This window comes from Citrobacter sp. Cu233, from assembly GCF_030332225.1.
In the GTDB taxonomy this organism is placed as follows: Bacteria; Pseudomonadota; Gammaproteobacteria; order Enterobacterales; family Enterobacteriaceae; genus Citrobacter.
On record NZ_JAOWIF010000044.1, the window covers coordinates 28971 to 144313 of the forward strand.

The 115343-nt window shown below is 51.9% G+C and carries 102 protein-coding genes, 2 rRNA genes and 3 pseudogenes (1 of these 107 only partly in view); 59 read left to right on the plus strand and 48 right to left on the minus strand.

Annotation, left to right across the window (positions count from 1 at the left end):
* Window positions 1-30 precede the first annotated feature (30 nt).
* Both OGX95_RS22325 and rrf read left to right on the plus strand, forming a co-directional pair.
* Window positions 31-2938, plus strand: a 23S ribosomal RNA gene (locus OGX95_RS22325).
* 98 nt (window positions 2939-3036) lie between these two features.
* Window positions 3037-3152: ribosomal RNA gene (gene rrf / locus OGX95_RS22330) — 5S ribosomal RNA — on the plus strand.
* Window positions 3153-3259: 107 nt separating this feature from the next.
* Here rrf and mobB read toward each other — a convergent pair.
* Both mobB and mobA read right to left on the minus strand, forming a co-directional pair.
* Complete coding sequence (mobB, locus tag OGX95_RS22335; protein ID WP_286631015.1) at window positions 3260-3763, minus strand: molybdopterin-guanine dinucleotide biosynthesis protein MobB; 504 nt, start codon at window positions 3761-3763, stop codon at window positions 3260-3262.
* Complete coding sequence (gene mobA / locus OGX95_RS22340) at window positions 3760-4344, minus strand: molybdenum cofactor guanylyltransferase MobA (protein ID WP_286631016.1); 585 nt, start codon at window positions 4342-4344, stop codon at window positions 3760-3762. The genes mobB and mobA overlap by 4 nt, the downstream gene beginning before the upstream one ends.
* Before the next feature lie 69 nt (window positions 4345-4413).
* Between mobA and OGX95_RS22345 the strand changes: the two genes are divergently transcribed.
* From OGX95_RS22345 to dsbA, 3 genes are all read left to right on the plus strand, one after another.
* A complete protein-coding gene (locus OGX95_RS22345) occupies window positions 4414-4683 on the plus strand; it encodes a YihD family protein (protein ID WP_003028616.1) in 270 nt (89 codons plus the stop codon).
* Between the two features lie 76 nt (window positions 4684-4759).
* Window positions 4760-5746 (plus strand): serine/threonine protein kinase, encoded by a 987-nt coding sequence (locus OGX95_RS22350; protein WP_286631017.1) that lies wholly within the window; start codon window positions 4760-4762, stop codon window positions 5744-5746.
* A gap of 16 nt (window positions 5747-5762) precedes the next feature.
* Window positions 5763-6386, plus strand: coding sequence for a thiol:disulfide interchange protein DsbA (gene dsbA, locus OGX95_RS22355; RefSeq protein ID WP_137381405.1), 624 nt, complete (start codon window positions 5763-5765; stop codon window positions 6384-6386).
* Between the two features lie 13 nt (window positions 6387-6399).
* Here dsbA and yihG read toward each other — a convergent pair whose 3' ends face one another.
* Window positions 6400-7263 carry a 1-acylglycerol-3-phosphate O-acyltransferase, YihG family gene (gene yihG / locus OGX95_RS22360; protein WP_271442771.1) on the minus strand — a complete coding sequence of 288 codons (864 nt, stop codon included), beginning with the start codon at window positions 7261-7263 and terminating at the stop codon, window positions 6400-6402.
* Here yihG and OGX95_RS22365 point away from each other — a divergent pair.
* From OGX95_RS22365 to spfP, 3 genes are all read left to right on the plus strand, one after another.
* Window positions 7148-7393: a hypothetical protein gene (locus OGX95_RS22365; RefSeq protein WP_286631091.1), complete on the plus strand. Its 246-nt coding sequence runs from the start codon at window positions 7148-7150 to the stop codon at window positions 7391-7393. The two genes, yihG and OGX95_RS22365, sit on opposite strands and share 116 nt — an antisense overlap.
* Window positions 7394-7699: 306 nt before the next feature.
* Complete coding sequence (polA, locus tag OGX95_RS22370; RefSeq protein WP_286631018.1) at window positions 7700-10486, plus strand: DNA polymerase I; 2787 nt, start codon at window positions 7700-7702, stop codon at window positions 10484-10486.
* 166 nt (window positions 10487-10652) lie between these two features.
* The gene (spfP, locus tag OGX95_RS23080) at window positions 10653-10700 is read left to right on the plus strand and encodes a small protein SpfP (protein WP_071892919.1); all 48 of its coding nucleotides are present in this window, start codon (window positions 10653-10655) and stop codon (window positions 10698-10700) included.
* Between the two features lie 119 nt (window positions 10701-10819).
* On the opposite strand, the gene yihA is transcribed toward spfP, so the two are convergent.
* Entirely contained in the window at window positions 10820-11452 is a 633-nt protein-coding gene (gene yihA / locus OGX95_RS22375; RefSeq protein WP_103771976.1) for a ribosome biogenesis GTP-binding protein YihA/YsxC, read from the minus strand.
* A 227-nt stretch (window positions 11453-11679) separates the two neighbouring features.
* Between yihA and OGX95_RS22380 the strand changes: the two are divergent.
* The 3 genes and pseudogenes from OGX95_RS22380 (at window position 11680) to hemN (ending at window position 14088) form a co-directional block, all read left to right on the plus strand.
* Window positions 11680-11903: pseudogene (locus tag OGX95_RS22380) on the plus strand (hypothetical protein).
* Window positions 11904-12016: 113 nt separating this feature from the next.
* Entirely contained in the window at window positions 12017-12526 is a 510-nt protein-coding gene (yihI, locus tag OGX95_RS22385; protein ID WP_271441489.1) for a Der GTPase-activating protein YihI, read from the plus strand.
* A gap of 188 nt (window positions 12527-12714) precedes the next feature.
* A complete protein-coding gene (hemN, locus tag OGX95_RS22390) occupies window positions 12715-14088 on the plus strand; it encodes an oxygen-independent coproporphyrinogen III oxidase (protein WP_286631019.1) in 1374 nt (457 codons plus the stop codon).
* An 89-nt stretch (window positions 14089-14177) separates the two neighbouring features.
* Here the strand turns inward: hemN and OGX95_RS22395 are convergent, their stop codons facing one another.
* From OGX95_RS22395 to glnA, 4 genes are all read right to left on the minus strand, one after another.
* On the minus strand, window positions 14178-14288 hold the full coding sequence (locus tag OGX95_RS22395) for a YshB family small membrane protein (RefSeq protein ID WP_086523820.1): 111 nt from the start codon (window positions 14286-14288) through the stop codon (window positions 14178-14180).
* Between the two features lie 112 nt (window positions 14289-14400).
* Window positions 14401-15810: a nitrogen regulation protein NR(I) gene (gene glnG / locus OGX95_RS22400; RefSeq protein ID WP_271449545.1), complete on the minus strand. Its 1410-nt coding sequence runs from the start codon at window positions 15808-15810 to the stop codon at window positions 14401-14403.
* Between the two features lie 11 nt (window positions 15811-15821).
* On the minus strand, window positions 15822-16871 hold the full coding sequence (gene glnL, locus OGX95_RS22405; RefSeq protein ID WP_286631020.1) for a nitrogen regulation protein NR(II): 1050 nt from the start codon (window positions 16869-16871) through the stop codon (window positions 15822-15824).
* 282 nt (window positions 16872-17153) lie between these two features.
* The gene (glnA, locus tag OGX95_RS22410) at window positions 17154-18563 is read right to left on the minus strand and encodes a glutamate--ammonia ligase (RefSeq protein ID WP_137381412.1); all 1410 of its coding nucleotides are present in this window, start codon (window positions 18561-18563) and stop codon (window positions 17154-17156) included.
* Window positions 18564-18942: 379 nt separating this feature from the next.
* Here glnA and typA point away from each other — a divergent pair, with 379 nt between their 5' ends.
* The 4 genes from typA (at window position 18943) to OGX95_RS22430 (ending at window position 24063) form a co-directional block, all read left to right on the plus strand.
* Window positions 18943-20766 (plus strand): ribosome-dependent GTPase TypA, encoded by a 1824-nt coding sequence (gene typA / locus OGX95_RS22415; protein WP_003028641.1) that lies wholly within the window; start codon window positions 18943-18945, stop codon window positions 20764-20766.
* A gap of 228 nt (window positions 20767-20994) precedes the next feature.
* Entirely contained in the window at window positions 20995-21705 is a 711-nt protein-coding gene (locus OGX95_RS22420; protein ID WP_286631021.1) for a GntR family transcriptional regulator, read from the plus strand.
* Between the two features lie 8 nt (window positions 21706-21713).
* Complete coding sequence (locus tag OGX95_RS22425; protein ID WP_286631022.1) at window positions 21714-22694, plus strand: sugar phosphate isomerase/epimerase family protein; 981 nt, start codon at window positions 21714-21716, stop codon at window positions 22692-22694.
* Between the two features lie 103 nt (window positions 22695-22797).
* A complete protein-coding gene (locus OGX95_RS22430) occupies window positions 22798-24063 on the plus strand; it encodes an MFS transporter (protein ID WP_286631023.1) in 1266 nt (421 codons plus the stop codon).
* 64 nt (window positions 24064-24127) lie between these two features.
* Here OGX95_RS22430 and OGX95_RS22435 read toward each other — a convergent pair whose 3' ends face one another.
* The gene (locus tag OGX95_RS22435; RefSeq protein WP_286631024.1) at window positions 24128-24916 is read right to left on the minus strand and encodes a DeoR/GlpR family DNA-binding transcription regulator; all 789 of its coding nucleotides are present in this window, start codon (window positions 24914-24916) and stop codon (window positions 24128-24130) included.
* Between the two features lie 39 nt (window positions 24917-24955).
* The gene (locus tag OGX95_RS22440; RefSeq protein ID WP_286631025.1) at window positions 24956-25852 is read right to left on the minus strand and encodes a sugar kinase; all 897 of its coding nucleotides are present in this window, start codon (window positions 25850-25852) and stop codon (window positions 24956-24958) included.
* A 172-nt stretch (window positions 25853-26024) separates the two neighbouring features.
* On the opposite strand from OGX95_RS22440, the gene yihU reads away from it, so the two are divergent.
* From yihU to fabY, 10 genes and pseudogenes are all read left to right on the plus strand, one after another.
* On the plus strand, window positions 26025-26915 hold the full coding sequence (yihU, locus tag OGX95_RS22445) for a sulfolactaldehyde 3-reductase (protein WP_286631026.1): 891 nt from the start codon (window positions 26025-26027) through the stop codon (window positions 26913-26915).
* Between the two features lie 25 nt (window positions 26916-26940).
* A complete protein-coding gene (locus tag OGX95_RS22450) occupies window positions 26941-27828 on the plus strand; it encodes an aldolase (RefSeq protein WP_286631027.1) in 888 nt (295 codons plus the stop codon).
* A gap of 32 nt (window positions 27829-27860) precedes the next feature.
* Window positions 27861-28871 carry a zinc-dependent alcohol dehydrogenase gene (locus OGX95_RS22455; protein WP_286631028.1) on the plus strand — a complete coding sequence of 337 codons (1011 nt, stop codon included), beginning with the start codon at window positions 27861-27863 and terminating at the stop codon, window positions 28869-28871.
* A 69-nt stretch (window positions 28872-28940) separates the two neighbouring features.
* Window positions 28941-30374, plus strand: a complete 1434-nt coding sequence (locus OGX95_RS22460) for an MFS transporter (protein WP_286631029.1) — start codon at window positions 28941-28943, stop codon at window positions 30372-30374.
* Between the two features lie 103 nt (window positions 30375-30477).
* Window positions 30478-31844 (plus strand): annotated as a pseudogene (locus OGX95_RS22465) (MFS transporter).
* The gene (locus OGX95_RS22470; protein WP_286631031.1) at window positions 31834-32727 is read left to right on the plus strand and encodes an aldose epimerase family protein; all 894 of its coding nucleotides are present in this window, start codon (window positions 31834-31836) and stop codon (window positions 32725-32727) included. Before OGX95_RS22465 ends, OGX95_RS22470 begins: the two are co-directional and overlap by 11 nt.
* 75 nt (window positions 32728-32802) lie before the next feature.
* Window positions 32803-33402 (plus strand): glucose-1-phosphatase, encoded by a 600-nt coding sequence (gene yihX, locus OGX95_RS22475; RefSeq protein WP_137381426.1) that lies wholly within the window; start codon window positions 32803-32805, stop codon window positions 33400-33402.
* Complete coding sequence (locus tag OGX95_RS22480; RefSeq protein ID WP_286631032.1) at window positions 33396-34268, plus strand: virulence factor BrkB family protein; 873 nt, start codon at window positions 33396-33398, stop codon at window positions 34266-34268. The genes yihX and OGX95_RS22480 overlap by 7 nt, the downstream gene beginning before the upstream one ends.
* A complete protein-coding gene (gene dtd / locus OGX95_RS22485; protein ID WP_137381428.1) occupies window positions 34265-34702 on the plus strand; it encodes a D-aminoacyl-tRNA deacylase in 438 nt (145 codons plus the stop codon). The genes OGX95_RS22480 and dtd overlap by 4 nt, the downstream gene beginning before the upstream one ends.
* A gap of 44 nt (window positions 34703-34746) precedes the next feature.
* Window positions 34747-35688, plus strand: coding sequence for a fatty acid biosynthesis protein FabY (gene fabY / locus OGX95_RS22490; RefSeq protein WP_170974333.1), 942 nt, complete (start codon window positions 34747-34749; stop codon window positions 35686-35688).
* A 38-nt stretch (window positions 35689-35726) separates the two neighbouring features.
* On the opposite strand, the gene OGX95_RS22495 is transcribed toward fabY, so the two are convergent.
* Window positions 35727-36641 (minus strand): alpha/beta hydrolase, encoded by a 915-nt coding sequence (locus tag OGX95_RS22495; RefSeq protein WP_286631033.1) that lies wholly within the window; start codon window positions 36639-36641, stop codon window positions 35727-35729.
* 205 nt (window positions 36642-36846) lie between these two features.
* On the opposite strand from OGX95_RS22495, the gene OGX95_RS22500 reads away from it, so the two are divergent.
* Together OGX95_RS22500 and OGX95_RS22505 are read left to right on the plus strand one after the other, a co-directional pair.
* Window positions 36847-37089, plus strand: coding sequence for a ribbon-helix-helix domain-containing protein (locus tag OGX95_RS22500; RefSeq protein WP_286631089.1), 243 nt, complete (start codon window positions 36847-36849; stop codon window positions 37087-37089).
* The gene (locus OGX95_RS22505; protein WP_286631034.1) at window positions 37089-37463 is read left to right on the plus strand and encodes a type II toxin-antitoxin system VapC family toxin; all 375 of its coding nucleotides are present in this window, start codon (window positions 37089-37091) and stop codon (window positions 37461-37463) included. Before OGX95_RS22500 ends, OGX95_RS22505 begins: the two co-directional genes overlap by 1 nt.
* Window positions 37464-37499: 36 nt before the next feature.
* Here OGX95_RS22505 and fdhE read toward each other — a convergent pair whose 3' ends face one another.
* From fdhE to fdnG, 4 genes are read right to left on the minus strand one after another with little or no spacing between them, the layout of a single operon-like run.
* Window positions 37500-38429, minus strand: a complete 930-nt coding sequence (gene fdhE, locus OGX95_RS22510) for a formate dehydrogenase accessory protein FdhE (protein WP_003028685.1) — start codon at window positions 38427-38429, stop codon at window positions 37500-37502.
* Window positions 38426-39061 (minus strand): formate dehydrogenase cytochrome b556 subunit, encoded by a 636-nt coding sequence (gene fdoI, locus OGX95_RS22515; RefSeq protein WP_286631035.1) that lies wholly within the window; start codon window positions 39059-39061, stop codon window positions 38426-38428. Before fdoI ends, fdhE begins: the two co-directional genes overlap by 4 nt.
* The gene (gene fdoH, locus OGX95_RS22520; protein WP_202037268.1) at window positions 39058-39960 is read right to left on the minus strand and encodes a formate dehydrogenase O subunit beta; all 903 of its coding nucleotides are present in this window, start codon (window positions 39958-39960) and stop codon (window positions 39058-39060) included. The genes fdoI and fdoH overlap by 4 nt, the downstream gene beginning before the upstream one ends.
* Window positions 39961-39972: 12 nt before the next feature.
* Window positions 39973-43023, minus strand: coding sequence for a formate dehydrogenase-N subunit alpha (gene fdnG / locus OGX95_RS22525; protein ID WP_286631036.1), 3051 nt, complete (start codon window positions 43021-43023; stop codon window positions 39973-39975).
* 194 nt (window positions 43024-43217) lie between these two features.
* On the opposite strand from fdnG, the gene fdhD reads away from it, so the two are divergent.
* Together fdhD and OGX95_RS22535 are read left to right on the plus strand one after the other, a co-directional pair.
* Window positions 43218-44054 (plus strand): formate dehydrogenase accessory sulfurtransferase FdhD, encoded by an 837-nt coding sequence (fdhD, locus tag OGX95_RS22530; RefSeq protein ID WP_286631037.1) that lies wholly within the window; start codon window positions 43218-43220, stop codon window positions 44052-44054.
* Between the two features lie 128 nt (window positions 44055-44182).
* A complete protein-coding gene (locus OGX95_RS22535; protein ID WP_003825262.1) occupies window positions 44183-44395 on the plus strand; it encodes a YdgH/BhsA/McbA family protein in 213 nt (70 codons plus the stop codon).
* 42 nt (window positions 44396-44437) lie between these two features.
* Here OGX95_RS22535 and OGX95_RS22540 read toward each other — a convergent pair whose 3' ends face one another.
* Both OGX95_RS22540 and OGX95_RS22545 read right to left on the minus strand, forming a co-directional pair.
* A complete protein-coding gene (locus tag OGX95_RS22540; RefSeq protein WP_286631038.1) occupies window positions 44438-44761 on the minus strand; it encodes an AzlD domain-containing protein in 324 nt (107 codons plus the stop codon).
* The gene (locus OGX95_RS22545; protein ID WP_286631039.1) at window positions 44761-45420 is read right to left on the minus strand and encodes an AzlC family ABC transporter permease; all 660 of its coding nucleotides are present in this window, start codon (window positions 45418-45420) and stop codon (window positions 44761-44763) included. The genes OGX95_RS22540 and OGX95_RS22545 overlap by 1 nt, the downstream gene beginning before the upstream one ends.
* Before the next feature lie 101 nt (window positions 45421-45521).
* On the opposite strand from OGX95_RS22545, the gene OGX95_RS22550 reads away from it, so the two are divergent.
* Entirely contained in the window at window positions 45522-46070 is a 549-nt protein-coding gene (locus OGX95_RS22550; RefSeq protein WP_286631040.1) for a helix-turn-helix domain-containing protein, read from the plus strand.
* Between the two features lie 277 nt (window positions 46071-46347).
* Here the strand turns inward: OGX95_RS22550 and OGX95_RS22555 are convergent, their stop codons facing one another.
* From OGX95_RS22555 to cscK, 5 genes are all read right to left on the minus strand, one after another.
* The gene (locus OGX95_RS22555) at window positions 46348-47364 is read right to left on the minus strand and encodes a LacI family DNA-binding transcriptional regulator (RefSeq protein WP_286631041.1); all 1017 of its coding nucleotides are present in this window, start codon (window positions 47362-47364) and stop codon (window positions 46348-46350) included.
* 28 nt (window positions 47365-47392) lie between these two features.
* Window positions 47393-48802, minus strand: a complete 1410-nt coding sequence (locus OGX95_RS22560; protein WP_286631042.1) for a sucrose-6-phosphate hydrolase — start codon at window positions 48800-48802, stop codon at window positions 47393-47395.
* On the minus strand, window positions 48802-50172 hold the full coding sequence (locus tag OGX95_RS22565; protein ID WP_286615337.1) for a sucrose-specific PTS transporter subunit IIBC: 1371 nt from the start codon (window positions 50170-50172) through the stop codon (window positions 48802-48804). The genes OGX95_RS22560 and OGX95_RS22565 overlap by 1 nt, the downstream gene beginning before the upstream one ends.
* A 67-nt stretch (window positions 50173-50239) precedes the next feature.
* The gene (locus tag OGX95_RS22570) at window positions 50240-51757 is read right to left on the minus strand and encodes a carbohydrate porin (protein ID WP_286631043.1); all 1518 of its coding nucleotides are present in this window, start codon (window positions 51755-51757) and stop codon (window positions 50240-50242) included.
* 175 nt (window positions 51758-51932) lie between these two features.
* Window positions 51933-52838, minus strand: a complete 906-nt coding sequence (gene cscK, locus OGX95_RS22575; protein ID WP_286615342.1) for a fructokinase — start codon at window positions 52836-52838, stop codon at window positions 51933-51935.
* 439 nt (window positions 52839-53277) lie between these two features.
* On the opposite strand from cscK, the gene sodA reads away from it, so the two are divergent.
* Window positions 53278-53898: a superoxide dismutase [Mn] gene (gene sodA / locus OGX95_RS22580; protein ID WP_005121766.1), complete on the plus strand. Its 621-nt coding sequence runs from the start codon at window positions 53278-53280 to the stop codon at window positions 53896-53898.
* A 236-nt stretch (window positions 53899-54134) separates the two neighbouring features.
* A complete protein-coding gene (kdgT, locus tag OGX95_RS22585; RefSeq protein ID WP_003028743.1) occupies window positions 54135-55118 on the plus strand; it encodes a 2-keto-3-deoxygluconate transporter in 984 nt (327 codons plus the stop codon).
* 83 nt (window positions 55119-55201) lie between these two features.
* On the opposite strand, the gene OGX95_RS22590 is transcribed toward kdgT, so the two are convergent.
* Window positions 55202-56092 (minus strand): dihydrodipicolinate synthase family protein, encoded by an 891-nt coding sequence (locus tag OGX95_RS22590; protein ID WP_286631044.1) that lies wholly within the window; start codon window positions 56090-56092, stop codon window positions 55202-55204.
* A gap of 152 nt (window positions 56093-56244) precedes the next feature.
* On the opposite strand from OGX95_RS22590, the gene yiiM reads away from it, so the two are divergent.
* A complete protein-coding gene (yiiM, locus tag OGX95_RS22595; RefSeq protein ID WP_286631045.1) occupies window positions 56245-56919 on the plus strand; it encodes a 6-hydroxyaminopurine reductase in 675 nt (224 codons plus the stop codon).
* Window positions 56920-56977: 58 nt separating this feature from the next.
* On the opposite strand, the gene cpxA is transcribed toward yiiM, so the two are convergent.
* Together cpxA and cpxR are read right to left on the minus strand one after the other, a co-directional pair.
* Entirely contained in the window at window positions 56978-58351 is a 1374-nt protein-coding gene (gene cpxA / locus OGX95_RS22600; RefSeq protein ID WP_286631046.1) for an envelope stress sensor histidine kinase CpxA, read from the minus strand.
* Window positions 58348-59046 carry an envelope stress response regulator transcription factor CpxR gene (cpxR, locus tag OGX95_RS22605; protein WP_048214010.1) on the minus strand — a complete coding sequence of 233 codons (699 nt, stop codon included), beginning with the start codon at window positions 59044-59046 and terminating at the stop codon, window positions 58348-58350. The genes cpxA and cpxR overlap by 4 nt, the downstream gene beginning before the upstream one ends.
* Window positions 59047-59196: 150 nt before the next feature.
* Here cpxR and cpxP point away from each other — a divergent pair, with 150 nt between their 5' ends.
* From cpxP to OGX95_RS22640, 7 genes and pseudogenes are all read left to right on the plus strand, one after another.
* Window positions 59197-59697, plus strand: coding sequence for a cell-envelope stress modulator CpxP (cpxP, locus tag OGX95_RS22610; protein WP_137381452.1), 501 nt, complete (start codon window positions 59197-59199; stop codon window positions 59695-59697).
* 147 nt (window positions 59698-59844) lie between these two features.
* A complete protein-coding gene (gene fieF, locus OGX95_RS22615) occupies window positions 59845-60747 on the plus strand; it encodes a CDF family cation-efflux transporter FieF (RefSeq protein ID WP_286631047.1) in 903 nt (300 codons plus the stop codon).
* A 183-nt stretch (window positions 60748-60930) separates the two neighbouring features.
* Complete coding sequence (gene pfkA, locus OGX95_RS22620) at window positions 60931-61893, plus strand: 6-phosphofructokinase (protein ID WP_003028778.1); 963 nt, start codon at window positions 60931-60933, stop codon at window positions 61891-61893.
* A 205-nt stretch (window positions 61894-62098) separates the two neighbouring features.
* The gene (sbp, locus tag OGX95_RS22625; protein WP_286631048.1) at window positions 62099-63088 is read left to right on the plus strand and encodes a sulfate/thiosulfate ABC transporter substrate-binding protein Sbp; all 990 of its coding nucleotides are present in this window, start codon (window positions 62099-62101) and stop codon (window positions 63086-63088) included.
* A 104-nt stretch (window positions 63089-63192) separates the two neighbouring features.
* Window positions 63193-63942, plus strand: a complete 750-nt coding sequence (locus OGX95_RS22630; RefSeq protein ID WP_286631049.1) for a CDP-diacylglycerol diphosphatase — start codon at window positions 63193-63195, stop codon at window positions 63940-63942.
* A gap of 73 nt (window positions 63943-64015) precedes the next feature.
* Window positions 64016-65320: an SLC13 family permease gene (locus OGX95_RS22635; protein WP_286631050.1), complete on the plus strand. Its 1305-nt coding sequence runs from the start codon at window positions 64016-64018 to the stop codon at window positions 65318-65320.
* A gap of 113 nt (window positions 65321-65433) precedes the next feature.
* Window positions 65434-66905 (plus strand): annotated as a pseudogene (locus tag OGX95_RS22640) (DASS family sodium-coupled anion symporter).
* A gap of 41 nt (window positions 66906-66946) precedes the next feature.
* Here OGX95_RS22640 and tpiA read toward each other — a convergent pair.
* Together tpiA and OGX95_RS22650 are read right to left on the minus strand one after the other, a co-directional pair.
* On the minus strand, window positions 66947-67714 hold the full coding sequence (gene tpiA, locus OGX95_RS22645) for a triose-phosphate isomerase (protein WP_003028783.1): 768 nt from the start codon (window positions 67712-67714) through the stop codon (window positions 66947-66949).
* Between the two features lie 108 nt (window positions 67715-67822).
* Entirely contained in the window at window positions 67823-68422 is a 600-nt protein-coding gene (locus OGX95_RS22650; protein ID WP_286631051.1) for a YiiQ family protein, read from the minus strand.
* 100 nt (window positions 68423-68522) lie between these two features.
* Here OGX95_RS22650 and OGX95_RS22655 point away from each other — a divergent pair, with 100 nt between their 5' ends.
* Window positions 68523-68954 carry a DUF805 domain-containing protein gene (locus OGX95_RS22655; RefSeq protein ID WP_286631052.1) on the plus strand — a complete coding sequence of 144 codons (432 nt, stop codon included), beginning with the start codon at window positions 68523-68525 and terminating at the stop codon, window positions 68952-68954.
* 39 nt (window positions 68955-68993) lie between these two features.
* Here the strand turns inward: OGX95_RS22655 and fpr are convergent, their stop codons facing one another.
* The 4 genes from fpr to OGX95_RS22675 all read right to left on the minus strand — a co-directional run bounded on the left by fpr (window position 68994) and on the right by OGX95_RS22675 (window position 73358).
* Window positions 68994-69740, minus strand: coding sequence for a ferredoxin--NADP(+) reductase (fpr, locus tag OGX95_RS22660; RefSeq protein WP_286631053.1), 747 nt, complete (start codon window positions 69738-69740; stop codon window positions 68994-68996).
* Between the two features lie 95 nt (window positions 69741-69835).
* The gene (glpX, locus tag OGX95_RS22665) at window positions 69836-70846 is read right to left on the minus strand and encodes a class II fructose-bisphosphatase (protein WP_137381459.1); all 1011 of its coding nucleotides are present in this window, start codon (window positions 70844-70846) and stop codon (window positions 69836-69838) included.
* A 133-nt stretch (window positions 70847-70979) separates the two neighbouring features.
* Window positions 70980-72488: a glycerol kinase GlpK gene (glpK, locus tag OGX95_RS22670; RefSeq protein WP_271441490.1), complete on the minus strand. Its 1509-nt coding sequence runs from the start codon at window positions 72486-72488 to the stop codon at window positions 70980-70982.
* 24 nt (window positions 72489-72512) lie between these two features.
* Window positions 72513-73358 carry an MIP/aquaporin family protein gene (locus OGX95_RS22675; RefSeq protein WP_032490558.1) on the minus strand — a complete coding sequence of 282 codons (846 nt, stop codon included), beginning with the start codon at window positions 73356-73358 and terminating at the stop codon, window positions 72513-72515.
* Window positions 73359-73784: 426 nt separating this feature from the next.
* On the opposite strand from OGX95_RS22675, the gene zapB reads away from it, so the two are divergent.
* Window positions 73785-74030, plus strand: coding sequence for a septal ring assembly protein ZapB (zapB, locus tag OGX95_RS22680; RefSeq protein WP_115259761.1), 246 nt, complete (start codon window positions 73785-73787; stop codon window positions 74028-74030).
* 93 nt (window positions 74031-74123) lie between these two features.
* Here the strand turns inward: zapB and rraA are convergent, their stop codons facing one another.
* From rraA to priA, 7 genes are all read right to left on the minus strand, one after another.
* Window positions 74124-74609 carry a ribonuclease E activity regulator RraA gene (gene rraA, locus OGX95_RS22685; protein WP_003028798.1) on the minus strand — a complete coding sequence of 162 codons (486 nt, stop codon included), beginning with the start codon at window positions 74607-74609 and terminating at the stop codon, window positions 74124-74126.
* Between the two features lie 92 nt (window positions 74610-74701).
* On the minus strand, window positions 74702-75631 hold the full coding sequence (gene menA, locus OGX95_RS22690; protein ID WP_271442755.1) for a 1,4-dihydroxy-2-naphthoate polyprenyltransferase: 930 nt from the start codon (window positions 75629-75631) through the stop codon (window positions 74702-74704).
* A gap of 67 nt (window positions 75632-75698) precedes the next feature.
* The gene (hslU, locus tag OGX95_RS22695) at window positions 75699-77030 is read right to left on the minus strand and encodes an ATP-dependent protease ATPase subunit HslU (protein WP_003028803.1); all 1332 of its coding nucleotides are present in this window, start codon (window positions 77028-77030) and stop codon (window positions 75699-75701) included.
* 9 nt (window positions 77031-77039) lie between these two features.
* A complete protein-coding gene (gene hslV, locus OGX95_RS22700) occupies window positions 77040-77570 on the minus strand; it encodes an ATP-dependent protease subunit HslV (protein ID WP_003028805.1) in 531 nt (176 codons plus the stop codon).
* A 92-nt stretch (window positions 77571-77662) separates the two neighbouring features.
* Window positions 77663-78640, minus strand: coding sequence for a cell division protein FtsN (gene ftsN, locus OGX95_RS22705; protein ID WP_286631054.1), 978 nt, complete (start codon window positions 78638-78640; stop codon window positions 77663-77665).
* A 93-nt stretch (window positions 78641-78733) separates the two neighbouring features.
* Window positions 78734-79759 (minus strand): DNA-binding transcriptional regulator CytR, encoded by a 1026-nt coding sequence (cytR, locus tag OGX95_RS22710; RefSeq protein ID WP_286631055.1) that lies wholly within the window; start codon window positions 79757-79759, stop codon window positions 78734-78736.
* A gap of 156 nt (window positions 79760-79915) precedes the next feature.
* A complete protein-coding gene (priA, locus tag OGX95_RS22715; RefSeq protein WP_286631056.1) occupies window positions 79916-82114 on the minus strand; it encodes a primosomal protein N' in 2199 nt (732 codons plus the stop codon).
* Window positions 82115-82318: 204 nt separating this feature from the next.
* On the opposite strand from priA, the gene rpmE reads away from it, so the two are divergent.
* The gene (gene rpmE, locus OGX95_RS22720) at window positions 82319-82531 is read left to right on the plus strand and encodes a 50S ribosomal protein L31 (protein WP_094761941.1); all 213 of its coding nucleotides are present in this window, start codon (window positions 82319-82321) and stop codon (window positions 82529-82531) included.
* 52 nt (window positions 82532-82583) lie between these two features.
* Here the strand turns inward: rpmE and metJ are convergent, their stop codons facing one another.
* Window positions 82584-82901, minus strand: a complete 318-nt coding sequence (metJ, locus tag OGX95_RS22725) for a met regulon transcriptional regulator MetJ (RefSeq protein WP_048213988.1) — start codon at window positions 82899-82901, stop codon at window positions 82584-82586.
* A gap of 265 nt (window positions 82902-83166) precedes the next feature.
* On the opposite strand from metJ, the gene metB reads away from it, so the two are divergent.
* Window positions 83167-84327 carry a cystathionine gamma-synthase gene (metB, locus tag OGX95_RS22730; protein WP_286631057.1) on the plus strand — a complete coding sequence of 387 codons (1161 nt, stop codon included), beginning with the start codon at window positions 83167-83169 and terminating at the stop codon, window positions 84325-84327.
* A 2-nt stretch (window positions 84328-84329) separates the two neighbouring features.
* A complete protein-coding gene (gene metL, locus OGX95_RS22735) occupies window positions 84330-86762 on the plus strand; it encodes a bifunctional aspartate kinase/homoserine dehydrogenase II (RefSeq protein WP_286631058.1) in 2433 nt (810 codons plus the stop codon).
* A 38-nt stretch (window positions 86763-86800) separates the two neighbouring features.
* Here metL and OGX95_RS22740 read toward each other — a convergent pair whose 3' ends face one another.
* Window positions 86801-87172, minus strand: a complete 372-nt coding sequence (locus OGX95_RS22740; protein WP_286631059.1) for a carboxymuconolactone decarboxylase family protein — start codon at window positions 87170-87172, stop codon at window positions 86801-86803.
* Window positions 87173-87261: 89 nt separating this feature from the next.
* On the opposite strand from OGX95_RS22740, the gene OGX95_RS22745 reads away from it, so the two are divergent.
* From OGX95_RS22745 to katG, 3 genes are all read left to right on the plus strand, one after another.
* Window positions 87262-88170, plus strand: a complete 909-nt coding sequence (locus tag OGX95_RS22745; RefSeq protein WP_286631060.1) for a LysR family transcriptional regulator — start codon at window positions 87262-87264, stop codon at window positions 88168-88170.
* Between the two features lie 157 nt (window positions 88171-88327).
* Window positions 88328-89215, plus strand: coding sequence for a methylenetetrahydrofolate reductase (gene metF, locus OGX95_RS22750; RefSeq protein WP_286631061.1), 888 nt, complete (start codon window positions 88328-88330; stop codon window positions 89213-89215).
* 168 nt (window positions 89216-89383) lie between these two features.
* Window positions 89384-91564 (plus strand): catalase/peroxidase HPI, encoded by a 2181-nt coding sequence (gene katG, locus OGX95_RS22755; protein WP_286631062.1) that lies wholly within the window; start codon window positions 89384-89386, stop codon window positions 91562-91564.
* A gap of 85 nt (window positions 91565-91649) precedes the next feature.
* Here katG and gldA read toward each other — a convergent pair whose 3' ends face one another.
* The 3 genes from gldA to ptsP are packed head-to-tail and all read right to left on the minus strand — an operon-like array spanning window position 91650 to window position 95941.
* Window positions 91650-92753, minus strand: coding sequence for a bifunctional L-1,2-propanediol dehydrogenase/glycerol dehydrogenase (gene gldA / locus OGX95_RS22760; protein ID WP_286631063.1), 1104 nt, complete (start codon window positions 92751-92753; stop codon window positions 91650-91652).
* 11 nt (window positions 92754-92764) lie between these two features.
* Window positions 92765-93427, minus strand: coding sequence for a fructose-6-phosphate aldolase (gene fsa, locus OGX95_RS22765; protein WP_286631064.1), 663 nt, complete (start codon window positions 93425-93427; stop codon window positions 92765-92767).
* Window positions 93428-93439: 12 nt separating this feature from the next.
* Complete coding sequence (gene ptsP / locus OGX95_RS22770; protein ID WP_286631065.1) at window positions 93440-95941, minus strand: phosphoenolpyruvate--protein phosphotransferase; 2502 nt, start codon at window positions 95939-95941, stop codon at window positions 93440-93442.
* A 306-nt stretch (window positions 95942-96247) separates the two neighbouring features.
* Between ptsP and OGX95_RS22775 the strand changes: the two genes are divergently transcribed.
* The 5 genes from OGX95_RS22775 to OGX95_RS22795 are packed head-to-tail and all read left to right on the plus strand — an operon-like array spanning window position 96248 to window position 101187.
* Entirely contained in the window at window positions 96248-97327 is a 1080-nt protein-coding gene (locus OGX95_RS22775) for a PTS fructose transporter subunit EIIC (protein ID WP_286631066.1), read from the plus strand.
* A gap of 14 nt (window positions 97328-97341) precedes the next feature.
* Window positions 97342-97662, plus strand: coding sequence for a PTS fructose-like transporter subunit IIB (locus OGX95_RS22780; RefSeq protein WP_286631067.1), 321 nt, complete (start codon window positions 97342-97344; stop codon window positions 97660-97662).
* A 25-nt stretch (window positions 97663-97687) separates the two neighbouring features.
* The gene (locus tag OGX95_RS22785; RefSeq protein WP_286631068.1) at window positions 97688-99985 is read left to right on the plus strand and encodes a formate C-acetyltransferase; all 2298 of its coding nucleotides are present in this window, start codon (window positions 97688-97690) and stop codon (window positions 99983-99985) included.
* Window positions 99951-100829, plus strand: coding sequence for a [formate-C-acetyltransferase]-activating enzyme (locus OGX95_RS22790; RefSeq protein WP_286631069.1), 879 nt, complete (start codon window positions 99951-99953; stop codon window positions 100827-100829). Before OGX95_RS22785 ends, OGX95_RS22790 begins: the two co-directional genes overlap by 35 nt.
* A gap of 1 nt (window position 100830) precedes the next feature.
* Window positions 100831-101187: a PTS fructose-like transporter subunit IIB gene (locus tag OGX95_RS22795; RefSeq protein WP_286631070.1), complete on the plus strand. Its 357-nt coding sequence runs from the start codon at window positions 100831-100833 to the stop codon at window positions 101185-101187.
* Here OGX95_RS22795 and OGX95_RS22800 read toward each other — a convergent pair.
* From OGX95_RS22800 to argE, 4 genes are all read right to left on the minus strand, one after another.
* Window positions 101174-102034, minus strand: a complete 861-nt coding sequence (locus tag OGX95_RS22800) for a helix-turn-helix transcriptional regulator (protein ID WP_286631071.1) — start codon at window positions 102032-102034, stop codon at window positions 101174-101176. The two genes, OGX95_RS22795 and OGX95_RS22800, sit on opposite strands and share 14 nt — an antisense overlap.
* An 85-nt stretch (window positions 102035-102119) precedes the next feature.
* Window positions 102120-103853: a phosphoethanolamine transferase CptA gene (locus tag OGX95_RS22805; protein WP_286631072.1), complete on the minus strand. Its 1734-nt coding sequence runs from the start codon at window positions 103851-103853 to the stop codon at window positions 102120-102122.
* Window positions 103854-104062: 209 nt separating this feature from the next.
* Window positions 104063-106714 carry a phosphoenolpyruvate carboxylase gene (gene ppc, locus OGX95_RS22810; RefSeq protein ID WP_286631073.1) on the minus strand — a complete coding sequence of 884 codons (2652 nt, stop codon included), beginning with the start codon at window positions 106712-106714 and terminating at the stop codon, window positions 104063-104065.
* 244 nt (window positions 106715-106958) lie between these two features.
* Complete coding sequence (gene argE, locus OGX95_RS22815) at window positions 106959-108110, minus strand: acetylornithine deacetylase (protein WP_286631074.1); 1152 nt, start codon at window positions 108108-108110, stop codon at window positions 106959-106961.
* Between the two features lie 155 nt (window positions 108111-108265).
* On the opposite strand from argE, the gene argC reads away from it, so the two are divergent.
* The 3 genes from argC (at window position 108266) to argH (ending at window position 111544) form a co-directional block, all read left to right on the plus strand.
* On the plus strand, window positions 108266-109270 hold the full coding sequence (gene argC / locus OGX95_RS22820) for an N-acetyl-gamma-glutamyl-phosphate reductase (RefSeq protein ID WP_286631075.1): 1005 nt from the start codon (window positions 108266-108268) through the stop codon (window positions 109268-109270).
* A gap of 7 nt (window positions 109271-109277) precedes the next feature.
* Window positions 109278-110054: an acetylglutamate kinase gene (gene argB, locus OGX95_RS22825; RefSeq protein WP_286631076.1), complete on the plus strand. Its 777-nt coding sequence runs from the start codon at window positions 109278-109280 to the stop codon at window positions 110052-110054.
* 116 nt (window positions 110055-110170) lie between these two features.
* Window positions 110171-111544 (plus strand): argininosuccinate lyase, encoded by a 1374-nt coding sequence (gene argH, locus OGX95_RS22830; protein WP_286631077.1) that lies wholly within the window; start codon window positions 110171-110173, stop codon window positions 111542-111544.
* Window positions 111545-111603: 59 nt separating this feature from the next.
* On the opposite strand, the gene araD is transcribed toward argH, so the two are convergent.
* Entirely contained in the window at window positions 111604-112296 is a 693-nt protein-coding gene (gene araD / locus OGX95_RS22835) for an L-ribulose-5-phosphate 4-epimerase (RefSeq protein ID WP_286631078.1), read from the minus strand.
* 430 nt (window positions 112297-112726) lie between these two features.
* On the opposite strand from araD, the gene OGX95_RS22840 reads away from it, so the two are divergent.
* The 3 genes from OGX95_RS22840 to OGX95_RS22850 form a co-directional block, all read left to right on the plus strand.
* Window positions 112727-113539 (plus strand): DeoR/GlpR family DNA-binding transcription regulator, encoded by an 813-nt coding sequence (locus tag OGX95_RS22840; RefSeq protein WP_286631079.1) that lies wholly within the window; start codon window positions 112727-112729, stop codon window positions 113537-113539.
* 145 nt (window positions 113540-113684) lie between these two features.
* A complete protein-coding gene (locus OGX95_RS22845; RefSeq protein WP_286631080.1) occupies window positions 113685-114689 on the plus strand; it encodes a substrate-binding domain-containing protein in 1005 nt (334 codons plus the stop codon).
* Window positions 114690-114750: 61 nt separating this feature from the next.
* Window positions 114751-115343: the 5' portion of a sugar ABC transporter ATP-binding protein gene (locus OGX95_RS22850; protein ID WP_502872792.1), read on the plus strand. Its footprint extends 925 nt past the window's final position; the window shows 593 of its 1518 coding nt (coding positions 1-593); the start codon lies at window positions 114751-114753; its stop codon lies beyond the right edge, outside the window.

Genomic DNA, 115343 nt, shown 5'->3' on the forward strand with positions numbered 1-115343 from the left:
GGTGTTTTACGAAACATCTTCGGGTTGTGAGGTTAAGCGACTAAGCGTACACGGTGGATGCCCTGGCAGTCAGAGGCGATGAAGGACGTGCTAATCTGCGATAAGCGTCGGTAAGGTGATATGAACCGTTATAACCGGCGATTTCCGAATGGGGAAACCCAGTGTGTTTCGACACACTATCATTACGTGAATACATAGCGTAATGAAGCGAACCGGGGGAACTGAAACATCTAAGTACCCCGAGGAAAAGAAATCAACCGAGATTCCCCCAGTAGCGGCGAGCGAACGGGGAGCAGCCCAGAGTCTGAATCAGCATGTGTGTTAGTGGAAGCGTCTGGAAAGTCGCACGATACAGGGTGAAAGTCCCGTACACAAAAGTGCATGTGTTGTGAACTCGAAGAGTAGGGCGGGACACGTGGTATCCTGTCTGAATATGGGGGGACCATCCTCCAAGGCTAAATACTCCTGACTGACCGATAGTGAACCAGTACCGTGAGGGAAAGGCGAAAAGAACCCCGGCGAGGGGAGTGAAAAAGAACCTGAAACCGTGTACGTACAAGCAGTGGGAGCATCCTTCGGGGTGTGACTGCGTACCTTTTGTATAATGGGTCAGCGACTTATATTCTGTAGCAAGGTTAACCGAATAGGGGAGCCGAAGGGAAACCGAGTCTTAACTGGGCGTTAAGTTGCAGGGTATAGACCCGAAACCCGGTGATCTAGCCATGGGCAGGTTGAAGGTTGGGTAACACTAACTGGAGGACCGAACCGACTAATGTTGAAAAATTAGCGGATGACTTGTGGCTGGGGGTGAAAGGCCAATCAAACCGGGAGATAGCTGGTTCTCCCCGAAAGCTATTTAGGTAGCGCCTCGTGAATTCATCTTCGGGGGTAGAGCACTGTTTCGGCTAGGGGGTCATCCCGACTTACCAACCCGATGCAAACTGCGAATACCGAAGAATGTTATCACGGGAGACACACGGCGGGTGCTAACGTCCGTCGTGAAGAGGGAAACAACCCAGACCGCCAGCTAAGGTCCCAAAGTCACAGTTAAGTGGGAAACGATGTGGGAAGGCACAGACAGCCAGGATGTTGGCTTAGAAGCAGCCATCATTTAAAGAAAGCGTAATAGCTCACTGGTCGAGTCGGCCTGCGCGGAAGATGTAACGGGGCTAAACTGTGCACCGAAGCTGCGGCAGCGACACTATGTGTTGTTGGGTAGGGGAGCGTTCTGTAAGCCGTTGAAGGTGTCCTGTGAGGGATGCTGGAGGTATCAGAAGTGCGAATGCTGACATAAGTAACGATAATGCGGGTGAAAAACCCGCACGCCGGAAGACCAAGGGTTCCTGTCCAACGTTAATCGGGGCAGGGTGAGTCGACCCCTAAGGCGAGGCCGAAAGGCGTAGTCGATGGGAAACAGGTTAATATTCCTGTACTTGGTGTTACTGCGAAGGGGGGACGGAGAAGGCTATGTTAGCCGGGCGACGGTTGTCCCGGTTTAAGCATGTAGGCGGAGGTTCCAGGTAAATCCGGTACCTTATTAACGCTGAGGTGTGATGACGAGGCACTACGGTGCTGAAGTAACAAATGCCCTGCTTCCAGGAAAAGCCTCTAAGCATCAGGTAACACGAAATCGTACCCCAAACCGACACAGGTGGTCAGGTAGAGAATACCAAGGCGCTTGAGAGAACTCGGGTGAAGGAACTAGGCAAAATGGTGCCGTAACTTCGGGAGAAGGCACGCTGATATGTAGGTGAAGTGATTTACTCATGGAGCTGAAATCAGTCGAAGATACCAGCTGGCTGCAACTGTTTATTAAAAACACAGCACTGTGCAAACACGAAAGTGGACGTATACGGTGTGACGCCTGCCCGGTGCCGGAAGGTTAATTGATGGGGTTATCCGTAAGGAGAAGCTCTTGATCGAAGCCCCGGTAAACGGCGGCCGTAACTATAACGGTCCTAAGGTAGCGAAATTCCTTGTCGGGTAAGTTCCGACCTGCACGAATGGCGTAATGATGGCCAGGCTGTCTCCACCCGAGACTCAGTGAAATTGAACTCGCTGTGAAGATGCAGTGTACCCGCGGCAAGACGGAAAGACCCCGTGAACCTTTACTATAGCTTGACACTGAACACTGGTCCTTGATGTGTAGGATAGGTGGGAGGCTTTGAAGTGTGGACGCCAGTCTGCATGGAGCCGCCCTTGAAATACCACCCTTTAATGGCTGGTGTTCTAACGTAGACCCGTTACCCGGGTTGCGGACAGTGTCTGGTGGGTAGTTTGACTGGGGCGGTCTCCTCCTAAAGAGTAACGGAGGAGCACGAAGGTTAGCTAATCCTGGTCGGACATCAGGAGGTTAGTGCAAAGGCATAAGCTAGCTTGACTGCGAGAGTGACGGCTCGAGCAGGTGCGAAAGCAGGTCTTAGTGATCCGGTGGTTCTGAATGGAAGGGCCATCGCTCAACGGATAAAAGGTACTCCGGGGATAACAGGCTGATACCGCCCAAGAGTTCATATCGACGGCGGTGTTTGGCACCTCGATGTCGGCTCATCACATCCTGGGGCTGAAGTAGGTCCCAAGGGTATGGCTGTTCGCCATTTAAAGTGGTACGCGAGCTGGGTTTAGAACGTCGTGAGACAGTTCGGTCCCTATCTGCCGTGGGCGCTGGAGAATTGAGGGGGGCTGCTCCTAGTACGAGAGGACCGGAGTGGACGCATCACTGGTGTTCGGGTTGTCATGCCAATGGCATTGCCCGGTAGCTAAATGCGGAAGAGATAAGTGCTGAAAGCATCTAAGCACGAAACTTGCCCCGAGATGAGTTCTCCCTGACTCCTTGAGAGTCCTGAAGGAACGTTGAAGACGACGACGTTGATAGGTCGGGTGTGTAAGTGTAGCGATACATTGAGCTAACCGATACTAATGAACCGTGAGGCTTAACCTTACAACGCCGAAGRTGTTTTGGCGAAGAGACATCARTWTCAGCTTGATACAGATAACATCGACAGGTCGGAATAAGACGTGTTGATAAAACAGAATTTGCCTGGCGGCTGTAGCGCGGTGGTCCCACCTGACCCCATGCCGAACTCAGAAGTGAAACGCCGTAGCGCCGATGGTAGTGTGGGGTCTCCCCATGCGAGAGTAGGGAACTGCCAGGCATCAAACAAGTGAAGAAGCCCATCCTGACGGATGGGCTTTTTTTCGTCTGTATTTTTTGGAGAATTTATAGCTGGGTGGCGGTGTAAACGTCTTATCCGGTCTACGATTATCGTCCTACCCATTGCGTTACAAAATTTGCAATTTTCTGTATGTCATTGATATCTAACAATGGGACATCTATAGTAAGCGGGACATCACTGGCAACTGCGACAACATGCTCGTCTATAACCAACTCTTCTGCACGATGTCCGCAACCTTCACGAAAAAGCAGGATCTTCGCGACAGGTTCATGCTTAAACCCTTCAATAAGCACCATATCTAATGTCGATACATCCATCCGGCTAACCAGATATGCCAGGTCCAGTTCGGGCTCTTCAGGTGTTTCAACCATTAACGCCCAACGCTGTTGGCTGGCAACCAGCGTTTGTGCTGCTCCGGCTTTACGTAGTTCATAGCTATCCTTGCCAGGCTTATCGACATCCATATCGTGGTGTGTATGCTTAATCAATCCGGGACGAATACCTCTGGCACACAGTTCCGGGATAAGTTTTTTGAGCAGCGTGGTTTTCCCCGTGCCGCTCCAGGCCGCAATGGCGAGTAATGGGATCATGATTTATCCTGCCATCTGGCGAGTTCTTCGGGTGTATTCACATTCACGAATGCATCTTTATGATCGCTAAAGTCAACGGAATGTCCCCCTGCCTGGCGCATAAAGACCATCACGCGTCGTTCTCCAGACTGCAGGTAATCCTGTAGCAGGGGCTGCATTGATCTGTTCATCAGTGCAATTGTCGGGTGATCTCTTTCACCATCATGCACCCAGACAACGGGGGCTGATTTGCGTTGTTCTGTTAAACGAGCGACCAGATCGTGGGGGATATAGGGCATATCACAAGGGCAAAACAGAAACCAGTTCCCTTCTGCCTGTAGAAAAACCGACAGCATACCGGCCAATGGGCCAGGATAATCAGCCAGGGCATCGGGGATGACTTTCAGACCGCTTTGCTGATAAATATCCAGGTGGCGATTAGCGTTAACCACAACAGTCTCGACCTGCAAAGCGAGGGTGTCGGCCACATATCGCCAAAGGGGTTTTCCATCCAGTTCAAGCAAACCTTTATCTGCTCCACCCATTCGTCTGGCTTTACCGCCGGCCAGGATAACCCCTGTTATTGCACTATCCAGAATCACTGATATCGCCTCTTTTAATGTGGGATTGACCCTGCTAACGTATCTACATTGAGCGTAAGGAGCACAACCATGAAATGTAAACGTCTGAATGAAGTTATCGAACTCCTCCAGCCGGCCTGGCAGAAAGAACCCGATCTTAACCTGATGCAATTTTTACAGAAACTGGCGCAAGAGTCAGGTTTTGACGGAGAACTGGCGGATTTAACTGATGACATTCTGATCTATCACCTGAAAATGCGTGACTCAGCGAAAGACGCCGTGATCCCTGGCATTCAAAAAGATTATGAAGAAGATTTTAAAACTGCACTTCTACGCGCACGTGGCGTAATTAAAGAGTAAAACCTTGTAAGCGCCTCCACCGAAAGCGCTGTGAAATGATATCCTGAATCATTCGTAGTAATTTCTGGATGATGGGATGAACGACAACGCTTTTACTTTCCAGACGCTACACCCTGATACCATCATGGATGCCTTGTTTGAACAGGGCATCCGCGTGGATTCTGGTCTTACCCCGCTAAACAGCTATGAGAACCGTGTTTATCAATTCCAGGATGAAGATCGCCGACGTTTTGTCGTGAAGTTCTATCGCCCTGAGCGTTGGTCTGTCGATCAGATTCAGGAAGAGCATCAATTTGCTCTGGAACTGGTTAGTGATGACGTCCCGGTCGCTGTACCTCTGGTTCTGAATGGTCAAACGCTGCTGAGTCATCAGGGTTTTCACTATGCGATCTTCCCCAGCGTAGGTGGTCGTCAGTTTGAAGCCGATAACATCGATCAGATGGAGGCCGTGGGTCGCTACCTGGGCCGTCTTCACCAGACCGGGTGCAAACACCCTTTTACCTTTCGCCCCACTATAGGTCTTGAAGAGTACCTGACTGAGCCACGTAAGCTTTTTGAGCATGCGCCTCTCATTCCGTCAGGACAAAAGGCGGCCTTCCTGAAGGCAACGGACGCACTGATTACCGTGGTCACCGAACGCTGGCATACGCGTTTTGCGTCGCTACGCCTGCACGGTGATTGCCATGCAGGTAATATTTTGTGGCGTGATGGCCCGATGTTTGTCGATTTGGATGATGCCCGTAATGGTCCTGCAATACAGGATTTATGGATGCTTCTTAATGGTGATAAAGCAGAGCAACGTATGCAGCTTGAAACGATTATTGAGGCTTATGAAGAGTTTAGTGAATTTGACACCGCTGAAATCGGACTGATAGAACCTTTACGCGCTATGCGTTTAGTTTATTATCTTGCCTGGCTGATTCGACGTTGGGCTGATCCAGCTTTCCCCAAAAATTTTCCATGGTTAACCGGGGAAGATTACTGGCAGCGTCAGACCGCGACCTTTATTGAGCAGGCAAAAATTCTGCAAGAGCCCCCCTTACAATTAACGCCAATGTATTAATCGGAGAAACTTGAACATGAAAAAAATATGGCTGGCGCTGGCTGGTATGGTTTTAGCTTTTAGCGCATCGGCAGCGCAATTCCAGGATGGTAAGCAGTACATCACACTGGAAAAGCCGGTTGCGGGCGAACCGCAGGTGTTGGAGTTTTTCTCCTTCTACTGCCCACATTGCTACCAGTTTGAAGAAGTCCTTCACGTATCTGATAACGTGAAGAAAAAGCTGCCAGAAGGTACCAAAATGACTAAGTATCACGTCGAGTTTTTGGGGCCTTTAGGTAAAGATCTGACGCAGGCATGGGCTGTTGCTATGGCACTGGGCGTTGAAGATCAGGTGACTGTGCCGTTGTTTGAAGGGGTACAGAAAACGCAGACTGTTCAGTCTGTCGCTGATATCCGTAAGGTCTTCGTCGACGCAGGTATTAAAGGTGAAGACTATGATGCGGCATGGAATAGCTTCGTGGTGAAATCACTTGTTGCCCAGCAGGAAAAAGCGGCAGCTGACTTGCAGCTGCAGGGCGTGCCGGCGATGTTTGTTAATGGCAAATATCAGGTGAACCCGCAGGGTATGGATACCAGCAGCATGGATATCTTTGTACAGCAGTATGCTGACACCGTGAAATTCCTGGTTGGTCAGAAGTAAAAGAAAAAGCCGGTCACAGACCGGCTTTTTTATTTGAGGCTTTAATCGCATTTAATTGTGTATCTTTCTCGCTCCAGAGCATGTTCAGCCACTGCTGGAACCGACGTTTAAAGGCCTTATCGTTAACGTAATCACCATGCAATTCTTCGCTAATCGGCTCGAGATTCACTCGCACGACAATGCGTGTCAGCTTGCCGCTGAGCATATCGTAGAAAGGATGACGGCTATTTTCTGGATAACACAGCGTAACGTTCAGCAATTTATCGAACTGTGACCCCAGAACGTTTAGCGCCATTGCAATGCCTGCCGCCTTGGGCGGGAGCAGATTGCTGTACGGGGAACGGGTTTGCTGACGTTTCTCGTCCGTAAAACGTGAGCCTTCGACAAAATTCACAATGGTTGTCGGATGTACGCGAAATTTCTCGCAGGAACGGCGCGTTGTTTCTACATCTTTACCGCGTCGTTCCGGATGACGAAGCAGATAGCCACGCGAATAGCGTTTCATAAACGGCATATCCAAAGCCCAACACGCCAGACCAATAAAAGGGACCCAGGCCAACTGCTGCTTGAGGAAATATTTATTCATCGGAATGTGTTTACGGAACAGAACGCAAAGCACAACGATGTCGGCCCAGCTGTAATGATTACAAATGAGCAGGTACCAGTTTTTCTTGCTAAGACCTTCCAGCCCTTCGATATCCCACTTTAATCGTGGATTAAGGTGCAGCAGTAGAGCCAGACCTTCACACCAGCAATACATCATGAAATTACAGAAGACAGAAACCTTGCGCCAGACGACAGGAATAGGCAAAAGGAGTTTTACAACCCCTGCAAGGATGATCGGCACAGAACAAAAAATCGTGACCAATATGGTCAATACGATACTCAGCAACAGCGTTATCGCAGCGAGTATTCTCGTCATAATTAAATTATTCAAAAGGTTAGCCATAGATAGTGCGCTAAATGAGGCGCAAGGGGCTGATTTTATCAGAAAACGAACCAAATGATGGATCTTCGCTGAATAGAAAAAAAGGTAATATCTATCCACATCCAGATATAAGCTGAAAAAATGACATAAAATCCCACTTATCAGAATAACGCCATGAAAAATATAATAAATTATTATGATGCATAAATTGTATTGCAGGAATTAAAGGGCTGAAAATTATTTATTCACAAAGTTATCCACAGTTCGCTTTGCGAGCAATGCAGAAGATCTGCAAAAGTTTTTCGACAAATGCGGCGAAAAACTCATGTTTTCATCCCGTCTGTGGCATCCTTTACCCATAATCTGATAAACAGGCACGGACATTATGGTTCAGATCCCAGAAAACCCACTTATCCTTGTAGACGGTTCATCTTACCTGTATCGCGCATACCACGCGTTTCCGCCGCTGACTAACAGCGCAGGAGAGCCTACCGGTGCGATGTACGGTGTCCTCAACATGTTGCGTAGCCTGATTCTGCAATATCAGCCTACACATGCTGCGGTGGTATTCGACGCTAAGGGTAAAACCTTCCGTGATGAATTATTCGAACACTACAAGTCGCATCGCCCGCCAATGCCGGACGATTTACGCGCGCAGATTGAGCCTCTACATGCGATGGTAAAAGCGATGGGGCTGCCATTGTTGGCTGTTTCAGGCGTGGAGGCGGATGATGTCATCGGTACGCTGGCACGTGAGGCTGAGAAGGTGGGGCGTCCGGTGCTGATTAGCACCGGCGATAAAGATATGGCTCAGTTGGTGACGCCGAACATCACCCTCATTAACACCATGACTAATACGATCCTTGGTCCGGATGAAGTTGTGAATAAGTACGGTGTCCCGCCTGAACTGATCATTGATTTCCTGGCGCTGATGGGTGATTCCTCCGATAACATTCCTGGCGTACCTGGCGTGGGTGAAAAAACGGCTCAGGCGCTGCTTCAGGGCTTGGGTGGGCTGGATACCCTCTATGCGGAATCAGATAAAATAGCAGGGCTGACCTTCCGTGGTGCCAAAACCATGGCAGGCAAACTCGAGCAGAATAAAGAAGTGGCGTATCTCTCGTATAAGCTGGCTACCATCAAAACGGATGTTGAGCTGGAATTAACCTGCGAGCAGCTGGAAGTGCGCCAACCAGCAGCAGAAGAACTGCTTGGCCTGTTTAAACAGTATGAATTCAAGCGTTGGGTTACTGACGTTGAAGCCGGTAAATGGCTACAAGCGAAAGGGATGAAACCGGCAGCTAAACCGCAGGAAACAATCGTCGTCGATGAAACGCCTGAGGAACCTGCCACGGTTCTCTCGTACGATAATTATGTGACGATTCTGGATGAAGAAACGCTTGAAGCGTGGATTGCGAAGTTGAAAAAAGCCTCCGTATTCGCCTTTGATACAGAAACTGACAGTCTGGATAACATCTCCGCTAATCTGGTTGGCCTCTCCTTTGCCATTGAGCCAGGTGTGGCTGCGTATGTTCCTGTCGCCCATGATTACCTGGATGCGCCCGATCAGATTTCTCGTGACCGTGCGCTGGCGTTACTGAAGCCACTGTTGGAAGATGAAAAGGCGCATAAAGTTGGGCAAAACCTGAAGTACGATCGCGGTATCCTGGCAAATTACGGGATTGAACTGCGCGGCATCGTCTTTGATACCATGCTCGAATCCTACATTCTTAACAGCGTCGCAGGCCGACACGATATGGACAGCCTGTCAGATCGCTGGCTGAAACATAAAACAATCACCTTTGAAGAAATTGCCGGGAAAGGTAAAAACCAGCTGACCTTTAACCAGATAGCACTGGAAGAGGCCGGGCGCTATGCCGCAGAGGATGCCGATGTTACGCTTCAGTTGCACCTGAAGATGTGGCCAGAACTGCAGAAGCACAAAGGGCCGCTAAACGTTTTCGAAAATATTGATATGCCGTTGGTCCCGGTTCTGTCCCGCGTTGAGCGCAACGGTGTGAAAATTGATCCTGCTGTATTGCACAAACACTCAGAAGAGCTGACGTTGCGTTTGAATGCGCTGGAGCAAAAAGCGCACGAAATTGCCGGAGAAGCGTTTAACCTCTCTTCAACCAAGCAACTGCAAACGATTCTGTTTGAAAAACAGGGTATCAAGCCGCTGAAGAAAACACCGGGTGGTGCGCCGTCAACGTCGGAAGAGGTGCTGGAAGAGTTAGCGCTGGATTATCCGTTGCCGAAAGTTATCCTGGAATATCGTGGGTTAGCAAAACTGAAGTCGACCTACACGGATAAGCTTCCATTGATGATCAACCCAAAAACCGGGCGCGTGCATACCTCATATCACCAGGCTGTCACGGCTACCGGACGTTTGTCTTCAACCGATCCTAACCTGCAAAATATCCCGGTACGTAACGATGAAGGTCGTCGTATTCGCCAGGCATTTATCGCGCCAGAAGACTACGTGATTGTCTCTGCGGACTACTCGCAGATCGAGCTGCGTATTATGGCGCATCTTTCGCGCGATAAAGGCCTGCTTACTGCGTTTGCCGAAGGAAAAGATATTCACCGTGCAACGGCGGCAGAGGTTTTTGGTTTACCGCTCGATTCAGTGACCAGCGAACAGCGTCGTAGCGCAAAAGCCATTAACTTTGGTCTGATCTATGGCATGAGTGCTTTCGGTCTTGCTCGTCAGTTGAATATTCCGCGTAAAGAGGCACAGAAGTACATGGATCTCTACTTCGAGCGCTACCCTGGCGTGCTGGAATATATGGAACGGACGCGTGCACAGGCAAAAGAGCAAGGTTACGTTGAAACGCTGGAAGGGCGTCGCCTCTATTTACCGGATATTAAATCCAGTAATGGCGCTCGCCGTGCCGGTGCAGAACGTGCTGCAATTAACGCTCCGATGCAGGGTACTGCCGCAGATATAATTAAGCGGGCCATGATTGCCGTGGACGGGTGGCTGCAAACAGAGCGGCCGCGCGTGCGCATGATCATGCAGGTGCACGATGAACTGGTGTTTGAAGTGCACAAAGATGACCTGGAAAGCGTGTCGAAAAAGATCCATCAGCTGATGGAAAACGAGACGCAAATTGATGTGCCATTGCTGGTGGAAGTTGGTAGTGGTGAGAACTGGGATCAGGCGCATTAAGGGTTTACTGAATAACGCGCTTTTTTCGTAACTAAGCAACATAAGATAGAGCTTTTTGTGATGTCCATTAGAAATCCCTATGGCGGGAATGAAAAAAAATTACAAAAAGTGCTTTCTGAGCTGCTCAAAAAAGAGTAAAGTTATCCGCGTAGGGTACAGAGGTAAGATGTTCTATCTTTCAGACCTTTTACTTCACGTAATCGGATTTGGCTGAATATTTTAGCCGCCCCAGTCAGTAATGACTGGGGCGTTTTTTATTGTGCGAAAGAAAGGTTTTGCACATGCTGTAGGCCGGATAAGACACACAGCGGCGCCATCCGGCATATCCGTGGATTATTCCCCGTCCTGCATCTCTTCAACGGGTGCCAGCTCACTAAACCAGCTATCCAGTTTCTGACGCAGTTTATCCACGCCCAGCTTTTTCAGCGATGAGAACGCTTCTACCTGCACATCGCCATTAAACGCCAGCACCGCTTCACGCACCATGTTCAGCTGTGCTTTCCGGGCACCACTGGCCAGCTTATCTGCTTTAGTCAGTAGAACCAGAACCTGAACGTTGCTCTCAACAGCCCACAGGATCATCTGCTGGTCGAGATCTTTTAGCGGGTGACGGATGTCCATTAATACCACCAGACCCTGCAGGCTCTGGCGTTTTTCCAGGTATTCAGCCAGCGCGCGCTGCCATTTACGCTTCATCTCTTCCGGGACTTCGGCATAACCATAACCTGGCAGGTCGACCAGGCGTTTACCATCCACAACTTCAAACAAGTTGATGAGCTGAGTTCGGCCTGGTGTTTTAGAGGTACGCGCCAGACTCTTTTGATTGGTCAGGGTATTTAGCGCACTGGATTTGCCTGCGTTGGAACGGCCAGCAAAAGCCACTTCGATTCCCGTATCGGAAGGTAAATGGCGAATATCAGGCGCACTCATCACAAAATGCGTCTGTTGATAATTCAAGTTAGTCAACGTGGTCGTCTCCATCAATCAAGGCTTTGCAGCGATTATACCTGAACACCAGCAAAAGACTGGTTTTTCGACACGTGGCCAGTGTAAGTAAAAACCTCGAGCTTTGTGAGACATTGCCGACAGTATCTATGCGAGATGACAGAGCGAAAAACAATATAATGTATATAAATCATATGATTATATTTTATTGGGATTCTGATTAATGCAAACTGTTACCCAGCTTACTTGTGCCGTTACGTGAAAAAGGTAAAGTAGCGCCCATAGCGAGGAAGCTGACAGGATAAACGACTCAGGATGAGGGTCAGGAGCGCCAGGAGGCGAAGACACAGGATTGTCAGGAAGACAAACGTCCGGAGACGTGAGTAAAAGGAAATGGAAACAACACGGAATGTTGCAGGCTAAGGGAAAACAGGGTGTGTTGATAGCCGACAGGGATTGTAGAGCCCGCTGAGGGTTGAGAGTCAGGAAAAAAGGCGACAGATTACTCTGTCGCCTTTTTTCTTTATTTCTGCTAGATTCCGGCGCAAATATATACTGAATAAAAACAGCCAAAGACGAATCATGATGAAACCAACTTCTACACCACGCGGTAAAGGTCCTGCAAAAGCGCGTCGCAAAACACGCGAAGAAATTAATCAGGAAGCTCGCGACCGTAAGCGTCAGAAAAAACACCGTGGTCATGCGGCGGGTAGCCGTGCGTCCGGTAGTGATGGCGCATCAGGTGGCGGAAACCAAAACAAACAGAAAGATCCTCGTATTGGCAGTAAAACCCCCATTCCATTGGGTGTGACCGAAAAAGTCACCAAACAGCACAAACCGAAAAGTGAGAAACCTATGCTTTCACCACAGGCTGAGTTGGATTTACTGGAAACGGATGAGCGCCTGGATGCGCTGCTGGAACGTCTTGAAACCGGAGAAACCCTGAGCGCAGAAGATCAGGCCTGGGTAGATGCCAAACTGGATCGCATCGACGAGCTGATGCAAAAGCTGGGTCTCTCTTACGAGGATGACGAAGAAGAGGATGAGGAAGAAAAGCAGGAAGATATGATGCGCCTGCTGAAAGGTGGCAACTAACGGTTTTACACCGTGGGTCTTCCTGTCCTGCTTATAACCCTTCCGGTTATATGTTATCTGGTGTGGTTATTCGTTAAACTACAGCGGTTGTCGCGGCGACAGAAGTGGCTGCGCAACCGGCTTATCACCCGCACTGGGGTTAAGCCGGTACGCCGTACCCGCCAGAGACGCCATCGGAAGGAGTGAGCATGTCTGAACAGCTAATAGACTGGGACCTGGCCCTGATCCAGAAATATAACTATTCCGGGCCACGATATACCTCGTACCCGACCGCGCTGGAGTTCTCTGAAGACTACGGTGCAGACGCGTTTTTACACGCTGTGGCGCGTTACCCTGAGCGCCCACTTTCGTTATACGTTCACATCCCGTTCTGTCATAAACTGTGTTACTTCTGTGGCTGTAATAAGATTGTGACCCGTCAGCAGCATAAAGCCGATCAATACCTCGATGCCCTGGAACAAGAAATTATTCACCGCGCACCGTTGTTTTCTGGACGGCATGTCAGCCAGCTGCACTGGGGCGGCGGTACGCCAACTTACTTAAATAAAGCGCAAATCAGCCGCTTAATGACGCTGCTGCGGGCTAACTTTCAGTTTAACGCGGATGCCGAAATTTCGATCGAAGTGGATCCGCGTGAAATCGAGCTGGATGTTCTCGATCATTTACGAGCTGAAGGGTTTAATCGCCTGAGCATGGGGGTGCAGGACTTCAACAAAGACGTTCAGCGCCTGGTGAACCGTGAGCAGGACGAGGAATTTATCTTTGCGCTACTTAACCATGCGCGTGAGATCGGTTTCACCTCGACGAATATCGACCTTATTTACGGCCTGCCAAAACAGACGCCGGAAAGCTTTGCTTTCACCCTGAAGCGGGTGGCGGAGTTGAATCCCGATCGTCTGAGCGTCTTTAACTATGCGCACCTGCCAACGCTTTTCGCCGCCCAGCGCAAGATTAAAGATGCTGACCTGCCCAGCGCACAGCAAAAGCTGGATATCCTGCAGGAAACCATCTCTTCACTAACCGAAACGGGCTATCAGTTCATTGGAATGGATCACTTTGCCCGTCCGGACGACGAGCTGGCAATTGCCCAGCGCGAAGGTGTTCTGCATCGGAATTTCCAGGGCTATACCACCCAGGGCGATACCGACTTGCTGGGTATGGGCGTATCCGCCATCAGTATGATTGGCGACAACTACGCACAGAACCAAAAAGAACTGAAGCACTATTATCAGCAGGTGGATGAACAAGGGAATGCACTGTGGCGCGGTATTGCGCTGACCCGCGATGACTGCATTCGTCGGGATGTTATTAAGCTGCTGATCTGCAACTTCCGCCTCGACTATGCCGCTGTGGAACAGCAATGGGATGTGAACTTTGCGGATTATTTTGCTGAAGATCTGAAGCTGTTGGCGCCACTGGCGAAAGATGGGCTGGTGGATGTGGATGAGAAGGGAATTCAGGTTACGCCGAAGGGTCGCCTGTTGATCCGTAATATTTGCATGTGCTTTGATGCTTATCTACGCCAGAAAGCGCGGATGCAGCAGTTCTCTCGGGTGATTTAATGACGTCGTCCGGTGGCGCTTTGCTTACCGGGCCTACACGTCGCGATAACCTGTAGGCCGGATAAGCGTTAGCGCCATCCGGCGCGCCTTCAGCTAAACAGCCCAACCAGCGCAGCACACAGCACTGCGGCAACCGCAGTTTGTGGTGTGTGGCTGTCGACTGAGCCGCTCGATAGCAGATTAATGATTGATTCCAGCATGATGACTTCCCCCCGTTTGCCGGGCACGATCATACTTAACTCATCGGAACAGTAAAGCGCAAAATAGCAGCAATTTGCGCTCAATTATCAATCTTTACACAGTGACTTTTCGTCACTCCATTCCGAGTTCTTTTAACTTGCGCGTCAAGGTATTACGCCCCCAGCCGAGCAAGCGTGCCGCTTCCTGTTTGTGTCCCTGGGTATGACGCAGTGCGGTGGTCAACAGCGTCCGCTCCATCTCCGGTTGAGCCTCTGACAGCAAGTTTTGATGACCGGATCGCAATGCCCGGTCTGCCCATTGTGCCAACAGGGTTGCCCAACTGTCCGGCTGCATATGCGAAGGCGCATCGGGCACGCTGGCTTCAAACAGTTCGGCCGGTAAGTCCTGAATCAGCACTTCCTGCCCGGCAGCCATTACGGTCAGCCAGCGACAGGTGTTTTCAAGCTGACGAACGTTACCTGGCCAGGCCAGACGCGTAAGTGCCGCTTCGGTTTCTGGGTGGAGTTGCTTGGCTTCCACACCCAACTCGCGGGCGGCTTCCTGCAGGAAATGACGTGCCAGACGGGGGATATCTTCCCGACGCTCACGCAGCGGGGGCAAATGAACGCGAATTACGTTCAGACGGTGGAATAAATCCTCACGGAATTTGCCTTCCTGCACGCGCAGTTCCAGGTTCTGGTGGGTGGCCGCGATAATCCGAACATCTACCTTTACGGGGGCGTAACCGCCAACGCGGTAAAACTGTCCATCGGCTAATACGCGCAACAAACGTGTCTGCACGTCCAGCGGCATATCGCCAATTTCATCAAGGAAGAGGGTGCCGCCATCAGCCTGTTCGAAACGCCCCTGACGAATGGTATTCGCCCCGGTAAACGCCCCTTTTTCGTGGCCAAATAGTTCAGACTCAATCAAATCCTTCGGAATGGCTGCCATGTTAAGCGCGATAAACGGTGCTTTGACGCGCGGGCTGTGGCGGTGCAGGGCGTGGGCGACCAGCTCTTTACCCGTCCCGGATTCTCCGTTGATCAGCACACTGATTGACGAGCGGGAGAGGCGGCCAATGATGCGGAACACATCCTGCATCGCGGGCGCTTCGCCGATGATATCGGTGGTCGGGCCGTTGATCTGAATATTACGCGGCTGCTGCTGTTCCTGATAATGGCTTATGGCGCGCTCGACCAGCGCTACCGCTTCGTCAATATCAAAAGGTTTGGGTAGATAGTCGAACGCCCCTTGCTGGTAAGCGCTCACGGCGGCATCCAGATCGGAATGGGCAGTCATTATGATGACCGGAAGCATCGGGTGACGCTGCTTAATCTGTTTTAACAGCGTCAGACCGTCCATCCCCGGCATGCGAATATCTGACAGCAGTACGTCCGGCGTTTTGCTGGCAAGCGCATCCAGCACCTCTTTACCACTTTCAAATGTGGTGCAGCTTAGTCCTGCCCCTGCGAGCGCACGTTCAAGCACCCAACGGATGGAACTATCGTCATCAACTACCCAGACTATTCCTCGTTGCATAAACGTCACCTTTATTTCCTGATAGGCAGGTAAACCGAGAATTCGGTATGACCCGGCCAACTGGTAAATTCAATTTTGCCGGAATGTTGATCGATCAAATTACGGGCGATGGATAATCCAAGTCCGGTACCGCCTTCGCGGCCGCTGACCATTGGGTAGAACAGCGTATCCTGCAAATGCGAGGGAATGCCCGGACCGTTGTCCTCGACATCAATACGTGCTGCCAGACGGTAGCGCATACCGTGCAGCGTAAGCTGAAACGCGGTGCGGGTGCGCAGAATAATTTCTCCGCCTTCCGGTCCCAGCGCCTGTAGAGCATTACGCACGATATTTAGCAGAACTTGTTCTATCTGATCCGGATCGTGCAGCAGTTCTGGCAGGCTAGGGTCGTAATCACGAATCAGCGTGACGTTTTCGGGGAGCTCCATCGACACCAGCGCCACCACGCGCTCTGCCACTTTATGAATGCTTTCCGTGATATGCATACCTGGCTGTTGCGGCCCCAACAGGCGATCAACCAGATTACGCAGGCGGTCAGCCTGCTCAATAATGACTTTGGTATATTCCGTCAGCGCCGGGTCCGGAAGCGCTTTGCTAAGAAGCTGAGCTGCTCCGCGCAGGCCACCCAACGGATTTTTTATTTCGTGTGCCAGACCACGCACCAGATCGCGGGCAGCAATCTGCTGGGCATGCTGCAGTTGCTCCTGACTCAGACGGCGCTGGTTATCCATAGGTGCCATCTCCAGCAGGATAAGGCCATCAGGCAGCCTCTGCGCGGTCACAGAGAGGATATGTGAGTGACTGTCTATCACCAGCATCACTTCGTTATCCGTGAAGCCCTGGCCCGCTTCCAGGCTTTCTCGCATTAGTCCAATGTTCAGGGAGAAATAACTCAGTAAATCGGGCAGCGGTGTGCCAAACAGTTTGCGGGAACTTTGCGCGAGCAGTTGTTGCGCCGCCGGGTTGGCGTAATGCACCGCCAGCTCATCGTCGACGAGTAAAATACTGTTGATTAACGAATTGAGGATCTGCCCAGCATCGGGCAGCGTGCCGGTTGCCATTCAGCAGTCTCCAGAAAAGTGTTGCACCAATTTAGTGCATTATAGCTTTTTATGCATAAAAAGCGCGAGAGAACAGGTTGTTAGTGGAGAAAAAAGCCCATCCAGAGATGGGCTACAGATGACTGGCAAACGTAGATGCCGGATGGCGGCTCTGCCTTATCCGGCCTGCAAGGTAATGTTACCCGCCAGGCCTGATAAGTTCGCGCCATCAGGCGTCCTATCATTCGCCATCGATCTCAAGCCTGCCTGAGCAGGCTAAAAGTTCCACGGCAACTCAAACGATTAAACGCTGTAGTACAGCTCAAACTCTACCGGGTGCGGAGTCATGCGCACGCGGTCATCTTCTTCGCGACGCAGTGCAATGTACGCATCGATTGCTTCATTGGTGAACACGCCGCCTGCGGTCAGGAACTCGCGGTCCAGATCCAGTTCTTTCAGTGCTTCTTCCAGAGAACCTGCAACCTGTGGGATCTCTTTCGCTTCTTCTGGCGGCAGGTCATACAGGTTTTTGTCCATTGCTTCGCCTGGGTGGATCTTGTTCTTAATACCGTCCAGGCCAGCCATCAGCAGTGCAGCAAAGCACAGGTACGGGTTAGCTGCCGGGTCCGGGAAGCGCACTTCGATACGACGCGCTTTCGGAGAAGCAACAACTGGAATACGAATGGACGCAGAACGGTTACGGGCAGAGTAAGCCAACATGACCGGTGCTTCATAACCCGGGACCAGACGCTTGTAAGAGTTGGTGGTCGGGTTCGCAAGGGCGTTGATCGCTTTAGCGTGCTTAATAACGCCGCCGATGTAGTACAGCGCCTGCTCAGACAGACCTGCATATTTGTCACCAGAGAACAGGTTTACGCCGTTCTTGGACAGGGACATGTGGCAGTGCATGCCGGAGCCGTTATCGCCAAACATCGGTTTTGGCATAAAGGTCGCCGTTTTACCGAAACGGTGCGCAACGTTGTGAACGACATATTTGTAGATCTGAATTTCGTCCGCTTTTTTAGTCATGGTGTTAAAGCGGGTTGCGATTTCGTTCTGACCCGCGGTCGCGACTTCGTGGTGGTGCGCTTCAACAACCAGACCCATCTCTTCCATGATCAGACACATGGTAGAACGGATGTCCTGAGAAGAATCTACCGGAGGAACCGGGAAGTAACCGCCTTTGACGCCAGGACGGTGACCTTTGTTGCCACCTTCGTATTTGGTGGAGGAGTTCCATGCGCCTTCGATGTCATCGATAGCAACGTGGGAACCGGAAATAGACGCGCCGAAACGAATGTCGTCAAACAGGAAGAACTCTGGCTCTGGCCCGAACAGAACGGTATCTGCGATGCCGGTAGCGCGCAGGTATTCTTCAGCACGTTTAGCGATGGAGCGCGGGTCGCGGTCGTAGCCCTGCAGCGTACCAGGTTCCAGGATATCGCAACGGATGATCAGGGTAGACTCTTCAAAGAACGGGTCAATGAGCGCGGTGGAAGCATCTGGCATCAGCACCATGTCTGATTCGTTAATGCCTTTCCAGCCACCGATTGAGGAGCCGTCAAACATTTTGCCTTCTTCAAAGAATTCGGCATTTACCTGATGAGCAGGAATAGTGACGTGCTGTTCTTTACCTTTAGTATCGGTGAAGCGCAAATCAACAAACTTCACTTCGTGTTCGTTCAGCATCGTCAAAACGTGTTCAGCGGACATACTTACTCTCCCGGATTGGTCATTGTCGTCGTGGTAACGAAGTCTTCAATTCTGCAAAAATTGGCCGTGTCGCCGTAAAAAATATAAAGCGAAATCTGTGCCAACTTTTAAATTGCCCCTAAAAGGCGTTATCATGCGCACCATCGTGCAAAGGGGCTGCACCATGAAGGTTGTGTTGCACCATTATAGTGCTTCAATGTGAACATTAAGCACCATATTGGTGCAAAGCACCTCAGATTACCCCTTTTAACGCTCCGTGAATGTGATCACAAAGAAACTCTGCAATACTTGTTTGCGGAGGATGTTTGTGATCCTGTTTTGTACTGCGATTAATCCGTGTACAATAACGCGCTATTTCTAAAATGCCTGAGGCAAAGTTGTGATCGAAAATTTGCGTAACATCGCCATCATCGCGCACGTAGACCATGGTAAAACGACCCTGGTAGACAAGCTGCTCCAACAATCCGGTACGTTCGATGCACGTGCTGAAACCCAAGAGCGCGTGATGGACTCCAACGATTTGGAGAAAGAGCGTGGGATTACCATCCTCGCTAAAAACACCGCTATCAAATGGAATGACTACCGTATCAACATCGTTGATACCCCAGGGCACGCCGACTTCGGTGGTGAAGTTGAACGTGTAATGTCCATGGTCGACTCCGTGCTGCTGGTGGTGGATGCAATGGACGGTCCGATGCCGCAGACGCGCTTCGTGACCAAAAAAGCCTTTGCCCATGGCCTGAAGCCAATTGTTGTTATCAACAAAGTTGACCGTCCTGGCGCGCGCCCTGACTGGGTTGTTGACCAGGTATTTGACCTGTTCGTTAACCTCGACGCTACCGATGAGCAGCTGGACTTCCCGATCGTTTACGCTTCCGCGCTGAACGGTATCGCTGGTCTGGATCACGAAGACATGGCTGAAGACATGACTCCGCTGTATCAGACCATCGTTGATCGCGTACCGGCTCCGAACGTAGACCTTGATGGCCCGCTGCAGATGCAAATCTCCCAGCTGGACTACAACAACTACGTTGGCGTAATCGGTATCGGCCGCATCAAACGCGGTAAAGTTAAACCGAACCAGCAGATCACTATCATTGATAGCGAAGGCAAAACCCGTAACGGTAAAGTCGGTAAAGTTCTGACCCATCTGGGTCTGGAGCGTATCGAGAGTGATATTGCCGAAGCAGGCGATATCATCGCGATCACCGGTCTGGGTGAACTGAACATCTCCGACACCATCTGCGACCCGCAGAATGTCGAAGCGCTGCCAGCTCTGTCCGTTGATGAACCGACCGTAACCATGTTCTTCTGCGTAAACACCTCTCCGTTCTGTGGTAAAGAAGGTAAATATGTTACCTCTCGTCAGATCCTTGACCGCCTGAACAAAGAACTGGTGCACAACGTTGCGCTGCGCGTTGAAGAAACCGAAGATGCGGATGCATTCCGTGTATCCGGTCGTGGTGAGTTGCACCTGTCAGTTCTGATCGAAAACATGCGTCGTGAAGGTTTCGAAATGGCGGTTTCCCGTCCGAAAGTAATCTTCCGCGAAATCGATGGCCGTAAACAAGAGCCGTTCGAGAACGTAACGCTGGACGTCGAAGAGCAGCACCAGGGTTCTGTGATGCAGGCTCTGGGTGAGCGTAAAGGCGACCTGAAAAACATGAATCCAGATGGCAAAGGCCGCGTACGTCTTGACTACGTGATCCCAAGCCGAGGGCTTATCGGTTTCCGTTCAGAATTCATGACCATGACTTCCGGTACCGGTCTGCTGTACTCCACCTTCAGCCACTACGACGACGTTCGCGCGGGTGATGTGGGTCAGCGTCAGAACGGCGTACTGATCTCCAACGGCCAGGGTAAAGCAGTTGCGTTCGCACTGTTCAGCCTGCAGGACCGCGGTAAGCTGTTCCTGGGTCACGGTGCTGAAGTTTACGAAGGCCAGATCATCGGTATTCACAGCCGTTCTAACGACCTGACTGTAAACTGCCTGACCGGTAAGAAACTGACCAACATGCGTGCGTCCGGTACTGACGAAGCAACGGTTCTGGTTCCGCCGGTTAAGATGACTCTGGAGCAGGCTCTGGAATTCATCGATGACGACGAACTGGTAGAAGTAACACCAACTTCTATCCGTATTCGTAAACGTCACCTGACTGAAAACGATCGTCGCCGTGCAATGCGTGGTGCGAAAGAAGAGTAATTAACGCTCTTCTCGTGACAAGACCCCGCCTTACGAGGTGGGGTTTTTTTTTGCCTGTCGTTCCTGATTTCTGGGCAAACTCCACCGCATGTGCTCTCTTTTTCTGTATGAACCCCGTCATAAGAGAGCTTTGTCACAATTATTTCTAAAGCTCGCGGAGGGGGTTTGCTTTCGTTTTCGACGTCAGCGTATGATTAATCATCTGGTTTAAACCAAATGGATTAAACAATGACGAATAATCAGTCGACCGTTGAGAATGCGAAAGAGAAGTTAGACCGTTGGTTAAAAGAAGGGCTCACCACGCCTGGTGGCAAATTGCCTTCAGAAAGAGAGTTGGGAGAGCTGTTGGGCATCAAACGGATGACCTTACGTCAGGCGTTATTAAACCTGGAATCTGAATCCAGAATCTTTCGTAAAGATCGCAAGGGATGGTTCGTCACCCAGGCGCGCTTTAACTACAGCCCGGAATTATCAGCCAGCTTTCAGCGTGCCGCAATTGAGCAGGGCAGAGAACCGTCCTGGGGGTTTATCGAAAAAAGTCGGGTGTCTCAATATCCGGAAGTTGCCGCGCCACTGGTGTCCGTAACGCCGTCTGATGAACTGTATCGGATAACGGGCTGGGGAGCGCTTGAAGGCCATAAAGTTTTCTACCACGAAACGTTTATCAACCCGAAGGTTGCTCCGGGGTTTATTGAACAGCTTGAAAGTCAGTCATTTTCTTCCGTATGGGAAAATGAATATAAAAAAGAAACCGTAATCAAAAAACTGGCTTTTAAACCCGTCAGAATGGCCGGCGATATTAGTAAGTTTATTGGTGGTTCTACCGGGATGCCTGCCATTCTTATTGAAAAACATCGGGCTGACAGCGATGGCAACATCGTACAAATAGATATTGAGTATTGGCGCTTTGAAGCAGTTGATCTCTTCATTAACTTGTAGGTATGTTTATGGTCACTAAAGATAATGCACATAAAATTCTGGCGCGTGTAGATAGCCTCCCCCTTTATCTTCATGCCTATGCTTATCATTTGAATATGCGTGTTGAGCGCATATTACCGAGTGATTTATTAGATATTGCCAGTGAAAATAATCTGCGTGGCGTGAAAATCCACGTTCTTGATGGCGAACGCTATTCTCTTGAAAATATGAACGATAATGCGCTGTCTGCATTTGGTGATAAAGCGCGTAAGCTACAGCTTGATCTTCATATTGAGACCAGTTCTTCTGATAAAAAGGCCATTGACCAGGCCGTTGCTATCGCATTAAAAACAGGTGCCTCTTCCGTTAGATTTTATCCACGCTACGAAGGTAATCTTCAGGAAGTACTCGCGATGATTACGCAGGATATCCACTACCTGCGCGAGCACTATCAGGATAGCGGTCTGACTTTCACCCTGGAACAACATGAAGATTTGAAGAGCCATGAACTGGTATCGTTAATTCAGAACAGTGATATGGAATCGCTCTCTTTACTGTTTGATTTTGCCAATATGATCAATGCCAATGAGCATCCATTAACGGCGCTAGATACGATGTCACCGCATATTACCCAGGTACATATTAAAGATGCGTTAATTGTTAATGAGAATGCGGGACTGGGCCATAAAGCCTGTACCTCGGGTCAGGGGGACATGCCGTTTAAGGAACTGCTGACGAAACTGATCTGCCTGGGTGATGAGAAGCCGCAGGTAACGGCTTACGGGCTGGAAGAAGAAGTTGATTATTATGCGCCAGCATTTCGTTTCGATAATGAAGGTGACAATCCGTGGATCCCATGGCGCCAGATGAGTGAAACGCCGCTGCCGGAACCAGACCTTCTCGAAGCTCGTTTGATTAAAGAAAAAAAAGATGCCATCCAACAAATACAATTTGTGCGTAGCGTGCTACAGCAAATTAAAAATGAGGCGCATCACATTCTAAATAATTAATAATCTCTAACGTATTTTTTTAGGATTCATAATCCATTCCTGGTGAATGGACGGATTTTTATTATTCAAAACAAATGATTTATATAATCATTTAGGGGATGCTATGCTCACAAAAAAGAAATGGGCGCTTTTTAGCCTGTTAACACTGTGTGGCGGTACAATTTACAAATTACCCTCACTGAAAGATGCGTTCTATATTCCTATGCAGGAATACTTCCATTTGACTAATGGGCAGATTGGCAATGCAATGTCGGTGAACTCATTTGTGACAACCGTGGGATTTTTCTTATCTATTTATTTTGCAGATAAACTGCCACGTAAATACACGATGTCTTTATCTCTGATTGCGACGGGGTTGTTGGGTGTCTATCTGACTACGATGCCTGGTTATTGGGGGATACTCTTCGTCTGGGCGCTGTTTGGTGTTACCTGTGACATGATGAACTGGCCCGTGCTACTAAAATCAGTCAGCCGGTTGGGCAATAGCGAACAGCAAGGGCGGTTGTTTGGTTTCTTTGAGACGGGACGCGGTATTGTTGATACGGTTGTTGCGTTTTCCGCGCTGGCTGTCTTCACCTGGTTTGGTAGTGGACTACTGGGATTTAAAGCGGGTATCTGGTTTTACTCTGCCATCGTGATTATGGTGGGGGTTATCATCTTCTTTGTGTTGAACGATAAAGAAGAAGCGCCGGCGGCAAAAGTGCAGGATGCCGAAGATGCGCCGAAAAACCCGAGTATGTCATCGGTACTGAAGGATAAGACCATCTGGTTAATCGCCTTCAACGTCTTTTTTGTTTACGCCGTGTATTGCGGATTAACGTTCTTCATCCCGTTCCTGAAAAACATCTACATGCTGCCGGTCGCGCTGGTGGGTGCTTACGGGATCATTAACCAGTATTGCCTGAAAATGGTTGGTGGCCCGATTGGTGGGATGATCTCGGATAAAATCCTGAAGTCCCCCAGTAAATACTTATGCTATACGTTCATGATCAGTACGGTGGCTCTGGTTCTGCTGATGGTTTTGCCGCATGAAAGCATGCCGGTTTATTTAGGTATGATGTGTACGCTGGGCTTCGGTGCCATCGTATTTACCCAGCGTGCCGTTTTCTTTGCCCCGATTGGTGAAGCCAAAATTGCTGAGAACCAAACGGGTGCGGCAATGGCTTTGGGCAGCTTTATCGGATACGCCCCCGCGATGTTCTGTTTCAGCCTGTACGGATATATTCTGGATTTAAACCCAGGTCTTATCGGCTATAAAATCGTGTTTGGCATTATGGCGTGTTTCGCCTTCTGTGGCGCGATTGTCTCCGTGATGCTGGTTAAGCGTATTAGCGAAAGAAAGAAAATGCTGCAAGCTGCAGAGGCGTGATGCGCTTCTCTATCGGATAGAATGAAAAAGCCGCTGATTTTCAGCGGCTTTTTTATCAACAAAATCAGGAGGCTTCCTGATCTGCAATGACCAGTTCAATATTCTCTACATCAAGTAATTGCTTGAAAGAGTTTGGTGGTGGGGCATCGGTAAAAAATGCCCGTATTTTACGTATATTACCAATAGACACAGCGGCCGATGCGGAGAATTTAGTGTGATCGGCAACCAATAGCGTATTTCGCGTATGTTTGATCATGGTCTTGGCGACAAGCGCCTCGTTAACATCAAATTCCAGCAGCGTACCGTCTTCTTCAATCGCGCCAATGCTGGTAATCAAATAGTCAGCACGGAACCCTTCAATAAAGTTCACTGCTCCAGGCCCAACGATACCGCCATTATGTGCACGTAATGTTCCACCGGGTACCATGACTTCAATATCTTGATTCTTATACAGGATTTGCGCGACGCGAAGGCTATTTGTGATGATGCGTAAGTCCCGACGGTTTAGCAACGCTCGCGCGACGGCTTCCACCGTTGTACCAATGGTAATAAAAACCGTACAACGCTCCGGGAGATAATCGGCAACCGCTTCCGCAATCGCTTCTTTTTCCTGGGTAAGTGACAACTCTCGTTGTTCGAAGGCGGTATTCATGATGCTGGATACGCGTCCGGCTCCCCCATGATGGCGAGTGATCAGACCCTGCTCACTAAGCTTACGAATATCCCTGCGCACCGTTTGCGTGGAAACGTCCAGCAATTGCGCCAGCTCTTCGATATTCATATAGCCGCGTTCTGTAATGTAATGAACGAGTTGATCGTGTCGCGGATTACCGGTGACTTCAATGATGCTCATGAATACTCCTGGACTTCTTCCCCGTAAATACCGGCTATTTTACGCATAAAGTGACAAAAATGATTCGGTTTGCGCACGATTAGGAATTCCGGCTCGTCCACCTGGCTGCGTGCATTTCATCGCTGCCACTGCGCTTGCGAAGCGAATCGCTTTCTCGGTCGACATTTTCTCCGCCAGGGCAACCGCCATGGCGCCATGGAAAACATCCCCTGCCCCGGTTGTATCTACCACATTGACAGAAAATGCAGCCTGTTGACATAAATCTCCCTCTTCAATCCATTGTGATCCCTCTCCGCCCAACGTAACGTAAACTTTACCATCTGTGTGACTGGCGGCCAGTGTTAAAGCCTGCCCTGCATCATCCAATCCGGTCATTCGCTTAAGTCCTGGAGTAGAGAAAACCGCATGATCGGCAAGCGCCACTAATGGCGTAATGTCTTGCGGGGTCATATCGGCATCCAGCAGCGTCAGTACCCCAGCGGCACGTGCCAGCTTGAAGGATTTTAATGTTCCCTCATGCCAGCGTACATCGGCCAGAACCACGTCATAGCGAGTAAAATCAATCGATTCCAGCCACTGTGCATCCGTGTCCAGGTCAGGGCTCGGGTAATTTACTATGATGCGCTCCCCGTACTGATCGACCAAAATTGCAGACTGCGATGAACGTGCATTGGGGTATTGACGGCAGAATTGTGTATTCACCCCCCAGTTGCGAAGCTCGTTCAACAACGTGTTCCCACAGCTATCGTCACCTACGCGGCCGATAAAATCGACATCGATACCGAGTCGGGCAATTGCTACTGCCGCTGTTGCCGCCGGGCCACCCCCTGTCTCCATATATTGATTTGACTGATATTTCCCCCCGCCATCAGGCAGGTTGTTCAGAGAATAGATTCGGTCCTGAACGGTGATTCCAACGCATGCAATTCTGGTCATATTTGTTTGGTCCTATGTGAACTTGTCTTCTTTTGTTCATTTTAATGACATAAATGATCAAATTAGTGACGCGTGCCTTGTTTTTAGTCATAAATTACAAATATGCTCAAAAACAGACGAAAATGAGTTTTTAATTGTAATTATTTTGTCAACCTGAGGCAGGAGACCGTTCATGACAACCGTTGCATTTTTGGGATTGGGACAGATGGGCAGCCCAATGGCTAACAACCTGTTGCAGCACGGACATACATTACGCGTGTTTGACGTAAACCAGCAGGCCGTTACGGAGTTAGTACAAAAAGGTGCGATTGCCGCCCAAACTCCAGCAGAGGCCGCTAAAGGCGCCGAATTTATTATCACCATGCTGCCAAATGGCGACATCGTTCGGTACGTGTTGCTGGGCAAAGATGGTGTGAGTGAAAGCATATCCCACGATGCGCTGGTGATTGATATGTCCACCATTCATCCATTACAGACCGATGCGTTGATTCATGAGATGCAAGAAAAAGGCATCAGCATGATGGATGCGCCAGTGGGTCGAACCTCTGTCAACGCCATCGATGGGACACTATTGATTCTCGCAGGGGGGACGTCTGAACAGGTTGAACGTGCGCGTCCAGTTTTGATGTGTATGGGCAACGAGTTGGTGGAAGCCGGTGGTCCTGGAATGGGGATCCGCGTGAAGCTTATCAACAACTACATGAGCATTGCGTTGAATGCCTTGTCAGCGGAAGCCGCAGTGCTTTGCGAATCCCTGGGATTAAGCCTGGATGTCGCTATTAAGGTCATGAGCGGTACTGCCGCAGGCAAGGGACACTTTACGACAACCTGGCCTGGAAAAGTGCTGAAGGGCGATTTATCTCCGGCATTTATGGTGGACCTGGCATTGAAAGACCTGCGCATCGCTGTTGATGTCGCGAGTCAGACCGGTGCCCCGCTCAATATGGGGATGGCGGCAGAAACTTATTACGCCAGCGCCAGTGAAAGCGGCAGAGGCCGTCAGGACTGGAGCGCGCTGTTATCTCAGGTTCGTCAGCAGGCTGGCCGACCAGATTCTCTTTAAATTTTAAACGTTCACAGGAGTTACTATGTCTTCCCACAATACCCCATACACGCTGAAAGATATTTCTCGCCCAGGCGGCGGATTTGCTATGTTGGCCGTCGATCAGCGTGAGGCTATGCGCCTGATGTTCGCTGCTTCCGGGCATCCAAAACCGGTTGCTGATAGCGTATTAACTGACTTTAAAGTCGCGGCAACCCAGATTCTGTCACCTTATGCTTCAGCGGTACTTGCTGATAAACAATTTTGCCTCGAACAGATCGTGTCACAAGGTGCGGTAGCCGATTCCTGTGGTCTGATTGTGGCGGCTGACCATTTTGTCCCTGGCAATGGTATTCCGGTTGATAGCGTTGAAATCGACATGGCAATTGACCCGCATAAAGCCCGTGAAATGGGCGCAAAAGCAATGAAGCTGCTGGTGTTGTGGCGTAAAGATGAGCCGGCAGAAGCGCGTCTGGCTATGGTCGAAGAGTTTGTTCAACGTTGTCGTAGCGCCGGGTTGGTGAGCATCATCGAACCGGTCGTCCGCCCTCCACGCCGTGGTTGGGAATTCGATCGTGAAAGCGCCATTCTCGCTGCTGCGGCTGAACTTGGCGGTACTGACGCCGATCTCTATAAAGTCGAAATGCCATTAGGTGGTAAGGGTGATGAACAGATCCTGCTTACCGCATGTCAAAAGCTTCATGAACACATGAAAATGCCATGGGTCATTCTTTCCTCTGGGGTTGATGCCGATATCTTTGGGCGTGCAGTTCGCATCGCCATGAAGGGTGGCGCTTCCGGGTTCCTTGCTGGGCGTGCTGTGTGGGCGTCGGTCGTGGGGGCTCAGGATCCGCAAACAATGCTGCGTGATGTGTCTGTCCCTCGTTTACAACGGCTGGCTGAAATTGTGGATGAAGGTATTTCTCAGCGTTAATCACCCATTCTTAGTGAATCTGGAGCAGAACCATGGAAAAAATTACCCAAGTTCTCTTTTCTAATATTGGGAAAGTGACGACCCAGTATATTGAGCTGCCGCACCAGGAACTTAAACCGCAGGAAGTTCGCATCGCTCCGGTATTCTACGGAATTTGCGGCTCTGACCTGCATGTACTGAAGGGGGGGCATCCATTTGCAAAACCTCCGGTTGTGCCAGGGCATGAAATTGCAGCACGCGTAACGGAAGTGGGCAGTAAGGTGACAAATGTCAAAGTAGGCGATCATGTTGTTGTCGATCCGATTATGGCCTGTATGGAGTGCCGTGCCTGTAAGGCGGGTCGCTTCAATCTGTGCGAGCCGCCGCAGGTTGCTGGTTTCCGCGCGCCAGGATTTGCCCGCTCACAACATATTGTCCCGGCGCGAAACTGCCATGTTGCACCTGCCTCTCTGCCGCTGAAAGCACTGGCCTTTGCCGAGCCGGCTGCCTGTGCGCGTCACTGTGTGAGCCGGATGCCGAAAGCCTCGTTGGAGAGTGTGTTGGTGATCGGCGCGGGAACCATTGGCTTATCCATTGTTCAGGCTTTGCGCATTATGGGCGCGGGAAAAATCACCGTGATCGAACCTGATGCTGCCAAGCGTGCATTAGCGTTAAAGCTTGGCGCGGCAGAAGTTTGGGCTCCGGGTGAACTGGATCCTCAGATTCGCTTTACGGGTGCGGTAGACGTTGTTGCTGCTCAAGCCACGCTGAATGATGCTTTTACCCACGTCTATGCCGGGGGAACGGTGGTATGCATGGGCGTACCGAGTGGCCCTCGTGAAATTCCGCTTCCTATGATGCAGCGTTTCGAACGCGATTTGCTCAATTCCGGCATGTACATCCCGGAAGATTTTGATGCGGTAATTGAGTGGCTGGCGGATGGACGCTTTGACACCAGTGAACTGGTGACCGATCTCTTCCCGGTTGAAGATGCGGCGAAAGCATTTGAACGTGCGCAGCAAAATGACTCGATAAAAGTCATGCTGCAGTTTGCCGAGGCGTGATGGTGTAACCCTCTGTCTGGCGCTGCTTCACGGCAGCGCCATCCTACAACAATGAAAAAGGATACTGCGATGAGTCACGTCACCAGTCCTGCACCTTATTCAATCGGTCGTCCACAGGACGTGATTGATATTGTTAATAAACATTCAGCAGTAAATACCAGCGTTGGCATTATTTTCATCGCCCTCGGTGGCATCCTTATTGATGCTTATCAGGCGGCGATGGTTGGGTTTGGTAACAAATATATCGCCTTGCAATTCGGTATATCACCAGGACTTGCGGCAACGGTTAACGCCTCTGTTTTAGTCGCGGCTCTGATTGGCGGACTACTGGCAAACCGCGTGATTAACCGCTTTGGCCAAAAGCGCGCATTTATCATCGGGATGGGGTTATGCACGATTGGTGCTGCGGCCGTTGCAATAGCCCCAAACATCTGGTGGGTGCTGGTTTGTCGCGTGATTATGGGGTTTGGTCTGGGTATTGATTTCCCGCTGGCAACGAATGCCGTCGCAGAGTTGCGTGGTTCAATATCCAAGAAAACTGGTTCGTCAGTCAACCTCTGGCAAATGGCCTGGTATGTCTCAACCACCGTTGTTTATCTCGTACTGCTCCTGCTGCTGTTGTCGGGCATTGCCGAAGAACAATTATGGCGTTACGGGATTTTCGTTGGCGCGATTTTCGCGGTCATCATTATGATCCTGCGATACTTTTTTATTGGTGAATCCGCAATGTGGGCGGCGCGAGTTGGGCGTTATGATGAAGCCTGCGGCATTCTGGCAAAGCGCTATGGTGTTCATGCTCGCGTTGCGATTTCGTCACAACGTGGTGATACCTCATCGGAAAAAACAGAAAGTAAGTTTCATGGTGGGTACGGCATCTTATTTAATTCACGCTATCGCAAACGGACCATCCTTGGCTGTGTCGTGGCCACCATGCAGGCTTGGCAATACAACGCCGTGGGCGTTTATTTGCCGCTGACTCTGGCGGGGATACTGAGCGGAGGATTAACCGGTGCGCTCAGTGGTTCCGCAGTAGTGAATGCGCTGTGCGGGATTACTGGCGGGTTAATTGGTTCTCTTATCCTCCAGCGTTTGGGCACTCGTCTCCAGTCGATGTGTGGTTTTGCCATCGTAACGGTTGCGCTGCTGGCATTAGGCGCTCTGGCAACGACAAACCCATGGCTTTCTTTAGGTCTGCTGGGTGCGATTATCTTCTTCCATTCTGCAGGTCCAGGTGGCTTAGGAATGACCATCGCCACGCTTTCTTATCCGCCAACGATCCGTCCGACAGGTGTTGGATTCGCGCGCGCCATTATGCGCACTGGAGCGATAGCTGGGCTTATCTTTTGGCCTATGTTGTGGGGAGCGTTAAAGACGGAAGCGTTCTATTGGCTGGCGATCGTTCCTTTCATCGGATTCCTGACGTGCGTTTTGATTAAGTGGGAACCACTGGGTGCGAATGTTGACGCTGAAGATGCAGAGGTATTAGCGGAGTTGGAGAAATAACAAGCAAGCGCGCCGGAATATATCGGCGCGTTTCCTAAAAAAGCTCCTCCACTTGTAAGTGGTTTTATTCCGTGGATTTCTCGCCGACCCGGAGAGGGAAATTATGGCTGAAAGAGAACTGGTACCAAAAGAAGGGCTATCCGGCAAAGCCATGAGACGTGTTGTCATGGGCAGTTTTGCCGGTGCGTTGATGGAGTGGTACGATTTTTTTATTTTTGGAACAGCAGCTGGACTGGTCTTCGCTCCGTTGTTTTTCCCTGACAGTGATCCTTTTATTGGGTTGATCGCTGCATTCGCAACTTTTGGTGTAGGCTTTTTATCGCGTCCATTGGGTGGCATTGTTTTTGGCCATTTTGGCGATAAAGTTGGCCGCAAAATAACGTTAATTTGGACATTAGGTATCGTCGGTACCTCAACGTTCTTAATCGGTTTTATACCTACCTACCAGGATATTGGAATCTGGGCCCCAATTATATTGATGGTTCTACGCCTGATTCAGGGATTTGGCCTCGGGGGGGAATATGGCGGTGCGGCGTTGATGACTATTGAATCTGCGCCTGAAGGGAAGCGCGGATTTTTAGGTTCGCTCCCGCAAACGGCGGCCTCGGTTGGGATTATGCTGGCAACAGGTGTGTTCGCACTGTGTAATCACTTCCTGACTCAGGAGGAGTTTCTTTCCTGGGGATGGCGAATCCCATTTTGGCTTTCTGCCGTCATGTTGATTGTCGGATTGTTCATTCGACTTCATACCGAAGAGACGCTGGACTTTCAAAAACAAAAAACGGCCAGGTCGCATGAAAAATTGGCACCGCCGCTGATTGAACTCTTCCGTAAACACCCTCGTAATATTTTGTTGGCACTTGGTGCCAGGTTGGCTGAGAGCGTTTCGTCCAACATCATTAACGCTTTTGGGATTGTTTATATTTCCAGTCAGCTCGCATTATCAAGGGATATTCCGCTAACCGGTATGCTTATCGCTTCGGCGATTGGCATTGTAAGTTGTCCCCTGATTGGTCGGATTTCTGACCGTGTTGGGCAACGGAAAATGTACCTGTTTGGGGCAGGTTTTTGCATCCTGTTTGCCTTTCCCTTTTTCCTGCTGCTGGACACGAAAAGCACGCTCATTATCTGGTGCAGTATGATCCTGGGTTATAACCTCGGGCCAACGATGATGTTTGCTGTACAACCCACGTTATTTACTCGCATGTTCGGTACCCGGGTCCGTTACACCGGACTTTCATTTGCCTACCAATTCTCCGCGATTTTGGGTGGGTTAAGCCCGCTAATAGCGTCCAGCCTGTTGGCTTTGGGTGGTGGTAAGCCGTGGTATGTCGCACTGTTTTTGTTTGTTATCTCAATACTTTCATTTATTTGCGTCTGGCTTATCGAACCACATTCAGACAATAAAAATGACGCTAACGCGAATTAACTTCTTACCGAAATATCAGAGAACAATCCTATGAACACTGAACTGAATACCGAACATCGACAAGCATTACAGCATGCGTTTGATACCCCCTGGCCGGGGCCTGTGGCGAAATCTGTTCTGCTTGAAAAAGGCAATATCCGCCTGCAGGTTTTCCCGCAAGATGGTGCCAGAATTACGTCATTACAGGCGTTTGGTTTTGAAGTATTGCGGCAATGGGAACCGCAGCGTAGAGCGTTTCAATACGGTTGCTTCCCCATGGTGCCCTGGGCTGGTCGCCTTGGCTACGCGACGTTGAACGTAGGGGAGAATCAGTATGCTTTGCCCGCCAATAAGCCGCCCCATGCTTTGCACGGTATGGCCTGTTATTCAGCGTGGGAAGTCGTAGAACAAAAGACGGATGCGTTGACGCTGCGTATGCCGTTGGATACGCCATGGCCCTGGCAGGGCGAGGTGCTGCAAATGTTGACTCTTGAAGATGACACGCTAATTCTGCGCCTTGAAATTCATTCGGTCGCAGACTCATTCCCAGCCTCAGCGGGTTGGCATCCCTGGTTTGCTAAACACCTCGACCCACAGCAGGAAGACGCAGAGTTGCAGGTGCTATTTGATGCTGACTGGCAGGAAGAGGCCGGGAGCAACGAATTGCCGACAGGTAAGAAGGTCACCCCACAATCGGGTCCGTGGGATGATTGTTTCGGCTTTTCATCCGGTCTGAAGGTCAGATTACAATGGCCAGGTAAGTTGAGCATGGCGATGACATCAGCTGCACAAAGCCTGGTTGTATTTGATAAACAACCCGACGCGACATGTGTTAACCCACTCACTCAGGCACCTAATGCAATTAACCTGACGCCGCAGTTTGTCAGCGTTGGCCTTCCGCTGGTGATTGAGTCTCGCTGGCAATTTAACGATGAAGGCGAATAATCGCTACCGGCACTCATAGTCAAACATCTCCTTTCCCGCTACAGTTATTCATCCACGGCGAGAAAGGAGAAGGACATGCTCTATATCTTTGATTTGGGTAATGTGATTGTCGATATCGACTTCAATCGCGTGTTAGGCACATGGAGCGATTTGAGCCGTGTACCGTTGGCTTCACTAAAGCAAAGTTTTACGATGGGGGAGGCTTTTCGCCAGCATGAGCGAGGCGAAATAACTGATGAAGCCTTCGCCGAGGCGCTGTGTCATGACATGGCGTTGCCTTTGAGTTATGAACAGTTCTCTCACGGTTGGCAGGCCGTTTTTGTCGCATTACGCCCCGAAGTTATCGACATCATGCATAAGCTGCGCGAGCAAGGGCATCGTGTCGTTGTGTTATCGAATACTAACCGCCTGCACACAACGTTTTGGCCAGATGAGTATCCCGAAATCCGTCAGGCAGCCGATCACATTTATCTTTCTCAGGAACTGGGCATGCGTAAACCGGAAGCACGGATTTACCAGCACGTTCTGCAGTCAGAAGGTTTTTCTGCGCACGATGCGGTCTTTTTTGATGACAACGCCGATAATATTGAAGGGGCTAACCAGTTAGGGATCACCAGTATTCAGGTCGTCGATAAAACGACCATCCCTGACTATTTCGCGAAGTTGTTATGCTAAAAATTTTGCATCAAAAAGCCAGGCATCACACGCGTCCAGTATGGGCCTGGCTGAAGCTATTATGGCAGCGCATTGATGAGGATCATATGACAACGCTGGCAGGAAATCTTGCCTACGTTTCATTGCTCTCGTTAGTGCCGCTTATCGCCGTTGTTTTTGCTCTTTTCGCTGCATTTCCGATGTTTTCCGATGTCAGCATTCAACTCCGTCATTTCATTTTCGCTAACTTTATTCCGGCGACCGGCGATGTCATCCAGCGGTATATCGAACAGTTTGTCGCAAACTCGAACAAAATGACGGCTGTTGGGGCGTGCGGGCTGATTGTAACCGCCCTATTGCTGATGTATGCCATCGATAGCGCGTTGAATACCATCTGGCGGAGTAAGCGCACGCGGCCCAAAGTGTACTCTTTTGCCGTTTACTGGATGATATTAACGCTGGGACCGCTGCTGGCGGGAGCCAGCCTGGCAATCAGTTCTTATTTGCTGTCGTTGCGCTGGGCAAGCGATCTCAACACGGTTATTGATAACGTACTGCGTATTTTCCCGTTGGTACTTTCCTGGCTATCGTTCTGGCTGCTTTACAGCATTGTACCCACCACGCGAGTACCCAATCGTGATGCGGTAATCGGTGCCTTTGTTGCTGCTGTGCTGTTCGAAGCCGGAAAGAAAGGATTTGCGCTCTATATCACGATGTTCCCGTCTTATCAGCTCATTTACGGTGTCCTGGCGGTGATCCCTATTTTATTTGTCTGGGTTTACTGGACGTGGTGTATCGTCTTGCTAGGCGCGGAAATAACTGTCACTCTCGGGGAATACCGCAAACTTAAACAAGCCGCAGAACAAGAAGAAGCAGAGCAACCATGATTGCATTAATTCAGCGCGTAACCCGTGCCAGCGTCACCGTGGAGGGCGAGGTGACGGGTGAAATTGGCCCAGGACTTTTGGTCCTGTTAGGTGTCGAAAGGGATGATGACGAACAGAAAGCAAACCGCTTGTGCGAACGCGTACTCGGCTATCGAATCTTTAGCGATGCCGAAGGCAAAATGAACCTGAATGTGCAGCAGTCAGGTGGCAGCGTGCTGGTGGTTTCACAGTTTACACTGGCGGCAGATACCGAACGCGGCATGCGCCCTGGTTTTTCAAAAGGCGCAGCACCCGATAGGGCAGAGGCTCTTTATACATATTTTGTAGAGCGCTGCCGCCAACAGGAGATGAACACGCAAACCGGGCGATTCGCTGCTGATATGCAGGTTTCGCTGGTTAATGATGGCCCCGTGACGTTCTGGTTACAAGTATGAACCAGCTTCCGGCGTGGTCGCGGGTAACAAGAGAGAATACAACTATGTATCACCTTCGAGTACCGCAAACAGAAGAAGAACTGGAGCGTTACTACCAGTTTCGCTGGGAAATGCTGCGTAAACCCCTGCACCAGCCAAAAGGCTCCGAACGGGATGCCTGGGACGCAATGGCACACCATCAAATGGTGGTGGACGAAGAAGGCAATTTGGTCGCGGTAGGTCGTCTGTATATCAATGCGGACAACGAAGCCTCCATACGCTTTATGGCTGTAGACCCCTCGGTGCAAGAAAAGGGACTCGGAACGCTGATGGCGATGACCCTTGAATCTGTGGCACGCCAGGAAGGGGTGAAGCGCGTCACCTGTAGCGCTCGTGAGGATGCGGTTGAATTTTTCGCCAAGCTGGGGTTTGTAAGCCAGGGGGAAATCACCACGCCGCAAACCACGCCGGTCCGCCACTTCCTGATGATTAAGCCCATTGCGACGCTGGACGATATTCTTCATCGTGGTGACTGGTGTGGGCAGCTACAGCAAGCCTGGTACGAACATATTCCGTTAAGCGAAAAAATGGGCGTGCGTATTCAGCAATATACCGGGCAGAAATTTATTACCACGATGCCCGAGACAGGGAACCAGAATCCGCACCACACCCTGTTTGCCGGAAGCCTGTTCTCGCTGGCGACGCTTACCGGTTGGGGGCTTATCTGGCTGATGTTGCGTGAGCGTCATCTGGGAGGAACGATTATCCTCGCCGATGCACATATCCGCTACAGCAAGCCGATCACCGGGAAGCCTACTGCTATCGCCGATCTGGGCTCATTGAGCGGCGATCTTGACCGTCTGGCGAGAGGCCGCAAGGCACGAGTGCAGATGCAGGTGGAGCTTTTTGGTGACGATACGGCGGGCGTGGTGTTTGAAGGCACGTATATCGTACTGCCTGCGAAGCCGTTTGGTCCTTACGTCGAAGGTGGGAATGAAGAAGAGTAGGGGGAAATCCCTACTCTTCACGCTACCCGATTCGCGTTTTACTCGTCTGTTGCAACTCGCCAGGCTACGTCGCGCATTGCGTTTCGCGCCGTCTGGCTTACGCCTCCTAACTGAAAAAATCCGTGGATGACGCCGAGATAGCGCTGGCAGGTGCAGTCCACGGCGTGCTTCTGAAGCTGGTGATACAGGGCTTCTCCTTCATCGCACAGTGGGTCAAATTCAGCCGTAATAATGTGGGTCGGCGGTAACCCGTTGAAATCGTCGCGCCACAGCGGGCTGACTTCCGGATGGTACAGGTCAGTCTGGGGCATATACATCTCGTAACCGGACAACAGTGTGTCACGTGTGATGATGTAATCCTGCCCATTGCGGGTGTAGCTCTCAAATCCGGCGGTTGCGTCGAGCATGGGATAAATCAGCACGAGCTGTGCAGGTTGCCATTGCTGTGCGGTTTTCAGGCGCAAGGCGCAAACGAACGCCAGATGTCCGCCAGCGCTGTCGCCAGCAAGCGTGATATTCTCTCGGTCTACGCCCAGTTCTTCTGCGTATTTCCAGATGATATTGGCCCCGCTTTCCGCATCATCGTGTGCTGCCGGGAAAGTATGCTCTGGTGCAAGGCGGTACTGCACGGCAATCACCCGACAGCCGCTGTAAAAAGCGAGCTGTCTTAGCTGATTATCATGTGTCGCAAATCCGCCGCTGACAAAGCAGCCACCGTGATAATAAATCACGCAGGGTAGGTTGCCCGTGGCACCCCGTGGCGAAACAACGCGAAACGTCATGGTATCGAGTTCAATATCTTCAACCTGTACGCGGGTTTCAGTTTCTCCTGCCAGTGCTGTGCTGGCGATGTAGCCCGCTCTCCGGTCATCAATATTCTGTTCGCGGGAAGAAGGGCGTCCCGCCGCGATAAATGCCTCAACCAGCTGCGCAATCCCGCTCTCCAGTGCCATTTCTCTATCCTTTATCTGTATAAACATACAGTGTTATAGCCTGGATATTAGCAAAAGAAAATGGAGAATATTGTCTGGACTGTGATTCTGGAAAGCGGCTCGCAAAAGTACATTAACCACCTGCAGCGCTCTTCTCTTTAGAATTTACCGGGTGTAAATTGCTCGTGTTTTAATCTTGAGTGATATACTGGAGATATATATGGGCGTGATGACTGGGCTGGATATGGGCAGAATTTTACTCGATTTATCAGATGAAATGATTAAACGACTGGACGATCTCAAAGTGCAACGCAACCTTCCCCGTGCGGAGCTGTTGCGAGAGGCTGTTGAGCAATACCTGGAAAGACAAGACCAGGCTGAAACAACGATTTCCGGCGCACTTGGTTTGTGGCAGGGCTGTGAAGAAGACGGTGTGGAATACCAGCGCAAACTGCGTGAGGAGTGGTAATGGCTAATGGGTCGGCACTATTTGACACTAATATTTTAATTGACTTATTCAGTGGGCGGCGCGAAGCAAAACAAGCGTTAGATGCATGGCCGCCGCAGAATGCGATTAGCCTTATTACCTGGATGGAAGTGATGGTGGGTGCCAAAAAGTATAATCAGGAGCACCGCACGCGCGTTGCGATGAGCGCGTTTAATATTATTGGTGTATCGCAGGACATTGCCGAGCGAAGTGTTGCTCTGCGCCAGGAGTATGGGATGAAACTTCCGGATGCCATTATTCTGGCGACAGCGCAGGTTCATCGCCTTGAACTGGTCACGCGTAACACAAAGGACTTTGCCGGAATACCGGGCGTGGTGACGCCATACGAATTGTAACCCGGGCGACTTACGCCGCCCGATACAACAAAAGACTTACTCCCCTTCACCCGGGAACAGGAACGGGTTGATGGAGCTGCGGGCAAAGCCCTCTTGCTCCATGTGCGCGTCCAGCATCAGTGAAGCGAGATCGTCAGCAACAGCTTCTACTTTCGGGTCTTTTTCCTGATATAGAATCTTCAGGTAAGTCCCGCAGTCGCCGCAGCTTTCGGCTTTAATTGCCGCTTGCTCGTTATCCAGTGACCAGTAGTTCAAATCACGGCTCTGTTCGCAGTTGCTGCATTTCACGCGCACGACGTGCCACTCGGTTTCGCACAGGTTGCAGTGCAGATAACGCAGCCCCTGAGTGGTACCGATTTGCACCATGCTGGAAACCGGCATTGAACCACACACCGGGCAGTATTGACGCTGTTCACCGTATTCCGCACGGGCTTTGCCGGGGATCAGGCTCGCCATCTGCGCCCAGTAGAGCGACAAGGCAGCCCAAATGAACGGTGCTTTGTCGCTGCTGACGGAGGCAAAATCGGAGGCAAACAGCGCGCTGGCCATCAGCTCAAGTTCCTGCTCTGAGGCTTTTTCCAGATTTTCGATTACCGCCAGTGCCGGGCCGCTCATTTCTGGCTTCAGCTCAGCAATTAACGACTGCAGCAGTTTTTGCCAGTGTTTATCGCGCGGCAGGACGTGGATATCCAGCGGTGGTTTACCCTGATCGTTCGCTTCTTTGATGCGAGCGGTCAGATCCATCTGTAACGGATGGTCGTACAGCACCACTTCCTGCGCGTGGGCAATCAGCGCCGCGAAGCGCAGATAATCGCCCAGCGGGTTGTTCTCGGCCAGCTCGCGCAGGCGTTCAGCGCGGCGGTTATACAAATTTTTGAGTCTGGGGAATAATAACGGCGGAATCATATCCGCCGTGCGTTTCTCGCTCTTCTCCAGCTCATCTTGCGGGATTATGCGAATACTCATTCAGTTTTCTTTTCCGTTGTCTTGCGGACTTCACGGTACCAGCGCGGGTGATGTTTCTTCGCCCATGCACTGGTGACCCATCCTTCCACCATCGCGGTAATGGTGCCTTTCACCCAAAGGGCGGCGTAAATGTGCACCATGATAACCACAATTAACGCTACTGCGGCAAATGAATGCAGCATTAACGCGAATCGGATCACCGGGATTGAGAAAGCAGGCGCAAAATACGGACGCCAGATGACCACTCCACTCACCAGCAACAGGACCAGGAAGGTAATCGCCGCCCAGAATACGCATTTCTGGCCGAAGTTATAACGTCCCGTGTCACCTACTTCCTCGTTGACGACAATCTTACGAATATTCTTCGCCCAAAAGATATCATCCCGATTGATTAGATTGTGGTGCCAGTATCGGAAAAACATGATGATAAACGAGGCAAACATGATCACGCCGACAAACGGGTGCAGAATTCGCGCCAGCTGTGGAGTGCCCATAATTTGCATTAGCCAGTTAAACGACGGGAAGAGAAAGCCCATCCCGCTCACCGCTGCCAGAATGAAGCAGAAGGCGGTGATCCAGTGGTTGATGCGTTCCGGCGCCGTGTAGCGCACGATGGTGTCACGTCGTTTCATTTGCGCACCTCGTCGTCTTTTTCATGCAGATTGTCTTCTTCCTCTTCCGCACGGTTTGGGCCTACACCGACGTAGTGGAAGATACTGGCCGCAAATGTCGCTGCAAAGCCGACCGCTGCGAGGGGTTTCCAGATACCTTTCCAGAATTTGACGGTGGCGCTGATTTCCGGGTTCTCTGGCAAGCCGTGATACAGGTTCGGCTTGTCAGCATGGTGCAGCACATACATCACGTGCGTACCGCCAACGCCTGCCGGATCGTACAGACCTGCATTTTCGTAACCACGTGTTTTCAGCTCCGCTACACGCTCGCCCGCCAGCGTTTTCATCGACTCTTTGGTGCCGAAATGAATTGCACCGGTTGGGCACGTTTTTACACAGGCCGGTTCCTGGCCCACCACCACGCGGTCAACACACAGCGTACATTTATAGACGCGGTTGTCTTCCGGGTTGAGGCGCGGTACGTCGAACGGGCAGCCTGCAATACAATAACCGCAGCCGATACACTGTTCGGACTGGAAGTCGACGATACCGTTGGCATACTGAATGATTGCCCCTTCAGCCGGGCATGCTTTCAGACAGCCCGGATCGGCACAGTGCATACAGCCATCCTTACGGATCAGCCATTCGAGTTTGTCGTCTTGTTCCACTTCCGAGAAACGCATCACCGTCCAGGATTTGGCGGTCAAATCAGCCGGGTTGTCGTACACCCCAACGTTGTTACCCACCTCATCACGGATGTCGTTCCACTCCGAACACGCCACCTGACACGCTTTACAGCCGATACAGGTGGTGACGTCGATAAGCTTCGCCACCTCTTCCTGATGGTCCCGCGCCTGAGGCGCGGGGGTGAAACCGTTAGTGGCGGAACGACGAATGATGTCTTGCGATTGATAAGCCATAGGTCGTCTCCGTTACACCTTTTCCACGTTCACGAGGAAGGACTTAAATTCCGGTGTTTGCGTGTTCGCATCACCGACGAATGGCGTTAACGTGTTGGCGATAAAGCCTTTTTTAGCTACGCCTTCGTAGCCCCAGTGAATAGGAATACCGATAGTGTCGATATCCTTACCGTTTGCCTTCAACGTGCGAATACGTTTGGTCACCACTGCTTTGGCTTTAATGTAGCCGCGGTTAGAGGAGACTTTGACCGTATCGCCGTGGGAGATGCCGAGCTTGTTCGCCAGTTTCTCACCAATTTCCACAAACTGTTCCGGCTGGGCGATGGCGTTAAGCAGCGCATGTTTGGTCCAGTAGTGGAAGTGTTCGGTCAGACGGTAGGTCGTCCCGACGTACGGGAACTTATCCGCTTTACCCAGTGCTTCTTCGTCGCCTTTAAAGATACGGGCGGCAGGGTTAGAGATAACGTTCGGGTGCAGCGGGTTAGTGCCCAGCGGCGTTTCAAACGGCTCGTAGTGTTCCGGGAACGGCCCTTCCGCCATCTTATCGATAGCAAACAGACGTCCCATCCCTTCAGGCTGCATGATGAATGGCCCAACGTTGCTGCCAGGTGCGGCGGCACTGTAGTCCGGAATATCCATCCCGCTCCATTTCGCGCCATCCCATTTCAGGATCTGACGTTTTGGATCCCACGGATTCCCCTGTGGGTCAGCGGAGGCGCGGTTATACAGAATGCGTCGGTTGAGCGGCCATGCCCAGGCCCAGCCCAGCGTATTGCCAAGACCTGATGGGTCGGCGTTATCGCGACGGGCCATCTGGTTGCCTTCTGGCGTCCAGCTACCGGCGAAAATCCAGCAACCGCTGGAGGTGGTACCATCGTCACGCAGTTGGGCGAACGAGCTCAGCTGTTGGCCTTTCTTCACGATAACCGCACCGGTTGCCGGGTCGGTAATATCGGCCAGCGCCTTACCGTTGCTCTCCATTGCCACTTCTTCTGAAGCCGGCTCATGCGGTGTGGAGTAGTTCCAGGTCATGCTCAGCACCTGTTCCGGGTTCGCTCCACCTTGTTCGGCATACATCTTACGCAGACGCAGGAAGATACCGGCGAGGATCTCACCATCGGTAGCGGCAATCCCTGGGGCATCCGCGCCTTTCCAGTGCCACTGCAACCAGCGACCGGAGTTCACGATAGAACCGTTCTCTTCGGCAAAGCAGGTGGATGGCAGACGGAACACTTCAGTCTGGATTTTCGACGGATCCACATCGTTCGACTCACCGTGGTTTTGCCAGAAGGTGGATGTCTCAGTGTTGAGTGGGTCGATGGTCACCAGGAACTTCAGTTTAGACAGTGAAGCCACAACCTTGTTTTTGTTCGGGAATGAGGCGACCGGGTTAAAGCCCTGGCAGATATAGCCATTCACTTTGCCCTGGTTCATCATCTCGAAGTATTGCAGTACGTCGTACCCTTTATCCCACTTCGGCAGCCAGTCAAAGCCCCAGCTGTTTTCCGCTGTCGCCTTATCGCCAAAGAAGGCTTTCATCATCGAAACGAAGAATTTCGGGTAGTTGCCCCAGTAGTTCACTTGACCTTCCAGCAACGGTTTTGGCGTGTTGGCAGCAAGGTAGGTTTGCAGGTCGGTTTGTTTCTCGCTTGGCAGCGTCATGTAGCCAGGCAGGCTTTGTGACAACAGGCCTAAGTCAGTCAGACCCTGGATATTAGAGTGACCGCGCAGGGCGTTAACACCGCCGCCAGCCATCCCCATATTGCCAAGCAGTAACTGGATCATCGCCATGGTGCGGATGTTCTGCGCGCCAATGGAGTGCTGTGTCCAGCCCAACGCGTAGAGGAACGACGCGGTTTTATCTTTTACGCTGGTTTCTGCAATGTACTCACAGACTTTCAGGAAATCAGCCTTCGGCGTACCGCAGATGTTTTCTACGACGTCCGGCGTGTAGCGGGAAACGTGCTGTTTCAGCAGGTTCCACACGCAGCGTGGGTGTTGCAGCGTAATATCGCGTTTGGCGAAGCCTTTTTCATCCAGCTCGTAGTTCCAGCTGGTTTTGTCATACTTGCGTTTGTCCGCGTCGTAGCCGGTGAACAGGCCATCTTCGAAACCGTAATCCTCACGCACGATCAGGCTGGCGTTGGTATAGGCCTCGGTGTATTCGCGGTTGAATTTTTCGTTATTCAGCAGGTACAGCAAGACGCCTGACAGGAAGGCAATGTCAGTACCGGAACGAATTGGGGCATAGAAATCAGCCACCGCTGCGGTTCGCGTAAAGCGTGGATCGATAACAATCAGCTTCGCGCCGTTGTGAATTTTGGCTTCCATCGCCCAGCGGAACCCGACCGGGTGAGCTTCAGCGGCGTTACCGCCCATCACCACAATGAGGTTGGCGTTTTTAATGTCGACCCAGTGGTTGGTCATCGCACCGCGACCAAATGTTGGAGCAAGACTTGCTACCGTTGGTCCGTGTCAGACACGCGCCTGGTTGTCGACCGCGAGCATACCCAGCGCGCGGGAGAATTTTTGTGTTAAATAGCCGGTTTCATTACTGGAAGCGGAAGCACACAGCATCCCGGTGGAAAGCCAGCGGTTAACGGTAACGCCTTCGGCATTCTGCGCAACGTAGTTAGCGTCGCGGTCTTCTTTCATTAGCTTCGCGATGCGGTCAAATGCCTCATCCCAGCTAATTTGTTGCCACTTATCAGAACCTGGTGCGCGGTATTCCGGGAATTTCAGGCGGCTTTCGGAATGGATGAAGTCCACAAGTCCTGCCCCTTTCGGGCACAGCGCGCCACGGTTCACCGGGTGATCCGGGTCCCCTTCGATATGGAAGATGGATGCTTTGGCGTTTTTTGCTCCGTCACCGAGACTGTACATCAACAGTCCACAGCCAACGGAACAGTAAGTGCAGGTGTTACGGGTTTCGCGGGTGCGCAGCAGTTTATATTGCCGTGTTTCCGCGAGCGCTACGCCGGGCGCAAAGCCCAGTGCCGCTGCCGTGGTGCCTGCCATACCGCCAGCGCAGATCTTAAAGAACTGCCTTCTGCTGACCTGCATGGTTCGCTCCTTGTTTCGACATTGTCACGTTCCCTTCACTTTTCCGTTACTCGAGCGCGAGGGACGTGGTTGTTATTTTTCTTTGCGGACGGGACCGCAAAGGTCCAGAATTGGGTGAATTTCCCTCCGTCCAGGAGGGGTTTGTAAAGAATACCACAATGTTGGTATGTGTGTTCCAATATGGTTAAAAGAAAGTGAATAAGATTATTCGAGAAAACATCAAAAATGTGACGACTTTGACAGGATCGCGCCAGCTGACCCTCTGGAAACGCGAGGATTTGCAACATCCTCAGCCGGATGTCGTCGCTGAAGAAGTGCCGGTTGCGTTGGTTTACAACGGGATTTCGCACGTGGTGATGATGGCGTCACCGAAAGATCTTGAGCACTTTGCGATGGGCTTTTCACTTTCTGAAGGCATTATTGAGCGCCCTCAGGATATTTTTGGCATGGAAGTGGTTCCTTCCTGCAACGGATTAGAAGTGCAGGTTGAGCTTTCCAGTCGTCGATTTATGGGGCTGAAGGAGCGACGTCGTGCACTGGCAGGTCGTACCGGTTGTGGCGTTTGCGGCGTGGAGCAGCTCAATGACATTGGCAAACCGGTCCAGCCTCTGCCGTTTACCCAGACATTTAACCTTGCGAACCTCGATACCGCATTACGACATCTGCACGATTATCAGCCCGTGGGACAGCTCACAGGCTGTACGCACGCTGCGGCCTGGGTACAGCCGTCAGGCCATTTGATGGGTGGTCATGAAGACGTGGGTCGCCACGTTGCGCTGGATAAACTGCTGGGACGACGCGCAGTGGAAGGGGAAAGCTGGCAACAGGGCGCGGTGTTAGTTTCCAGCCGCGCCAGCTACGAGATGGTGCAAAAGTCGGCGATGTGTGGCGTGGAGATCCTGTTTGCTGTCTCAGCCGCCACGACGCTTGCCGTAGACGTTGCCGAACGTTGTAACCTGACGCTGGTGGGTTTTTGCAAACCGGGCAGGGCGACGATCTACACCCATCCGCAGCGGCTGATTGCTGAGTAATAAGCGTTCAGTTAATTTGAATAAGATGGGCAAATCCTTCCGCTTTTAGTTGTGTGATATGAAGACTACTATTTATCACATCAAGGCACGGTGCCTTACTCAAACAACTAAGTGAAAGGGTTTATATCATGAAAAGCATCAAAACTTTTGTCGCAGTTATCGCTCTCGCTACTTCTTTCGGTTCTTTCGCTGCTCAGACAGTTACCGCAACCGGTTCTACGCTGGAAAGTGCTGAAGCAAAAATTGCCGCTCAGGCTGAACGTGCAGGCGCCAGCGATTATAAAATCACTCAGGCTTACACGGGTAACCGTGTGCATATGACTGCTGAACTGCTGAAATAAGTTATTTCAGTACGGTAGAAAGAGCGCCCCAGGGGCGCTTTTTTAGCTTATACCCGCCATTCTCAGCAGCGCAGTTACCACTGCTGCAGCGATAATCACCACAATCAATGGCATCTTACGCCAGGCGAGAAAGACCGCAAAACCCACACCGAGTACGCGCGCCATACCGGCAAAGTGTTCGCCTTCATAAAAGGTGGTTGCCAGCGCGACGGAGAACAGTAATACCGTTGCAGCATCAGAAAGCAACGCCTGTGAACGTTCAGAAAAGGCTAAACGGCCTCCCAGTTTTGCTCCCCCTAAGCGCATTAAATATGTACCCAAAGACAACACGGCAATCCCGACGATAAACAGCGTCATATTACCCATTATTTTTTCCTCGTCAGTAAGCCAAACAGTGAGAGCAGTACCGGCAAGCCTACCGGCGCGAAAGGTACGGACGCGAGTGACAATGTGGCCCCGCTACAGGCACGGATGAGCGTGGTGCGGTTTTTAAAGGCCGGAACCACTAAGGCCAACAAAATGGCAGGGAAAACGGCATCCAGCCCAATGGTTTCAGGTGCCGGGAGCAGCTTACCGACACCAGCACCGATCAGTGTGCCAATCGGCCAGAAAATGGCGACGCCCAGACCGCATAACCAGTAGGCGGCTTTACGTTGTTCCGGTGTTTTTTGCGATAAGCCGAACACCACACTTTCATCGTTCATAATATGGCAGCCGAGAAAGCTGGCGGCGCGAGTGCCGACCAGATCGCGTACCGTAACACCAAACGGCACATGTCGGGCATTCACCAGTAAACCGGCTGCCGCTGCTGCCAACGGATTTCCGCCGCTGGCGATAATACCGATGAACATAAATTCAGAAGCCCCGGCCAGCACTGTAATCGAGAGTACAAAGGGCACCCAAATCGGGAAGCCGTAAGCCATTGCCAGCGAACCGTAGGACATGCCCACCACACCGACGGCCAGGCACACTAAAAATATTGCTTTTATCGTGTCGCCTTTGAGGCTGGAAAAATAATGTTTCATGCTGTTTTAGCCATATCGAACGAATTTCCATTATAATGAACGGAACAGATTTTATTTACAAGTCGAACGATTCGTTCGATATAAAAAACACAGAGTCGAATATGACCCAACCCATCAGTATGATTGCCAAAAGTCTGGTGCGCGAACGTCAGCGTACCGGTTTGTCGCTCGCAGAGATTGCGCGGCGTGCGGGGATTGCAAAATCTACGCTTTCGCAGCTGGAAGCGGGTAATGGAAATCCTAGCCTGGAAACGCTCTGGTCACTGTGTGTGGCGCTGGATATCCCTTTTGCCCGATTACTGGAACCGCTGGAGCAAAAAACGCAGGTGATTCGTCGCGGTGAAGGGACAAAAGTGGTGGCGGAACAGGCCCATTATCAGGCGATTTTATTGGCAGCTTGCCCACCGGGCGCCAGGCGGGATATCTACCTGCTGCTGACGCAACCTGGTGCGGACCGTATTTCACAGCCACACCCACCGGGATCGGTGGAGCATATTATTGTAACGCAGGGGAAGGCGCTGGTCGGGCTGACTGAGGCACCGGAAGAGTTGGGTGAGGGAGACTATATTTGTTATCCCGCCGATCAGGAACATATCTTTAAAGCGCTGGAGCCTGATACGCAGGCGATTCTGGTGGCAGAGCAGAATTAGTGTGTTGTCGCTTCTCCTAAGCGCGTGCGCACGCCCCTGTCGAAAATACCTTTTTCAGTTCAGTGTGTAGTGGTCGGCTAACGCTATAATTTCGTGCTGAGACAGTGCGTTATTGGCGAAGCATATATAAGTGTTTCAGTATGTCATGCCGAGATTACACATCGTGAGTGTGATTTTTAATGCCTGCAGCTTATCTATTTATCGGCTAACCATTTACGCTGTGATTTCGTCTGCTAATTGATGTTGGGGCGGATAATCAATAAACAAAAAGGCAGATTCACTCTGCCTTTTTATATCGCCGCTGTAAGGTCGCATTCAATGTACGCTGCAATGGCTCCGGGGTTTCCCCTTCGATCAATTTGCCAATCAAGTCAAAGCAGTGCCATGCCAATTGACGGTTATCCTGGCGAACCGTATCGATAGGTATGGTAAGGGAATCATACAAATAGTGATCGTCAAAACTGGCCAGCCGCATATCGCTTTGCAGCAGATTGTGCTGACCCATATAGCGCAATACCCCCTCTAGTAATCCGCACGCTGCCGTGAATAGTGCCTTAGGAGGACGACCTAACCGCGCGCACAGCTCAGCAAACATTTCGTAGCCGGAACTGGGGTGATAATTCCCATGAATGATCCATTCCGGCCTTAATTCAATATTTGCATCGCGCAAACCTTGCTTAAACCCTTCAAGACGATCGCGTGTAGGGGAAAGGCGCGGCTGACCACCGAGGAAATAGACTTCATCAGGATGTTCACGGGCAATCTCTGCCACCAGTTCAGCCGTTGGCCTGATGGAATCCGTGATAACCAGAGGAAGAGAGCTGTCGTTCATGTGACGGTCAAACAGAACAACCGGCAGTTGTTCGCTCAGCTTTTGATAGTCTGTATCATTGAGCATACTGGATGCGACAATCAGACCATCAACCTGCCGCGCCACCATATTGTTGACCACCACCGTTTCCTGGCCCGGATTTTCATCACTACAGGAGATCAACAACTGAACACCCGCCTCACGGCACAAGGTCTCCAGTTCATGAGAAAAGACTGCAAAACCGTAGTTGGTGATTTCGGGAACGACCAGTCCGATGGTGTGGCTACGGTTATCACGCAAAGAACGTGCATGAATGCTCGGTTGATAGTGGTGCTCTTTCGCAATGGCCAGCACGCGTTCACGGGTTTCTTCCGCTACACGAAGCTCTTTACTGCGTCCGTTCAGGACCAGGCTGGCAGTGGCTTTTGATACCCCCGCCAGTTCTGCGATGTCTTTTATTGTGACGCGTTTTGTTTTTCTCACAACGACCTAGATCCGGCTGCCAAAACCTCTATTCTATCATGCAGCCGCGCAGCGACCAGTATCGTAATGTGATGTCGGACGCACCTTCGAAGCTCACCCGTGCTGGATGGTCAGGAAAATAGCGGCTGCTCATCACGCCTTCGCCATGATTGATGAAAATTTCAACACTGGAGCGGTCACACAGAATCTGTAAATGCTGGACATCACCCCGCCAGTAGCGTGTCAGCGTTTCTCCGTTTTGCAGACTGGCTCGTTCCAGACGCAGTCCGTCACTGTCGACCGTTAACCGCAGCGTGTGTGCAAAATCCACACTGACCGATGACGACGGCGTTAGCTCAAACTCCAGGCTTGTCGCATCCAGGCCCGGAGCATCACACGCGTTGCCCTGCCAGCGTTGTTCCTCCTGACGCAGTTGCTCCAGTTCACGAATCGGGGTTTGCCATAATTTTCCGTCGCGATACCGCAGTTCACGTGGACAGGTCATCTGGTGGATCCAGCCCTGCGTGCGAGTCGGCTGTAACATCTCTTCCCCGTCAGGAACGCCCATCCAGCCAATCAGAATACGTCGTCCGTCGGCGGCCAGCGTGGTTTGCGGCGCATAGAACTCAAAGCCCGCGTCCAGCTCGTGCAGTGCGCCGTGATCAAACGTCGCACGATCATAGTCAAACGCTCCACTCATCCAGGTTGCCGGATAGGTATTGAGATAGCGATGTGCTTCGCGCGTCAGCCCTTGCGGACAGCAGATCAGAATGTGTGTGCCGTCGAGTGCAAACAGATCCGGACACTCCCACATATAACCTGCATCGGAAAGGCCATTCACACCATGACCGGCTATCTCACCGCAGGCATGCCACGTGTTCAAATCCGGTGATTTAAAAAGCAGGACTTTGCCGCGTTTTTGCAGATCCTGTGCGCCCAGCACCATGAACCACTCGCCATTGTGCTGCCACACCTTTGGATCACGCACGTGCCCGGTATACCCTTCCGGCAGGGCCATTACGGGGCCACGTTTCTCAACGCTACCATCCACTTTTTGTACAGCCAGGCACTGCCAGGCCGTACGGCTACCGTCGTCAAACTTCACGTTGCCGGTGTAGCACAGAGTCAGGACGCCGTTGTTATCGACGGCGCTGCCGGAATAACATCCGCTGCGGTCGTACTCTTCATCCGGCATCAGCGCCATAGGCTCATGTTGCCAGTGTACCAGGTCGACAGAGCTCCAGTGACCCCAGCACTTATAACGGTGGTCACATCCCAGTGGGTTCCACTGGTAAAACAGATGGTAACGCCCGGCGAACCAGATAAAGCCGTTCGGATCGTTCATCAGCCCTGTGACAGGCGCGGGATGCCATTGCGGGTAATGGCTGTCGGCAAGCGCGCGTGGCTGGCCTTTCATTACGGCCTGCAATACAGCAGGCCAGCGTGAAGGTAATGTCATTATTCAGTGTCCGTTTTGTACTTCAGCAGAAGCGAGAGGATAAACGCCACCCCGAAGGCAATCACCATGCCGATAATATAATTAAGAAGTGAGCTTGCCTGTACAATTGCTATTCCAGGGATTGCCGTCAACCCGACCGCCGTCATGTAAACATGTACAGAAACAACCCATGCCCCGCCTGCTGCACCGCCAATCAGGGCTGCAATGAAAGGTTTCATAAAACGCAGGTTAATACCGAAAATCGCCGCCTCGGTGATCCCAAGCATTGCAGAAAAGGCTGACGGTAAGGTAATGGCCTTTATTTTTGCGTCTTTGGTTTTGAACCACACGGCCAGACATGCCCCGCCCTGTGCAACGTTCGCCATCGCCCAGATCGGTAGCAGGAAGTTAACGCCAATGGCCGGGTTACCTAACAAACCAGCTTCAATCGCGTGGAAGCTGTGGTGAATGCCGGTAATCACGATCACCGAATATAAACCGCCAAACAGCAGCCCGGCCAGCCAGCCCGCGTGTTCAATCAGCGTACTCAGAATGAATGAGATCCCGTCCCCTAATGCACGACCCGCAGGGCCAATAATCAGCAAGGCAATAAAACCGGAAATAATGACCGTCAGGAACGGAGTCAAAATCAGGTCCAGCGCATCAGGAATAACGCGGCGCAACTGTTTCTCGACAATGCTCATAAACCAGACGGCGAGCAGCACAGGGAACACCGTTCCTTGATAGCCAATCATGGCGATGTCTAACCCAAAGAAGTTCATGGTGTGGAAACCGGAGGCCACACCCCAGGCATTGGTCAGTGCCGGGTGAGTCAAAATCCCGCCCAGTGTTGCCCCCAGATAAGGATTACCGCCAAATTCACGGGCGGCGGTAAAACCAATCAGGATCGGCAGAATAATAAACGCGGCCGAGCTGCACATATCCAGCATGATGTAGAGCGCATTATCGGCATTGACCCAGCCGTAGGTTTTCACCATGCCCAGCAGGCCCATCAGCAACCCGGAGGCCACAATCGCCGGAATGATCGGAACAAAGATGTTCGACAGCAGACGCGCGATTCGCTGGAACGGATTCAGTTTACGCGCCGCCATATCGGCCGCTTCCGACTTACTGGATTCACTGATCCCTGCCGCCTGAATAAACGCGGCGTAGACTTTATTGACCACACCCGTACCGAAAATCACCTGCATCTGACCGGCGTTACGAAAACATCCTTTTACCCCTTCCACCTTGCCGATGGCCTGCTGATCGGCAAGCGCATCGTCGACCAGTACCAGGCGAAGACGCGTAGCACAGTGTGCAGCACTGGCGATGTTCTCTTTGCCACCGAGCAGCGGAATAAGCTCACGGGCGATATTATCAAAATCCATAGACACCTCTGCCTGACCTCATTTTTATGATGTAAGTAACGCCCCCGCAGTGCGGGAGCGTGAAGGGTTAAAACCAGGTTTCCATCTGTACCCCAAAGTTCCATTCCCCGCCGGCGTTGAAACCACTGCTGCCAAAGGCATCATCACTGGCGTAGTTATCCAGTTTGCTGCTCCAGTCCATCCAGGTTGCGAACAGGCGCAGCTCAGGACGGCTGAAGAAATCACCGATCTTGCCCGCTTTCAGCGTCGGGGCGAAGGTGAGTTTGTAGAAGCTACCGTTCACGGCGTTACGGTCTTTATACCCTTCCGGGTTTAAATCCATGTACTGATAGCTTCCCTCAAAGGCCAGGGCAAAGTTCTGCGTGACCTCCTTAATCAGACGGGTGTTAAGTGTGACCCACTCGTAACTGTCACCTTTCACATAACGATCTTTACTGCTTTGCGCCAGCACTGCCGGAGCGATGTGCCAGCCGCCACCCAGCGGGGTCACACCGTAGCTGGCAAAGCGCCAGGTATCAGCATCCGATAACAGTGCACCGTCGGAACCGATACTTTTAACTTCCGCCCCCAGCCCGTGGCCGTACAGCAGAGCCGTTTTGGCGGAACCTTCACGCATGCCATAGAAGCTGTCGTTATGCAGGCCGACCAGAGCATGAACACCGTTGTTTGCCGCATCTGTTTTGATGAGGTCACCGTTAGCATCTTTGCGGTCATCGTTATCTTTGGCGCGCAGTCCGCTCACCATCAACTGGAACGGCCCGGCGAAGTGGTTCATGCTCAGAATGTAGTTCTGAACGTTATTGTCGATCTGTTCTTCACTGCCGAAGTTGCGCCCATAAATCGAGAAGTTACTGCGCAGTGTGTCATTCCACTTCACGTCGTACACACCGCCACCGGTCCCGGCCAGGAACACCACATCGGAATCCAGCCAGTGGATGTCAAAGTTGTCACGGTCAAAACGTTTACCGGCCCAGAACGTACTGCTCTTCAGTGCGCCGGTAAAATCGGGCAGATTGCCCAGCTCAGCAAACGCCTGGCGAATATTGAGGTCGCTGGTATCGGCGGACCAGTCGTTATATGTCTTTTGCCCGTCGGCCAGCATGGCTTTAAAGCGGGTCGTCGCGCCATTATCCAGCGTCTGTTTATGCTCAACATTGAGCTCAACGTAGGTGTCCGCTTCATTACCCAGACGCCCAATTGCGCCCCCTGTTTCACCGGCTGGTGTCAGGTATGGACCACTTTTACTGCTGGATGCGGCATCGTTCATCAGCAGACCGGAACGCGCATAGCCGTGGAACTCGAAACCACTGCTCTGGTCGGCTTTCTTCTCCAGCATGGCGGTTCGCTGTACGACGTCCTGAGTTGTGGTCTGCGCTTTTTGTTGGGCAGCCACCAGCTGCTGTGTTTTTTGTTCGGCTACCGTCGCGCGCTTTTCTGCAACCTGGGCTCGCATTTCAGCATCCTGAAGACGCTGCTCAAGCGCGGCAAGGCGTGTTTCGATGCTTGTCATATCCGTTTGGGCAAAAACAGAGGTACTACCGGCCAGCATGCCAATCATCACGGCAAGTCTGCGTTTTTTATACATTTTGTCGCATCCCTAAAAAGAAGTCATTGATAATTGCTAAATTGCTAAACCGGTTTAGGTTGATGATACTAAACCCGCGAATTTTAGATGAGCAATGTTTTTTGCTAAACCGATTTAGTAATTGTGACCAGGACGACAATTCAGGCCGCCAGAGCGCGGCCTGTGAAGGGAAAATTTACAGTTCGTGATGGTAAGGTAACGCGGTCATCGCACCTTTTGCCGTGGTTGCAAGCGCTCCGCAGCGCTGTGCTAAACCGATGATGGAAGCGAGTTCCTGGGCCGCAGACAATCCGTTGTTGGCGAGTCCGTAGAGCAGTCCTGCAACAAATGCATCCCCCGCACCGGTTGTATCAACACTCTCCACAGGTGTTGCTGGATAAAGCACGGCATTTCCGTCATGCCAGGCAATCACCCCGTCTTTACCCTGTGTAACCAGGACCAGTCTGGCGGGACAATGCCGCATCATCTCCACCAGCCCTTCTTCTACGGCCTGATAACCGCTGACAAAGTGAAGTTCCTCGACGGAGAGTTTCATCACATCCGCTTTGCTCATCGCCTGTTCCAGGCACTGGCGCAGCGTATCGTTATCATTCCAGAGATCGGGGCGAATATTAGGGTCAAAACTGACATAGCCGCCTGCACGTTTTACCGCATCCATCGCCTGAAACGTCGCGCTACGGCTGGGTTCTGCACTCAGGGCGATGGAGCAGACATGGAGCCATTCTCCCACCTGAAAAGCGGGAATATCGGCAGGTTCCAGGAACAAATCGGCACTTGGGCGTACCATGAAGGTAAACGAACGCTCGCCTTGCTCGTTGAGGTCGACCACCACCGTTGACGTGCGATGAAGAGGATCGCGCCGCATCCATTGCACATCCACCTTTTCAGCCGCTAATGTCTTTTGCATAAATCGGCCAAAGGGATCGTCTCCAACTCTGCCGATGAACGCACTTTCCCCGCCAAGCCTTGCGATACCTACCGCGACGTTTGCCGGCGCCCCTCCTGGGCATTGCAGTAATTTACCCTCTCCATCCGGTAACAAATCCACGACGGCATCGCCAAGTACCCAGACCTTTTTCATGTACACCTCTTAGCTAAACTATAGTTAAACCGTTTTAGCTATTTAAGCACAGGCCTGGCGAACGGGAAATATATAGGGCATAAATAGTGTGTTGAAACGAAGGTCATCCAGTGAATATTGTCAACTCTGCCGCAGGAGTTGAATGAGCCGTATGTTTCTTACTGGCGGAACCTGCGTGATGCTGCCGGAATGTAAAGAATATATTCGTTATTCCTACCCTCTCAGCAGTGATGACACGATAAATCGGCTGGGCATACATGCCAGCGAGGCGCCTCTCTCATAGGTATTCTGCCATGTGGCGGCTGTTTGATAACTAAAAGCCATAACCACGTAAAAAGTACGGCATTGATAATCATTTTCAATATCATTTAATTAACTATAATGACCCAACTGCTTACGCGGCGTTAACACTGGCCGCCCGACAATACTGGAGATGATTATGAGTTATACACTGCCATCCCTGCCGTACGCTTATGATGCCCTTGAACCGCACTTCGATAAGCAGACGATGGAAATCCACCATACCAAACACCACCAGGCTTACGTAAACAACGCTAATGCTGCGCTGGAAAGCCTGCCTGAATTTGCGAGCCTGTCTGCTGAAGAGCTGATCACCAAACTGGATCAGCTACCTGCGGATAAGAAAACCGTTCTGCGTAACAACGCTGGCGGCCATGCTAACCACAGCCTGTTCTGGAAAGGTCTGAAAACCGGTACCACGCTGCAGGGCGACCTGAAAGCGGCTATCGAACGTGACTTCGGTTCCGTTGACAATTTCAAAGCTGAATTTGAAAAAGCAGCAGCAACTCGTTTCGGTTCCGGCTGGGCGTGGCTGGTTCTGAAAGGTGACAAACTGGCTGTTGTTTCCACCGCTAACCAGGATTCCCCGCTGATGGGTGAAGCTATCTCTGGCGCTTCCGGCTTCCCAATTGTGGGCCTGGACGTCTGGGAACACGCTTACTACCTGAAATTCCAGAACCGTCGCCCGGACTACATCAAAGCGTTCTGGGACGTAGTGAACTGGGACGAAGCCGCAGCGCGTTTCGCCGCGAAAAAATAAGTTCTACGTTTTAATGATGCCCCTGCAAGCGATGCTTGTGGGGGCTTTTTTGTGATCAAAATCAATATAAAAACAATGATCCATTTAAATTGAAACAAGGTTTTATTATGCGAGTGGGATCACTTTTATAGTTTCTCTGAATGTCTATCTTCTTTTCATCAAGACGGGCGCATCTCATAAGCAAGATGCAGTCGCCCATAAAAATTGCCCCATTTTTATGTCTACAGGTGATGGAAATGCAGATCAAACGTACGATAGAGAAAATCCCAGGCGGTATGATGTTGGTACCACTTTTTCTGGGCGCGTTATGTCACACCTTTTCACCCGGCGCCGGGAAATACTTCGGCTCATTTACCAACGGTATGATCACCGGTACGGTGCCAATTCTGGCAGTCTGGTTCTTTTGCATGGGGGCGTCGATTAAGCTGAGCGCTACCGGAACCGTACTGCGTAAATCCGGCACGTTAGTGATAACCAAGATCCTGGTCGCATGGGTGGTAGCGGCGATTGCATCGCGCATTCTTCCTGAACATGGCGTGGAAGTGGGGTTCTTCGCCGGGTTGTCCACGCTGGCGCTGGTGGCCGCAATGGATATGACTAACGGCGGGCTGTATGCCTCGATCATGCAGCAATATGGCACCAAAGAAGAGGCTGGGGCGTTTGTCCTGATGTCGCTGGAGTCAGGTCCGCTGATGACCATGGTGATTCTGGGAACCGCCGGGATTGCTTCGTTTGAACCGCATGTATTTGTGGGGGCGGTATTGCCGTTCCTGATTGGTTTTGCGCTGGGTAATCTGGACCCTGAGCTGCGGGAATTCTTCAGTAAAGCCGTGCAGACGCTGATCCCTTTCTTTGCCTTCGCATTGGGTAACACTATTGATTTAAGTGTGATTGCGCAGACGGGCGTTCTGGGTATTCTGTTGGGCGTAGCGGTGATTATAATCACCGGTATTCCGTTGATTATCGCTGATAAACTGATTGGTGGTGGGGATGGTACCGCGGGGATTGCGGCGTCCAGTTCTGCAGGAGCGGCCGTTGCCACACCGGTGCTGATTGCTGAGATGGTTCCGGCGTTCAAACCGATGGCACCAGCGGCCACCTCCCTGGTGGCGACCTCGGTGATTGTCACCTCGATCCTCGTACCGATTATCACATCCATCTGGTCGAAAAGAGCCAAAGCCAGAGCGGCGGAAATTGATCTTCGCGGCACGGTAAAATAACGTCCTATAGCCGGATGGCGCTGCGCTTATCCGGCCAGGTTATGCCCGGTGAGCGTTCGCGTCACCGGGCATTGGGCTTAAAACTAAAGAACAAATATCTGATCAATTATTCTGCATTCGTCCTCGTTCAACTCTCCACCCGCGTTTCGTGATACTCCGGTGCAATAGTCAAACTTCCGTGACACAACGGTCTTGATGGTAGTGACAAAATCCTCGCCGATCGCGTAGATGGACATGTAGGTACCAATCTTATCCTGAATCTCACGCAGCGCCGCCAGATCGCCCTGTTTAAACGCCTCGCGTGCGCTGACAAACAGCTCAGGCATAACGTTGTTGAGGCCCGAGATGATCCCCGCACCGCCAGCCAGCAGGTTAGGAATGTAGTATTCGTCATAACCAGACAGCACCGCAAAGTCTTCCCGCACGGCACGGGTTTTCTGGATCATGCTGCGGGTGTGGGACTGGCAGTCCACGGTATCTTTAATGCCAGCAAAGTTCGGGAATTCAGCTGCCAGCTTGGCAACCAGCTCTGGCGTTAAATCGCAGCCAGTTCGCGCCGGGAAGTTATAGACAAACCATTTGCCGCTGAGCTTCTGTCCCAACTGGCGAAAGTAGCTTAGTAGCTGCTTCGACGTTTGACCGTAGTAGTATGGCGGCAGGATCATGACGGCATCGTATCCGGTGCGATGCGCCTCCTGGGCCATCAGCAAAACATCATTCTGGCAGGTGGATGAGACGTTCGCGACCATCTTCAGCGAGCTCATGGCACGGGCTTCACGGATCAGCAACAGCCTTTCTTCGAGCGTAAAGGAAGCAAATTCCCCAATGCTGCCCATCAACAAAATAACGTCGATTTTTGCCTCAGTAAGGCGTTTGAGATGCTGGCTCAGACCATTGAGATCGATCTTGCCATCATTGTCCATTGGCGTAATGGAAGGACACCAGACGCCAGCAAATTGCGATTGACCAGTCACGTAGTCGACTCCTTAATTGAAATGATGTTTCAAAACAAGATTACATTGATAGCATGTGTCCCTACGTTTCATGTGAACCGTGCTCTCATTTTGAGCGACTGGGGTAAAATAAATATGGTGTAATGGGAGAAACTTATCGGGAGAGGGAACAGATGCGATATCCGGTCGATGTTTTTACAGGCAAGATTCGGGACTACACGGGAAGTCGTCCCAGCGCGATTGCTAAAGTTCAGGTTGATGGCGAGTTGATGCTGACCGATCTGGGGCTAACGGGCGATGAACAGGCGGAGACTAAAATTCATGGCGGGCCGGATCGCGCGCTATGCCACTATCCGCAGGAACACTATCAGCACTGGATACAAGAATTCCCCGAACAAGCGGAGTTATTTGTTGCCCCTGCCTTTGGAGAGAACCTTTCAACGCTTGGGCTGACAGAAGAGAATGTCTGTATCGGCGATATTTTCCAGTGGGGCGAGGCGCTGATTCAGGTCACGCAGCCGCGTTCACCGTGTTTTAAGCTGAATTTCCATTTTGGCATTAGCGATATGGCAAGTCAGATGCAGGCTTCGGGGAAGATAGGCTGGCTGTACAGTGTTATCGCGCCGGGGCAAGTGTCGGCGGATGCGCCGCTGGAGCTGGCGTCGCGTGTGAGCGATGTCAGTCTGCGGGAGGCAATTGCCATTGCGTGGCATATGCCGTTTGACGATGACCAGTATCACCGCCTTCTGTCGGCGGCGGGGTTATCGAAAAGTTGGACCAGAACGATGCAGAAACGTCGTTTAAGCGGCAAGATTGAAGATAATTCGCGGAGATTGTGGGGGAACTAGTTCCCCCACGGGAAAAGTAGGCCGGGCAAGGCGAAGCCGCCACCCGGCACAAAAACAGCTACGAACGCTTATACAGTGGCAACCAGAGCACCAGACGCAGACCTCCTAGCGGACTGTCCTCGGCCTTCACCCAGCCCCGATGCTGCTGAATAGCGGTTTCAACAATCGCCAGACCCAGACCTGTCCCACCGGATTCACGATCGCGCGCTTCATCGGTGCGATAAAACGGACGGAAAATCTGCTCTCTGTCTTCGGGACTCACGCCCGGACCATCATCGTCCACGGTGATGGTGATCCCGTCTTTATCCACCGCGAAGCCCACTTCAATCCTGGTGTGCGAGTAACGCAGGGCGTTGCGAACAATGTTCTCCAGCGCACTTTCCAGTGCGTTCGGGTTGCCATACAGCGGCCACGGTCCCGGCGGGAAATTCACTGTAAGCGACTTGCCCATCTGCTCGGCTTCAAAGGCGGCGTTATCCAACACGTCGCCCCATAGCTGATTAGCCTTCATGGTTTCACTGACCAGCGCGTTCTTCTGCTGATTACGCGACATCACCAGCAGGTCGTTGATCATACTGTCCAGCCGATGCGCTTCTGTTTCAATGCGCTCCAGCTCTTTGCTCTCACCGCTACGACGGCGCAGCAGCGCAGTCCCCAGTTGCAAACGTGTTAGTGGCGTTCTCAACTCGTGAGAGATGTCCGACAGCAGGCGTTGCTGCGTGGTCATCATGCGTTCCAGCGCGGTCACCATCTGGTTAAAACTGGCACCTGCCGCCAGAAATTCCTGTGGGCCGGCTTCCAGTTCCGGATGCTGACGCAAGTTACCCTGTGCCACCTCATCCGCCGCATTTTTCAGCTTACGCGCTGGTTTCGCCAGGCTCCATGCCAGCCAAAGCAGCAGTGGCGAGCTGACGAGCATGGTGACGATCAGCAGCAACAGCGGCCGGTCAAACAACAGGTTGATGAAATCAGACTGTGAACTGCTGGCTGGTCGAATGAGATACAGCTGGTAGTTATCTTCACCATCTCTGACGGAGAAGGGCCCGACCATCTCAACGCGACCATATTTTTTCTTCTGCGGATGGTCAGCGTTATCAGCCTGACCAATAAAGTTACGAATGATCTGCATTTCGTTGCGTTCTGCGCCGATCACACGTCCTTCTGTAGTGACAAGCAATAACCGCTGTCCTGGCGGCGCCCACTTGTCGATAGCACGGAACAAGCGACGCCACCACATCAGATCGTTGGGTGGGTCGTTCGCCAGCTCCGCTTCAACGTGTTGCTCGATCATCAGCCCCTGGCGCTGCTCGCTGTCCAGTAGCTCGGTCATCTGGCGTGAGTCGAGCTTGGGCAGCATCAGTACCAACATCAACACCAGTGCCAGCGTTAACCAGAAGATGGCAAAGATGCGTGCGGTTAAGCTTCCTATCATGAAGCGGAGACCATCAGGTAGCCGCGACCACGCAGGGTTTTAAACCACGGGTGCCCGTCTTTCCGCTCTGGCAGCTTACGACGTAGGTTCGAGATGTGCATGTCGATAGCGCGGTCAAACGGCGTCAGGCGTTTGCCCAGAACTTCCTGACTCAGGTGTTCACGAGAAACCACCTGGCCGAGATGCTGTGCCAGTAAATAAAGCAGAGTGAATTCGGTGCCGGTTAACTCCAGGGTTTGCCCATCAAAACTGGCTTCCTGGCGACCCGGATTCAGGCTTAACGCATCCACTTCCAGCGTCGGCGAGCCATTATCGCTGGTCTGCTGTTGTTCGCTCCAGTGAGAGCGGCGCAGAATAGCGCGGATACGCGCGACCAGTTCGCGGTCGTTAAAGGGTTTGGGTAAATAGTCGTCCGCGCCCAGCTCAAGGCCGAGTACGCGATCCAATTCGCTGCCGCGAGCGGTCAGCATGATTACGGGCGTCTGGTGTGTCTGGCGAAGCGCTTTCAGTGTATCGATGCCGTTTTTCTTCGGCATCATGACGTCGAGCAAAAGTAAATCGATGCTGTCATCCAGAAGCTCAAGTGCCTGCTCCCCATCATGGGCAACCAGCACATCGAAACCTTCCATTTCGAGCAACTCCTTTAACAGGGAAGTCAGCTCTCGGTCATCATCAACTAACAGGATTTTATTCATTGTTTACGTACCTCCGAGGCAGAAATTACGTCATCAGGCGTCGCTAATCTATGACTTTACGTTGTTTTACACCCCCTGACGCATGTTTGCAGCCCGAATCGTAAACTGTCTCTCGTTGAATCGCGACAGAAAAGATTTTGGGAGCAAGTGATGGGCAAAGTTACCGCTGCCGTCATGGCCTCAACGCTGGCACTCAGTACTTTAAGCCATGCAGCTGAAGTCGTCACAGGCGATCACTGGCACCTGGGTGAAGGCTCATCGCAGCGCAGCGTACAGAGCCACATGTTTGACGGTATCAGTTTAACCGAACATCAACGTCAACAGATGCGAGATTTAATGCAGCAGGCAAGACACGAACAGCCTCCTGTTAATGTTAGCGAAATGGAGACAATGCATCGTCTTGTCACCGCAGAGAAATTTGATGAAAGCGCTGTGCGCGCTCAGGCAGAAAAAATGGCACAAGAACAGGTTGCCCGCCAGGTTGAAATAGCCAGGGTCCGCAACCAGATGTATCGCCTGTTAACGCCCGAGCAGCAAGCGGTTTTAAATGAGAAACATGAACAACGAATGGAGCAACTGCGTGATGTAACGCAATGGCAAAAAAGCTCATCGTTGAATTTATTGAGTAGTAGCAACTCACGTTCCCAGTAGTAACCCTGTTTTCCTTGCCATAGACACCATCCCTGTCTTCCCCCACATGATGTGGGGGTTTTTTTTGCCCAAAATTTGTCACTCGGTTATTGCCTGACTGTTTTACTTCATCCGTTATACTAGCGGCATATCCTGGCAGGAGTGTTTATGAATCAAACCTATGGGCGACTGGTCAGTCGGGCGGCAATCGCTGCGACCGTGATGGCTTCTCTGTTACTTTTGATCAAAATTTTTGCGTGGTGGTACACCGGATCGGTCAGTATTCTGGCGGCATTGGTGGATTCCCTGGTCGATATCGCTGCGTCGCTAACCAATTTGTTGGTCGTGCGTTATTCGTTGCAGCCAGCAGATGATGAGCACACGTTTGGGCACGGGAAAGCGGAATCGCTGGCGGCGCTGGCGCAAAGTATGTTTATTTCCGGTTCGGCGTTGTTTTTATTCCTGACCGGGATTCAGCATCTCATCCAACCGACGCCGATGAAAGATCCGGGTGTCGGGGTCGTTGTCACCGTTATTGCGTTAATTTGTACTATCATTCTGGTCACGTTTCAGCGCTGGGTGGTGAAACGTACGCAAAGTCAGGCTGTACGGGCAGATATGCTTCATTATCAGTCTGATGTTATGATGAACGGTGCAATTCTCGTTGCGCTTGGACTGGCCTGGTATGGTTGGCATCGTGCGGATGCCTTGTTTGCACTCGGGATTGGCATCTATATTTTATACAGTGCATTACGCATGGGGTATGAGGCAGTGCAATCCTTGCTGGATCGCGCTTTACCCGATGAGGAACGTCAGGAAATTATTGATATAGTGACGTCATGGCCAGGTGTCAGCGGCGCTCACGATCTTCGCACGCGGCAGTCAGGGCCGACCCGCTTTATTCAGATTCATTTGGAAATGGAAGATAATCTGCCGCTCGTTCAGGCGCATTTAGTGGCTGAGCAGGTGGAGCAGGCAATTTTACGGCGTTTCCCGGGATCGGATGTGATTATTCACCAGGATCCCTGTTCAGTCGTACCCAAGGAAGGCAGGATGTTTGAGCTTTCATAATTCGTTGTAAAAAGTGAGCCGGGCCAGCATTTTGTGTATAAATTACCACCATTTGGCCTGACCTGAATCAATTCAGCAGGAAGTGATTGTTATACTATCTGCATATTCGTTGGATCGTTTCGATATGCGGAATCGACTTCCGGCAGCAGATTTCATTTTGCATTCCAAAGTTCAGAGGTAGTCATGATTAAGAAAATCGGTGTGTTGACAAGCGGCGGTGATGCGCCGGGCATGAACGCAGCAATCCGTGGTGTTGTACGTGCAGCGTTAACGGAAGGACTGGAAGTCATGGGGATCCATGATGGCTACCTGGGTTTGTACGAAGACCGTATGGTCCAGCTTGACCGCTACAGCGTGTCCGACATGATCAACCGTGGTGGTACTTTCCTCGGTTCTGCTCGCTTCCCGGAATTCCGCGACGAAAATGTGCGTGCAGTGGCTATCGAAAACCTGAAGAAACGTGGCATCGACGCCCTGGTTGTTATCGGTGGTGACGGTTCTTACATGGGTGCAAAACGCCTGACTGAAATGGGCTTCCCGTGCATCGGCTTGCCGGGCACTATCGACAACGATATTAAAGGCACCGACTACACCATCGGTTACTTCACCGCATTGGGTACCGTCGTCGAAGCGATTGACCGTCTGCGTGATACTTCTTCTTCTCACCAGCGTATCTCCATCGTTGAAGTGATGGGCCGCTACTGTGGCGACCTGACCCTGGCTGCAGCAATTGCCGGTGGCTGTGAATTTGTCGTGGTTCCGGAAGTTGAATTTAGCCGCGACGATCTGGTTGCTGAAATCAAAGCCGGTATCGCAAAAGGTAAAAAACACGCCATCGTAGCGATCACTGAGCACATGTGTGATGTTGATGAGCTGGCACATTACATTGAGAAAGAAACGGGCCGTGAAACGCGTTCTACCGTACTGGGTCACATCCAGCGTGGTGGTTCTCCGGTTCCTTACGATCGTATTCTGGCGTCCCGTATGGGGGCATATGCTATTGAACTGCTGCTGGCAGGTCATGGCGGTCGCTGCGTCGGTATTCAGAACGAGCAACTGGTTCACCATGATATTATCGATGCTATCGAGAACATGAAGCGTCCGTTCAAAGGTGACTGGCTGGACTGCGCGAAAAAACTGTACTGATTGTCTTTTTGCGCGCCTGGTGGCGCTACACTTACCCGGCCTAAAGGTTGCAGAGACTTGTAGGCCGGATAAGGCGCTAGCTGCCATCTGGCAATCCCTCATATTTATTCCCCAAAGTTATAGCAAATCTTTTTTTATTCTTTAATGTTTGGATCTCTTTCTGGCACGCTTTGCTCATCACAACACCACATAAGAGAGCTGGGCGATGAACAAATGGGGCGTAGGGTTAACATTATTGCTGGCATCGACCAGCGTTCTGGCAAAGGATATTCAGTTACTTAACGTATCGTACGATCCAACACGTGAACTGTACGAACAGTACAACAAAGCATTCAGCGCACACTGGAAGCAGGAAACAGGCGATAACGTCGTTATCCGGCAGTCACACGGCGGCTCTGGTAAACAGGCGACCTCTGTCATCAACGGTATCGAAGCCGATGTCGTGACGCTGGCGCTGGCTTACGATGTGGATGCCATTGCTGAACGTGGCCGTATCGATAAAAACTGGATTACACGCTTGCCGGACAATTCTGCGCCTTACACCTCCACCATTGTCTTCCTGGTACGCAAAGGCAACCCAAAGCAAATTCATGACTGGAACGATCTGGTTAAACCGGGTGTGTCAGTGATTACTCCAAACCCGAAAAGCTCAGGCGGCGCACGCTGGAACTATCTGGCAGCATGGGGCTACGCTTTGCATCACAACAACAACGATCAGGCCAAAGCGCAGGACTTCGTCAAGGCACTGTTTAAAAACGTTGAAGTACTGGATTCCGGCGCGCGGGGCTCAACCAATACGTTTGTTGAACGAGGGATTGGCGATGTGCTGATCGCCTGGGAAAACGAAGCGTTGCTGGCAACGAATGAGTTGGGCAAAGATAAATTCGAGATAGTCACCCCAAGTGAGTCTATCCTTGCTGAGCCGACCGTTTCCGTTGTCGACAAAGTCGTGGAAAAGAAAGATACCAAAGCGGTGGCAGAAGCTTACCTGAAATATCTCTATTCCCCGGAAGGTCAGGAGATTGCGGCGAAAAACTACTATCGCCCGCGTGATGCTGACGTCGCGAAGAAATACGAAAGCGTATTTCCGAAACTGAAACTGTTCACCATTGATGAAGAGTTTGGCGGCTGGACGAAAGCGCAGAAAACGCATTTTTCTAACGGCGGTACCTTTGACCAGATCAGCAAACGCTAAAGGTTGAGGTCATGACAGCACCCGGTGGCATAGCGCGACCGGGTTTTTTATTTGTCATCATTTTACGTTACGCTTATCCCTCAATGGGATACAGGAAACGCGTAATGAAAAAAGCAGGTTATCTTTTACTGACGGTGATGATTATCGCCGCCGCTGCGGGCATAGGGTACTGGAAATTTAGCGGTAACCCGGACGCGTTACGCCAGATAGTCCTTGAGCAATGCCTGCCACATCAGTTACAGCAGCGCGATCCCGCGCCGTGTACTGAAGTTAAACCCGATGCCGGATATGTGGTGTTCAAAGACCGAAACGGTCCGCTGCAATATTTGTTGATGCCCACTTACCGCATCAACGGCACGGAAAGCCCGCTGCAGCTGCAATCAGGCACGCCGAACTTTTTCTGGTTAGCCTGGCAGGCGCGTAGTTTTATGAGTCAAAAATACGGCCAGGAGATCCCTGATAAGGCGGTATCGCTGACCATTAACTCACGTACCGGGCGTACACAAAATCACTTTCACATTCATATCTCCTGCCTGCGACCCGACGTGAGAACGAAACTGGATGACAATATGGCGAAAATCAGCTCTCGCTGGTTGCCATTGCCTGGCGGATTGCGCGGACATGAATATCTGGCGCGTCGTGTGACGGAAAACGAACTGGCGCAGCGTAGCCCGTTTATGATGCTGGCAGAAGAGGTGCCGGATGCGCGTGAGCGGATGGGGAGCTATGCGCTGGCGATGGTACGCCAAAGCGACGAATCCTTTGTCCTGCTGGCGACCCAGCGTGACCTGCTGTCGCTGAATCTCGCCTCCGCTGAGGAAATCCAGGATCATCAATGTGATATTCTGCGTTAACCCCCCTTAATCTGGCGTTTACTCTCTTTGCCTGTCCCCGTATTCTTGTTGAAAAAAACAACAGGAGACAGGCATGTCGCTCTGGCTTTCACACCCTCTGTTTATTCCCTCTCTGGTGGTCGGCGTCACCATTTTGCTTTGGGCAACATCGCTGTTGCCGGAATTTATCACGGCGCTGCTTTTCTTTGCCGTGGCGATGGTGGCCAAAATCGCGCCACCGGATGTGATCTTTGGCGGCTTTGCCTCATCGGCGTTCTGGCTGGTCTTCAGTGGTTTTGTGCTGGGCATCGCGATTCGTAAAACGGGGCTGGCAGACCGGGCGGCGAGGGCATTGTCGTCAAGGCTGACAGACTCCTGGCCATTAATGGTCGCGAGCGTGGTGCTGCTGAGTTACGCACTGGCGTTCGTCATGCCGTCCAACATGGGACGTATTGCGTTGCTGATGCCGATTGTGGCGGCGATGGCGAAACGGGCTGGCATTAACGACGGCACGCGCGCCTGGTATGGTCTGGCGTTGGCCGTGGGTTTTGGTACCTTCCAGCTTTCCGCCACGATCTTGCCTGCTAACGTACCAAACCTGGTGATGAGTGGTGCAGCGGAAGGTTCCTGGGGCATCCACTTGAATTATCTTCCCTATTTGCTGCTACATACACCCGTGTTGGGTTGGCTAAAAGGTGCGGTGCTCATTGTGCTTATCTGCTGGCTGTTTCCTGGCCGACCCCATGCGCCGCGCGATCTGACGCCACCTGAGCCAATGAGTCGTGATGAAAAACGTCTGGCCTGGATGTTAGCGGTGGTGCTGTTTCTGTGGGTCAGCGAAAGCTGGCATGGTGTGGGGCCGGCATGGACCGGGCTGGTGGCGGCGGTGATTACGCTGTTGCCGCGCGTAGGATTTATTAATGGCGAAGAATTTTCCAGCGGGGTGAATATCCGTACCTGTATTTACGTCGCGGGGATTTTGGGGCTGGCGATTACCGTGACGCAAACCGGCATCGGTAGCGCGGTGGGCGAAGCGCTGCTGCAGGTGATGCCGCTGGATGCTGAAAAACCGTTTACCAGCTTCCTCGCGTTAACCGGTATTACTACCGCACTCAATTTTATTATGACCGCTAACGGCGTTCCGGCGCTGTACACCACGCTGGCGCAGAGCTTTGCCGATGCGACCGGGTTTCCGCTACTGTCGGTGATTATGATTCAGGTGCTGGGCTATTCCACGCCGCTACTGCCGTATCAGGCTTCGCCGATCGTGGTGGCAATGGCGCTCGGGAAAGTGCCTGCAAGGGCCGGGATGCTGCTGTGTATCGCACTGGCGGCGGCAACGTATCTGATGCTACTGCCGCTGGATTATCTGTGGTTTAGCGTGTTGGGGAAATTATAGTTTCATTGCGGTGTTAATTATTTGTTTTGTGAGATAATGAATTGTTTTATGTAGGCTGATAGCGGTTAATATCCGGGCGCAGATTTGCGTGCTGGAAACTCAAGGATTGATTCATGGACAGATTGACCCCCATCCGCTGTTGGCCCGCCATTTTTTCGATCGTTATTACGCTAACCATCTGGTTTGTTATCCCGTGTCCTCCTGACGTAACCCCCGAAGCGTGGCACCTGCTGGCGCTGTTCATCGGTACTATCGCGGCGATCATCGGGAAAGCCATGCCCATTGGTGCTATCGCGATTGTGGCGATCATGTTGGTAGCCATGACCGGCGTGACGCACCCTGGTAAACCTACCGCAGCGCTGAGTGATGCGCTGAGTGGCTTTTCTAACCAACTGATCTGGCTGATCGGCATCTCCATCATGCTGTCGCAAAGCCTGTTGAAAACGGGGTTAGGTGCGCGAATTGGCTACGGGTTTATTGCTCTGTTTGGCAAAAGAACGCTGGGTATTGCCTGGGCGTTAACCCTGGCGGAAACGCTGATCGCACCCGTTACACCGAGTAATACCGCGCGCGGCGGCGGTATTATCCACCCGGTGATGCGGGCGATTGCGGAAAGTCTGGGCTCTCAACCCGGAGACAAGGAGAACGGCGCTACAGGTCGTTATCTGGCTCTGGTGAACTACAACATTAACCCGATCAGTTCGGCGATGTTTATTACCGCTACCGCGCCAAACCCGCTTATTGTGAGTTTTTTGACCAAAGGGACGGATGGGGTACTGAATATGACCTGGGGAATGTGGGCGATTGCGGCGCTTCTTCCTGCCGTTGTCTCACTGGCCGTGATGCCTATTGTCATCTGGTGGCTCTATCCGCCCGCTATTACACGCACGCCGAATGCGCCAGAGTTTGCCCGGGAAAAGCTGGGGGCACTCGGTCCGTTGTCGCTGGCTGAAAAAATCACCCTCGCGGTTTTCGCTTTGCTGCTCTGCCTGTGGGCAGGTGTTCCTGCCATGCTGATGGGCAGTACCTGGGCTGTTAGCCCACCAGCGCGGCGCTCATTGGCTTATCTGTACTGTTAGTGACAGGGGTATTGAGTTGGGACGATATCCTTAAATGCCGTGGCGCATGGGATACGATAGTCTGGTTTGCCGCACTGGTTATGATGGCGGATTTCCTGAGCAAGCTGGGTCTGGTGGGGTGGCTGGCGACGAGTGTTGGTAGTGCAATTGACCATCTTGGCGTGCACTGGAGTATTGCCACGCTGCTTTTGATCCTGCTTTACGTCTATTCGCACTACTTTTTTGCCAGCACGACTGCGCATATTACGGCGATGTTCGCTGCGTTCTTTGCCGCGGGATTAGGTCTCGGTGCTCCACCGGCGCTGCTCGGTCTGATGCTGGGCTTCTCCTCCTCGTTGATGATGTCGCTCACGCACTATGGTACAGGGACTGCGCCGATCATCTTTGGTTCGGGTTACGTTACACTGGCGGAGTGGTGGAAAACGGGACTGGTGATGAGTGTGGTCAACCTGACCATCTGGGGTGTCACGGGGGCCTTCTGGTGGCACTGGCTGGGATACTGGTAAAGCGGGTATAAGAAGGGGAGCGATGCTCCCCTTTTAACAACTTAGGCCTGTTTAGCGGCTTCAGCTGCTTTAACGATCACGGCGAAAGCGTCTGCTTTCAGAGATGCACCGCCAACCAGCGCGCCGTCGATGTCCGGCTGAGCGAACAGTTCTGCGGCGTTAGCTGCGTTTACGGAACCGCCGTACTGGATGATCACTTGTTCAGCGATTTTCGCATCAGCTTTAGCAATGTGGTCACGGATGAATTTGTGGACAGCCTGAGCCTGTGCCGGAGTGGCAGATTTGCCGGTACCGATAGCCCATACAGGTTCGTAAGCGATAACCACGCCTTCGAATGCTGCCGCGCCCTGAGTTTTCAGTACTGCATCGATCTGACGCGCGCACACTTCTTCAGTTTTGCCAGCTTCGTTTTCTGCTTCGGTTTCACCGATGCACAGAACCGGCGTCAGACCCTGCTCTTTCAGCACAGCGAATTTCTTCGCGATCAGCTCGTCAGACTCTTTGTGGTAAGTACGACGCTCAGAGTGACCGATAATGATGTACTGCGCGCCGATATCTTTCAGCATTTCAGCGCTTGTTTCACCGGTGAATGCGCCAGACAGGTTCAGGTCAACGTTTTGCGCGCCCAGAATGATGTGGCTACCGGCAGCGGCGTGTTTCGCCAGGTCGATATACATTTCCGGCGGAGCGATTGCTACTGCACAGCCAGCAACGCCAGCCAGTTCTTTACGCAGGTTAGCAACCAGTTCGTTTACCATGTGGCGGCTGCCGTTCAGTTTCCAGTTACCCATCACTAAAGGATGTCGCATTTCATTTCTCCACGCTTGTCAGCGAATTAAGGAAGATGGCCACCCGTCAGGGCAGCATGGTCTGTGAAACAGTATAGAGATTCATCCCCCGAAAGGCTTTGCTTTTTGTCACTTATTCGACCCTTCGAGGTTTTCAGATAGTGCCAGCTTAATCGGTTCAACAGCGAAGGTCAGCCCTTTTTCGCCGTTATCTGCCACAACATAGCGAATTGCGCCTTCGGTTTCGGTGTAATAGTGCTTACCTTTTCCTGCCGTGAGCAATTTTTGCAGTTTTTTCTGGCTTTGTTCTTTCGTCAGTAGCGGCGCGACGGTGCGGATGACGGCGGTCATGTATTCCAGCGCTTTCGCTTTGGCCGCCTTTTGTTCTGGCCCCTGAATCGGCAGCCAGGTTATCTGCATACTTTTGATTTTTAAGGTACCGCGCTCAAGGGCGGATGACGCATACAGGTTTTCATTGATTTTACTGGCGGCACGGGTGAGATTTGCCCGATCGCGGTTGCTGTCGATGGCACGGAACTCATTCAGAGCAAGCTTCGGATTCTGCGTATTAAAGTTTTCACGAAATTGGCTGATCGACAGGTCAAAGGTTGGCGCGCCCGCCAGCAGGTAAGGGGCCGTGGTTGCCGTCGAGGGCTCTTGCGCCAGTGCCGTAGTACTTACGGACAGGGCTGAAAACAATAATAAAAACAGAGTCAATCCTTGCTTCATCAATCGTACCTTTCATTATGACTGACCACGATTAAAACGATAACTGTCGGGCTTGTCAAAAGGGTAAACTGTTCTGGAAGGTAATAATCAAGGAACCTACATGACCATACAGCAGTGGTTATTCTCATTTAAAGGGCGTCTTGGACGCCGTGATTTCTGGATTTGGGTAGGTCTGTGGATTGTCGGGATGCTGGTTTTGTTTTCGCTGGCGAGTAAACAATTGCTCGATATCCAGACGGCGGCATTTTGTCTGGTCTGTCTGCTGTGGCCGACGGCTGCAGTCACAGTAAAACGTCTGCATGATCGGGGTCGCTCCGGCGCGTGGGCGTTCCTGATGATTCTTGCATGGATGCTGCTGGCCGGAAACTGGGCGGTATTGCCTGGTGTCTGGCAATGGGCGGTAGGCCGCTTTGTACCGACGCTGATTCTGGTTGGTATGCTTATCGATCTGGGCGCGTTTGTCGGCACCCAGGGCGAAAACAAATTTGGTAAAGATACGCTGGATGTGAAATATAAAGCCGAGCGCCAGTAATTGTAGGCCGGATAGGCGTAAGCGCCATCCGGCAAGCCCTCACCAGTAGTGCTCAGCAGTCATATGGCCTGGTCGACGGCGCAGATGTTTGGTCATCTGCCGGGTTTCTTTCAGCAGTTGCTGCGTGTCGCGTACCATTTGCGGGTTACCACAGAGCATCACATGACTGGTTGCTGTATCCATAGGTAGCCCAACCGCAGTTTCCAGCGCGCCGCTTTCAATCAACGCCGGAACTCTCCCGGTTAATGAACCTGCGGCGGTTTCACGGCTCACAACCGTCTGGATACGTAATTTACCTTCGTAGCGTTTTTCCAGGTCCTGCATTAACGTCAGATAGCTTAAATCGGCGGCATAGCGGGCGGCGTGGACCAGCACCAGATTGTTAAAACGGTCCAGATCTTTGCCCAACTGCAGAATCGATAAATAGGGGCCGATAGCGGTGCCGGTTGCCAGCATCCACAGCGTGTCGCAATCGGGGACTTCATCCAGCACGAAGAAACCGGCTGCTTCGCTCACTACCTGTACTTCGTCGCCAGGTTTCAGTGCGGCCAGACGGGGGCTGAGTTTTCCGTCAGGAACCGTCACCAGATAGAACTCTAAATCTGGGTTATCGGGTGCATTCACGTAGGAATAGGCACGCTGGACACGCTCGCCGTCGATTTCGAGGCCGAGCTTGGTAAACTGACCTGCTGTGAAGGGAAGAACCGGAGCTCGCACGGTCAAACTAAATAAGGCATCGGTCCAGTTTTGTACCTTAATGACTTTGCCTGTTACCCAATCTGCCATGGTTTTCTCCTGTCTGCTGTGATTGCCTTATCTTCGTTCGTTGCACGAAAGATTTCCAGCCCGGATGGGCTGGAAGGCTCTATTGATCAAATCAATTACAGGATATGCGTCTGTACATCCGGATCTTTGCGATCAAGGTAGTGGATGGACTGAATACGACGGATCGTACGTGATTTTCCACGGATCAGCAGTGTTTCGGTGGTGGCAATATTACCTTTGCGGCTAATCCCTTCCAGCAGATCGCCTTTGGTGATCCCGGTTGCTGAGAAAATAACGTTGTCGCTGCGGGCCATTTCATCCAGACGCAGCGCTTTACCTGCCTCAATACCCATTGCGGCGCAGCGAGCCAGCTCCTGTTCGCCGATACGACGGTTCTCTTCGCTGTCACCTTTGACGTCATGGCGCGCCAGCAGACGGCCCTGCATGTCGCCATCCAGTGCGCGGATAACGGCGGCAGAGACGACACCTTCCGGTGCGCCACCAATGCCATACAGCACGTCAACTTCACTGTCTGGCATACAGGTCAGAATAGACGCGGCCACGTCGCCGTCGGGAATCGCGAATACGCGAACGCCCAGCGCCTGCATTTCGGCGATGGTTTCATCGTGGCGTGGTTTCGCCAGAATGGTGACGGTCAGTTCGCTCAGCGGTTTGTTGAGCGCGCTGGCGACATTACGCAGGTTTGCTTCCAGCGACAGGTTCAGGTCGATTGAACCTTTGGCACCAGGGCCGACAATCAGCTTTTCCATGTACATGTCCGGTGCGTTCAGGAAGCAACCCTTGTCGCCGACCGCGAGGACCGCGAGCGCATTCGCCTGGCCCATTGCTGTCATACGTGTACCTTCGATGGGATCGACTGCAATATCAACAGCATCGCCGAGACCGGTTCCAACTTTTTCACCGATAAACAACATGGGTGCTTCGTCGATCTCACCTTCGCCAATCACGATGGTTCCGTCGATGTTGACCTGGTTGAGCATAATACGCATGGCGTTCACCGCCGCGCCGTCAGCGGTGTTTTTATCGCCGCGACCCAACCATTTATAGCCAGCCAGTGCAGCCGCTTCGGTCACGCGTGAAAATTCAATGGCAAGTTCTCGTCTCATTGCAAACTCGTAGCAGAAAGGAATGGCGCGAAGTGTAGCACAGGGGAGGGGGCAGGATTATTGATGTATGTGCGTGTGCAGGGTTGAGACAGTTTTGCCGGATAAGGCGTTAGCCCCATCCGGCATTTCAGCATTACTCTTCGTGATCTTCCCACGCCAGAGCGCGTTTGACCGCTTTTTTCCAGCCGCTGTAACGGAAGTTACGTTCGGTGGTTTCGATGCCAGGGCGGAACTCACGCTCAATGACCGCTTTTTCCTGCAGCTCATCCAGGTTCTGCCAGAAACCGACGGCAAGACCTGCCAGGTATGCGGCGCCCAGCGCGGTGACTTCGCGAACTTCCGGGCGCTCAACGCGGGTACCAAGAATGTCAGACTGGAACTGCATCAGGAAGTTGTTGGCAACCGCGCCGCCATCAACACGTAATGCGTGCAGACGAATACCAGAGTCCGCCTGCATTGCTTCCAGCACGTCGCGGGTCTGGTAAGCGATAGACTCAAGCGTAGCACGGATGATGTGGTTGGAGTTTACGCCACGGGTCAGGCCGAAGATGGCACCACGTGCATACGGGTCCCAGTAGGGTGCGCCCAAACCGGTGAACGCCGGAACAACATACACGCCGTTGGTGTCCTTCACTTTGGTGGCGAAATATTCGGAGTCGAACGCATCGCTGATGAGTTTCATCTCATCACGCAGCCACTGGATGGATGCACCCGCCATGAACACGGCACCTTCCAGCGCGTAGTTCACTTCTCCGGTCGGGCCACAAGCGATAGTGGTCAGCAGTCCATTTTCTGACTTAACGGCTTTCTCGCCGGTATTCATCAGCATGAAGCAGCCAGTACCGTAGGTGTTCTTTGCCATCCCTTCCTTCACGCACAGCTGGCCGAATAGTGCAGCCTGCTGGTCACCCGCGATACCGGAGATAGGAATACGTGTACCGCCTTTACCGCCAATGTTGGTCTGGCCATAGACTTCAGAAGAACGGCGAACTTCCGGCAGCATTGCACGCGGAATGTCCAACGCATCCAGCATCTTGTCGTCCCAATCCAGGGAATGGATGTTGAACAGCATGGTACGTGAGGCGTTGGTGTAATCCGTGACGTGTACGCGTCCCTGAGTCATTTTCCAGATAAGCCAGGTGTCTACGGTACCGAACAGCAGCTCACCGCGACGGGCACGCTCACGCGAGCCTTCTACGTGGTCGAGGATCCACTTCACTTTGGTACCGGAGAAATACGGGTCAATGACCAGACCGGTGTTGTTACGGATGTACTCTTCCATACCGTCGCGCTTGAGCTTCTCGCAGATATCTGCGGTACGACGACACTGCCACACAATGGCGTTATAGATTGGCTTACCGGTCTCACGTTCCCAAACAATGGTGGTTTCACGCTGGTTGGTAATACCGATTGCTGCAATTTCATCGGAACTGATATCGGCTTTCGCCAGCACTTCTACCAGTGTGGAGCTTTGGGTTGCCCAAATTTCCATTGGGTCATGTTCTACCCAGCCTGCTTTCGGATAGATTTGCTCGAATTCGCGTTGCGAAACGCTAACGATATTCGCATCGTGGTCCATTACGACCGCGCGGGAGCTGGTGGTGCCCTGGTCGAGCGCAACGATATATTTTTTCTCAGTCATAATTTTTTTTGTCCCGTAGTCACATTACAGCGAAGCTTTTTGTTGAGTGTTGGCCGCAGCGTCTTTCTCTTCAATCGCGCAGACATCGCACGGTAAATGGCGACCAATCAGTTTGCGATATGCCCATGCGCCCAGAATTGCGCCGGTAATCGGGCCAAACACGGGGACCAGGAAGTAAGGGATATCACGACCACCTGTGAAGGCAATCTCGCCCCATCCTGCCATCCAGGCGAAGAGTTTCGGTCCGAAGTCACGTGCCGGGTTCATCGCAAAACCGGTCAGTGGACCCATGGATGCACCAATAACGGCAATCAGTAAGCCGATCAGCAGCGGTGCCAGTGGACCACGCGGTACACCGTTACCATCGTCGGTCAGTGCCAGAATCAGCCCCATTAGAATAGCGGTAATGACCATTTCAACCGCGAAGGCCTGCACAAAATTGATATGCGGGTTTGGATAGGTGGAGAAAGTGCCAGCCAGACCCAGGCTCTCTGTACTGCCGCGCACGATATGGTTCGTTTGTTCGAAATCGATGAAAAGATTGTAATAAAGCCCGTAAACCAATGCCGCTGCGCAAAAGGCGCCGGCAATTTGCGAAATTATAAAAGGAACGACTTTGCGTTTGTCAAAACACGCAAACAGCCATAGTGCGATGGTGACTGCTGGATTCAGGTGTGCGCCAGAAACGCCTGCTGTCAGATAGATAGCCATGGCTACCCCCAGACCCCAGATGATACTGATTTCCCACTGACCAAAAGTAGCGCCAGCTACTTTGAGTGCAGCGACACAACCCACACCGAAGAAAATCAACAACCCGGTACCGAGGAATTCAGCAATGCACTGGCCTTTCAAGGTTGATGTTTGACTCATAATCGGATCCTGAAGAGTTTAATGTTTATTGTATGCGAGAAGGTCACTGACATCCCCGGAGCCGGTAGGCACACTGTTAATTTATCGTTAACGCTCAAAAACGAGAAATATCGAAATTAAAATGTGTGTACTCCATCAACAAAATGAGCGTTTTCGCGCCATTGCGCTGTATTTGTTATACAAAAATAGTGTGAGCTGAATCATTTCACCGATCATCCTGTTAACACTTAAGAGTTATGACAGTTATGTCACCAGGACAAAGATTAAAAGTGTCGCAAACCGCAATCTGCGCGGGATGCCGCTGGACAGGGATGACGCGGCTTCATACAATCGGTGTTAAGTAGTGTGCGCTCGTTTTTATTAAGGCGTCGCCGGTTATCGGGACGAGGATTTTTATCCATCAACGCCTTGCAATTCAGGAGAGGTATGACGATGTCATTAGAAGTGTTTGAGAAACTGGAAGCAAAAGTACAGCAGGCGATTGATACCATCACGCTGTTGCAGATGGAAATCGAAGAGCTGAAAGAAAAGAACAACTCACTGTCGCAGGAAGTTCAGTCTGCACAGCAGCAGCGTGAAGAGCTGGAGCGTGAGAACAACAGCCTGAAAGAACAGCAGAGTGGCTGGCAGGATCGTCTGCATGCCCTGCTGGGTCGTATGGAAGAAGTCTAATTACGCTTTATCTTTCGCGCCGTAGCTGCGTTAGCCGCCATCCGGCAATCAGCGACAACGCATAAAAAAGGCACCTTACGGTGCCTTTTATGCTTACTCGATATCGAGAGGGTCTTCGGAAAGAATTATTCCGGTATTGTCGGCGTACAAGTGGTCGCCGGAGAAGAACGTCACGCCACCGAAGTTGACACGTACATCGCTTTCCCCAATGCCTTCACCTGCAGCACCCACCGGAATAGCGGCAATCGCCTGAATGCCGATGTCCAGCTCTTCCAGATCGTCTACCTGGCGTACTGAGCCGTAGATGACCAGACCTTCCCATTCATTCTGTACTGCCAGACGAGCCAGTTCGGCATCGACCAGCGCACGGCGGACAGAACCGCCGCCATCGACCAGCAGAATACGACCACGGCCGTTTTGTTCGAGCAGATCGTACAGCAACCCGTTGTCCTCGAAACATTTTACCGTGATGATTTGTCCGCCAAACGACGACCGTCCTCCAAAGTTAGAGAACAGCGGTTCCACGACGTTGACATCTTCCTGATAGATGTCACAAAGCTCGGATGTATCGTATTTCATAGGCTTAACGTTCAGTTGCTGCGAGAATTTTTAGTATATCGCGCTATGTGTACTGTTGGCAAAATCATCAGTTGTTAATTGATATTTGTCAGTTATGCAGACCACTGACTTAAGAAAATTCCAACAACAAACAGCAGGTTAGTCAGCAGTGCCGCTTTTACGGTGCGTTCCAGCATTGGGCGCATTGCCGTAGGATCCATTTCACGCATCACGTAGCGCGCCTGTTTAATCAGCAGCGGTGCGGCGAGGATAAAGAGCCATCCCCATAAACTTTGCAACGAGAATAGGTTAAAGAGCGCCAGACAGACCAGCGTGCCCATCAGCAGGCAGGCATGGTAACGGCGGGCATTAACCGCGCCTAAGCGCACCACCAGCGTGTTTTTGCCGTTCTCTCTGTCGCTGTTGATATCGCGCAGGTTGTTAACGTTGAGTACGGCAGTTGCCAGCAGGCCGCAGGCGGTTGCCGGCAGGATTAACGCCGGAATCAGCGTATGCGCCTGCAGGTACCAGCTCCCCATCACGCTGAGCCACCCGAAGAAGACCAGCACAGAAATATCACCCAGACCGATATACCCGTATGGACGATTACCGACGGTATAGGTGATAGCAGCGATAATCGACAGGCCACCGAGAATCAGGAAGCCGACAAAATCCGCCAGTGTGTGACATGCTACCGCCACCAGTGCCAGACCGGACAGGCAGATTAAGACCACAGTGACGATCAGCGCACGCTTCATCTCCTGCTGGGTAATAACGCCTTTTTGCATGCCACGCAGCGGTCCGATGCGGTCGGGTTTATCGCTGCCTTTAACGGCATCGCCATAATCGTTAGCGAGATTGGACAAGATTTGCAGTAGCCCTGCCGTAATTAAAGCCAGCAGAGCCACCAGCGGATCGAAATATCCTTGCCACCATGCTAATGCCGTACCGACGATGATCGCCGCGAAGGCGAGCGGTAAGGTCTTAGGTCGTAAACTTTCCAGCCAGGCTTGTGAGCGGCTAATTTGTTGTTGTTCAGTCATATTTAGCGCCAATAAAAATGGGGCTTTATCAGCCCCATCAACAGTGATGAAAATGCATTGAACGCGATTATAGGATAAAACGGCTCAGATCTTCATCTGCGACCAGCGCATCCAGATGTTTGCTCACATATTCGGCATCAATTGTGATGCTTTGACCGTTCAAATCGCTCGCATCATAGGAAATATCTTCCATCAGACGCTCGAGAACGGTATGCAGACGACGCGCACCGATGTTTTCGGTGGTTTCGTTAACCTGCCAGGCCGCTTCGGCAATGCGTTTAATACCCGATTCGGTGAAGTTGATGTCCACACCTTCGGTTGCCATCAGCGCTTTGTACTGCACAGTGATAGAGGCATTCGGTTCGGTCAGAATACGCTCGAAATCGCTGGTGGTCAGTGCTTGCAGCTCCACACGGATCGGCAGACGGCCCTGCAGTTCCGGGATCAGGTCAGACGGTTTGGCCACCTGGAATGCGCCGGAGGCGATAAACAAAATGTGATCGGTTTTCACCATACCGTGTTTGGTAGAGACGGTGCAGCCTTCCACCAGCGGCAGCAGGTCGCGCTGTACGCCTTCACGGGAAACATCCGGGCCAGAGGATTCGCCACGCTTACAGATTTTGTCGATTTCGTCGATAAACACGATCCCGTGCTGCTCAACGGCGTCGATTGCTTCCTGTTTCAGCTCTTCCGGATTGACCAGTTTGGCCGCTTCTTCTTCAATCAGCAGCTTCATCGCGTCTTTGATTTTCAGCTTACGCGGTTTTTGTTTCTGACCGCCCAGGTTCTGGAACATGGACTGTAGCTGGCTGGTCATCTCCTCCATCCCCGGAGGCGCCATAATTTCTACACCCATCGGTGCGGCAGCGAGATCGATTTCAATCTCTTTGTCGTCCAGTTGGCCTTCACGCAGTTTTTTACGAAATGCCTGGCGTGCAGCAGAAGGTTCCTGAGGCTGTTCTGACTGTCCCCAGTTATTTTTGGCTGGCGGGATCAGTACATCGAGAATACGTTCTTCTGCCATTTCTTCTGCGCGGAAGCGGTTTTTCTCAATCGCCTGAACGCGAACCATTTTGATGGCGGCATCGGTCAGATCGCGGATGATGGAGTCAACTTCTTTACCCACATAGCCGACTTCAGTGAATTTCGTTGCTTCAACTTTGATGAATGGCGCATTGGCCAGTTTTGCCAGACGGCGGGCGATCTCAGTTTTACCGACACCGGTTGGGCCAATCATCAGAATGTTTTTCGGTGTAACTTCATGGCGCAGCTCTTCGTTGAGCTGCATGCGGCGCCAGCGGTTACGCAGTGCGATCGCCACGGAACGCTTAGCATTGTCCTGGCCGATGATGTGCTTGTTCAGTTCGCTGACAATTTCGCGTGGGGTCATTTCAGACATGGGGGATCCTTACGCTTTGGAGTTCAATTCTTCGATGGTATGGAAGTGGTTGGTATAAATGCAGATATCCCCTGCAATATCCAACGCTTTCTCAGCAATTTCGCGTGCGCCAAGCTCGGTGTTTTCCAGCAGAGCGCGTGCTGCAGCCTGGGCGTAGGGACCGCCGGAGCCGATGGCAATCAGATCGTTTTCTGGCTGAATGACGTCACCGTTACCTGTGATGATGAGCGATGCTGTTTCATCTGCAACGGCCAGCAACGCTTCGAGTTTGCGCAGCATACGGTCGGTACGCCAGTCTTTAGCCAGCTCAACGGCGGCCTTAACCAGGTGACCCTGGTGCATTTCCAGTTTGCGTTCAAACAGTTCAAACAGCGTGAATGCATCCGCAGTACCGCCCGCAAAGCCCGCAATGACTTTGTCGTTGTACAGACGGCGGACTTTTTTCACGTTGCCTTTCATTACGGTGTTACCCAGTGTGGCCTGACCATCACCGGCGATTACCACATGGCCGTTACGGCGTACGCTTACTATTGTTGTCACGAGCAGACCCCTTGGTTACAAATGCAGAATACAGGCCCCGCACAGGTGTACGGGGCGTAATGCAAGTATAGATGGGGGAGATTTTGGGGGTTTCAACCCCCAGTGGCGAGTCGAATGCAGTTTGTATGGCCGGCAACTTTCAGGCGACTGATGGTGTTGTCGGCATTTTCCTTGCCTTTCACCGGGCCAATCACCACGCGATTCCAACCGTTATTAGTGGTAATGCGGGAATTGAAGCCCTCAAAGGCCAGTTGAGCACGTACTGTTTCTGCCTGCTCAGCGCCTTTGAATGACCCGCACTGAACCATCCAGCGGCGTTCATCTTTTTTCTCTGCCGTCTGTTTTGGCGGCTGTGTCTCATTCGTTATTGGCGCGGCCGGTTGCGTTTTAGGCTGTGCGGCAGTGGTGTGCGCTGGCGTCTGCAGCAGATCCTGGTACGGCTGCTGGGCCACCGGTTTTGGCTGCGTCTGGCGCGGCTGTTGTACCGGTGCGGTTTGCGCTGTACGCGTTTGTGGCTGCTGGTAAGGCTGTTCCGTTACCCGCGTTTGCTGCTGCCGAGCCTGCTGCTGCGCGTTGTTCCACTGTTGTTGTTGCACCTGACGCTGACGCTGCAGCGTTTGCTGGCGCTGTTCAGGTGTTTGTTCGTTCCACGGTACTTCGTTGAGCTGTGTAGGCTGTTGACGCATATCGGCCTGCATTTGCGCCAGCAACTGGCGCTGCTCATTGGTCAACTGATCGGCGTTAAGCACTTCGCCACCCGCAGAGGGTTCGGTAGGCGCACGCACGCCTGGCTGACGGCTTTCCAGCTCCTTGATATAGCGCCAGCGTTCTTCCGGTTTAGGCGGGATGCCATTACCGGTGACTTTCTGGCTTTGCAGCGTCTCGGACTCTTCTTTCTTGTGATGCGTAATGAAGTACAGACCACCGATAAAGGTCACGAGTACGGCTGCAGCAATAGCGACCATAGCGGGGGATACCGCTGGCGTACTGCGTTGCTTTTTCCGTGATGTGCTCTTTTTGCGCCGCGAAGGTGCCGGTTGGCCGCGACGTACATAATCTCGTTGTGCCACTATCGTTTCGCTGTATTTATTCGTTCGTCAGCCCGCCATGTTACTTAAGCGACGGGCCTTTGACCAGACAGGGGAGTCCGAAAGCACTTTACTTTAAGTCAGTGCCCGGGTAGTGCCCCGAATTATAAGTTCACAGTCCAGTAAACGTGAACCACTGCTGACGTTCTGCCCTTGAAGCTGATCGAGCAGTAACAGCATAGCTTCGCGTCCGATATCGAAACGCGGCTGTGCGACGGTTGTCAGGGGTGGATCACAAAATTCCGTCAGTGAAATATTATCGAAGCCAATGATAGATAAATCATCCGGTACTTTTAAGCCCTGACGTTTGGCGTAAGAGAGCGCGCCAAGCGCCATCACATCGCTGTGACAAAAGACCGCGGTCGGAGGTTGCGGTAGTGCAAGCAGCTGTTTTAACGCGTTAGCGCCCGCTTCATAGGTGAAATCACCGCGCGCGATGAAGTGTGGGTCTACCGTAATTCCACTGCGGCGTAGTGCCTGAACATAGCCTTGCAGGCGGTAGTGGCACAGCGGCATATCCTCTGGCCCGGCAATACAACCAATGCGCTTATGCCCCAACTCCAGCAGGTAATTCATCGCGTTAAAGGCAGCAGTGAGGTTATCAATGTGAACGGTAGGCAGTTCCAGCTCTGGCGCAAATTCGTTGGACATGACCATCGGCGGTAAATTGCGCTGTTCTTCCACGCTGGCATCAAATGGCAGGCGTGAGCTAAGCAGGACCATACCATCTATCTGCTTGGTAATAATGAGGTTAAGAAAGGTCTTTTCCTGCTGATTCTGGTGCGCGCAATCGCCGATAAGTACCAGGTAACCTTGTTCTGCGGCAGTGACTTCTATGCCACGAATCACTTCGCTAAAAAAGGGATCGCAGATATCCGGCACAATCACCAGAATGGTACGTGATTCATTTCGTTTAACGTTCCGTCCCATCGACTGGGGTAAATATCCCACTTCCAGAGCTGCCTGTTCGACCCGGTTACGGGTGGACTGAGAGACTTTGTCAGGGTTCATTAATGCGCGGGATACGGTTGCCGTTGAGACTTTCGCCTTCAGAGCAACATCTTTCATCGTAGCGGCGGCAACCTGCTTGTTCGGTTTCACTCTTTCTCCTCGCCAGGGTGCAGCTGGCACAGACCTGTCCCTGGATAACCTTCATCTGAAACATTTTTATCAGATAGTGAATAGAAGCAGTTACAGAATTTTCATAAAAAGTGTGATGGATCTTGAATTTTACGATCCGCCTCGCATCATGAGGGGTTATCCCTCGATGGGATCGACATCCAACACCCATTTCACCTTACGTGAATCGGGTAGCGTATTGATCAACGCCAGCGTTCCGCTGACGATATGCTGTAGGCGAATGCGTGACGGATGTTGCAACAAAATTTGCCAGCGATAGCGACCGCCACGTTTGGGGGCCAGCGCGGGAACCGGGCCTAACACCCAGAGTTTGTCATCAGCTAACGGGCTGGCCTGAATCAGGTTTCGCAGCTGTTGTAAGAACATTGGCGCATGCTGATTGTTATGATCTTCTGCCCGCACGATCACGTGGCTGGTCCACGGTGGAAGCTGCAGCGTTTGCCGTTCGGCCAGTGCCTGTTCGGCAAAGGCGTCATAACCTTTATACAACAAGGTTTGCAGTAGCGGATGTTCAGGATGGTGCGTTTGCAACACCACTTCGCCTTGTTTACCGGCACGCCCAGCGCGTCCGGAAACTTGGGTATAAAGTTGGGCGAAGCGTTCAGCCGAACGGAAATCGGCAGAGAATAGCGCCCCGTCAACATCCAGTAGTGCAACCAGCGTGACATCCGGAAAGTGGTGGCCTTTCGCCAGCATTTGTGTGCCGATAAGAATGCGAGCGCCGCCGCGATGGACTTCTGCCAGGTGCTGCTCCAGCGATCCCTTACGGCTGGTGGTGTCGCGATCGATACGCGAAATCGGCACGCCGGGGAAAAAGGGCGCCAGAGCTTGTTCCAGTTGCTCGGTGCCGAGTCCTACCGGCACCATGTGCGTAGAGCCACAGGAGGGGCACTGGCGCGGTATCGGGCGCTGGCTGTCGCAATGGTGGCAGCGCAGGTGATGCTGCGCCTGATGCAGCGTGTAGTAGTGATCGCAGCGTGGGCATTCGGCAATCCAGCCACAGTCGTGACACAGCAGCGCAGGTGCAAAACCCCGACGATTAAGAAACAAAATTACCTGATTATCTGCCTGCAAATGCTGACGCATGCGGGTAATTAGCGCCGGAGCCAGTCCGGCCTGCACGTGCTGGCCCTTTAAATCCAGCACGTGCTGAGTGGCAGGGCGCGCGTTTCCGGCTCGACGCGTCAGGCGCAGCATGCGGTATTTGTTCTGCCGCACGTTGCACAACGTTTCCAGCGCGGGGGTTGCTGAACCGAGAATAATCGGGATCTGTTCGCTGTGGGCGCGGTAAACCGCCAGATCGCGGGCATGGTAGCGCCAGCCTTCCTGTTGCTTGTAGGAGCTGTCATGCTCTTCATCGATGACAATTACGCCGAGGTTTTTAAATGGGGTAAACAACGATGAGCGCGTGCCGATGACTATTGCCGCTTCGCCATTTTTGGCTTTCAGCCAGGCCGAAAGACGTTCGCTGCCATTTAAACCCGAGTGCAGGACTTCGACCGGGGCATTGAAGCGTTCGCGAAAGCGGGCAATGGTTTGTGGCGTCAGGCCAATCTCCGGCACCATTACCAGTGCCTGTTTGCCCTGGGCGAGAACATTTTCCAGCACGCTTAAATAGACTTCTGTTTTGCCGGAACCCGTCACACCTGCGAGCAACCAGGCGCTAAAACTGTCCGACGCGCTATGAATGGCCCCAACGGCGGTAGCCTGTTCCGTGTTCAGGCGCAGTCGTTCACCAGAGACGGCGTAGTGGGTACGCCAGTCGCTGAAACCTGGCGTTTCACTCGCCAGGGAGCACAGGCCTTTTTTACGTAGTGCCTGTAATGCCGCATCGTTAAATTCAAGTTTGCCCACCCGATCGCGCCAGATTTTTCCCTGACGCAGCGCAGCCAGCGCCTGCTGCTGCTTTGGAGAGCGCTTCAGACTGTTGAGGTCAATGACCTGGCCTTCCTCGGTGGCGAACCAGTACCACATGGGCGTGTTGGCGGCGGGTCTGCCCTGGCGCAACAGGATTGGCAGGGCATGGAACAGCACATCGCCAATGGGATGATGGTAGTAATCAGCAGCCCACAGCAGTAAACGCCAGACGGAGGTCGAATAGACCGGTTCGCTGTCCAACACCTCGCGAACGGCTTTCAATTCGTTGAGCGGCAACTCGCTTTGCTCGCTGACTGACAGGACGATACCGACGCGCTCCTGTTGCTTGCCAAAGGGCACGCGTACGCGACACCCGGCTTTGGCGCTCATACCTTCCGGCAGGAGATAGTCAAAGGTACGAGGTAGCGGAACGGGTAAGGCAACATGCGCAACGGGCATTGAATCATCCTGACTTGAAATCTGGCGGGTTAGTATACACATTAGTGAAGGGTAGAATGCGGATCAGTTTGCATGAGCAGGTTAATTTCTGTATGATTCGCCGCCTTTGATACAAATTTGTATCACTGACCTATACTATTAACATCGCGTGGTGTCTGGCGTTAGGGCTGGAAGAGCGACGCGGCCTTAAACCGAGGTTTTCCCATGAAAAAAGATATTCACCCGAAATACGAAGAAATTACTGCAAACTGCTCTTGCGGTAACGTCATGAAAATCCGCTCTACCGTCGGTCACGATCTGAACCTGGACGTGTGCGGTCAGTGCCACCCGTTCTATACTGGCAAGCAGCGTGATGTTGCTACCGGTGGCCGTGTTGATCGCTTCAACAAGCGTTTCAACATCCCGGGCAGCAAATAAGTTTATGCTGTCAAAAAAAAGCGCCTTCCGGCGCTTTTTTTGTACCTGTAAATCAGTACTCCCACGTCTCCGGGTCGATCCCCAGTTCACGCATGATGATCTTCGCCTCTTCCGGGATCTCATCACTGCGCTCTTTGCGTAGATCCTCGTCGTTTGGCAACGGTTGCCCGGTAAAGGCGTGCAGAAACGCTTCACACAGCAACTCGCTGTTGGTGGCGTGGCGCAGGTTATTCACCTGACGACGCGTGCGTTCATCGGTAAGGATTTTTAACACCTTCAGAGGAATGGAAACCGTAATTTTTTTGACTTGCTCACTCTTCTTACCGTGCTCAGCGTATGGGCTGATATATTCGCCGCTCCATTCAGCCATGAGATACTTAATCCTCTTCGTCATTAATATTGAGGCCAGAACCTGAGCCCGGACCATAATTGCGCGTAGTTTATCGTAGTGGCGCGGCCCTGACACGAAGTTAGCCGACGCAAATGTACGCTAATGCATATAATTTTAACGGCTATTTCCTTTTTGCTCAATCTATACGCAAAGAAGTTTAGATGTCCAGATGTATTGACGGCTATTGTAACAATGATTACTCTGGTGTCTGACTTTTCACCGACTCAGCCAGGATCTCCTCAATATGACGCGTAAACAGGCCACCATTGCAGTGCGTAGCGGATTAAATGACGACGAGCAGTACGGTTGCGTTGTCCCACCGATTCACCTCTCCAGTACCTATAATTTCACCGGTTTTAATGAGCCTCGTGCTCATGACTATTCACGCCGTGGCAACCCGACGCGTGATGTGGTTCAGCGTGCGCTGGCGGAGCTGGAGGGGGGCGCTGGTGCAGTGCTAACCAATACCGGCATGTCGGCGATTCATCTGGTGACTACGGTGTTCCTGAAGCCTGGCGATCTGCTGGTCGCACCGCACGACTGTTACGGTGGTAGCTACCGCCTGTTTGACAGTCTGGCAAAACGTGGCTGCTATCGTGTGCTGTTTGTCGATCAGGGTGATGATCAGGCGCTGAAAGCGGCGTTAGCGGAAAAACCAAAGCTGGTACTGGTCGAAAGTCCAAGCAACCCGCTGCTGCGCGTGGTCGATATTGCAAAAATCTGCCAACAGGCGCGTGAGGCTGGCGCGGTCAGCGTTGTCGACAACACTTTTTTAAGCCCTGCACTGCAAAATCCACTGGCATTGGGCGCCGATCTGGTGTTGCATTCATGCACGAAATATTTAAACGGTCACTCGGATGTGGTGGCTGGCGTGGTGATAGCGAAAGATCCGGAGACGGTCACTGAGCTGGCATGGTGGGCGAATAATATTGGCGTGACCGGCGGCGCATTTGATAGCTATCTGCTGTTGCGTGGCCTGCGTACTCTGTCGCCGCGTATGGAAGTGGCACAACGTAATGCTCAGGCTATTGTGGACTACCTGCAAACCCAGCCGCTGGTGAAGAAACTGTATCATCCGTCACTGCCGGATAATCAGGGGCATGAGATTGCCGCGCGTCAGCAAAAAGGGTTCGGCGCGATGTTGAGTTTTGAACTGGATGGCGACGAGCAAACATTGCGTCGCTTCCTGAGCGGGTTGTCATTGTTTACGCTGGCGGAATCATTAGGGGGCGTTGAAAGTCTGATCTCCCACGCCGCGACCATGACACACGCGGGTATGGCGCCAGAAGCGCGTGCTGCTGCCGGAATTTCTGAAACGCTGCTGCGTATCTCCACCGGTATTGAAGATGGCGAAGATTTAATTGCCGACCTGGAAAATGGCTTCCGGGCTGCAAACAAGGGGTAAACATGAGTGTGATTGCGCAGGCAGGGGCGAAGGGTCGTCAACTGCACAAATTTGGTGGTAGTAGTCTGGCAGACGTGAAATGTTATTTGCGTGTCGCAGGTATTATGGCGGAGTACTCGCAGCCTGACGATATGATGGTTGTTTCCGCCGCGGGCAGTACCACTAACCAGTTGATTAACTGGCTTAAGCTAAGCCAGACCGATCGTCTTTCTGCGCATCAGGTTCAGCAGGCGTTACGCCGTTATCAGAGTGAGCTGATTAGCGGCCTGTTACCACCAGATGTGGCTGATGGGCTAATCGGTGCGTTTATTCACGATCTGGAGCGTCTGGCTGGATTGCTCGACAGCGGTGTGAACGAAGCCGTCTACGCCGAAGTGGTGGGGCATGGTGAAGTGTGGTCGGCGCGTTTGATGTCTGCTGTCCTTAACCAGCAGGGGCTGGAATCGGCCTGGCTGGATGCGCGTGAGTTTTTACGTGCTGAACGCGGTGCCCAGCCGCAGGTGGATGAAGGTCTGTCTTATCCGTTGCTGCAACAACTGCTGGCTCAACATCCTGGCAAGCGCCTGGTGGTTACCGGGTTTATCAGCCGTAGCAATGCGGGTGAAACGGTGCTGCTGGGGCGTAACGGCTCTGACTATTCAGCTACGCAGGTTGGTGCGCTGGCTGGCGTTTCCCGCGTGACTATCTGGAGCGATGTTGCTGGGGTTTATAGTGCGGACCCGCGTAAAGTCAAAGATGCCTGTTTGCTGCCGCTGCTGCGTCTTGATGAAGCCAGCGAGCTGGCGCGTCTTGCGGCTCCGGTTCTGCATGCCCGTACCTTACAGCCGGTTTCGGGTAGCGATATCGACCTCCAGCTGCGCTGCAGCTACACGCCGGATCAGGGGTCAACGCGGATAGAGCGTGTACTGGCTTCTGGTACCGGGGCGCGCATTGTCACCAGCCATGACGACGTCTGTCTGATTGAGTTTCAGGTTCCCACCGGCCAGGACTTTAAGCTGGCTTACAAAGATATCGACCAGATTTTAAAACGCACGCAGGTGCGTCCGCTGGCGGTTGGCGTGCATCCGGACCGTCAGTTGCTGCAATTTTGCTATACCTCCGAAGTTGCTGATGGCGCACTGAAAATTCTTGATGAAGCCGGTTTGCCGGGCGAGCTGCGTCTGCGCCAGGGGCTGGCGCTGGTGGCGATGGTTGGGGCTGGTGTAACGCGCAATCCGCTGCATTGCCACCGTTTCTGGCAGCAGTTAAAAGGCCAGCCAGTCGAGTTTACCTGGCAGTCGGAAGAGGGGATCAGTCTGGTTGCGGTACTGCGTACCGGTCCGACCGAAAGCCTGATTCAGGGTCTGCATCAGTCTATCTTCCGTGCAGAAAAACGTATAGGCCTGGTGCTGTTCGGCAAGGGGAACATTGGTTCACGCTGGCTGGAACTGTTCGCCCGCGAACAAACAACGCTTTCCGCGCGTACCGGGTTTGAATTCGTGCTGGCAGGCGTGGTGGATAGCCGTCGCAGCCTGCTGAACTATGAAGGGCTGGATGCCAGCCGTGCTCTGGCCTTCTTCGACGACGAAGCGGTAGAACAGGATGAAGAGGCGCTATTCCTGTGGATGCGTGCCCACCCGTATGATGATTTAGTGGTGCTGGATGTGACGGCCAGTGAACAACTGGCCGATCAGTATCTGGACTTTGCCAGCCACGGTTTTCACGTGATTAGCGCCAATAAACTGGCAGGAGCAAGCACCAGTAATAAGTATCGCCAAATTCATGATGCTTTCGAAAAAACCGGCCGCCACTGGCTGTATAACGCCACCGTGGGCGCAGGTTTGCCGATCAACCATACTGTGCGCGATCTGATTGATAGCGGTGATACGATTCTGTCGATCAGCGGGATCTTCTCCGGCACGTTATCCTGGCTGTTTCTGCAATTTGATGGCACGGTCCCGTTCACCGATCTGGTGGATCAGGCCTGGCAGCAAGGGCTAACTGAACCGGACCCGCGCGTCGATCTTTCTGGCAAAGATGTGATGCGTAAGCTGGTGATCCTGGCGCGTGAAGCAGGTTACGATATTGAGCCGGACCAGGTTCGCGTGGAGTCACTGGTGCCTGCGCACTGTGAAGAAGGTTCAATCGATCATTTCTTTGAGAATGGCGATGAGTTGAACGAACAGATGGTACAGCGTCTGGAAGCTGCGCGTGAAATGGGGCTGGTGTTGCGCTACGTGGCGCGTTTTGATGCCAATGGTAAAGCGCGTGTGGGTGTTGAAGCGGTCCGTGCTGAACACCCGCTGGCAGCGCTGTTGCCGTGCGATAACGTGTTCGCCATTGAAAGCCGTTGGTATCGCGATAATCCGTTGGTGATTCGCGGGCCGGGCGCAGGTCGTGATGTGACCGCCGGTGCTATTCAGTCAGATATCAATCGTCTGGCTCAGTTGCTGTAATCTTTGCTGCCGGATGGCTCATTCGCTGTCCGGCATCTTTACTGTTTCGCAAACACCTCTTTTGCGGCGAACAACCCGTTCAGTGCCGCGGGAAAACCTGCATACACTGCCATTTGCATAATCACTTCAACGATCTCATCCTGCGTTACACCAACGTGTAATGCCGCGCCAATATGCACTTTCAACTGTGGTGTGGCGTTGCCCAGCGCAGTTAATGCCGCGACGGTCGCTATTTCTCTACTGCGTAAATCCAGTCCCGGTCTTGAATAGATGTCGCCAAAAGGAAATTCCAGCAGGTAGCGGGCGAAGTCAGGTGCAATATCTTTCAGGCTCTCGACGACGGCCTCGCCCCCTTTACCATCCACTTTTTGCAACATCTCCTGACCCGTCATAAAGCGTTCTGAATTCATTATCTCTTCCTCGTGAGTGCGATGTATGCCATGAGGATAAGGGGCGCAGAACAATTGGGATAATACCGTTTCTGTGATACCTTTTCGGTATGACAACATCGCCATTACACTCTCTGGATATTCGTCTGCTGCGTTACTTTGCCGTAGTGGCGGAAGAGAACAATATGAGTCGAGCGGCACAGCGTTTGTTTATGTCGCAGCCACCGCTGAGTCGCCACATTCGCCAGCTTGAAGAACGCCTGGGGGTCATGCTTTTTGTCCGTCATACCAAAGGGCTGACGCTCACGGATGAAGGGGCGCGCGTACTGGAGATTATCCGCCCGCTGCTGGCACAGCAGGATGAAACCTATGCAGCATTGAGCAAGCTTGGACAAACCGGTACACAGTCGCTGCGCTTTGGCCTGACTACCGCGTTTGAGCAGGGTGTTTTTGCTGCGCTTGAGTCACAGCTTAATACGCGAGTACAGAAGCTACATATTGCTCGCCATAGTTCGCCTGAACTGGCACGCCAGGTGCGTCGGGGAAAGCTTGATGCAGCGCTGGTGGCGCTACCGCTTGAGACCACGGGGCTTAGCGTCACGTCTGTCGGTTGGCAAGAATCGATGATCGCCGCCTTACCCGCGATCTGGTCAGAGGCGGAACTGCCGACGCTCTCGTTAACGGCGCTGAACCACCGACTACTGTTCTGGTTCAAACGCGAACGTAACCCCGCTTTTTTTGATTACACCCGACACATTTTTTGTCGTGCTGGTTACTCTCCTGCCTGTCTTGAAGAACCACTGGAGCATGATGTGCTGTTGGCGCGGATCGCGCAGGGTGACGGTCTGAGTCTGCTTCCGGCCTCGTTTTCCGCTATCCAGCGTCAGGGGGTGATATTCCTTCCGCTTACCGATACTGAATTGCGTATTAGCACGGGGTTGCTGATGCTGCCTGAGAACGTAACAAAATTAGAGTGGTTGCAGACGGTCGTGATGCAATCCCTCATCATTTCAGGCTGATGTGAATATTTTTCACGTTGGCTGAGTATTCCTCACCTTTAGCGATGATTTTTGTGTTGACGCCAGCACGCTTTTCCGTCATTTTTACATCTAGACGTCTAAACGTATAGCAGTTCACAACACAACATATAACGACAAAAGATTGATGAGGTAAGGTATGAGCTTTTTTCACGCCAACCAGCGGGAAGCCCTGAATCAGAGCCTGGCAGAAGTTGCCGGTCAGATTAACGTTTCGTTTGAGTTTTTCCCGCCGCGCACCAGTGAAATGGAGCAAACCCTGTGGAACTCCATCGATCGCCTGAGCAGCCTGAAGCCGAAGTTTGTTTCCGTGACTTACGGGGCAAATTCGGGTGAGCGCGACCGCACGCACAGCATTATTAAAGGTATTAAGGATCGTACCGGCCTGGAAGCGGCCCCGCACCTGACCTGTATTGATGCCACTCGCGATGAACTGCGTACCATTGCCCAGGACTACTGGAACAACGGTATTCGTCATATTGTTGCCCTGCGTGGTGACCTGCCTCCGGGGGGAGGTAAACCAGATATGTATGCTGCCGATCTGGTGAGCCTACTGAAAGACGTCGCAGATTTTGATATCTCTGTTGCCGCTTATCCGGAAGTTCACCCGGAAGCGAAGAGTGCCCAGGCAGACCTGCTTAACCTGAAACGTAAGGTTGATGCCGGCGCAAACCGGGCGATCACCCAGTTCTTCTTTGATGTGGAAAGCTACCTGCGTTTTCGCGACCGTTGCGTATCAGCAGGCATCGATGTGGAAATTATTCCGGGTATCCTGCCGGTCTCTAACTTTAAGCAGGCAAAGAAATTTGCCGATATGACCAATGTTCGTATCCCTTCCTGGATGTCGACAATGTTTGATGGTCTGGATGATGATGCCGAAACCCGCAAGCTGGTGGGGGCGAATATCGCCATGGACATGGTGAAGATCCTCAGTCGCGAAGGGGTGAAAGATTTTCACTTCTATACGCTCAACCGCGCTGAGATGAGCTACGCTATTTGTCACACACTGGGTGTAAGACCGAATTAAACAGATGCCCCAGCCCTCTACGGAGGGCTTTTTATTGATCATTTTGATCTACATCTCTGTAACGTAAAATATAAAAGGAATTAGCTATCGAATCTGTGGGTTATTTCGACTATATCTTATCTCTGGTGGTGTATATCGTAGTCAGAACACTGTAAAGGGAGCATATAGATGAGCATGTCCGACGATAGCCATAACGCATCAACTGCCGGTAAGTGTCCTTTTCATCAGGGCGGTCACGATCAGAGCGCGGGAGCAGGAACGAACAACCGCGACTGGTGGCCTAATCAACTCCGTGTAGATTTGCTGAACCAACATTCCAACCGTTCGAACCCGCTGGGCGAGGACTTCAACTACCGCAAAGAATTTAGCAAACTCGACTATTCTGCCCTGAAAGGGGATCTCAGAGCCCTTCTGTCCGAATCTCAACCGTGGTGGCCTGCCGACTGGGGTACCTATGCCGGTTTATTCATCCGTATGGCATGGCACGGTGCAGGGACTTATCGCTCCATCGATGGACGCGGTGGCGCGGGTCGCGGACAGCAGCGTTTTGCACCACTGAACTCCTGGCCGGACAACGTTAGCCTTGATAAGGCGCGTCGTCTGCTGTGGCCAATCAAGCAGAAATATGGTCAGAAAATTTCCTGGGCCGATCTGTTTATCCTCGCGGGTAACGTGGCGCTGGAAAACTCAGGCTTCCGTACCTTCGGTTTTGGTGCAGGGCGTGAAGATGTCTGGGAACCGGATCTCGACGTAAACTGGGGTGATGAGAAAGCCTGGCTGACTCACCGCCATCCTGAAGAGTTGGCAAAAGCCCCGCTTGGCGCAACCGAGATGGGTCTTATCTATGTTAACCCGGAAGGTCCAGATCACAGTGGTGAACCGCTTTCTGCGGCAGCGGCTATTCGTGCGACCTTCGGTAATATGGGGATGAACGACGAAGAAACCGTGGCGCTGATTGGTGGTGGTCATACGTTGGGCAAAACCCACGGTGCAGCACCAGCATCCCATGTTGGTCCTGATCCGGAATCCGCACCAATTGAAGCGCAGGGACTGGGCTGGGCCAGCAGCTATGGCAGCGGCTCGGGTGCAGATGCCATCACCTCTGGTCTGGAAGTCGTCTGGACGCAGACTCCGACCCAGTGGAGCAACTATTTCTTCGAGAATCTGTTCAAATATGAGTGGGTGCAGACTCGCAGCCCGGCAGGCGCTATTCAGTTTGAAGCGGTTGACGCACCGGAGATTATCCCCGATCCGTTTGATCCGTCTAAAAAACGTAAGCCAACAATGCTGGTCACCGACCTGACCTTGCGCTTTGATCCTGAGTTCGAGAAGATCTCCCGTCGTTTCCTTAACGATCCGCAGGCGTTCAACGAAGCCTTTGCCCGTGCGTGGTTTAAACTGACGCACCGTGATATGGGGCCGAAAGCTCGTTACATCGGACCGGAAGTACCGCAAGAAGATCTGATTTGGCAGGATCCTCTGCCGCATGCGTTCTTCAACCCAAGCGAAGAAGACATTCTTAACCTGAAGGCGACCATTGCGGCTTCCGGGCTTTCTGTCAGTGAGTTGGTATCGGTGGCGTGGGCTTCCGCATCGACTTTCCGTGGCGGTGACAAACGTGGTGGCGCAAACGGCGCTCGCCTGGCGCTGGCACCACAACGCGGTTGGGATGTGAATGCGACTGCGGCACGTGTTCTGCCTGTGCTGGAAGGTATTTATAAATCTGCTCATACCGCCTCGTTGGCCGACATTATCGTACTGGCCGGTGTGGTCGGTGTTGAGAAAGCAGCAAGCGCGGCGGGTGTTAACATCACAGTACCTTTTGTTCCGGGCCGCGTAGATGCGCGTCAGGACCAAACCGATATTGAGATGTTTGAGTTGCTGGAGCCAATTGCAGATGGTTTCCGTAACTATCGTGCCCGTCCTGACGTGTCGACCACCGAGTCGTTACTGATCGATAAAGCGCAGCAGTTGACTCTCACTGCACCGGAAATGACCGTACTGGTAGGTGGGATGCGCGTACTGGGTGCCAACTTCGATGGTAGTCAGCATGGCGTCTTTACCGATCGCCCAGGCGTGCTCAGCAATGACTTCTTCGTCAACCTGCTGGATATGCGTAACGAATGGAAAGCGACTGACGAATCGAAAGAAGTATTTGAAGGTCGTGACCGTCTGAACGGTGAAGTGAAATACACCGCAACCCGCGCCGACCTGGTGTTTGGCTCTAACTCAGTGCTGCGAGCGCTGGCAGAAGTTTATGCCTGCAGCGATGCTCACGAGAAGTTCGTGAAGGACTTTGTCGCGGCATGGGTGAAAGTGATGAACCTGGACCGTTTCGATCTGCTGTAACAGAAAATGCCGGATGGCGTTTGTGCGCGTCCGGTATGGTATGAATAAAAAATCCCCGCGATTGCGGGGATTTTTCATTGGCAGGTTATTCCCACTCTTGCAGGTAACGTTGACCGTACTGATCAGCTACCAGCAGCGCGGCATACACCTGGTCCGGTGTGGCGCCGCCAGGCATGTTGTGGATGGTTTCGCCTTCGGCACAGGCCGCCTCTGCCACAATGCGCATTTTCGCCGGGATATCCTGTTTGATGTCCAGTTGTGCCAGGGTAATTGGCAGGCCAACGGAATAGCATAGCGCCGCCACGGTTTCAATTTCATCGACCGGCGCGTTTTCCAGCACCAGCTGCGTCAGCGTACCGAAAGCAACTTTCTCACCATGATAGTAATGGTGTGCATCCGGGATTGCCGTCAGACCATTGTGAATGGCGTGTGCTGCAGCCAGGCCACCACTCTCAAAACCGACGCCGCTCAGATAGGTATTGGCTTCAATGACACGCTCCAGCGCCGGAGTGACTACATGTTGCTCCGCGGCCAGCATGGCTTTCTCACCCTCTTCAAGCAGCGTGTTGTAGCACAGCTCAGCCAATGCCAGTGCAGCCTGAGTACATTGGCCTCCCGCCATGGTGGTTGCACCGCTGCGTGAACAGGCACGGGCTTCAAACCAGGTCGCCAGTGCGTCGCCGATGCCTGCAGCTAGCAGACGCGCAGGAGCGCCGGCCACGATTTTAGTATCGACAATGACCCTGTCCGGGTTGTTAGGCAGCAGCAGATAGCGGTCAAATTCGCCCGCATCGGTGTAAATGACCGACAGTGCGCTGCAGGGGGCATCGGTAGAGGCAATTGTCGGTGCAATGGCGACTGGTACACTCATAAAGTGAGCCAGCGCTTTAGCGGTATCCAGCGTTTTACCGCCGCCAATACCGAGTACCGCGCCGCACTGCGCTTTTTCTGCCATGCCGCGCAGACGGTCGATTTCATTCTGTGAACATTCGCCGCCAAACGGAGCGATTTCCAGTGACAACCCTGCGTCCTGGAAGCTTTTTTCCAGAGCGGGTTGCGCAAAGCCTAAAACAAATTTGTCTCCAACGACCAGCCAGCGTTCTGCCAATGGTTTGAGATAGCTGCCAAGACGGGTAATAACATCGGCACCCTGAATGTATTTACCCGGTGATTGAATAATGTGATCCATACGTTATCTCCTTAAAGAGTGATTCGACCAAATGCGTTGTTCCAGTCTTGCTCAAACTTCTCTATAGCTGACTCTACCGCAGGGGTATTGAGCATTTGTTGCGCTACATCTAATGGCAGAGTGATTGCTTCACATCCAGCCAGTAAGCAATCCAGCGCCTGGCGTGGTGTTTTAAAGCTGGCCGCCAGCACCATACTGTTTGGCGCATGCAGCTCCAGCAATGTTTGCAACTCCTGTACCGTACGGATACCGTCACCGCCTTGGGCGTCAATGCGGTTCACATAAGGCGCGACATATTTTGCGCCTGCCAGCGCGGCCAGTAGCCCCTGAGAGGCACTGTATACGGCGGTTCCCAGAGTGGTAATGCCCTCTTTTTTCAGCATTTTAATCGCTGCCAGGCCTTCGGATGTCACCGGAATTTTGACCACGATACCCGGCACGGTGTGGCTCAGGCGCTTAGCCTCTTCTACCATGCCCTGCGCATCACGACTCATGGTCTGAGCGAACAGGATGCCGTTTTTGCCGATAGCGTTTTGCAGACGCGGCAGCACATCCCAGATGGACTCTTTACTTGCCGCCACGATGCTCGGGTTGGTGGTGACGCCAGCAATAGGAAAGATGCGTGCCAGACGTTCGACTTCAGTCACGTTGGCGGTATCCAGATACAGTTCCATATAAATACCCTCTTAAAGTTCAAGCTCGTGTTGCAGCAGGCTGGCGATAGCATCGGCAGATTCAGCGTTAACCAGTGCGTTACGGAATGCTTCATGCATAATGCGGCGCGCCAGGCGAGAGAAAATACGCATATGCTGGTCGCCAGCGGCGTGTTTGTTGAGTGTCAGCATGATGATGAATTGCGCATCGTCATCACCCCAGCGCACCGGTGCTTTCAGGCGCGCTACGCTAATTGTGGATTGTTCAATGTGTTCAGATTTGCTGTGTGGAATGGCGAAGCTAAAGCCTAGTCCGGTAGAGAATACCGCTTCGCGTGCCCATAGATCGGCTTCCAGTTTGCGCGGGTAGCGGCAGCGGTTTGCCAGCAGCAAGTTGTCGGTCATCCCTTTGATGACTTCTTCTTTGCTACGCCAGTCGCTATCCAGAGCGATGCATTGTGCGGTAACCAGCGGGGCATCTTGTTGAGCCATCCGGAACTGGGCCAGTAGATGTTCCACTTCCAGAGAGGTACGGCAAGCCATTGCCTGATTCAGTAACTGGCGGCAGGCGCGGCTGTCGAGTTGCGCCATCCTCGCTTTGGCGGCGGGAATGGATGGCGCGCTCATGCTGATTTCACCTAATCCCAGGCCGACCAGCAGTGGCAGTACCGATCCTTTAGCACCGAGCTCACCACACAGACCAATCCACTTACCCTGACGATGTACGGCCTGTACCGCGAAATCGAGTGCACGCAGGAACGCAGGGTTTAGGCTGTTGTAGTGACGCGTAACTTTGGCGTTGTCGCGATCGACTGCCAGCAGGTACTGGGTCAAATCGTTGCTACCAATACTAAAGAAATCAATCTCTTCGCAACACTGATCAATAATGAACATGACTGACGGTACTTCCAGCATGATGCCGAGCTGGATCTTCTCATCAAACGGGATGTGTTCATTACGCAACTGCTGTTTGGCTTCTGCCAGTTTCTCTTTGACCCACAGGATCTCTTCCATTGAGGAGATCATTGGGATCATGATTTTCAGGCTGCCGTGCGCGGAGGCACGAAGGATTGCCCGGAGCTGCGTAGTAAACAGTGAAGCGTACTCTTCATAAATACGGACTGCGCGATAACCGAGGAACGGGTTCGCTTCGGCTGGAATATTCAGGTAATCAACGGGCTTATCACCACCAATGTCCATGGTCCGCACAATAATGCTGCGCCCTTGCGCAGACTCCAGTGCCTGACAAAAAATGTTGTATAGCTCGCTCTCACCGGGAGCGCTGATGCGGTCCATATACAGCATTTCTGTACGGAACAGACCGACAGCTTCTGCGCCGTTGCCAAAAGCAGCCTGTGCTTCCACGGAATGGGCAATGTTGGCGGCAACCTCCATACGTATACCATCCGCAGTGCGGGCTTCCTGAGTCAGCCAAATATGCTGCTGTTTGCGCAGGGCGTCCTGTACGTGGGCTTCCTGTTGGTAGTAGCGGGCAACGGGCTCAGTCGGTGCGACGACGATCGCGCCTGCGTTGCCGTCGATGTAGGCTGTTTGTTGTTGCCACGGCGTTAAGGCTTCAATGTCCACGCCCACCAGCGTGGGAATGTTGAATGAGCGGGCAAGGATAACCGTATGGGAAGTAGTGCCACCGCTTTTTAGCAACAAACCCTTAAGGAACGTTTTATCCAGTTCAAGGAACTGGCTGGGGGTGAGTTCTTCAGCCATGCAGATAGTCGGCTGGGTCAGTTTGCCCGGCGCCGGGAAGCGTTGTTCGCCATAAACGTGCTGCAGAAGCTGGAAGCAGACGTCGCGTACGTCCAGCGCGCGTTCTTGTAAATAACTGCTGCTGGAGCGGGTGAATTCATCACAGAAGTGGTTAGCGCTTTCGACTATCGCCTGGGCACAGCTTAAACCACGTGAAATACCGGCCAGCAAATGTTGGCGCAGGGAAGTGTCACCTGCCAGTGAGCGGTGAGCCTCCAGAATCGCACTGGTGGTGCCATCACTGTCGAGCAGGCGGAACTCGATATTTTTCATCAACAACGTTAAGCCGTTATCGAGCATAGATTGCTCGACTTCCACATCATTGGCTGCGGGGAGAGCGTCGAGTGCATTGAGATCCAGTGAAGAGAGAAGCGTCAGAGTGCCACCCGCACTGCCGCTGCAAACCGTTCTGGCGCGGAAAAACTGGGGATTAAGGTTTGTTAGCGATGCAGGAAGCGGCTCCAGTTCACTGTTTTTAACCTCTGCCAGTGGGGCGTCACAGTGTGGAAATTCATCGCGCAACCATTGACTCAGACGCTGGTGAGCAGCCTGCTCATCTGCGCCAGAAATCCGCAGTTGGCAGGTGTCACCAGCCAGCGTGTCAGTACCAATTAGCGCCAGCGCGCTTTTGGCATTGCCCATACGGGCAGTGCGCAGATTATGCCACTCAATGTGTGAGGTAAAGCTGTTACACAGCGTTTCAACGTGGCTTGCCGGACGGGCGTGTACGCCATTGGGTAGCTCACAGGTAAATTCCACAATCAGGGCCATAGCCTCTCTCCCATAACGATTTCTGCTTACAGAATAAAAGGGCAATACCTGATCCTGCCATGTGACAAATCTGCCAAAAGCTGGACAAATGTAATGTAAGCATCAAAGTGGGACATGTCTCACAAGTCGATATGTCCCAATTAAATTCCGATATTGTGCAAGTTATGAGGCGGATCGCATTTTTGTTCTGACATTACAAAAATCCAGTAAATGGCCTTTTTATCCACTGTCTGTGCTGCGCCGGATTGCCTATTGTTTCCGCAACAACATTATGGATATGGGCTTCAAACAGCCCGGGAGCGACTTATGAAAGAGTTGGTGCAGATCCTGAAAAACACCCGTCAACATCTGATGACCGGTGTTTCGCATATGATCCCCTTTGTCGTAGCGGGTGGTATTTTGCTGGCGGTCTCCGTCATGCTGTATGGCAAGGGGGCGGTCCCGGATGTTGCGACCGATCCCAATCTCAAGAAGCTTTTTGATATCGGTGTTGCAGGGTTGACCCTGATGGTGCCTTTTCTCGCTGCGTACATCGGCTATTCCATTGCTGAGCGCTCCGCGCTGGCACCCTGTGCAATTGGCGCCTGGGTAGGTAACAGCTTTGGTGCCGGATTCTTCGGTGCGCTGATTGCCGGGATCATCGGCGGTATTGTGGTGCATTACCTGAAGAAGATCCCTGTGCATAAAGTGTTGCGCTCGGTAATGCCCATCTTTGTTATTCCTATTGTCGGCACCTTTATTACTGCGGGCGTCATGATGTGGGGACTGGGTGAACCGGTCGGTGCGTTAACCGCCAGTCTGACCCAGTGGCTACAGGGGATGCAGCAGGGCAGTGTCGTGATGCTAGCGGTCATTATGGGTCTGATGCTGGCCTTTGATATGGGCGGGCCGATTAACAAGGTTGCCTACGCGTTCATGCTGATTTGCGTAGCGCAGGGCGTTTATATCGTGGTGGCGATTGCTGCTGTGGGCATCTGCGTTCCGCCGCTGGGCTTAGGGCTGGCGACACTGATTGGACGCAAAAACTTTTCTTCCGAGGAACGTGAAGCCGGTAAAGCGGCGCTGGTAATGGGCTGTGTTGGCGTGACCGAAGGCGCCATTCCTTTCGCAGCCGCTGACCCACTGCGTGTCATCCCATCCATTATGTTGGGCTCAGTTTGCGGTGCGGTAACGGCTGCGCTGTTCGGTGCGCAGTGTTACGCCGGTTGGGGTGGATTGATTGTTCTGCCCGTTGTGGAAGGAAAACTGGGGTATATCGTGGCAGTTGCGGTGGGGGCTGTGGTAACGGCGGTCTGCGTTAACGTGCTGAAAAGCCTGGCACGGAAGAAAGAGTCTCCGGTTGACAAGAAAGAAGACGACCTGGATTTGGATTTTGAAATAAATTAAGTGAGGAATGAGCCATGACGAAGATTATCGCAGTAACAGCATGTCCTTCTGGCGTTGCACACACCTATATGGCCGCCGAAGCGCTGGAGAGCGCAGCTAAGGCCAGGGGGTGGGAAGTAAAAGTTGAGACTCAGGGCTCAATTGGTCTGGAAAACGAACTAACCGCAGCGGATGTGGCGGATGCAGATATGGTGATTCTGACTAAAGATATCGGCATCAAGTTTGAGGAGCGTTTTGCAGGGAAAACCATTGTTCGCGTCAACATTAGCGATGCGGTAAAACGCGCTGATGCCATCATGAACAAGATTGACGCACATCTGACGCAAACTGCGTAACGTTATATCCCAGGGAGCCTGCCTCATGACGAATCGTATCCAACGACTCAAAACAGCGCTGTTTCAACATCCCCGTGAAATCTCACTTGAGCGTGCGCAGCTGTATACCGCCAGCCATCAACAGACGGAGGGGGAGCCGGTTATTTTGCGTCGGGCTAAAGCAACCGCGTATATCCTTGAGCATGTTGAGATTTCGATTCGTGATGAAGAATTGATTGCCGGAAACCGTACCGTCAAGCCGCGAGCGGGCATTATCTCGCCTGAGATGGATCCTTACTGGCTGCTCAAAGAACTGGATCAGTTCCCGACGCGTCCGCAGGACCGTTTTGATATCAGCGAAGAAGATAAACGTATATACCGTGACGTCCTGTTTCCGTACTGGGAACAGCGGTCGATGAAGGATTTCATTAATGGGCAAATGACTGATGAGGTAAAGGAAGCTGTCAGCACGCAGATTTTTAGCGTAAACCAGACGGACAAAGGGCAGGGGCATATCATTATTGATTATCCGCGTCTGCTGAACCACGGATTGGGTGAACTGGTGTCGCAGATGCAGGCACACTGTCAGCAAGAGCCGGATAACCATTTTTACCAGGCGGCGTTGTTGCTACTTGAGGCTTCGCGAAGCCACATTCAACGTTATGCCACCCTGGCTGAGAAGATGGCGGAAAGCTGCCCGGATGCGCATCGTCGCCAGGAACTGCTCGCTATTGCCGCTAATTCTCGTCACAACATGCAGCATAAGCCACAAACCTTCTGGCAGGCGTGCCAGCTGTTCTGGTACATGAATATCATTCTGCAGTATGAGTCCAATGCCAGTTCGCTCTCTCTGGGGCGTTTTGACCAGTATATGCTGCCGTTCTACCAGGCTTCTCTGACCCAGGGCGAAGATCCAGCCTTCTTAAAAGAGCTGCTCGAATCGCTATGGGTGAAATGCAATGACATCGTGCTGCTGCGTTCCACCAGTAGTGCTCGCTACTTCGCAGGGTTCCCGACAGGGTATACCGCATTGCTCGGTGGGTTGACGGAAAGCGGACGCAGTGCGGTAAACGTGCTCTCTTTCCTCTGTCTTGACGCTTACCAGAGCGTGCAACTACCACAGCCAAATCTTGGTGTTCGCACCAATGCGTTGATTGATACGCCATTCCTGATGAAAACGGCGGAAACCATCCGCCTGGGAACCGGCATTCCGCAAGTCTTTAATGATGAAGTGGTGGTCCCTGCTTTCCTGAACCGGGGCGTATCGCTGGAAGATGCGCGAGATTACGCGGTGGTAGGGTGTGTGGAGCTGTCGATTCCGGGCAGAACCTACGGTCTGCATGATATTGCCATGTTTAACCTGCTGAAAGTGATGGAAATCAGCCTGTATGAGAACGAAGGCAACCACGAGCTGACGTACGAAAGCTTACTGGCGCACATTCGCACCAAAATCAGCCACTACATTACCCTAATGGTAGAGGGCAGTAATATTTGCGATATCGGGCATCGTGATTGGGCACCAGTGCCGTTGCTCTCCTCGTTTATCAGTGATTGTCTCGATAAAGGGTGTGATATTACCGACGGTGGCGCGCGTTATAACTTCTCCGGTGTACAGGGGATTGGTATTGCCAACCTGAGCGACTCGCTGCATGCGCTGAACGGGCTGGTATTCGTTCAGCAGCGCTTAAATTTTGACGAACTGCTGTCAGTATTAAAGAGCAATTTCGCCACATCGGAAGGCGAGAAAATTCGTGCCAGGCTGATTAACCGCTTCGAGAAATACGGCAACGATATTGATGATGTGGATAACATCAGCGCTGAACTGCTACGCCACTACTGTAAAGAGGTGGAAAAATACCGGAACCCGCGTGGTGGGCAGTTTACGCCTGGTTCATATACCGTATCTGCACACGTACCGCTGGGGGCGGTGGTTGGGGCCACGCCGGATGGTCGTTTTGCCGGGGAGCAACTGGCGGACGGGGGGTTATCGCCAATGCTTGGCCAGGATATGCAGGGACCGACGGCGGTGCTGAAATCGGTCAGTAAGCTGGATAACACGTTGCTTTCGAATGGTACGTTACTGAACGTGAAGTTCACGCCCGCCACGCTGGAAGGTGAAGCTGGTTTGCGCAAGCTTGCCGATTTTCTGCGCGCATTTACCCAGCTCAAGCTCCAGCATATCCAGTTCAATGTGGTGAACGCAGGGACGTTGCGGGAAGCGCAGCAGCGCCCGCAGGACTTCGCCGGGCTGGTGGTTCGCGTGGCGGGCTACAGCGCCTTCTTTGTCGAGCTGTCGAAGGAGATTCAGGATGACATTATTCGCCGCACCGCGCATCAACTGTGAGGTTGTGGGGGCGCACGGCGAAGAGGTTGCGCGCATTTTCAACATTCAGCGCTATTCGCTGAATGACGGCCAGGGAATTCGCACTGTCGTCTTTTTTAAAGGCTGCCCGCATACCTGTCCGTGGTGCGCCAACCCTGAATCACTCTCCCCGCGTATTGAAACGGTGCGGCGGGAGAGTAAATGCCTGCACTGTGCGACGTGTCTGCGTGACGCTGATGAATGCCCTTCGGGCGCGTTTGAGCGCATTGGTCGTGATATCACCCTCGATGCACTGGAATGCGAGGTGATGAAAGATGATATTTTCTTTCGTACCTCCGGCGGCGGGGTGACGCTTTCGGGCGGTGAAGTGCTGATGCAGGCACCTTTTGCCATTCGATTTTTACAGCGTCTGCGGCATAACGGTGTTCATTGTGCTATTGAAACGGCAGGGGACGCCCCAGCCAGTCGCCTGCTGCCGTTGGCAAAATTATGCGATGAGGTGCTTTTCGATCTCAAAATTTTGGATGAGCGTCAGGCTCGCGAGGTGGTAAATATGAATCTGTCTCGCGTACTGGCGAATTTACAGCTATTAGTCAGTGAGGGCGTCAATGTGATCCCCCGTCTACCGCTGATTCCAGGTTTTACGCTCAGCATGGAGAACATGCAGCGTGCGCTGACGTTATTGTCATCATTAGATATAAAGCAAGTACATCTGCTACCGTTTCATCAGTATGGCGAGCCGAAATATCGCCTGCTTGGGCTGCAGTGGTCGATGAAGGATGTGTCCGCCCCGTCAGCACAAGAGGTGGCGACGTTGCGTAAGATGGCAGAAGACGCCGGATTTCAGGTAACCGTGGGAGGTTGATATGGCAGTCGCATCTGTTCGATATCTGGTTGCAGTGACTGCTTGCGTCAGCGGCGTTGCACATACCTATATGGCTGCTGAGCGGTTGGAAAAACTGTGTCAGCAGGATAAGTGGAATATCAAGATTGAAACCCAAGGGGCACTCGGTACAGAGAATCGTCTGACGGAAGAGGATATTAGCCGCGCTGATGTGGTGTTGTTGATTACCGATATCGAGCTGGCAGGCGCTGAGCGATTTGCTCAAAGCCGTTACGTCCAGTCGGGAATTAGTGCTTTTTTACGCGAACCCCAGCGGGTGATGAGTGCCGTGCGTAAACTGCTTTCGGCACCGCAACATACCCATCTTATTCTGGAATGACCTTCTTTTCCGTTAACTGGCTGTGATATTGCCGACGATACTCTGAGGGGGAACGCTCGGTATTTTTACGAAACAGGCGGCAGAAATAATTGCTGTCGACAAACCCGCAGGTGTGCGCCACTTCTTTAACCTTCAGGTCGTAGCCCTTCAGCAGTGCCTTTGCGTGTTCCAGCCGCGTATGATTCAGATATTCATTAAAGCCGATGGTCCCTGTTTTTTGAAACAGGTGCGAGAGATAATTCGGCGAAATATAGAACGCCTGGGCCACGGATTCCCGTGTGAGCGGCGAGGCGTAACGTTCGTCAATATAGTCACGAATGGCTTCAAAAAGTGCCTGGCTGCGTGATGCCGTCTGAATCTGACTTCCCAGCAGGTCGCGGCAATGGCTGAGCAGGCTGGCAACAATTAGCCTTGCCGTTTGTTGCTCCTGAGGCTGCATCTGCATTTCATTGAGTGTTTGCAGCAGGAATGAGCCGATACGCGGTCCACGCCGTGCGACGTGTTGCTTCGTGAGGTTTTGATACTGCTTGCCATCCCACCGAACGATGCTGAAACCTAATTGCTGTTTACCGAACAGGATGCTGAGTGTGACGACTGGTGCTTGCCATTGCGGGAAGTTCCAGCCACCTGCCGGGACGTACAGAACATCATAAGACGTTAACATGGTGGGTGCGCATGCAACGCCGTTATCGGTGAATTCACCTTCCAGCACAATCTCCAGCCGGGGGAAGTCAACCTGATACGCCAGCTCAGGCGTTGAGGTGCTGGTGCTGGCAAAGTAAACCTGGCGCAGCTGTGTGGGGCCGTTAATCAGGCGAGAGAGCAGATGACTGACGTCGTGATACATGTTAATCCCTTGCTGGCAGCAGACAGGGAAACAGTAACCGCCATCATAAAAAAAGGCCACTCTTAAAGAGTGGCCTGAGAGGACGTTACTGATTCCCGATTTGATCGCCGTAAGGCAGGGAGTCGTAATCAATCAGGGCGTTTTTCTTGTACGGATTACCAATCCAGCGGGTCGTCTCTTTGAACTCCGGGCTGGTAATGGAACGGGTCGGATCGAAACCGTCGTACGTAAAGCCTGCCAAATCTGACCAGGTATGGATAAGTTCAGAGCTGCTGTACTTACGATTAACGTCCTGTGAGAAGTCGCGTGGGTGCGCAGCCTGCCATTTTTCAGACGTCCACAGCAGGAACGGTACCGTATACATATGGCGCGTTGGGCTATCCTCATTACGGCCCTGCGTTTTATGTGGCGGCGTGTCATACACTTCTTCACCATGGTCAGAGAAGTAGAGCAGGAAGCCGTTCGGATCGGTGGCTTTGTAGTCTTTGATCAGGCTGGCAATGATATGGTCGTTATAGACGTTGGCATTGTCATAATCGTTATATGACTCCAGTTCATCACTGCTCAGACCTGCAGGTACGTTCTCGGTATTACCGTCAAACTTACCCTGGCCTTCCGGATAGCGGAATTTGTATTTAATGTGCGTACCCAGCAAGTGAACGATGATGAACTTTTTCGGTGCCGGGTCGGCCATGACTTCTTTAAACGGTGCCAGTACGTTGCTGTCGTATTCACGCGCACTTTGGGTACGCTGCTGGTTCATATAGAACTGCTTGTCTGTCTGCCGGGAAAATACGGTCAGCATGGTGTTACGGGCGGTCATTGTTTGCTGGTTGGTGATCCAGAAAGTTTTATAACCCGCCTGCTTCATCATATTCATCAACGACGGCTGCGTCAGATATAAATCCGGGTTCTTCTCGTTTGCGAAGGTCAGCGCCTGTTGCAGGATTTCAATCGTGTACGGACGTGAGGTCACGACATTATTGAACACGGTGAAGTTTGGATCGGATTTATGCAGCGCATCCAGTTCCGGCGTGGTTTCACGTGGGTAGCCGTACAGGCTCATGCGACCACGTTGAGTTGACTCGCCAATCACCAGCACCAGCGTACGCGGAGCATCACCAGAATTGTCTTTAAAGTTTGCCAGTGGTGGCAATGCGTTGTTCTCATTCAGCAGGTTATTTAATGCGGTCAATTGTTGACGGTATTGATAATAACCGGAGATAAACTGCCATGGCGCGGCAGGCTCCATGCGCGATGCAAGGCCGCCCAGCGTTTTCTCAAAAGGCTTATGCTTGATAAACGTATTGACGGTCATTGGGTGCAGAATTAAACCGTACAACAGCGCAAATGACACCAGATAACGCCATGGCGACGGAATATGAACCGGGCGTAAACGTGTCCACAGCAGGATGGCGGTTGCTGTATAGGCCAGTGCGATAAGTACGATTTTGAGACTGAAATATTGGCTCAGATATTCGCGGGCTTCGTTGGCGTTGGTTTCAAACATGACGAACAGAACGCTTTGTGAGAATTCTTGTCCGTAAATAACGTAATAACTCAGCGCGGCCAATGAAGCAGCCCAGAGTGCCACACCAATAACGGCGGCGATAATGCGAATACGGTTCGGGAATAAGAATACCGGGATCAACCACAATGAGCTGAACAGTATTGAGTCGCGTAATCCGTTAGTTCCGCTATAGCCCGTAAAATAAATAATGGCCTGGAGTAAGGTAGAGAAGAACCAAAAATAGAGGAGTGCCCAACCCAGGGCTTTCCAGCTAAATTTGGGTTTAGACTGGAGTTGTAAGGATTGCATAGTGTGAGCCTGTCTTTAATCGTAGCGCCAACGTTAGCGGCTAAACCTTAAGAGGATCTGAAGCAATGCGAGTCGAATATCGCGTTCTGCTAACAAATGTCCATTGGATGTATAAAATGCAGACAGGAATATATTAAAAATGAGGTGGTTATGACAGCAGTATTTTATGTCACCCTCGCACAATAGCACGAGGGTGACAGGCATAAAAATTAGCCGGTGTTACGCATACCGGCTGCAACGCCAGCAATTGTCACCATTAGCGCCTGTTCGACGCGTGGGTCTGGTGCATGACCTTGCTCTTCTGCCAGGCGCGAACGATATAATAATTCAGCCTGTAAGACGTTCAGTGGGTCAGTATAAATATTCCTTAACTGAATAGACTCGGCAATCCACGGTAGATCGGCCATCAAATGTGAGTCATTGGCAATTGCCAACACCACATTGATATCAGCTTCCAGACGCTGACGCAGTTCTTCACCCAATGGCCAAAGCTCTTTTTTGACCAGGCGCTGATCGTAGTACTCCGCCAGCCACAGGTCAGCTTTTGAGAACACCATCTCCAGCATGCCAAGACGCGTGGAGAAGAATGGCCAGTCACGGCACATTGCTTCAAGCTCGCTTTGCTTACCGTCTTCAACCACTTTTTGCAGCGCAGTACCTGCACCCAGCCAGGCCGGAAGCATCAGGCGGTTCTGGGTCCAGGCGAAGATCCACGGAATAGCACGCAGAGACTCTACGCCACCGGTCGGGCGACGTTTTGCCGGACGTGAGCCGAGCGGTAACTTGCCCAGTTCCTGCTCGGGTGTTGCGGAACGGAAGTAGGGTACAAAGTCTTTGTTTTCACGAACATACCCACGATAGAGATCGCAGGAGATATCTGAAAGCTCATCCATGATATGACGCCAGCCATCTTTTGGTTCCGGCGGCGGTAACAGGTTAGCTTCCAGAATTGCGGCAGTGTACAGCGACAGGCTGCTGATGGTGACTTCCGGTAGGCCGTATTTGAAGCGGATCATCTCGCCTTGTTCTGTCACGCGCAGGCCGCCTTTAAGGCTACCTGGCGGTTGAGAGAGCAGTGCCGCATGAGCTGGCGCGCCGCCACGACCAATAGAGCCGCCGCGACCGTGGAACAGTGTCAGTTCAATGCCGGCTTTTTCGCAGGTTTTGATCAGCGCGTCCTGTGCCTGATATTGCGCCCAGGAAGCCGCCATCACGCCGGCGTCTTTTGCTGAGTCAGAATAGCCAATCATGACCATCTGTTTGCCCTGAATCAGACCGCGATACCAGTCGATATTCAACAACTGAGTCATAACATCGTCAGCATTGTTCAGGTCGTCCAGCGTTTCAAACAGCGGCGCGACCGGCATGGTAAAACCAATGCCCGCTTCTTTCAGCAGCAGGTGAACGGCCAGCACATCCGACGGCGTTTTCGCCATCGAGATAACGTAGGCGGCAATAGAGCCATAAGGCGCTTCGGCAATCACCCGGCAGGTGTCGAGCACTTCGCGGGTTTCGTTACTCGGTTCCCAACTGCGTGGCAGCAGTGGACGCTTGGAATTCAGCTCGCGGATCAGGAAGGCCTGTTTGTCTGCTTCTGACCAGCTTTCGTAGTCGCCAATTCCCAGATAGCGGGTCAGTTCGCCCAGCGCTTCGGTATGACGGGTGCTTTCCTGACGAATATCGATACGCACCAGCGGTACGCCAAAACATTTCACCCGGCGCAGGGTATCGAGCAGTTCGCCATTGGCGATGATACCCATACCGCAAGCTTGCAGAGACTGGTAACACGCGTATAGCGGTTCCCATAGCTGCTCGTTTTGCGTCAACAGACCGGCAGGTTTCGGTAATTTTTCGCCTTTCAGACGCGCTTCCAGCCAGGCCTGGGTCGTCATCAGACGCGAACGCAGCATCTTCATCAGGTGACGGTAAGGTTCTGCCGCACCTTCTTCACCCACCAGCGCTAACAGTTCCGGCGTGGCATCGACCATCGATAGCTCAGAAACCAGAAACTGGATGTCTTTCAGGAACAGGTCGGTCGCTTTCCAGCGGCTGAGCAGCAGCACATGACGGGTAATATCCGCCGTTACGTTCGGGTTGCCGTCACGGTCACCCCCCATCCAGGAGGTGAATCGGACCGGGACGAAATCGACGGGAAGCTTATAGTTCAGATGCTCTTCCAGCTGTTCGTTCAGCTCACGCAGATAGTTCGGTACACCTTCCCACAGGCTGTTTTCAACCACGGCAAAGCCCCATTTGGCTTCATCAACCGGGCTGGGACGTATTTTACGGATTTCATCCGTATGCCAGGACTGGGCGATTAACTGGCGTAGGCGCCGCATCAACTGGTGACGTTCGTAATCGACGATGTCTTTGTTATCCAGTTGTTTGAGACACGCGTTGACCTCGCCCATTTTATGGATCAACGTACGACGGGTAATTTCGGTCGGGTGGGCGGTCAGTACCAGCTCCAGAGAGAGCGATTCCACGGCTTTTTTGATCGTCGCTTCATCGAGGTTGGGCTGGTCTTTCAGTTTGCGCAGGGTACGAGCAATCACTTCCGGGTTGCTGGCAGCTTCGCCTTTTGGCGAAATGCTGTGGTACTGCTCGGCGGTATTGGCCAGATTCAGGAACTGACTAAATGCGCGGGCAACGGGCAGCAGCTCGTCGTTGGACAGGTTCTGCAGCGTAGTGAGCAGCTCCTGGCGGTTCGCTTCATTGCCAGCGCGGGATGATTTGGACAGCTTACGGATTGTTTCTACGCGCTCAAGAATGTTCTCTCCCAGCGCATCCTTGATGGTCTCTCCCAGCACTTTGCCGAGCATACTGACATTACTACGCAACGCGGAATATTGTTCGTTCATATTAACCCAGACACCCCATCTTAAATTTATTAGCCCTGTCTCTTTCGGGCTTAACTTTTTTGGCCGTCTTTTATAAAGCCACGTAAAACTCGTGGCGTCAATTGCGGCGAAATCGGTTCAGCAAACGAAAAAATGGCGGGAATTTACGTTATTTAATTCACATCGAACGAAATAAGCGTTGCTTATGTGAATGTTAAAAAAAACGCCCCGCTTACCACCAAAGGATTAGCGAGGCGACGGCGGGTTAATGCCAGCAGAAATGGTGCACAACCTGGGTAATTAATTCGCGGGTTGGCTTAATAAAGCGTGTTTCCAGATATTCATCCGGCTGATGTGCCTGATTAATGGAACCCGGTCCAAGCACCAGCGTCGGGCAAAGTGTCTGGATAAACGGCGCTTCGGTGCAGTAGTTCACCACGTCGGTTTTCTCGCCGAGTAGTTTTTCCACCACCTCGACAAGTTGGTGATCCGGTGGGCATTCGTAACCAGGGATCGGCGGATGCAGCTCGGAAACCGTCAGGCGGCCAGGCCAGCGTTCGCTCACCGGGGCCAGCGCATCGTTGAGTAACCCATTCAGATCGTTAAGTGTCATGCCGGGTAGCGGACGAATATCCATGTGCAGCTCGCAGCAGGCGCAGATACGGTTGGAGGCATCGCCACCGTGCAAACTGCCGAGGTTTAGCGTTGGGTAAGGTACGGTGAATGAATCGTGGTGATAGCGTTTTTTCAGGTCATCGCGCAGCTTCATGATATGGCCGATAGCATCATGCATCAGTTCAATTGCATTCACGCCACGCGCCGGATCGCTGGAATGGCCAGACTGACCCAGCACGCGTACCGCCGTGGAGATATGTCCTTTGTGCGCGCGAATTGGCTGCAGGGACGTTGGCTCACCGATGATTGCGCAATCTGGACGAATCGCAGTGTTTTCAGAGAAGTAGCGTGCGCCCGCCATGCTGGTCTCTTCATCGGCGGTGGCCAGAATGTAGAGCGGCTTCTTCAGTTGTTTCACATCGACATCCCGCAGCGCATCGAGAATAAACGCGAAGAAGCCTTTCATATCCGCCGTGCCCAGACCGTAGAGCTTATTGTCGTGCTCGGCGAGGGTGAAGGGATCGCGCGTCCAACGCCCATCGTCAAACGGCACGGTGTCGGTATGACCGGCGAGCAGCAGTCCACCCGCGCCGGTGCCAGTGCTTGCCAGCATATTGAATTTATTGCGGGTGCCGGGGACCGGTTGTACCTCAACGCTGAAGCCCAAATCTTTGAACCAGTCCGCCAGCAGAGTGATTAAACCTGCATTGCTTTGATCGAGCGCTTCTTCGGTGGCGCTAATCGACGGTGTGGCAATCAGAGCGCGGTAAATCTCGATAAATGGCGGTAAATTGTTTTTCATTGTTGACACACCTCGGGTCATGATAGTATCAATATTCATGCAGTATTTGTGAATAAAAATACAATAATGTTGAGCGTAATAAAACCCACCAAGTGTAAGGTGAGGTGATAAAGGCTTATACCTGGCAACCGAATCTAAGAAGGTGAACAGCCCCGATGTTGAATACGCTGATTGTGGGCGCCAGTGGCTATGCTGGTGCAGAGCTTGTGACCTATGTAAATCGCCATCCTGATATGACCATAACCGCTTTGACCGTCTCAGCGCAAAGCAATGATGCAGGAAAATTAATCTCCGATTTACATCCACAGCTAAAAGGCATTGTCGATTTGCCGTTACAGCCAATGTCTGATATCAGCGAGTTTAGCGCAGGGGTGGACGTTGTGTTCCTCGCGACAGCTCATGAGGTCAGTCATGATCTGGCTCCGCAGTTTCTGCGTGCCGGGTGTGTGGTGTTTGACCTCTCGGGCGCGTTCCGCGTAAATGACGGTGCCTTCTATGAGAAATACTATGGCTTTACCCATCAGCATCCTGAACTGCTGGAACAGGCGGTATACGGTCTGGCTGAGTGGAGTGCAGACAGACTGAAAGACGCGAATTTGATTGCTGTTCCGGGGTGTTACCCGACGGCGGCACAATTGTCGCTGAAACCACTTATTGATGCCGGGCTGCTGGACCTTACTCAGTGGCCGGTGATTAACGCCACCAGTGGCGTGAGCGGTGCGGGCCGTAAGGCCGCTATTTCGAACAGTTTCTGTGAAGTGAGCCTGCAGCCGTATGGCGTGTTTACCCACCGCCATCAACCGGAAATTGCCACGCATTTGGGGGCTGAAGTGATTTTCACCCCGCATCTGGGCAACTTTCCGCGTGGGATCCTGGAAACCATTACCTGCCGTCTGAATGCGGGTGTCACTCAGGTTCAGATAGCGCAAACGCTGCAACAGGCATATAGCGATAAACCGTTGGTGCGTTTGTATGAAAAAGGCGTTCCGGCACTGAAAAACGTGGTTGGCTTACCGTTCTGTGATATCGGATTTGCTGTGCAGGGCGAACATCTGATTGTGGTAGCAGCTGAAGATAACTTATTGAAGGGCGCGGCAGCACAGGCCATGCAGTGCGCAAATATCCGTTTCGGCTTTGCTGAGACGCAGTCTCTTATTTAAGGGTGCAATGATGAATCCATTAATTATCAAGCTGGGCGGCGTTTTACTGGATAGCGAAGAGGCGCTGGAGCGTCTGTTTACCGCGCTGGTAAATTATCGCGAGTCGCACCAGCGTCCGCTGGTCATTGTGCACGGCGGCGGCTGCGTCGTCGACGAACTGATGAAACAGTTAAATCTGCCGGTGAAAAAGAAAAATGGTCTGCGCGTGACGCCAGCCGACCAAATCGACATCATCACCGGTGCTCTGGCAGGAACAGCGAATAAAACCTTACTGGCCTGGGCAAAAAAACACCAAATTGCGTCTGTGGGGCTGTATCTGGGCGATGGCGACAGCGTAAAAGTGACACCGCTCAATAAAGAGTTGGGTCATGTTGGACTGGCGCAACCGGGTTCGCCTAAGCTGATTAACTTGCTGCTGGAAGGCGGTTTTTTGCCGGTAGTGAGTTCCATTGGCGTTACTGAGGATGGGCTGTTGATGAACGTCAATGCCGATCAGGCGGCGACGGCGCTGGCGGCAACGCTGGGCGCTGATCTGATCCTGCTCTCTGATGTGAGCGGTATTCTGGATGGTAAAGGCCAGCGTATTGCCGAAATGACCGCGACGAAAGCGGAACAGCTGATTGAACAGGGCATTATTACCGATGGCATGATCGTGAAGGTCAACGCGGCGCTGGATGCTGCGCGTACGCTGGGCCGCCCGGTAGATATCGCTTCCTGGCGTCATGCTGAGCAACTCCCGGCGCTGTTTAACGGCACGCCGATTGGTACGCGCATTCTGGCGTAAACTATTTTGTGCCCGATGGCGGTTACGCCTTATCGGACCTACGTGAACCGAACCTGTAGGCCGGATAAGCGCTGCGCTATCCGGCAATGACATTCAAGAAATTAAGGAAATTCGTTATGGCACTTTGGGGTGGGCGTTTTACACAGGCAGCAGATCAGCGGTTCAAACAGTTCAACGACTCGTTGCGTTTTGACTACCGCCTGGCAGAGCAGGATATTGTCGGCTCTGTGGCCTGGTCCAAAGCGCTGGTAACCGTCGGTGTACTGACTGCTGATGAACAACTACAACTGGAAGACGCGCTGAATAATCTGCTGGAAGAGGTACGCCTGGACCCGCAGCAGATCCTGCAAAGTGATGCGGAAGATATTCACAGCTGGGTGGAAGGCAAGCTGATTGATAAAGTCGGGCAGTTAGGTAAAAAACTGCACACCGGGCGTAGCCGTAATGACCAGGTCGCAACTGACCTTAAATTGTGGTGTAAAGACATGGTCATGGAACTGTTGTCTGCCAATCGTCAGTTGCAAAGCGCGTTGGTCGACACCGCGCAAAATAACCAGGATGCCGTCATGCCGGGTTACACACACTTGCAGCGTGCACAGCCGGTGACGTTTGCTCACTGGTGTCTGGCTTATGTCGAAATGCTGGCGCGTGATGAGAGCCGCCTGCAGGATGCGCTTAAGCGTCTGGATGTTAGCCCGTTAGGCTGCGGTGCGCTGGCCGGTACGGCGTATGAAATCGATCGTGAGCAACTGGCTGGCTGGCTGGGCTTTGCCTCGGCAACCCGCAACAGTCTGGACAGTGTTTCTGATCGTGACCATGTACTGGAGTTACTCTCTGATGCCTCTATCGGCATGGTGCACCTGTCGCGCTTTGCTGAAGATCTGATTTTCTTTAACACCGGCGAAGCAGGCTTTGTTGAGTTATCCGATCGTGTGACTTCAGGTTCATCTCTGATGCCACAGAAGAAAAACCCGGATGCATTAGAGTTGATCCGTGGCAAATGTGGCCGCGTACAAGGTGCGCTGACCGGCATGATGATGACGCTGAAAGGTCTGCCGCTGGCGTATAACAAAGATATGCAGGAAGACAAAGAAGGGATATTCGACGCGCTTGATACCTGGCTGGACTGCCTGCATATGGCGGCACTGGTGCTGGATGGTATTCAGGTGAAACGCCCTCGTTGTCAGGAAGCGGCGCAGCAGGGTTATGCTAATGCCACTGAGTTGGCGGATTATCTGGTGGCAAAAGGTGTTCCGTTCCGCGAAGCACACCATATCGTAGGTGAGACGGTAGTTGAGGCGATTCGTCAGGGTAAACCGCTGGAAGCGTTGCCGCTTGCTGATTTACAGAAGTTCAGCAGCGTAATTAGCGATGATGTATACCCGATTCTGTCGCTGCAGTCGTGCCTCGATAAGCGTGCGGCAAAAGGTGGTGTTTCTCCGCAGCAAGTCGCACAGGCGATTGACTACGCGAAGGCGCGTCTCGTGTAACGGCATTTATCATTATAAGGCCTGGCGTGGTGCCAGGCTTTTGTCAAAAGACCTATTTTTTACTGACCATAATAAGCATTATCACCGTGCTTTCTTAAAAAGTGTTTATCCAGTAACGTTTGCTGCATAGCAGTCAGATGGGGTTGCAGTTGCTGTGTGAACAAATTCATATAGGCAATTTCTTCAAGCACGACAGCGTTATGAACCGCGTTGGCGGGATCTGTTCCCCAGGCAAAAGGGCCATGGCTGTTAACCAACACTGCCGGGATATGGTCGGGAGATATTCCACGTTGTTTAAATGTTTCAATGATTACCTTACCGGTATCATGTTCATAATGCCCATTAATCTCGTCATCAAGCATCGTTCGTGTACAGGGAATCGCACCGTAGAAATAATCCGCATGCGTTGTTCCCAGCGGCATTAAGTCTTTTCCTGCTTGTGACCAAATGGTGGCATGACGGGAATGGGTATGAACGATCCCACCGATATTTGGAAAGGCGTGATACAGTGCCAGGTGAGTGTCGGTATCAGATGAAGGTTTTTTATTCCCCTCAACAACCTTCCCGCTTTGTATGTCGACAACAACCATATCATTCAGGCTCATGCTGTCATATTCGACACCAGAAGGTTTAATGACCATTATGCCTTTTTTACGATCAATGCCGCTGACGTTGCCCCATGTAAACGTCACCAGATGATGGGCTGGTAAGGATAAATTAGCGTTAAATACTTTTTCCTTCAGTGTATCCATTCTTGACTCCAGAAATATTATTTAGCTTTATAAAAATGAGTTCTTTAATTTTGCTGGGAAATCATGTTGCTATTTAAATTACGCCGAATACATAAGATGTAAAATACAAGCAGACGATACTTATGTATAAAACGGCTAAAGCGGTCAAACTCGGAAGTATTCGGGCGTGTTTTTCGATTTTATTGATGCCCGTATATGCCCGTTTAGTCGTTATGCTGTGATAATTAAATAAGAAAAGAGATTGATTTTGTGATTAAAATCTCATTATTGCGTTATAAAACTCATTTATTGCATCAATAAATTAAACTTAGATCACACTGTTAATTGTGTATTATTTCTGTAAAGCAATTCTTGATACCAATCACTTTAAGTTAAGGCAAAAAGATTAATTATGTAGACACAGTGAATTTTGTCTTGGTGGGCTGAAATTATGTTGCAGGCAGAACGTTATAAAATAATCTGCGCACACGTTCAACAAATGGGTGCTGTGCGTGTAACGGAACTGTCGAAATTATGCCAGGTATCCCAGGAAACTATTCGAAGAGATTTGACAAAACTTGAGCAAAAAAAGAAACTCACCCGCAGCTTTGGCGGCGCAGTATCTTTGGATGCTCCTGATTTAATATCTACGGCTATAACAGAAGATAAAACCTGGCAAATAAATAGCGTGGATCGCGCAGAGTCATTTCGCAAGCGTACTGAAGCACATCCCGATGTTAAAGCCAAAATAACCAAGGCGGCGTTGCAGTTTATTCGCTCTGGCGATTGTATTTTGATGGATAACAGTAGTACCTGTTGGTTTCTTGCCCGGCAGATTCCGGATATTGATATTACGGTTGTGACGAATTCGCTACGGATTATCCAGGCATTAGCGTGCCGGGATAAAGTTCGCATTATTGGTATCGGCGGAGAGTATTCAGAGCGTCATGATGACTTTCATGGACCAGTAGCAGAGAGTGCGATCAGGAATTTTCAGATTAATAGCTTTTTCTTTTCATGTCAGGGACTGAATCTGGAAAATGGAGTTAGAGATGGCAGCGAAATAAATGCCAGATTAAAACAGGTAATGCTTCAGGTCTCTGCTCAAAAAATATTAATGGTAGACTCCAGTAAGTTTGAGCAGTATGCCTTCAGTAAAATTTGTATGTTAGATGAAATTGACGTCATGGTTACTAATAATTGTATTGACGATCGTTATCGTAGCCTTTACCCACAGTTAAATGTAGTAGAAGTCGATAAGTAATAGATGTTAGTCGTTAACTAAATAATTAAGGCAGTGCACGATTATTTAGCCAATACCAGAGGAAAGTTGAAATAAATAAAAAGTCAGGCTGATATTTTTATCGGGATTTCCTGACATATGAAGAATATTTCTTAAGGAATTTACGATGAAAAAATTAATCTTACCCTGTCTGATTACTGCAGCTTTGTCATCATCTCTTGCATGGGCAGAACAACCTGCAGCAGCGCAAAAAGCGAATAAACCTTTTACGATGGGCGTCGTGGTAAAAGTTGGTGGTATTCCATGGTTTAACGTGATGGAACAAGGCATTAAGGAAGAAGGTAAAGCATTAGGTGTAAATGCCTGGCAAGTAGGACCGACAACTGCGGATCCCGCCGAGCAAGTGCGCGCTATTGAAGATTTAATCGCCAAGAAAGTTGATGTGATTGGCGTTGTCCCAAATGATGCGAAAGTTCTGGAACCTGTGTTAAAGCGTGCCCAGGAGGCTGGTATTAAAGTCATTACTCATGAGTCACCAAACCAGGCCAATGCTGACTGGGACTTTGAGTTGCTTAACACCCAAACGATGGGCGCAAATCACATGAAAGACATGGCGAAATGCATGGGTGAAGAAGGGAAGTACGCCATGTTTGTAGGCAGTCTGACGGTTCCATTGGTGAATGACTGGGCTGATGCCGCCATTGCTTATCAAAAAGAACATTATCCTAAAATGACGCTCGTTGAGGATCGCTTTGGTGTAGCGGAGTCTGTAGATGACTCTATGCGTACAGCCAACGATCTGATGTCTAAATACAAAGATCTGAAAGGCATCATGTCTTTTGGTTCGCAGGGACCAATCGGTGCAGGTCGTGCTATTGATAAACGTAAGAAAAATGATGCAATTTGCGTATTTGGTACGTTCACCCCAGGCCAGGGCATTAAGTTGCTGGAAAAAGGTGCTATTGATGGCGGCTACATTTCTAACCCGATGACTGCAGGTAAAGTGTTTGTTCAGGTCGCCACGGCGATGATGAACGGTGAGCCAATTAAGGATGGTGTAAAAATCGGTGATATGGGAGAAATTAAAGTTCAGAACAACACCATTCTCAGCGATAACCCTGAAAAACTCGATCTTGAAAATACGCAACGTTTAGTGAAGTTAGGTTTGTAATTTTAGTTTGCATCACCGGGCCTAAACTGGCCCGGAAATCCTTTGGTCGTTTAGGAACAGTATGATGCCTCATATTACAGAGCAAAATACAGGTGAACCGTTAGTGACGTTAAAATCGTTAACTAAAAGCTTCGGCGGTCATCGGGCATTAAAAAATATTGATCTCACTCTAAATAAGGGTGAAGTCCACTGTCTTGCTGGTGCAAATGGTTGTGGTAAAAGTACATTAATAAAAACGCTGAGTGGTGTATATATCCCGGATACGGGTAGCGAAATTATTATTGATAATAGATCCTGGTCCAGACTTTCACCAGATAGAGCTCGCGAGTTAGGTATCCAGGTTATTTATCAGGATCTCTCATTATTTCCTAATTTGACGGTGGCAGAAAACATAGCCTTTGAATATAACCTTAAGGGGTATTTCAGGTGGCACAAAAAAGCCCATCTGAAAGCGGTATCAGAGAAGATTATACAGGAATTAAATTTTAACCTCGATGTTGACGCATTGGTTCAGCATTTGCCTATTGCGCAGCGCCAGCAGGTTGCCATTTGTCGTGCTCTGGTCGCAGAAGCCCGACTGGTGATAATGGACGAACCAACGGCTTCGCTTACTCGTACCGAAGTTAACCAACTACTACGTACGGTAAATTATCT

Coding starts and splice junctions, on each gene's coding strand:
- mobB (WP_286631015.1), bottom strand. CDS start 3,763: ATGATCCCATTACTCGCCATTGCGGCCTGGAGCGGCACGGGGAAAACC.
- OGX95_RS22345 (WP_003028616.1), top strand. CDS start 4,414: ATGAAATGTAAACGTCTGAATGAAGTTATCGAACTCCTCCAGCCGGCC.
- OGX95_RS22350 (WP_286631017.1), top strand. CDS start 4,760: ATGAACGACAACGCTTTTACTTTCCAGACGCTACACCCTGATACCATC.
- dsbA (WP_137381405.1), top strand. CDS start 5,763: ATGAAAAAAATATGGCTGGCGCTGGCTGGTATGGTTTTAGCTTTTAGC.
- OGX95_RS22365 (WP_286631091.1), top strand. CDS start 7,148: ATGAAATTACAGAAGACAGAAACCTTGCGCCAGACGACAGGAATAGGC.
- polA (WP_286631018.1), top strand. CDS start 7,700: ATGGTTCAGATCCCAGAAAACCCACTTATCCTTGTAGACGGTTCATCT.
- yihI (WP_271441489.1), top strand. CDS start 12,017: ATGAAACCAACTTCTACACCACGCGGTAAAGGTCCTGCAAAAGCGCGT.
- hemN (WP_286631019.1), top strand. CDS start 12,715: ATGTCTGAACAGCTAATAGACTGGGACCTGGCCCTGATCCAGAAATAT.
- OGX95_RS22395 (WP_086523820.1), bottom strand. CDS start 14,288: ATGCTGGAATCAATCATTAATCTGCTATCGAGCGGCTCAGTCGACAGC.
- glnG (WP_271449545.1), bottom strand. CDS start 15,810: ATGCAACGAGGAATAGTCTGGGTAGTTGATGACGATAGTTCCATCCGT.
- glnL (WP_286631020.1), bottom strand. CDS start 16,871: ATGGCAACCGGCACGCTGCCCGATGCTGGGCAGATCCTCAATTCGTTA.
- glnA (WP_137381412.1), bottom strand. CDS start 18,563: ATGTCCGCTGAACACGTTTTGACGATGCTGAACGAACACGAAGTGAAG.
- OGX95_RS22420 (WP_286631021.1), top strand. CDS start 20,995: ATGACGAATAATCAGTCGACCGTTGAGAATGCGAAAGAGAAGTTAGAC.
- OGX95_RS22425 (WP_286631022.1), top strand. CDS start 21,714: ATGGTCACTAAAGATAATGCACATAAAATTCTGGCGCGTGTAGATAGC.
- OGX95_RS22430 (WP_286631023.1), top strand. CDS start 22,798: ATGCTCACAAAAAAGAAATGGGCGCTTTTTAGCCTGTTAACACTGTGT.
- OGX95_RS22435 (WP_286631024.1), bottom strand. CDS start 24,916: ATGAGCATCATTGAAGTCACCGGTAATCCGCGACACGATCAACTCGTT.
- OGX95_RS22440 (WP_286631025.1), bottom strand. CDS start 25,852: ATGACCAGAATTGCATGCGTTGGAATCACCGTTCAGGACCGAATCTAT.
- yihU (WP_286631026.1), top strand. CDS start 26,025: ATGACAACCGTTGCATTTTTGGGATTGGGACAGATGGGCAGCCCAATG.
- OGX95_RS22450 (WP_286631027.1), top strand. CDS start 26,941: ATGTCTTCCCACAATACCCCATACACGCTGAAAGATATTTCTCGCCCA.
- OGX95_RS22455 (WP_286631028.1), top strand. CDS start 27,861: ATGGAAAAAATTACCCAAGTTCTCTTTTCTAATATTGGGAAAGTGACG.
- OGX95_RS22460 (WP_286631029.1), top strand. CDS start 28,941: ATGAGTCACGTCACCAGTCCTGCACCTTATTCAATCGGTCGTCCACAG.
- OGX95_RS22470 (WP_286631031.1), top strand. CDS start 31,834: ATGAACACTGAACTGAATACCGAACATCGACAAGCATTACAGCATGCG.
- yihX (WP_137381426.1), top strand. CDS start 32,803: ATGCTCTATATCTTTGATTTGGGTAATGTGATTGTCGATATCGACTTC.
- OGX95_RS22480 (WP_286631032.1), top strand. CDS start 33,396: ATGCTAAAAATTTTGCATCAAAAAGCCAGGCATCACACGCGTCCAGTA.
- dtd (WP_137381428.1), top strand. CDS start 34,265: ATGATTGCATTAATTCAGCGCGTAACCCGTGCCAGCGTCACCGTGGAG.
- fabY (WP_170974333.1), top strand. CDS start 34,747: ATGTATCACCTTCGAGTACCGCAAACAGAAGAAGAACTGGAGCGTTAC.
- OGX95_RS22495 (WP_286631033.1), bottom strand. CDS start 36,641: ATGGCACTGGAGAGCGGGATTGCGCAGCTGGTTGAGGCATTTATCGCG.
- OGX95_RS22505 (WP_286631034.1), top strand. CDS start 37,089: ATGGCTAATGGGTCGGCACTATTTGACACTAATATTTTAATTGACTTA.
- fdhE (WP_003028685.1), bottom strand. CDS start 38,429: ATGAGTATTCGCATAATCCCGCAAGATGAGCTGGAGAAGAGCGAGAAA.
- fdoI (WP_286631035.1), bottom strand. CDS start 39,061: ATGAAACGACGTGACACCATCGTGCGCTACACGGCGCCGGAACGCATC.
- fdoH (WP_202037268.1), bottom strand. CDS start 39,960: ATGGCTTATCAATCGCAAGACATCATTCGTCGTTCCGCCACTAACGGT.
- OGX95_RS22535 (WP_003825262.1), top strand. CDS start 44,183: ATGAAAAGCATCAAAACTTTTGTCGCAGTTATCGCTCTCGCTACTTCT.
- OGX95_RS22540 (WP_286631038.1), bottom strand. CDS start 44,761: ATGGGTAATATGACGCTGTTTATCGTCGGGATTGCCGTGTTGTCTTTG.
- OGX95_RS22545 (WP_286631039.1), bottom strand. CDS start 45,420: ATGAAACATTATTTTTCCAGCCTCAAAGGCGACACGATAAAAGCAATA.
- OGX95_RS22550 (WP_286631040.1), top strand. CDS start 45,522: ATGACCCAACCCATCAGTATGATTGCCAAAAGTCTGGTGCGCGAACGT.
- OGX95_RS22560 (WP_286631042.1), bottom strand. CDS start 48,802: ATGACATTACCTTCACGCTGGCCTGCTGTATTGCAGGCCGTAATGAAA.
- OGX95_RS22565 (WP_286615337.1), bottom strand. CDS start 50,172: ATGGATTTTGATAATATCGCCCGTGAGCTTATTCCGCTGCTCGGTGGC.
- OGX95_RS22570 (WP_286631043.1), bottom strand. CDS start 51,757: ATGTATAAAAAACGCAGACTTGCCGTGATGATTGGCATGCTGGCCGGT.
- cscK (WP_286615342.1), bottom strand. CDS start 52,838: ATGAAAAAGGTCTGGGTACTTGGCGATGCCGTCGTGGATTTGTTACCG.
- sodA (WP_005121766.1), top strand. CDS start 53,278: ATGAGTTATACACTGCCATCCCTGCCGTACGCTTATGATGCCCTTGAA.
- kdgT (WP_003028743.1), top strand. CDS start 54,135: ATGCAGATCAAACGTACGATAGAGAAAATCCCAGGCGGTATGATGTTG.
- yiiM (WP_286631045.1), top strand. CDS start 56,245: ATGCGATATCCGGTCGATGTTTTTACAGGCAAGATTCGGGACTACACG.
- cpxA (WP_286631046.1), bottom strand. CDS start 58,351: ATGATAGGAAGCTTAACCGCACGCATCTTTGCCATCTTCTGGTTAACG.
- cpxR (WP_048214010.1), bottom strand. CDS start 59,046: ATGAATAAAATCCTGTTAGTTGATGATGACCGAGAGCTGACTTCCCTG.
- cpxP (WP_137381452.1), top strand. CDS start 59,197: ATGGGCAAAGTTACCGCTGCCGTCATGGCCTCAACGCTGGCACTCAGT.
- fieF (WP_286631047.1), top strand. CDS start 59,845: ATGAATCAAACCTATGGGCGACTGGTCAGTCGGGCGGCAATCGCTGCG.
- pfkA (WP_003028778.1), top strand. CDS start 60,931: ATGATTAAGAAAATCGGTGTGTTGACAAGCGGCGGTGATGCGCCGGGC.
- sbp (WP_286631048.1), top strand. CDS start 62,099: ATGAACAAATGGGGCGTAGGGTTAACATTATTGCTGGCATCGACCAGC.
- OGX95_RS22630 (WP_286631049.1), top strand. CDS start 63,193: ATGAAAAAAGCAGGTTATCTTTTACTGACGGTGATGATTATCGCCGCC.
- OGX95_RS22635 (WP_286631050.1), top strand. CDS start 64,016: ATGTCGCTCTGGCTTTCACACCCTCTGTTTATTCCCTCTCTGGTGGTC.
- tpiA (WP_003028783.1), bottom strand. CDS start 67,714: ATGCGACATCCTTTAGTGATGGGTAACTGGAAACTGAACGGCAGCCGC.
- OGX95_RS22650 (WP_286631051.1), bottom strand. CDS start 68,422: ATGAAGCAAGGATTGACTCTGTTTTTATTATTGTTTTCAGCCCTGTCC.
- OGX95_RS22655 (WP_286631052.1), top strand. CDS start 68,523: ATGACCATACAGCAGTGGTTATTCTCATTTAAAGGGCGTCTTGGACGC.
- fpr (WP_286631053.1), bottom strand. CDS start 69,740: ATGGCAGATTGGGTAACAGGCAAAGTCATTAAGGTACAAAACTGGACC.
- glpX (WP_137381459.1), bottom strand. CDS start 70,846: ATGAGACGAGAACTTGCCATTGAATTTTCACGCGTGACCGAAGCGGCT.
- glpK (WP_271441490.1), bottom strand. CDS start 72,488: ATGACTGAGAAAAAATATATCGTTGCGCTCGACCAGGGCACCACCAGC.
- OGX95_RS22675 (WP_032490558.1), bottom strand. CDS start 73,358: ATGAGTCAAACATCAACCTTGAAAGGCCAGTGCATTGCTGAATTCCTC.
- zapB (WP_115259761.1), top strand. CDS start 73,785: ATGACGATGTCATTAGAAGTGTTTGAGAAACTGGAAGCAAAAGTACAG.
- rraA (WP_003028798.1), bottom strand. CDS start 74,609: ATGAAATACGATACATCCGAGCTTTGTGACATCTATCAGGAAGATGTC.
- menA (WP_271442755.1), bottom strand. CDS start 75,631: ATGACTGAACAACAACAAATTAGCCGCTCACAAGCCTGGCTGGAAAGT.
- hslU (WP_003028803.1), bottom strand. CDS start 77,030: ATGTCTGAAATGACCCCACGCGAAATTGTCAGCGAACTGAACAAGCAC.
- priA (WP_286631056.1), bottom strand. CDS start 82,114: ATGCCCGTTGCGCATGTTGCCTTACCCGTTCCGCTACCTCGTACCTTT.
- rpmE (WP_094761941.1), top strand. CDS start 82,319: ATGAAAAAAGATATTCACCCGAAATACGAAGAAATTACTGCAAACTGC.
- metJ (WP_048213988.1), bottom strand. CDS start 82,901: ATGGCTGAATGGAGCGGCGAATATATCAGCCCATACGCTGAGCACGGT.
- metB (WP_286631057.1), top strand. CDS start 83,167: ATGACGCGTAAACAGGCCACCATTGCAGTGCGTAGCGGATTAAATGAC.
- metL (WP_286631058.1), top strand. CDS start 84,330: ATGAGTGTGATTGCGCAGGCAGGGGCGAAGGGTCGTCAACTGCACAAA.
- OGX95_RS22740 (WP_286631059.1), bottom strand. CDS start 87,172: ATGAATTCAGAACGCTTTATGACGGGTCAGGAGATGTTGCAAAAAGTG.
- OGX95_RS22745 (WP_286631060.1), top strand. CDS start 87,262: ATGACAACATCGCCATTACACTCTCTGGATATTCGTCTGCTGCGTTAC.
- metF (WP_286631061.1), top strand. CDS start 88,328: ATGAGCTTTTTTCACGCCAACCAGCGGGAAGCCCTGAATCAGAGCCTG.
- katG (WP_286631062.1), top strand. CDS start 89,384: ATGAGCATGTCCGACGATAGCCATAACGCATCAACTGCCGGTAAGTGT.
- gldA (WP_286631063.1), bottom strand. CDS start 92,753: ATGGATCACATTATTCAATCACCGGGTAAATACATTCAGGGTGCCGAT.
- fsa (WP_286631064.1), bottom strand. CDS start 93,427: ATGGAACTGTATCTGGATACCGCCAACGTGACTGAAGTCGAACGTCTG.
- ptsP (WP_286631065.1), bottom strand. CDS start 95,941: ATGGCCCTGATTGTGGAATTTACCTGTGAGCTACCCAATGGCGTACAC.
- OGX95_RS22775 (WP_286631066.1), top strand. CDS start 96,248: ATGAAAGAGTTGGTGCAGATCCTGAAAAACACCCGTCAACATCTGATG.
- OGX95_RS22780 (WP_286631067.1), top strand. CDS start 97,342: ATGACGAAGATTATCGCAGTAACAGCATGTCCTTCTGGCGTTGCACAC.
- OGX95_RS22785 (WP_286631068.1), top strand. CDS start 97,688: ATGACGAATCGTATCCAACGACTCAAAACAGCGCTGTTTCAACATCCC.
- OGX95_RS22790 (WP_286631069.1), top strand. CDS start 99,951: ATGACATTATTCGCCGCACCGCGCATCAACTGTGAGGTTGTGGGGGCG.
- OGX95_RS22795 (WP_286631070.1), top strand. CDS start 100,831: ATGGCAGTCGCATCTGTTCGATATCTGGTTGCAGTGACTGCTTGCGTC.
- OGX95_RS22800 (WP_286631071.1), bottom strand. CDS start 102,034: ATGTATCACGACGTCAGTCATCTGCTCTCTCGCCTGATTAACGGCCCC.
- OGX95_RS22805 (WP_286631072.1), bottom strand. CDS start 103,853: ATGCAATCCTTACAACTCCAGTCTAAACCCAAATTTAGCTGGAAAGCC.
- ppc (WP_286631073.1), bottom strand. CDS start 106,714: ATGAACGAACAATATTCCGCGTTGCGTAGTAATGTCAGTATGCTCGGC.
- argE (WP_286631074.1), bottom strand. CDS start 108,110: ATGAAAAACAATTTACCGCCATTTATCGAGATTTACCGCGCTCTGATT.
- argC (WP_286631075.1), top strand. CDS start 108,266: ATGTTGAATACGCTGATTGTGGGCGCCAGTGGCTATGCTGGTGCAGAG.
- argB (WP_286631076.1), top strand. CDS start 109,278: ATGATGAATCCATTAATTATCAAGCTGGGCGGCGTTTTACTGGATAGC.
- argH (WP_286631077.1), top strand. CDS start 110,171: ATGGCACTTTGGGGTGGGCGTTTTACACAGGCAGCAGATCAGCGGTTC.
- araD (WP_286631078.1), bottom strand. CDS start 112,296: ATGGATACACTGAAGGAAAAAGTATTTAACGCTAATTTATCCTTACCA.
- OGX95_RS22840 (WP_286631079.1), top strand. CDS start 112,727: ATGTTGCAGGCAGAACGTTATAAAATAATCTGCGCACACGTTCAACAA.
- OGX95_RS22845 (WP_286631080.1), top strand. CDS start 113,685: ATGAAAAAATTAATCTTACCCTGTCTGATTACTGCAGCTTTGTCATCA.